The organism is Saccharothrix mutabilis subsp. mutabilis (genome assembly GCF_039521145.1).
In the GTDB taxonomy this organism is placed as follows: Bacteria; Actinomycetota; Actinomycetes; order Mycobacteriales; family Pseudonocardiaceae; genus Actinosynnema; species Actinosynnema mutabilis.
Genome location: NZ_BAAABU010000002.1, coordinates 721,180 through 816,943 on the forward strand (window position 1 = coordinate 721,180; position 95,764 = coordinate 816,943).

Here is a 95,764-nt window from a genome sequence, read left to right on the forward strand (position 1 = left end):
CGGAGGGTTCAGCGTAGTCCGACCGGATTAACGAAACTCTTGCGGCTCGACCCGCTCCGGCCGGGAGACTCCACGCGCGGGGAACGCCGCGCGGGCGCGGCCGGAGCCGGTGGTCGGCGGCTCGCCCGTGCGGTGCGCGGCGTTCCCGAGCGGCTCGCCCGTGCGGTGCGCGGCGTTCCCGAGCGGCTCGCGCGTGCGGTGCGCGGCGTTCCCGAGCGGTTCGCGGGCCGGCGCCTCAGCGGTTGATCTCGGTGGTCGGGTGGTGGTAGCCCAGGTCTTCCACCGGGAGCGGGAAGGTGACCTTGCCGAACGGGGACAGGGCGCCCTGCACGTCGCTGGCCAGTTCGCTCACCGCGTACTTGCCGTCCGCGGGCGGCTCCGGCCAGTTCGGGTCGATGCGCTCGGGGCGGGCCTTGGCCACGGTTCCTCCTCGGGGGTGCTGCTGGTCGTGGACAAGTGTGCCTCACCGCTCCCCGTGCGCGCGCGGCCCTATACCGTGGTGGGGATGTCCGGCACCACACTCGCCGACTGGCTGCGCGCGCAGGACGACTCCGCGCTCGTGGCGCTGCTGCGCGCCCGGCCCGACCTGGCCACGCCACCGCCGGCCGACGTCACCGTGCTCGCCACCCGGATCGGGTCGCGGGCGTCGGTCTCGCGGGCCTGCGAGGACCTCGACACGTTGGCGTTGAGCGTCCTGGAAGCGCTGCTGGTGCTGGACGCCGACCTGCACCCCGTCGCGTTCGACCAGCTCGCGGCGTTGTTCGACGTGGACGTCCGGCCGACCGTGCGGCTGTTGCGGGACCGGGCGCTGGTGTGGGGCGAGCCCTCCGCGCTGTCCACGCCGCCCGCCACGCGGGACGCGGTCAACCCGTTCCCGTGCGGGCTGGGGCGGTCCGTGCCGTCGCTCGCCGAGGCCGATCTCGGGGTGCTGGGCGAGGACGAGCGGCGGGTGCTGGGGGCGTTGGCGGCCGGGCCGCCGGTGGGGCAGACGAAGGACGCCGCGCACGTCGTGTCGCTGGCCAACGCCACGACGCCGATCCAGAAACTGCTGGCCAGGGGCCTGTTGGTGCGGCGGGACGCGTTGACCGTCGAGTTGCCGCGTGAGATCGGTCTCAAGGTGCGCGGGGACCGCCCGCTGGGTGACGTCCAGACCTCCGAGCCGCCGTTGACGACCGTCGAGCGCGTGCCCGCCACCGTGGACAGCACGGGTGGCGGTGCGGCGCTGGAGCTGTGCCGGCACGTCGAGGGGCTGCTCGGGCTGTGGTCGGAGGAGCCGCCCGCCGTGCTGCGGTCCGGCGGCGTGGGCGTGCGGGAGCTGCGGCGGGTCGCCAAGGACCTGGACGTGGACGAGCGGCGGGCCGCGCTGCTGGTGGAGCTGGTGGTCAACGCCGGGCTGGTGGCCGACAGCGAGGGCACCGACCCGGAGTGGGTGCCGACGACGCAGGCCGACTCGTGGCTGACCGCCGCGCCGGAGCACCGGTGGGCGGCGCTCGCGCAGGCGTGGCTGGACCTGCCCCGGCTGCCGGGGCTCATCGGGCAGCGCGACGACCGCGACCGGCTGCTCAACCCGTTGGCGCCCGAGCTGAACCGGCCGGGCGCGCCGCGGGACCGGCGGCGGATCCTGGACGCCCTCGCGGCCCTGCCGCCGGGCACGGCCGTGCCGGACGTGGCCGAGCTGGCCGCCGTGCTGGCGTGGCGCGCGCCCCGGCGCGGCGGGCGGCTGCGGGACGAGCTGGTGCGGTGGGCGGTGGACGAGGGCACGGCGGTGGGCGTGCTGGCGCTGGGCGCGTTGACCGCGCAGGGCCGGACGCTGCTGTCCGAGGGGTCCGGTCCGGCGGCGAAGCGGCTGGGCGACGCCCTGCCCCCGCCGGTGGACCACGTGCTGGTGCAGGCGGACCTGACGGTCGTCGCGCCGGGGCGGTTGGAGCCGGAGCTGGCGGAGGACGTCGCGCTGGTCGCGGACGTCGAGTCGGCCGGCGGCGCGACCGTGTACCGGGTGCACGAGGGTTCGGTGCGGCGGGCGTTCGACGCCGGGAAGACCGCCGCCGAGCTGCACGAGCTGTTCCGGGCCAAGTCGAAGACGCCGGTGCCGCAGTCGCTGACCTACCTGATCGACGACACCGCCCGCAAGCACGGGCGGCTGCGCGGCGGGGCGGCCGGGTCGTTCCTGCGCTGCGACGACCCCGTGCTGGTCGCCGAGGTGGTCGCGCACCCGGCGGCGGAACGGCTGGAGCTGCGCCGCATCGCGCCGACGGTGCTGGTCAGCCCGTTGCCGCTGGCGGAGGTCGTGGACGGCCTGCGGGCCGCCGGGTTCGCGCCCGCCGCCGAGGGGCCGGACGGGCGGGTGCTGGACCTGCGCGCGGCGGGGCGGCGGATCCCGGGCAAGGGCAGGCGGCGCGTGGCCGTGCCGTCGGTGCCGTCGGACGAGCAGCTGGGCGAGCTGGTGCGGCTGGTGCGCGCCGGCGACCGGGCGGCGGCGACCACGGGCGGGGCGCGCGTCGCGGTGCCGGGCCACCTGGGCGCGGGCCCGTCGGCGACGCTGGACCTGTTGCAGCGGGCCGCCCGGGAGGGGCGCGGCGTGCTCGTGGACTTCGTGGACGGGCACGGCACCGCGGCGCGGCGGGTGATCAAGCCGCAGGTCGTCGGCGGCGGCGTGCTGGAGGGCGTGGACGTCAGCTACGGCGAGGTCCGGCGTTTTCCGTTGCACCGCATCACTTCGGCCGCTCTGGTCGAGGACGACCCTGCGTGATGCCCGAACGGGGAGTTTGAACACCCCACGGGGTTCCGGCGGTCTTTTACCTTCTTTGGTGCGGCAAGAACGTCCGACACAGGGCCGCACCAGGGGCGGGCGTCACCCCGCTCGCCGGTCCCGCCCGGGCGGTCTCCCACGACGAGACCTCCCGGCGCGGGCCGTCGCGCCACCCAGCGTTATGCCCGTACGGGTAGCCGTGACCACCCGCCGGTGCCGCCACGGTGACCTAGCGTCGAAAGGGCTCGCACTGAGCACGAACCAATCTCGGGAGGAGTGGCGCATGTCCATCATCCGAAGGGTCCTGCTGGCGGCGGCGACGGCGGCGGGCGCGGTGATCCTGTCCACGGCGACGGCCACGGCGTCCCCGGTGGTCGACCGACACGAGGACTGCACGAACTCTGTCACCAACAGCATCGTCTTCGGCGACGCCGGCCTGTCCAACGACTGTGACCACCACCACCACGGTTGGTGGGGTGGTCATCACCACGACAGCGACTGGTACGACGACGACCACTGGGATGACGACGACGGCTGGGACGACCACCACCACCACCACGACCACCACTACTCGGACGACGACTGGATCTGGGTGTGGGTGGACTGACCGCTCCCAGGGTTGAAGCAGCGTGAAGGGCGGCCTCCCCGGCCCGGAGGCCGCCCTTCACCGTGCTGACAACCGGTTCGGGGCTTCGGGCCAGCGTGGTCGCGCGAGAAGCGCGGGCTGCGCACAGCGAATCCGACGCGGCACGGTCACCGCCTGACGCCGGGCAGCGCCAAAGGCGGCCCCGGCGGTTCGACGAACACCTGGCCGAGCGCAAGGGGAAGGACTGACCGATGGCTCGATCCTGGAAGGACGTGAAGGCCGACAAGGCGCGACGCGACCGAGCCGCCGGGCGGGACGTGGAGCACGTGCGGGAAGACGCCCACAACCGCACCCAGGCCGTCATCGTGGGCTTCCGCCCGGCGCGGTCGCGCGAGAAGCGCGGGCTGCCGCACACCGAACCCGGCCGCGGCGCGGTCACCGCCTGACGCCGGGCAGCGCGAAGGGCGGCCCCGTGCCGGAGCCGCCCCCGAAGTCGAGCCGGGCGGTCAGCCCGCGCGCACCGACATCCACTGGCGCATCGCGTGCTCCACCAGCGTGATCAACGTCTGCTTCGTCGACTGCCGGTTCCGCGCGTCACAAGTCACTATCGGCACGGACTGGTCGATCGTGAGCGCCTCGCGCACGTCCTCGATCCGGTGGTGCAGCAAACCGTCGAAGCAGTTCACCCCCACCACGTACGGCAGCTGCCGGTCGTCGAAGAAGTCGATCGACGCGAACGCGTCCGCCAACCGCCGCGTGTCCACCAGCACGATCGCCCCGATCGCACCCCGCACCAGGTCGTCCCACATGAACCAGAACCGGTGCTGACCCGGCGTACCGAACAGGTACAGGATCAGGTCCTGGTCCAACGACACCCGGCCGAAGTCCATCGCCACGGTCGTCGTGACCTTGTTCGGCGTCGCCGACAGGTCGTCGACCCCCGCGCTGGCCTCCGTCATCACCGCTTCGGTGGTCAGCGGAACGATCTCCGACACGGAACCGACGAACGTCGTCTTGCCCACACCGAAACCACCGGCGACCACGATCTTCGCGGAAGTCGTCGGCTTGCGAGCGCCTTCGGCCGCGTTGGGGCTAGAGCCTGCGAAGCCCACTGAGCACCCTCTCAAGGAATTCAATGGACGGCCGGTCCCCCACGACCAAGCCACCCTGGTGAATCAAAACCAAACCCATGCTCGCCATGTCACCGATCAACACCCGCACCACGCCCAGCGGGAGCCGCAGGTGCGCGGCGACCTCCGCCACCGAGCGGGTGTCGGTGCACAGGCCGCAGATGGACCGGTGCTCCGGCAGCACGGCCGCGTCCCGCTCCATGCCCCGCTCGCTGGTGGACACCAGCGCCTCGATGGCGAGGTCGTAGTCCGGCCGCGTGCGACCGCCGGTCCGGGTGTACGGGCGGACCAGCGAGCCGGACTCGGCCGCGGGGTCCTCCTCGTGTCGCACGACCGGCTGCGGTCCGGTCGTGTAGGGCAGTTGTTCCGGCACGCTGTCGGGCAGGCCGTGGGCGCCGAACAGGTCGGCCCCCGGACCTCCGAACAGGCCGCTGCCGTACCCGTCGATGTCGAACCGGTTGGGAACGTCGTCGTAGTCGTACGACGAGTCGTCAACCTCACGCTGAGACATATCGCCTAGCCCCTGCCCTGTGCCTTCTCCCCGTGGCGGTTCGGCCGTCCGACCGGTCCACGGGTTGGATGCGTGCTCGGCTTCCTCGTCCTCTGCGGGGTCGGCATCCGGCTCAGCGAATCGGAAGCCACCGACAGCCCACTCCTGGTAGTTGAAGTTCCTACCGAAGCGGCGTCCGCCGGCGCCAGATCGTTCAGCCATTTACCGCTCACCCCCACGATCTCATGAGGACTACCGCCGAACCACGCCCTGGAGCTGCGCGCGCAGCTCCGGGGTGAGCTGCTGGCCGACGCGCTCGACCAGGAGGGTCATCTCGTAGGCCACGAGACCGATGTCACAGTTCGGGGCCGCGAGGACGGCGAGGCACGAGCCGTCGCTGATGGACATCAGGAACAGGTACCCCCGCTCCATCTCGACCACGGTCTGGTTGACGGCACCGGCCTCGAAGCACCGCGCCGCGCCGGCCGTGAGGCTGACCAGTCCGGACGCGACGGCGGAGAGCTGTTCGGCGCGGTCCCGGGGGAGTCCCTGGGAGCCGGCGAGCAGCAGCCCGTCCGCCGACACGACCACGGAATGTGCCACACCGGGAACCCGGCGCACGAAGTCGGTGATAAGCCAACCAAAGCTGCCTGGCTGAGCTGCGGTCGTCACTCCTGCTCCTCGTCTTGCCGGCTCGACATGTCACCAGCGTAAGCGTCGATCAACGCGTGTCGCCCTCGACGGACGCCCTGCTGAAGACTCGACATGCGTCCACGGATCGCGTCAGCGCTCCGTGGGGGCAGCGGGGGCCGCTGCTGCGGTTGCCGCTCCGCGGACGGGGTGGTCCTCGGTGCGGCGGATCCCGGCACAAGCTGAGCCTTGGGCACCCGCTTGGGCAACCCTGCCTGTGTCGTGGTCTCGGGGGCCTTGCTGAGCAGGGCCTGGGCGGCCTGCCAGCCCTCGTCGGCGGGCGACTGCCACACCGACTCGGCGGACGCCGCGGCGGGCTCGGGCTCGACGACCGGCTCGGGCTCGGTCACGCGGGGCACCTCCGCGGCGCGCTTGGGCAGGTGGTCGGCCGAGCCGGGCTGCCGCTTGGGCAGTCCGCCCTCGGTGAACGGCCGGCCCTGGTCGACCTCGCGGGGGGCGACCGGCGGGTGCGCCGGGCCGCCTTCCGTGGTCGGGGCGACCGGGGGCACGGGCTGGGGCTTGCGGGTCGGCAGGGCGGCCGACGGCGGTTCCGGAGCCTCCACGGCGCGCTCCGGGGCCGGCGGGACGTCCTGCGCGGTGGCCGCGTTGGTCTCGCTGCCCACGGCCTGGAACCACTGGGAGAGGACCGCCTCGTAGATCGGCAGCCGCTCGGTCGGGGCGTCCAGGTCGTCCCGGCTGGGCGCGTGCGGCGTCGAGCCGTTGCGCTGCGCGGGCTCCACCTGGGCCGGCTCCGGCTGGACAGACCCCATCTGGGCCGACTCCGCGTGGGCCGACTCCGCGTGGGCCGACTCCGCGTGGTCGGCGAACGCGTCGACCAGCGGTTCGCCCGCGAGGCGGCTCTCGATGGCCGGGGCGAACTGGGTGGTCTCGAACCCGTGCTGGTCGGCGTCGTCTTCCTCGTGGCGGTCGGAGTAGGCGGTGAACAGCGTGGGCTCGCCGAAGGTGCCGGACGGCTCGTTGTCGACGTCGCGCGTGGTGTGCTCGTCGGCCATCGGCAGCCACGGCTGGGAGATCTCGCCGGAGGTCTCGGCCGGGGCCTCGCCGAAGGTCGGCAGGCCCGCCGCGTCCGGTTCGCCCTCGCCCTGGACGAAGCTGACCGGGAAGGCCGGCTCGTCCTCGACGCGCGGCGTGCTCGCGGTGAACGCGCCGGCGATGCCGCTGGCCCGCTCCGCCGGGTGCGTGTAGCCCGAACCGGCGCCGAGGGGCTCGCCGAAGGCGGACACCGGGGGTTCGCCGAACGCCGACACGGTCGGGGCCGCGGCGGCGGCGCCGGGCGAGGACACCAGGGTGTCGGGGACCACGACGAGCGCGGTGGTGCCGCCCTCGATGTCCTCGTTGGCGCGCAGCCGGACCTTGATGTCGTGCCGCTTGGCCAGCCGCGCGACCACGTACAGGCCCATGCGGCGGGACACGGCGACGTCGACCTCGGGCGGGTCGGCGAGGCGCTCGTTGGCGTCGGCGATCTCCTGCTCGGCCATGCCGACGCCGCGGTCCTGGATCTCGATGGCCAGCTCGCCCTTGCGGGTGCGGGCCGTGCGCACGGTCACCTTCGTCACCGGGTCGGAGAACGCGGTCGCGTTGTCCAGCAGCTCGGCGATGAGGTGCACGAGGTCGTTGACCGCGCGGCCCTGGACGGTGAGCTCCGGGGTCTGGCCGACCTGCACGCGGGCGTACTGCTCGACCTCGGACACCGCGGCGCCCAGCACCTCGGCGGCCGGGACCGGGCGGGTCAGCCGGCGGGACAGGTCCGTGCCGGAGAGGACCAGCAGGTTCTCGGAGTTGCGCCGCATGCGGGTCGCGAGGTGGTCCAGCTCGAACAGCGAGGCGAGCTGGTCGGGGTCCTGCTCGTCCTGCTCCAGCCGGTCGATGAGGTTCAGCTGGCGCTCGACCAGGGCCTGCGAGCGGCGGGACAGGTTGACGAACATCGCGTTGACGTTGTCGCGCAGCAGCGCCTGCTCGGCGGCCAGCCGGACCGCTTCGCCGTGCACCGCGTCGAACGCCCGGGCCACCTGGCCGACCTCTTCGCGGGTCGTGATGGGCACCGGCGCGATGGCCGTCTTGGCGGCTTCCTGCGGGTTCGGGTCCTTGAGGATGTGCGCGACCGCGTCCGGCAGGCCGTGGTCGGCGACGTCGAGCGCGGTGCGGCGCAGGGTGCGCAGCGGGTTGAGGATCGAGCGGGCCACGAACAGGGCCATCACGATCGCCAGCAGCAGCGCGCCGAGGACGATGATCGAGTCGTAGAGCGCCGCGGTGCGGGCCTCGCCGGTCAGCTCGTCGGTGCGGTTCTGCAGCTGTTCGAGCAGCAGGTTCTCGACGTCCCGGGTGAGGTTCACGGTCAGCGTGGACGCGATGTCCCACTTCTCCGGGCGCAGCGAGCCCAGGCCCTTGCCGGCGGCGGCCAGGTTCAGCGCCGACTCCTGCATGTCGTTCGCGGTGTCGACGATCAGGCCGGTGACGGTGTCGTCGTAGATCTTGGCCTGCTCGGGCGTCGCGGACTTGCGGAAGTCGTTGCGGGCCGCGTCCAGCTCGGCGTTGGCGGCGAGCAGCGCGCGTTCCTGGCCGGGGCCGAAGTTCCCCCGCTGGAACACGTCGAGCATGATGCCGCGCTTGCGCGACTCCTGCTCCTTGACGCGGGCGATCGCGTTGGTGGCCAGGTGCAGCCGCACCAGTTCCGGGTTGTTGATCCCGGCGATGGCCTGTTCACCGAGGTCCAGGAGGCTTTCCACGGACTCGGAGTAGGTGCGCAGCACGGCGTCGGACGGGTACGCGGTGTCCCGGACGGCGTTGCGCAGGCTGTTGAGCCGGGTCAGCTGCTCGGAGGCGCGGCGGAACCGGGCGACCACGTCGTCGTCGAGGTCGCCGCTCAGTTCGGTGATCTTGGTCTTGAGCGCGTCGGAGGTGTCGTTGACGCGGCGCAGCTGCCGGTCGAGCACGACGCGGTCCAGCGACTTGCCCGAGGCGACGTGGCTCGCGCTCAGGTCGCGTTCGCGCTGGAGCTGCTGGACCAGGTCGGCGACCGCCGCTTCCAGCTGGATCTCGTTGGCCAACCGGTTGAACTCGGTCGCGTCGCCCAGGTCGGCCTGCACCCGCAGACCGCCCAGCGCGAGCGCCGCGACGGTCGGGATGAGCAGCACGGCGGCCAGCTTGGTGGGCAGCTTCCAGTTGCGCAGCCGCCAGCCCGCCGCGGTGGCGGCGTCCTTCTTCCGCACGTCGGTGCTCGGCCCAGCGCCCGTTGATTCGGTCACAGTTCCATCACGCAACGCAGCCAGTCCGTCACCCGTTCCGGGGCTATCGGAGCGTGGTGGAATCCCCACGCCTGACTGGCTGGGACCTCTCTCTCGTCGGGCCACCCTGGGCTTCCTCTTCCGGCAGCAGTGTTCCCCGGCCTCTCCCCACGGACCGAAGCATGGACTCGCAAAACGGGCCGAATTGCAGCACAGGGGCGGTTGCGCCGGCTAGGCACCCCGCCCTGCGCGGGGACACGAAGGTCCACTTGGACCTTGTGCCACCCGGCCGGTGAGCGTAGTGCCGAACCCCTGGCCCGGGGAAGACTCCGGAAGCACTCACCGTATCTGCCGGGACTGTCGTTTCACACCTCCGGGTGGTTACCATCCCCCGCATCGGCGTTTCCGGCCGAGAATTCAGTTGATCAATTGGACCGGCTCAAGAGGTCGTCGCGGCGAGAGGTGCCATGCCAACCCCAGCGCGTGTTCTCCGGCGTGCGGCAGCGTTGTTCGCGTGTGCCGCGACCCTGACGGCCTGTGGCCTGTTGCCCGGGACCGACGGCAACGACACACCCGAAGTGGAACGCAACACACTGCGCATCGGTGTGATGCCCGTCGTCGACGTGGCCCCGCTCAAGCTCGCGACCAACGAGAAGCTGTTCGAGAAGGCCGGCCTGTCCGTGCAGCTCGTCACGTTGAGCAGCGAGGAGGAGGGCCTCAAGCAGCTCGACACCACGCTGGACATCACGTGGGCCAGCCACGTGAACCTGTTCCGCACGGTCGCCGAGGGCACCCAGCTGCAACTGCAGGGCGAGGCCTACCAGGCGGGCGTCAACACGATGGCGCTGGTCACGACCGACTCGAAGTACACCGACCCGGCCGCCTTCGAGGCCCCGCGCATCGCCGTGAACAGCGACAAGGACATCGGCGCGCTGACCACCAAGGCCGTGCTGGACACCGCGGGCATCGAGAAGCAGCGGATCAACCTGCGCGTGATGCCGTTCGACCAGATGGTCAGCGCGCTGCGCGCGGGCCAGGTCGACGCCGCGTGGATGACCGAGCCGTTCATCACCAAGGCGCAGAAGGACGTCGGCGCGCGGATCGTCACCGACACCGCGGTCGGCCCCACCAAGGACTTCCCCATGTCGGGCTACGCGTCGAGCAAGAAGTTCGCCGACGCCAACCCCAAGACGCTGGCCCTGTTCCGGCAGGTCCTGCGGGAGGCGCAGCAGCTCGCGTCGAACAACAAGCTGGGCGTGCAGGACGCGCTGACCGGCTACGTCGACGTGGACCAGCAGACCGCCGCCCTGGTGTCGGTCGGCACGTTCCCGCTGTCGCTGAACCCGATCCGGCTCCAGCGCGTGGCGGACATGATGGACACCGAGGACGTGCTCCCGGGACGCCTGGACGTCCAGGGATTGCTGCCACCGGGCACGACGAACTAGCACTGAGCGACCGCTTGGTCGCACTTTGTGGCCGAATTCCCCGGGGCCTTCCGCGTTCGCACGCGGAAGGCCCCGGTGGCTATTTGGTCTCGGTCATGCAGATCGTGGTGGCGGGCTGTGAGTAGACGTACACGATGTCGCCGCTCTCGCACTGGTTCTCGTCGGCGGCGCCGGAGACCTTGGTGACCTTGTGCGTGGCGGAAGAACCACAGGTCACCTTGGTGGTTTTGCCCGCGACTATCGTGCCTTCCTGCTTGAAGCAGTCGCCGTCCTTGGCGTTGAGCGTCAGGCACAGCTTGAAGCCGTCGCTGCGCCGGCCGCCGCTGTCGCGGTACTCGGAGTAGTCGCCGGTCGGGCACGCCTTGGTGCTGCTGTCGAGGTTCACGGCCACCTTGAAGGCGGCCTCCGGCGAGCCGCAGTCGATCTTCTCGACGTCGGCGTCGCTGACCGACACCGAGTTGACCTTGATGCAGTCCCCCGCCTCCGCGCCGCCGGGGCTGTCCTTGCTCGCGATCAGACCCGCGACCACGACGCCGACGATGCCCAGGGCGACCACGGCGATCAGCACCTTCGCGCCCGTGGAGGTCTTCTGCTCCGGCGGGGGCGGGAACTGCGCCTGACCCGGGTGCTGGGGCGGCCCGAAGCCCGGCTGACCCGGGTACTGGCCCGGCTGCGGCTGGCCCGGCTGGCCGGGGTACGCGCCCGGCTGGGGCTGGCCCGGGAACCCGCCGGGGCCCGGCTGGGGCTGGTAGGGCGGCGGGTAGCCGGGCTGCTGGTAGCCCGGCTGGGCGGGTGGCGGCGGGTACCCCGGCTGGCCCGGCTGGGCGGGGAAGCCCTGCGGCTGGGACGGCGGGTAGCCGGGCGGGTTGCCACCCGGTGGCGGGCCGTGGGGCGGCGGGTTCGGGGGCGTGGTCACGCGGGTTCCTCTCGACTCGGGCGAGCCGGAACGTACCGCCGCCGACCCGCCCGTCGCAGCGGATTCCGCGCATCCCCCGGCGCAGCCGACCTGCCGCCGATCGGACGAGCGTCAGGGGGTGTTCTTGGCCAGGCAGAACGTGACCGACGGCTCCGGGTAGGCCACCGTGCGGTTCGGCTCACACGTCGTCGGCGTGCCGTGCGCGACCTTCACGACCTTGACCGCCTGGGCGTTGGTGCAGTCGACCTTGCGCAGGCCCGCCTTCTCGTCCCGGCCGTAGCACGCGCCCTCGACGAAGTTGGGGATCAGGCACAACGTCGTCGCCCCGGTGAACCGCGTGTACTGCGCGCCACCCCGCGGGCACTCCGCCTGCGCGTCAACCACCTTGGCGACCTTGACGTTGGCCAGGTCGTCCGCGCAGCTCACCGCCCGGTAGGTGGGCGACTCGGGACGCCCCTCGATGCGCGCGCACTCACCCGGTTGCGGGCGGGGCCGGTTGTCGCTGCCGGTCATCACGAACGCGTAGCCGTACGCCCCGACCGCCACGACGGCGACCGCGCCGATGACCCATCCGATCTTCCGCATGGTCTACGACATCGGCACGGCCGCCCGCCGGGTTGACGAGGTTCACCGCAAAGGGGTCACAGCTCCGCGGGAGCCAGGCAGTAGGTGACCTTCGGCTCGGGGTAGGACATGCCGGCGCTGTCCGGGCAGCGGGACAGGTCGATGTCGCCCTCGATGACGTCGGTGACCTTGATCGTCTCCGGGCCGGTGCACTCGGTCTTCACGAACCCGGTGCCCTCGTCGGGCTTGTAGCAGGCGCCCTTGGCCATGTTGGGCAGCAGGCACAGCTTGTAGCCGTCGCCGACGCTCGCCGCCGGGGAGACCTCGGTGTAGAGGCCCTCCTCGGGGCAGGCCTCGTCGGACTTGCCGAGCACCTTGCCGACCTTGTAGGAGGCGGCGTTGTCGTCGCAGTCGAGCGTCTTGACGTCGGCCCGGTTGTTCTCGTCCTGGCGGCCGATGCTGACGCAGTCGCCGGCGTCCGCGGTGGAGCGCTCGCTGACGACGAAGTACCCGGCCACGGCGACCGCGGCCAGCACGACGACGGCGAGCACGCCGATCAGCAGCTTCCGCTTCGAACCGCCGCCGGCGGGGGCGGGAGCGGGCGCGTCGTCCTCTTCGTCCGGGGTGATCAGGTAGCGGCCGGAACCGGCGGGCTGGTCCGCCTCGGCCTCGCTCTCGTGGGGCTTGGTGTCGCCTTCGTGGGGCTCGGTGTCGCCCGTGGGCGCGGCCGGCGTGGCTCCACCGGGAGTCGGGCCACCGGTCGTGCCACCGGCCGGGGCCGCGGGCGTGGCACCGCCGGGCGTGGTGTCCGGCTTGGGGTCGCCTGGTGCCTCGGGCTTCGGCTCGTCGCTCATGGTCATCCTCGCTGGACGGGTGCGCGTGACGCCCCAGAAGGTAGCGTCACGCGCACCCGGCCCCGCGATCAGGCGACCGCCGCCGGGATCAGGCGTTCTCGGCGGGGGTGAAGCAGAGGGTGAGCTTCGGCTCCGGGAAGGTCAGCGGCGCGCCCTCGGTGCAGGCGGCCTCGTCCTCGACGCCCTCGGCCTTCTTGGTCAGCTTGTAGGCGCCCGACTTCGAGCAGTCGACCTTCGGGTAGCCCATGGAGCTGCCCTCCAGCTCGTAGCAGTTGCCCTCGGCCATGATCGGGATCAGGCACAGCTTCGAGTCCGGGCCGCGGCGGGCGGTCTCGGTGTACTCGTCGTAGTACTTGCCGCCGCAGGACTCGCTCGTGCCCCCGAGCACCTTGGCGACGGTGTAGTTCGCCTCGGCCGCACCGCACGCGACGGTCTTGAAGTCCGGCTTGGTGGTCGTGCCGGTCAGGCTCGCGCAGTCACCGGCCTTCGTCTGGGCGGCGTCGCTGGTGAAGTAGTTGATGCCGTACACGACCAGAGCGGCCACCGCGATGCCGACGATCGCGGTGAGGATGCGCACCACGACGTTCGGCTTCTTCTTCGGCGCCGGACCCTGCGGCATCGGTGCCTGCTGCCCCGGGCCCTGGGGCGGGAAGGGCGGCTGCTGCGGGGGCGGCGGCGGGTAGTTCGGGTTGGGCGCGGGCGCGTCCGTGCTCATGATGACCTTCGTTCACATCGGGGAGTTCCCGGAATTCCACGCGTCGGGGCGTGACGGGAAGCTCCGGCACGCTATCGACTCACCCATCCGGGTGTTCACAGCTTTACCAAACCGAGTCCGTGCACAGGCAGTGACCAATCGAGCACGCCGGCGCGATCGACTTGCACTCGGTTGGAACACTGGAGGTACGCCAACGACAGGAGTGCGCTCTCGTGACCGACGGCCCTTTGATCGTCCAGTCGGACAAGACCCTGCTGCTGGAGGTCGACCACCCGCTGTCGGACGACGCGCGCACCGCCATCGCGCCGTTCGCCGAGCTGGAGCGCGCCCCCGAGCACGTCCACACCTACCGCGTCACTCCGCTGGCCCTGTGGAACGCGCGGGCCGCCGGGCACGACGCCGAGCAGGTGGTGGACGCGCTGGTCCGGTTCTCCCGCTACCCCGTGCCGCAGCCGCTGCTGGTGGACGTGGTGGACACGATGGGGCGGTTCGGCCGGTTGCAGCTGGCCAACCACCCGGCGCACGGCCTGGTCCTGTCGTCGCTGGACCGCGCGGTGCTGGAAGAGGTGCTGCGGCACAAGAAGGTCAAGCCGATGCTGGGCAACCGCATCGACGACGACACCGTGGTCGTGCACCCGAGCGAGCGCGGGCGGCTCAAGCAGCTGCTGCTCAAGATCGGCTGGCCGGCCGAGGACCTGGCCGGGTACGTCGACGGCGAGGCGCACCCGATCGAGCTGGTCGAGGACGGCTGGCAGCTGCGCGACTACCAGCGCCTGGCGGCGCAGGCGTTCTGGGCGGGCGGCTCGGGCGTGGTCGTGCTGCCGTGCGGGGCGGGCAAGACCCTGGTGGGCGCGGCGGCGATGGCCGAGGCGCAGGCGACGACGTTGATCCTGGTCACCAACACCGTCGCCGGGCGGCAGTGGAAGCGGGAACTGGTCGCGCGGACGTCGCTGACCGAGGACGAGATCGGCGAGTACTCCGGCGAGCGCAAGGAGATCCGTCCGGTCACCATCGCGACCTACCAGGTGATCACCCGCAAGTCGAAGGGCGAGTACAAGCACCTGGAGCTGTTCGACTCCCGGGACTGGGGCCTGATCGTCTACGACGAGGTCCACCTGCTGCCGGCGCCGGTGTTCCGGATGACCGCGGACCTCCAGTCGCGGCGGCGGCTGGGCCTGACGGCGACCCTGGTGCGCGAGGACGGTCGGGAGGGTGACGTGTTCTCCCTGATCGGGCCGAAGCGCTACGACGTGCCGTGGCGCGACATCGAGGCGCAGGGCTGGATCGCGCCGGCGGAGTGCACGGAAGTCCGGGTGACGCTGACGGACAACGAGCGCCTGGAGTACGCGACCGCCGAGGCGGAGGAGCGGTACAAGCTGTGCTCCACGGCGCGCACGAAGCTGCCGGTGGTGCGCGCGATCCTGGACCGGCACCCGGACGAGCCGACGCTGGTGATCGGCGCGTACCTGGACCAGTTGGAGAGCCTCGGCGAGGCGTTGGACGCCCCGGTGATCCAGGGTTCGACGAAGAACAAGGAGCGCGAGGCGCTGTTCGACGCGTTCCGCAAGGGCGAGCTGCGGACGTTGGTGGTGTCGAAGGTGGCGAACTTCTCCATCGACCTGCCGGAGGCGTCGGTGGCGGTGCAGGTGTCGGGCACGTTCGGGTCGCGGCAGGAGGAGGCGCAGCGGTTGGGCCGGCTGTTGCGGCCCAAGGGGGACGGTCGGCAGGCGCACTTCTACTCGGTGGTGTCGCGGGACACGCTGGACACCGATTACGCGGCTCACCGGCAGCGGTTCCTGGCGGAGCAGGGGTACGCGTACAGGATCGTCGACGCGGACGACCTGCTCGGGCCGAAACTCCCGGACATCTCCTGACCGACCCGTCCGCCGGCGCCTGACCCGCACCCGCCCGCCTGACCCGCCGCCCACGCCCGGCAGCCACGCCCGACGGCCACGCCTGGCCCGCCGGCACCCACCGCCGGCGCTCCTGGTGGTGTGCCGTGCGGCGCGCCCACCCACGCGCCGCCCGCCCGCGGCTGTCGCCGGCGGTCTCGGTGGTGTGCCGGGTGGCGCGTCCGCTTGGCGTGCGGCGTCGTCCGGTGGTGGCCGGGCGCTAGGTTGGGCGCGGAATCTGGTTGCGCTGGGGCTGGGTGGGTGGCTTCGGGATGACGGTGGTGGTGCGGCTGCGGCCGTCGCCTCGCTGGTGGGTGTGGCGGCCCGGGGTCGAGCGGGCCGAGGTGGTCGCGGCGGCGGTTCGGCGGGCTCGTCGCGGGCGGGCGCGATTATTCGCCGCGGTCGGCTTGCCGTTGTGCGGCGTGATCGCGGTGGTGGTACCCGGGACCGGCTGGAAGGTCGGCCTGGTCGCGGCCGTGCTCGTGGGGGCGGCGGTGGTCGGCGCGGTGCCGCCCCGGGTGTCCGAGTGGGACGTGGTGGCGGCGGCGGACGGCGCGGACGTCGTGCACTGCGAGCAGTTCGCCGATCCCGAGCAGCGGCGGCGGGCCCGGCGGTTGTGCGAGCACTTCCTCGCGGTCGCCGAGGTGTCCGACTCGCCTCGGCTGCGGGGCGTGGAAGTGTCGCTGTGGCGGGCGTTGGTCGCGCTCCGGGAGAGCCTGGTCGTGCGGGACGCCCTGGCCCGCGCCGAGAACCGGGTCGGGCTGGCCGCCGAGATCGCCGAGTCCACCCGCGGCCTGGCCGGGCTGGACCGGCGGGTGGACGAGTTCGCCGCCGCCCTGCGGATCGCGGTCGAGGAGGTCGCGGAGGTGGACCCGGAGTCGGCGGAGAGCGCGTTGCGGCGGGTCGCCGCCCTGGACCCGATCTGAGCACCGGCCCGGAAGCCGGGGGATCTAGGGTTCCCGGGGTGCTGGTCTACTCGATCCCGATGCGCAACCGGTTCCGCGGCATCACCGTCCGCGAAGGCGTCCTGGTCGAAGGTGCGCACGGGTGGGGCGAGTTCTGCGCGTTCCTCGACTACTCCGACGCCGAGTGCCCGCCCTGGTGGGGAACCGCGGTGGAGGCCGCCGAGCGCGGGTGGCCCGAGCCCGTCCGGGACTCGGTCCCGGTCAACTGCACGGTGCCGGTGGTGTCGCCGGAGCGCGCGCACGCGATCGTCGCCGCCTCCGGGTGCTCGACGGCCAAGGTGAAGGTGGCCGACCCGGGCGCGCCGCTGTCCGACGACCTGGAGCGGGTCGCGGCGGTGCGGGACGCCCTGGGGCCTCGCGGCGCGGTGCGGGTGGACGCCAACGCGGCTTGGGACGTGGACACCGCCGTGCGGGCCATCCGTGAGCTGGACAAGGCCGCGCGGGGCCTGGAGTACGTCGAGCAGCCGTGCCCTTCGCTGGACGACCTGGCGGCGGTGCGGCGGCGGGTGGACGTCCGGATCGCCGCGGACGAGTCGATCCGCCGCGCCGAGGACCCGCTCAAGGTCGCGGTCGCCGGCGCGGCGGACGTGGCGGTGATCAAGGTGGCCCCGCTGGGCGGGGTGCGGCGGGCGCTGGAGGTCGCCGAGGCGTGCGGGTTGCCGTGCGTGGTGTCGTCGGCGGTCGAGACGTCGGTCGGCATGGCGGCCGGGCTGGCGCTCGCGGGGGCGTTGCCGGAGTTGGACTTCGCCTGCGGCCTGGGCACGTTGCCGCTGCTGGCCGGGGACGTGGCGAGCGCCTCCCTGGTGCCGGTGGGCGGGGCGCTGCCGGTGCCGCGGCGGGCGCCCGTGCCCGACCGGTTCGCGGAGTTCGCCGCCGACGAGGCCACCACCCGCAAGTGGCTGGACCGCGTGGCGCGGGTGCGCGGCCTCTAGAGGACTTCCAGCATCCGCGTGGCCAGCGGACCGGACGAAGCGGGGTTCTGGCCCGTGTAGAGGTTGCGGTCCACGACGACGTTCGGCGCGAACGGCGCACCGGCCACGAAGTCCACGCCCAGCGCCTCCAGGCGGTCCTGGAGCAGCCACTTCGCCTTGTCCGCGAGGCCCGCGAGCTTCTCCTCCTCGTTGGTGAACGCGGTCAGCCGGTAGCCCGCGACCGCGTCACCGGCGGCGAGCAGGGCGGCGGGCGCGTGGCACAGCACGGCCAGCGGCTTGCCCTCCCGCAACGCCCGGGTGAGCAGGCGGCCGGAGTCGGCGTTCACCGCCAGGTCCTCCATCGGACCGTGGCCGCCGGGGTAGAAGACGGCGTCGAACCCGGCCGGGTCGACGTCCTCCAGCTTGAGCGGCTCGCGCAGCGCGGCGGCGTTCGCCAGTTCCGCGGCGATCGCGTCGGCCTGCGCCTGGCCGCCGTTGGCGTCGGCGGACAGGCTGCCCCGGTCGACGGTCGGCACGACGCCGCCGGGGGTCGTGACGACGACGGTGTGGCCCGCCTCGGTGAACGTCCGGTGCGGCACGGCGAACTCCTCGGCCCAGAAGCCGGTCGGGTGGAGCGTGCCGTCGGCGAGCGTCCAGTGGTCGGAGCCGGTCAGCACGAACAGGATCTTTGCCATGTCCTCGACGGTAGGCCGCACTGCGATCGGTTCGCCAATAGGATCGTCACCATGTCCCATAAGCCTGCTGATGGGTTGGACCTGGCGCTGCTGCGGACGTTCCTGGCGGTGCACCGGGCCGGGTCGTTCACGTCGGCGGCGCGGGTGCTGGGGCTGTCGCAGCCGACCGTGACCAGCCAGGTCCGACTGCTGGAGCAGCGCATGGCCCGCCAGCTGTTCGAACGGCTGCCGCGCGGGGTGCGGCCGACGTCCGTGGCCGACGAGTTGGCGGCCGAGGTCGCGCGGCCGTTGGACGAGCTGACGGCGGTGCTGGACCGCGGCCGACCGACCGCGCCGCCCGAACCCGTGCACCTGGCCGGTCCGGCGGAGGTCCTGTGCCTGCGCGTGCTGCCGGCGCTGGCGCCGCACGTGGCGGAGGGGTTGCGGCTGCGGGTCACCACGGGGTTGACCGACGAGCTGTTGGACGGGTTGCGGGCGGGACGGTTCGACCTGGTGATCTCGACCTTGCGCCCCCGCGGTCGCACGCTGACCGCCGTGCCGCTGATGGACGAGGAGTTCGTGCTGGTGGCGGCCCCGGCGTGGGCGTCGCGCCTGACCGGGGAGGCGTTGGGTGACGCGCCCCTGCTGACGTACGCCGAGGACCTGCCCATCGCGCGCCGGTACTGGCGGCACGTGTTCGGGGTGCGGCTGAACGCGCAGGCGGCGGTGGTGATGCCCGACCTGCGCGGCGTGCTGTCCGCGGTCGTGGCGGGCGCGGGCATCACCGTGCTCCCGCGGTACCTGTGCGCGGACGAGCTGGCCTCCGGCGCGCTGGTGACCTTGATCGACCCCGAAGACCCGCCGATCAACACGGCTTACCTGGCGCAACGGGCGGGCGCGACGCCGAACCGGCACGTGGCGCTGGTCCGGGAGGTGCTGCTGCGCGAGGGGCGGACGTGGTGATCAGACCAGGTCGTCGATGCGCAACACGATCGCGCAGGGCGCGGTGGTCTCGAACTTGCCGACCACGTCCGGCGCCTGCTGATAACCGAATTCGCCGGCCAATTGGCAGTCGACCAGCGAGATCGGCTCGGCGAGGTCCACGATCCAGTAGCGCGGGATGCCGGCGGCGGCGTATTCCTCCCTTTTGATCACGTGGTCCGTGCGGTAGGAGCCCGGCGACACGATCTCGATGACGACCTCCACCTCGGACGCCCGGATCAAACCGCCCTCCTCCTCCACCCTCTTCAACGCCGGACGCCGCACCACCAACACGTCTGGCCTCCGAGAAAAGCCCGGGGCTCCCGGCGGGGCGAGCTCCAAGTCGACATCGACGTCCTGGATGACCACCAGATCGTCCGACAACTGACCCCTCAACCGGATCGCCAATTCCAACGACGCGAGGTTGTGCCTGGGTGCTGGGCTCGGCACCATCAACAATCGACCCTCCTGCAGCTCGGTGTAGCCCGATTCGACCTCGCCGAGTTCCGCGTACTCGGCGACCGTCAGCAAATGCGGGACCACAGCAAGCTTGGGTCGGGGAGTCTCTTCAGGAACGGCCGTCACGACGTCTCCTCACTGGCAGGATCGACAGTGCCCGAATCAATAGAGGAATACAGTAGCCCTTTCCGGTGATCACCGATGGGTGATCGTGCTGCCCATGCTGCCGACCACGCTTTCGGTGCGCTGCAACGCCTCCACCCGGCGAGGGGTCTTCTCGACGCGGGTCAGGTCGACCACTCGGATCGGGGGGCCGAACTCCACCAGAGTGGGCACGTACTCCGCGTGCTCCACCCGCCACCCCGACGCGTCCTTCACGAACTTGAACCGCGTCACGATGCCCTCTTCCGTGATGCCGCGCGGCTCGGAGTGGCGGGCCACCTCGTTGCCCATGCCGTAGACCACCCACTTGCCACCGATCTGCTCGATCGGCTGCACCGCGTGCACGTGCGTCCCGATGATCAGGTCCACCGCCGGGTCCGCCAGGACCGCCGCCGCCATTTCCCGCTGCTCGGCCGTGGCCTCGTGCCGGTACTCCGCGCCCCAGTGCAGGCTGGCCACGACGACCTCCGCGCCGGCGGCCTTCGCGGCTCGGGCGGCCGAGAGCACGCCCTCCACGGACAACTGGTTGGCCATCCACGGCTGGGGCAGCGGGATGCCGTTGAAGCCGTACGTGAAGGCGATGTGCCCGACCTTCACCCCCCGCGCGTCCAGCAGCAACGGGGTCGCCGACTCCTCCGGCGAGCGGAACGAGCCGGTGTGGGCCAGGCCCGCCGCGTCCATCTGGTCCAGGGTCGTCTTGATGGCGCCGGCACCCCGGTCCAGCGTGTGGTTGGACGCGGTCGAGCAGGAGTCGTAGCCGATGGTCTTCAGGGCCTTCGCCACCTCGGGCGGCGCGCTGAAGGCCGGGTAGCCGTAGGTCGGCGCGCCGGGCGCGGACAGCGGTGTCTCCAGGTGGCAGATCGACAGGTCCGCGTCGATCGCCTCGCGCAGCCCGGACAGCAGCGGCACGAAGTCGCGGGCGCCGTCGGCGTCGGCCTGCGCGGTCAGGGCCGGGTGGATCAGGATGTCGCCGCCGGCCGCCAGGGTGAACGACGGCGGGGGCGGCGCGGAGGACGTGGTGGTGGGCGCCGGCCGGGACGAGGTGATGACCACCGGCGACCCGGTGCAGGCCGTGGCGAGGCAGGCGGCCAGCCCCAGCGGGACCAGCCGCCCGACCACGGCCTTCAGCGCCGCCGCCTGCGGCGCAGACCCACCACGAACACCACCGCCAGGGCGGCCAGGAACACCGGCAGCACCCGCTTGAGCACCGGCACGCCGGCCGTCTCCAGCAGGTCGACCGGCTGGTCGGCCGGCCGGTCCGGCACGGCCCGCAGCGGCGGACGGGAGGCGGGCGTCGGGGAAGCAGTCACCCCCTCAGCCTCCCCCGGCGCGAGCCGAGTCGCCAGGCAATCCGCGAACTCGCCCACGATCCGGTCGCTGACCTCGCTGATCAGCCCGCGTCCGAGCTGCGCGGGCCGCCCGGTGACGGCCAGATCGGCCACCACGGACACGGCCGTGCCGGCCCCGTGGGGGTTCAGGGTCACGGTGACGGTCGCGGACGCGGTGCCGTTGCCCCGGCTGTCCTTGCCCGACGCCTTGATCACCGCCGCGTGGGCGTCCTCGGACACCGAGGTGAACTGCCCGGACCCCTTGTAGAGCAGGGTGACCGGGCCGAGCTTGACCTTGACGGTGCCGCTGAACTTCGGCCCGTCCACCTCGGTCAACGTGGCCCCGGGCAGGCACGGCGCCACCCGCCGCGGGTCGAGCAGGGCCGCCCACACGTCCGGCACGGGCGCGGGGACGGTGAACCGGTGTTCCAGCTTCATGCGCTCACCGCGGCGGTCAGGGCCCGTTCGGTCAGCACCCGGGCCAGGTGGGTGCGGTACTCGGCGTCGCCGTTGGCGTCGGTCGTCGGGTCGGTGCCCTCGGCGGCGCGGGAGGCGGCCGTCGTGATGGCCTCGGCCGTGGCCGGCTGCCCGACCAGGGTCTCCTCGACGCCGCGGGCCCGCACGGGCGTCGGCCCCATGTTGGTCAGGCCGACGCGGGCCCGCGCGACCACGCCGCCGGACACCTCCACCGCCGCCGCGACCGCCACGATGGACCAGGCCTGCGCGACCCGGTTGAACTTCTCGTAGTGCGCGCCCCAGCCGGGCAGCTTGGGCACCCGCACGTGGGTGAGCAGCTCGTCGGGGGCCAGCGCGGTGGTGAAGTAGTCCACGAAGAACTCGGCCGCGGGCACCTCCCGCGTCCCCTCCGGCCCCGCGCACACCATCACAGCGTCCAACGCCAACGCGGGCGCGAGCAGGTCGCCGGCCGGATCGGCGTGGGCCAGCGCGCCGCCGAACGTGCCGCGGTGCCGGATCTGCGGGTCCGCGACGGTGTCGGTGGCCAGGCACAGCAGCCGTGCGTGCTCACGCACCAAGTGGTCGCGCTGGACCTCGTAGTGCGTGGTCATGGCCCCGATGAGCAGCGAGTCGCCCTCGTCGTGGACGCCGGTCAGCTCGGTGAGCCCGGACAGGTCCACCAGCAGCGTCGGCGCGGCCAGGCGCATGCGCAGCACGGGGATGAGGCTCTGGCCGCCGGCCAGCACCTTGGCGTCCTCGCCGCCCTCCGCCAACGCCCGCACGGCCTCCTCGACCGACGCCGGCGCCACGTAGTCGAACGCGGCCGGGATCATGCGCCACCTCCGTGGGAACCGGGGCCGCCGCCCGCGCCGGGCTGGGCGGGCGTCTGGACTTGCGTGCCCTGCAACGCTTTCCACACCCGGAACGGCGTGCACGGCATCTGGATGTCGTTGACACCCCTGTGCCGCAACGCGTCCACGACCGCGTTGACCACCGCCGGGGTGGACGCGATGGTGCCCGCCTCGCCGACGCCCTTGACGCCCAACGGGTTCGTCTCCGCCGGCGTCTCGGTGCGGTCGGTGGTGAAGTGCGGCAGGTCGGCCGCCGACGGCAGCAGGTAGTCGGCGAACGTGGCCGTGGTGAGCGTGCCGCCCTCGTCGTGCACGGCCTCCTCGAACAGGGCCTGCGCGATGCCCTGGGCGAGCCCGCCGTGCACCTGCCCCTCCACGATCAGCGGGTTGACGACTTTGCCGACGTCGTCCACGCACACGTACTTGCGGATGGTCACCTGCCCGGTCCGCGTGTCCACCTCCGTGGCGCACAGGTGGGTGCCGTGCGGGAACGAGAAGTTGTCCGGGTCGAACGCCGCGTCGGAGTCGAGCCCGGGTTCCACGCCCTCGGGCAGGTTGTGCGCGACGTGCGCGGCCACGACCACGTCACCCAGCGACATCGTGGTGGACGTGCCGCGCACGGAGAACGTGCCGGCGGTGAAGTCGACGTCGTCGGGCGAGCACTCCATCAGGTGCGCGGCGACGGTCCGGGCCTTGGCCAGCACCTTGTCCGCCGCCAGGACGATGGCCGTGCCGCCGACGGCGAGCGACCGGGAGCCGTAGGTGTCCATGCCGCGCGGGGCGACCTGGGTGTCGCCGTGCAGCACCTCGACGTCCTCGAACGGCACGCCGAGCCGGTCGGCCACGATCTGGCTCCACGCCGTCTCGTGGCCCTGCCCGTGCGGCGAGGTGCCGGTGATCAGCTCGACCTTGCCGGTGGGCAGCATGCGGATCGACGCGTGCTCCCACCCGCCGGCGGCGTAGCGCAGCGCGCCGAGCACGCGGGACGGCGCGAGCCCGCACATCTCGGTGTAGGTGGAGATGCCGATGCCCAGCTGCACCGGGTCGCCGTTCGCGCGCCGCTCCTCCTGCTCGGCGCGCAGGGTTTCGTAGTCGAACAGCTCCATCGCCCGCGCGGTGGCGGCTTCGTAGTCGCCGCTGTCGTAGGTGAGGCCGGCGACGGTGTCGAACGGGAACTCGTCGCGGGTGATCCAGTTCCTGCGCCGCAGCTCCATCGGGTCCATGCCGAGTTCGGCGGCCAGCTCGTCCATGATCCGCTCGACGGCGAACGTGGCCTCGGGCCGGCCCGCGCCCCGGTAGGCGTCGGTGGGCGTCTTGTTGGTGAAGACGTTGTGGCAGATGAACTTGTAGGCGGGGAACTTGTAGATCGCGTTGAACATGAACGCGCCCAGGATCGGCACGCCCGGCGAGACCAGCCGCAGGTACGCGCCCATGTCGGCGAGCAGTTCGACGCGCATCCCGGTGACCGTGCCGTCGCGCTTGGCCGTGACGACGAGCTTCTGCACCTGGTCGCGGCCGTGGTGGGCGGACAGCATGGACTCGGTGCGCGACTCGGTCCACTTGACCGGCTTGCCCAGCCGGCGCGCGACCACCAGCGCCAGCACCTCCTCGGGCGTGACCTGGAGCTTGCCGCCGAACCCGCCGCCGACGTCGGGGGCGATGACGCGCAGCTTGTGCTCGGGCACGCCGACCGTGGCGGCCAGCATCCAGCGCAGGATGTGCGGGATCTGGGTGGACGACCACAGGGTGACCGCGTCCGCCGTCGGGTCGACCACGACCGACCGGGGTTCCATGAACGCCGGGATCAGCCGCTGCTGCCGGAACGTCCGCGCGACCACCACCTCGGCCTCGGCGATGGCCTGCTCGACGTCACCGCCGGTGCCCGCCTCGGCCGAGTCGAACACCCAGGTGGCGCTCTTGTTCGAGCCCAGGTCGGGGTGCACGAGGTCCGCGCCGTCGGCGACCGCCGCCTCCAGGTCCAGCACGACCGGCAGGTCCTCGTAGTCGACGTCGACCGCTTCCAGCGCGTCGTGCGCCTCGGCGGCGGACCGGGCGACCACGACCGCCACGACCTCGCCCGCGAAGTTCACCTCGTCCACGGCGACGGCCGGCGCGGGCGGGGCCAGCATGTCCTCGGTGATCGGCCACGCGCACGGCAGGCTGCCCTGCTCGGCGGCCAGGTCGCGGCCGGTGAACACGGCCAGCACGCCCGGCATCCGCAGCGCCGCCGTGACGTCGACGGACGTGATGCGCGCGTGCGCCACGGGGCTGCGCACCAGGGCGAGGTGCAGCATCCCGGCGAGCCGGATGTTGTCGGTCCACCTGGTCGCGCCGGTGATCAGCCGGGCGTCCTCCTTGCGCCGCCGGGGCCGGCCGAGTTCCGGTCCGGCGGTGGCCGTCATTCCCCACCCCCGTGGTCGACGCGGGCGGCGGCGTCCCGCACGGCCTTGACGATGTTCTGGTAGCCGGTGCACCGGCAGAGGTTGCCCTCCAGGCCGTGCCGCACGGCGTCCTCATCGGGGTCGGGGTCGTCGGCGAGCAGGTCGATGGCCTGCATGATCATGCCGGGGGTGCAGAACCCGCACTGGAGCGCGTGGTTCTCGTGGAACGCCCGCTGGACCGGGTGCAGCCGCCCGTCCTCGGCCAGCCCTTCGACCGTGGTGACTTCCCGCCCGTTGGCCTGCACCGCGAGCACGGCGCAGGACTTGACGCTGCGGCCGTCCAGGTGGACGGTGCACGCCCCGCAGTTGCTGGTGTCGCAGCCGACGACGGTGCCGGTCTTGCCGAGCGCGTCGCGGAGGTGGTGCACGAGCAGCGTCCGGGGCTCGACCTCGTCGCTGTAGCTCACGCCGTCCACGGTGACGGTGATCCGCATGAACCCTCCAGGCCGGTCGGTGATGGGGGTCACACGCGAGCCTGCTACCCGTTGCGTCGTCAAACAATCCGCCGCGCAGGCTAAGCCCGGCCGGCCCGACTAGGTGGCGCGGTGGATGGCGCCGGCGGTCCGGGTCAGGCGTTCACCGCCGCCGCCCCACCGCAGCGCGATGATCTCCGCCGCGATCGACACGGCCGTCTCCTCGGGCGTGCGCGCGCCCAGGTCGAGGCCGATCGGCGAGGACAGCCCGGCCAGCTCGCCCTCGGTCATCCCGGCTTCGCGCAGCCGCCGCACCCGGTCGTCGTGGGTGCGCCGGGACCCCATCGCGCCGACGTACCCGAGCTTGAGGCGCAGGGCCACCTCCAGCAGCGGCACGTCGAACTTCGGGTCGTGGGTCAGCACGGTCACCACCGTGCGCTCGTCCACGCGGCCCGCGTCGGCCTGCGCCCGCAGGTAGCGGTGCGGCCAGTCCACGACGACCTCGTCGGCCTCCGGGAACCGGGTCCTGGTCGCGAACACCGGGCGCGCGTCGCACACCGTCACGCGGTAACCGAGGAACGCGCCGAGGCGGGCCACGGCGGCGGCGAAGTCGATCGCGCCGAAGACCAGCATCCGGGGCGGCGGCTCGAAGGAGTTGACGAAGACCGCCATGCCCTCGCCGCGCCGCTGCCCGTCCGGGCCGTAGTGCAGGGTCGCGCTGCGGCCGGCGGCGAGCAGGCCCCGGGCGTCGTCGGCGATGGCGTCGCGGGCGCGGGCGGACGGCACGTCGCCGGCCACCCGGTCCGGCCAGACGACCAGCCGCCGGCCCACCCACCCGGGGTGCTCGACGACCGTCGCCACGGCCACCGGCTGCTCGGCGCGCACGGTGTCCAGCACGTCGGGCAGCTCGGGGAAGCTCTTCCGCGACACCGCCTCCACGTACACGTCGATGATCCCGCCGCAGGTCAGGCCCACCGCGAACGCGTCGTCGTCGCTCACGCCGTAGCGCTGGAGGACGGGCGCGCCGGTCCGCACGACCTCCTGCGCCAGCTCGTAGACCGCGCCCTCGACGCAGCCGCCGGACACGCTGCCGACGACCTCGCCGTCCGCGCCGACCAGCATCGCCGCGCCCGGCGGCCGGGGCGCCGAGCTGAACGTGCCGACGACCGTGCCGACGCCGACGGTCTCCCCCGCCGCCACGCGTCGGGCGAGCTCGACCAGCACATCACGCACCGCTTACCTCCTTGAGCAGGTGCCGCAGGGCGTTCAGGCTATGCCCGGCGACCAGGCCGTCGAGGTGGGGCAGGGCGGCGGCGATGCCGGACTGCACCGGCGCGTACCCGTCCTTGCCGGCGTGCGGGTTCACCCACAGCACCCGGTGCGCCAGCCGCCGCAGCCGCGCCACCTGCTCGCCCAGCAGCGCCGGGTCGCCGCGCTCCCACCCGTCGGAGCACACGACCACCACGGCCCGCCGCGCCGCGCCGCGTTGTCCCCAGCGGTCCAGGAACGCCTTGACGGTCTCGCCCAGCCGCGTGCCGCCCTCGTGGTCGGGCACGGCCCGCGCGGCGGCGGCCAGCGCCCGCTCGGGGTCGCGGTGCCGGAGCTGCCGGGTGATCCGGGTCAGCCGCGTGCCCAGGGTGAACACCTCCACCGGCATCCGCCGGGCGACGACGTGCGCGAACCGCAGCAACGCGTCCGCGTACGGCTTCATGGACCCGGAGACGTCGAGCAGCAGCACCACCTTCCGCGCCCGGACTCTCCGCCGCCGGTACCGGGGCCGCGCCGGTTCGCCGGTCGCGAGCATCTCCCGGACGGTCGCCCGCACGTCCACGTCGCCGCGCCGGGCCGGCCCCTTGCGCAGCCCGCGCCGCATCGGGGGGCGTGGCCGCAAGGTCGCCAGCAGCTCCCGCAGGTGCGCCCGCTCGGCCGCGCTCATCTCGGCGATGTCCTTGCGCCGCAGCACTTCCACGTCACTGGCCGCGACCGCGAGCCGCTTCCCCCGGCTCCGCGCCACCGCCCCGGTCCCCAACGCGGCGCCCCGCCCGGTCCGCGCTCCCCGAGCCCGCGCGGGGTTCACCTCGACACCCCCGAACCAGGCGGCGAACGCGGCGTCGTAGCGCGGCAGGTCGTCCGGACCGCCGCACAACGCCACCCGCCCCGCCCAGTACACGGCGTCGCGCCGCGCCACGTCGACCAGCTCGACCGCCGCCAGGAACGCCCGCACCCGCTCCGGCCCGCACTCGACCCCGGCCGCGCGCAGGGCGTGCGCGAAGCCCACTAGCCCGGTCAGCGGCCCGGTCATCCCGCGATTGTGCGCTCGGCGGAGGGTGTGAGCACACCCTCCGCCAGGGCGCGCTGGACGTCCTCCCGGTACTTCAGGACGGCGCCGAGGGTGGCCGCCGCGGTGGCCGCGTCCAGGTCGGTGCGGCCCAGGGCGAGCAGGGCCGCGGCCCAGTCCAGCGCTTCCGCGACACCGGGCGGTTTGATCAGCTCCAGCTCCCGGAGCCGCCGGACGGCCGACGCGACCCGCGTGGCCAGGCGTTCGTCCAGGCCGGGCAGGCGGCGGCGCAGGATGGCCACCTCCCGGGCCGGGTCCGGGTGCTCCAGCCAGTGGTAGAGGCAGCGGCGCTTGAGCGCGTCGTGCACCTCGCGGGTCCGGTTGGAGGTGAGCACGACCAGCGGCGGCGTGGCCGCCTCGACGACGCCCAACTCGGGGATGCTGACGGTGTTCTCCCCCAGCACTTCCAGCAGGAACGCCTCGAACTCGTCGTCGGCGCGGTCCACCTCGTCCACCAGCAGCACGCACGGCGCCTCCTCCAACGCCCGCAACAGGGGCCGCGCGAGCAGGAACCGCCGGGTGTAGAGGGAGGCTTCGGCCGCTTCGGCGTCCACCGGGCCGGCGGCTTCGAGGGTGCGCAGGTGCAGGAGTTGGCGGGGGAAGTCCCAGTCGTAGAGCGCTTGGGACGCGTCGATGCCCTCGTGGCACTGGAGGCGGATCAGCGGCAGTCCCAGCGCTTGCGCGAGCGCCAGGGCGAGGGAGGTCTTGCCGGTGCCGGGCTCGCCTTCGCACAGCAGCGGCCGGTGCAGGCGCAGCGCGAGGAAGGCGGCCATCGCGACCCCCGCGTCGGGCAGGTAGCCCACCCGGTCCAGCCGCTCGGCCAGCGCTTCGGGCGAGTCGACGGGGGAGGTCGGTTCGGGGGTCACCGCTCGACCATAGCCCGCCGGCCGGGGGTCGCCCCGGGGTGAACCCCGAGGGCGGTCTCAGGGTGCGTCCCCGATGTGCGGCAAGCCGCTGACCAGCACCATTGAGCTATGACGAACGACGTGCTCAACCAGGCCACCGACAAGGTCAAGAAGCTCCGCCGCAGCCGGACCGACCGGATGGTCGCGGGTGTGTGCGGCGGCGTCTCCGAGCTCATCGGGGTGGACGCGGCGATCCTGCGGATCCTGCTCGTCGCCGCGACCCTCTTCGGTGTGGGCGCCGGCGCGGTGCTCTACATCGCCATGTGGTTCCTCGTGCCGGAGAAGGAGGTCGACCAGGCCTACTAACTAACGGGGGTGGCCGGGCACACCGGGGAGCATCTGCCAGGGACGGGGACCGGACAGGGGCCGGTACTCGACGCCCAGGGCGTCCAACCTCGGCAGGTGGTGCTCGGCCAAGCGGGAGCGGAACTCCTCCACGTCGCGGAGCGCGGGGGCGCTCTTCGACGGCACAGGGGACACGGGGGTGTCCGGGGAAGTCGGGGTGGTGTGGGGTACGGGGCTCCACACCACCTCGGCGAAGGCGCACAAGCGGGGGAAAGCCGCGTAGTCCAGCCGCCGCGGGGAGTCGAGGTGCTCGGTCCACAGGTTCGCCTGCGCGCCGAGCACCCGATCCGCCGCCGCCGGCTCGTAGGCGTAGACGTCCTCCCAGGTCAGGACGGTACCGACGGGGATGGGCTCATCCTCCCGGTCGGACTGGCGGTAGTCCAGGTAGACGTGCTTCTCGGGGCACATGACCACGTCGTGGCCCCGTTCCAACGCCGTCAGGCCGGCTTCCTCGCCGCGCCACGACGCGATCACGGTCCCCGTCGGCAGCGGTCCGACGCCGAGCACCTCGTCCCAGCCGTGGGGCCGCCGGCCACGCCGCACCAGGTGCTGCGCGATGCGCCGGACGAACCGGCCGTCGCCGCCCTCGGCCTCGTCGCCGCCGAGCCCGACCACCTCGGACGGGAACACGTCCAGCAGCTCGTCGAACACCTGCCGGTAGAAGTCCACTGTGGACTCGTCGGCCTTGAGGACGTTGGGGTTCACGCCCCAGTCGGTCCACACGCCGCCGCCTTGGACGCCCAGTTCCGGGTAGGCCGCGATGGCCGCCTGGCTGTGCCCGGGGACGTCGATCTCGGGGACGACCGTGATGTGCCGCTGCGCCGCGTAGGCGACGACTTCGCGCAGGTCGTCCTGGGTGTAGTAGCCGCCGTGCGGCCGGTTCGTCTGCCCGCCGCGGCGCCGGTCGCCGTACCGGGAGGACGGCCGCCACCCGCCGACCTCGTGCAGGCGCGGGAACCTCTTCGACTCGAACCGCCAGCCCTGGTCGTCGGTCAGGTGCAGGTGCAGCACGTTGAACTTGTGCGCGGCCAGCAGGTCCACGTAGCGCAGCAGGTCCGGCTTGGGCAGGAAGTGCCGGGCCACGTCGAGCATCACGCCGCGCCACGCGAAGCGGGGCCGGTCCTCGACCACGCACACCGGCAGGGTCGGCGGGCCGCCGATGGGCGCGGCGCGGAAGGCGTCCGGGCCGCTGAGCTGCCGCAGGGTCTGCCGGGCGTAGAACTCGCCGGCCGCGTCCGCCGCCTCGATCGTGACGCCCCGCGGGTCGACGGTCAGGCGGTAGGACTCCGCCGGCCCGTCGTGGGGCCGCACGTCCACCGTCCCGTCGAACACGAGGGAACCCTCGCCCCGGACGAACGACACCGGCTTGGGGATGATCACGACTTCACCGCTCCCGCGAGTCCCGCGACGAGTCGTCGCTGCACCAGGATGAAGAACACCAGCACCGGGATCGTCATCAACGTCGATCCCGCCATGATCGCGCCCCAGTCGTTCTGGTCGGGCTTGACGAACACCTGGAGCGCCAGCGGCAGCGTCTGGTTCTCCGCCGCGGAGATGATGAACGTCTTGGCGAACAGGAAGTCGTTCCACGCGTGGATGAACGACAGCACGCTCGTCGCCACCAGACCCGGCGCGACCAGCGGGAACAGCACCTGCCACAGGAAGCGGAAGCGGGACGCGCCGTCCAGGGTCGCCGCCTCCTCCAACTCCACCGGCACCGCCGCGACGAACCCGCGCAGCATCCAGATCGCGAACGGCAGGCTGAAGGCGAGGTGCACCAGCACCAGCGAGCCCAGGTGGTTCAGGCCGAACGCGGGCGCCACGTCGCGCACCGACTGCATGACGAAGAACAGCGGGATGGTCAGCGCCTCGACCGGCACCATCTGCACGACCAGCAGCATCACCAGCAGGGTCGTGCGGCTGCGGAACCGGAACCGGGTCAGCGCCGTCGCCGCCAGGAACGCGATCAGCAGGCTCAGCAGCACCACGGCCAGCGCCACCACCAGGCTGTTGACCAGGTAGCGCCCGAAGCTCTGCACGGTCAGCGCCCGCACGAAGCTGTCCAACGTGGGCGCGAGCGTCCACGGCCGCGGGTCGGCGGAGATCACCTCGTGCTCGGGCTTGAGCGCCGTGAGCACCATCCAGTACAGCGGGAACGCCACCACGCCCGCGATGAGGACCGTGACGCCCTCGACGAGTCCGCGCCTCACAGCTGTTCCCCCGACTTCCGCAGCGCCCGCAGGTACCCGAGCGTGATCAGCAGCAGGAGCAGGGTCGTCACGACGCCGATGCTCGCGCCCAGCCCGTACTCCGAGGCCGCGAACGCCTGTTGGTAGGCGTAGACGTTGAGCACCAGGTTGCGCCCGGCGATGCCGCCGCCGCTGGTCATGATGTAGATCTGGGTGAACACCTTGAAGTCCCAGATGATCGACTGGATGGTCACGACGATCAGCAGCGGGCGCAGCAGCGGCAGGATCACCGAGCGGGCCGTGCGGAACGTCGACGCGCCGTCCAGGGCCGCCGCCTCCAGCACCTCGCCCGGGATGGACTTGATGCCCGCGTACAGGGTCACCATGACGAACGGGAACGAGCACCAGATGACCTGCGCGGCGACCAGGCCGAACGCGATCCAGCGGTCGTAGGTCCAGGAGAACCCGGTGGTGCCCAGCAGCTCGTTGACGAAGCCGAAGTTGGCGTCGAACAGGAACAGCCAGATCGTGGACCCGGCCACCGCCGGCGTCGCCCACGCGCCGAGCGCGGCCAGGAACAGCGTCATCCGCGCCCAGGTGCGGACGCGGGTGGCCAGCACCGCCAGCGCCGCGCCGACCAGCAGCGTCCCGACCACGCACACCGCCGCGAACCCGACGGTCTGGCCGAGGACGGTCCAGAACTTCGCGTCCGAGAGCAGGGCGGCGTAGTTGTCCAGGCCCAGGAAGGTCAGCGGCGCGCCGCCGCTGACCTGCTCCTGGCCGTAGTCGAACAGCGAGATCAGGACGAGCTGGTAGATCGGGTAGCCCATCAGGCCCACCAGCACCAGCAGCGCCGGGGTCAGGTAGGCGAGGGCGATGGGGCCGTCGCCCCGCTTCTTGCGCCACCGCGGCCGGCGCGGCGCTTCGGGACGGGCCTGCGCCCCGGTCGCGGGGCGCAGGTCGAGGTGGACGTCGGTCATGAAGCGAACGCCGTGTTCATCGCGTCGGCCGCCTTCTTGGCCGCGGCGTCGAGGTCGTTGCCGCCGGCGGCGACCTCCTGGATGAGGGTGGGCAGCACGGCCTGGGCGTCGATCTTGGCCCAGTTCGGGGTGACGGGGACGAACTTGGTGCCCGCGTTGAGGGTCTTGATGAACGGCTCGACGGCGGGCTGCGACTCGGCGACGGCCTTCTGCACGTCGGCGAAGGTCGGCATGTTGCCCATGGCGTCGAACATCTTGCGCTGGTAGGTCTTGCCGCCCAGGAGCTGGACGAACTCCTTGGCCAGCGTCTTGCGCTCGCTGCCCTTCATCACGCCGAGCAGGTTGCCGCCGGAGAACGCGGGCGCGATGGAGCCGGCCGTCTTGCCCGGCAGCGGCACGACCGCGTACTTGCCGGCGGCGCTGGAGGCGTCGACGGACTTGCGGTTGAAGTCGCCGCCGATGACCATCGCCGCCTTGCCCGCGCGGAACGCCTCGACGCTGGCGTCGCCGCCGTTGCCGGCGCACTGGGCGGGCGGGCAGATGTCGTCGGCGATCAGCTCGGTGTACTGGCGCAGGCCGGCCTTGGACTCGGCGCTGTCGATGGCGGAGACGTACTTGTCGCCGTCCTTGCGCGCGATGTCGCCGCCGTTGGCCCACACGAACGGCATCGCGCCGTAGGTGTACTTGCCGCCGGCGGAGATGCCGAGCAGGTCCGGCTTGGCCTCGCGGACCCGGCGGGCGGTCGGCGCGATCTCGTCCAGCGTGGCCGGGGGCTTGAGGCCGAGTTCGTTGAAGACGTCCGTGCGGTAGTAGAGGGCGCGGACGCCCACGTACCAGGGCAGGCCGTAGACCTTGCCGTCGACCTTGCCGGTGTCGAGGACGGCGGGCAGGAGGTCCTTGGCGTCGTTCCAGCCGGAGAGGTCCAGCTCGGCGAACCCGCCGCCGGCGACGTAGCCCGCGAGGTCGGTGTTGCCGAACTCCGCGACGTCCGGGGCGCTCTTGGGGTCGCTGAAGGCGGCCTTGAAGCGCTCGGCGCGGGTCTGGACCTGGATGTACTGGACGTCGACGGTGACGCCCTGGTGGGCGTTCTGGAACTCGGTCACCGCCTCCTTGACCACGGCCTCCTTCGGGCCGCGGTTGACCTCGTCGAACAGCCAGACGCGGAGCTGCCCGGTCTGCTGGTCGGCGCCGGTCGCGGCCGGGCCGGACTGGACCGGGGCGCACCCCGTCATGGCGAGCACTGCGGCGACACCCGCCGCCGCAGCGGCCACCCTGTTGGCAACTCGCATCTCGTTGACCCCTTGTTGCGTGACGTGCAACGGCTATTTCGTGGGAAGCAACGGGGATGCTAGTGTCCGAATCCGCAAACGGTCTAGACCAGATTTGCCCAGGTCCGGACGGCATCGGCGGACAGCGGCGCGGCCCACCCGCCGGGCCGAACCGCGCTCCCGACGTGGAAGGCCGTGGCGCCCAGGGCCTTGAGCGGCCCGACGTGCTCCCGCTTCAGGCCGCCGCCGACGAGCAGCGTGAGGTTCTCCTGGCGGGCGGCCAGGTCCGCGAGCACGTCCATGCCGTCCGCGACGCCGTTGGGTGAGCCGGCGGCGAGGACGGTGTCGCACCCGAGTCGTTCGACGACGTCCCAGGACTCCCGGGGGTCGGCGGAGTTGTCGAGCGCGCGGTGGAAGGTCCAGGCACACCCGGCGATCTCGCCCAGCACCGCGCGGCAGGCCTCTTCGTCGATGCCCTGCCGGGCGTCGAGGAACCCGAGGACGAATTCCGCGGCCCCCGCCTCCCGCGCGTCGGCGGCGGCGCGGCGCAGCCCGTCGAGGTCGCCGGGCGCGAACCCGGCGGCGTCGCGGAGCATGACCCGGACGGGCAGGTCGGTCGCGGCGAGCACGGACCGGATGAGGGAAGGTGGGGGCGTCAGGCCGTCGGCGGCCATGTCGGTGACCAGTTCGAGCCGGTGCGCACCACCGGCCTGGGCGGCTTCGGCATCGGCCGCGTCGAGAGCGATAACCTCAAGCATGGTCTAGACCATAGACGCTTTGTCGGTGCCCTCTGGGAAAATGGTGTCGGGGGCCGGAGGCCGGCACGCACACAACACGACACGCCACTCACCAGGACGAACCCGGACAGCCGCCGCACACCCGCCGCACCGCACACCCGCCGCGACGCGTGCCGGCCGCACCGGGACAACCCAGAGCCGCAGGCACGCCCGGCGGACGGCGACCGGCTCGCGGAGGTGCCGCACCCGCACGTCGCGCGCGTGCTCGTCGGGCACGTGCACCGGGCGGTGGGCGTGCCGTTCGCGGGCACGGTGGCGTGGTGTGCGCCGCCGAGTCGTGCCGCTGGTCGGCGGGTGGCGGCCTACAACATGATCGTCGGGGTGACCACCGTGCGGCCCGGTTCGCCGCGCGAGTTCACCAGGTGCACCACGATCTGCGTGGTCCCGGCGGGCACGTCGGCGAGCACGAAACGGCCGCCGTCGTCGGCTTTCGTCGTGCTCGACTCGTGCTCCGCCACCCGCACCTCGACGGTGTGCTCACCCGCGGGCACCAGCCAGCCGTCGATGCGGTGGCGCGCTCCCGTCGAGGTGAAGTTGACCATCAGGGTCAGGTTGTCGACCGTGAACGTGATGGTGCCGGGGTTGCCGCCGCGGACACCCGCGAACGACCCCGCCCGCTCCCAGCGGGCCACCTCCACGTCCAGGTTCTCCAGGGCCACCGCGAACTGGATGCGTTCGACCAGCCCCGCCGGCGGCGCGTCCAGCTCGTACACCAACCGGTTCAGCTCGGTGAGGACAGCGGTGTCCTCATGGCCTCTGCGGTCATCGCGCGGGTCGATGTCGTTCACCGCGATCCTCCTTCCGCGTCAAGATGTGCGCGCAACGTCGTCAAGCACCGGCCCCTGGTCGGACCGATGCTCCCGCGTGGCATGGACAGTGCTTCGGCGACCGCGCGGTACTCCGCCCGCCCGGCCAGCACGGTGAGTCGCAGCAGCTCCTGGCACTTCTGCGACAAGCGGCCGAAGGCCCGCCACAACCGGTGGTCCCGGTCGTCGACCAGGGCGGCGTCCTCCGGCAACCCGTGTTCGCTCTCCAACTGCTCCGCCAGCTCGTCGGACAGCGCGGCTTCCCGACGGCTGGGGGTCCAGGTGCGCTGGGCTTCCCGCCGCGTCGCCACGACGAGCCACCCCGCCAGCGCGCGGGGTTCGACCAACCGGTCCAGGTGGCGCAGCAGGGCCAGCCACACCGTCTGCACCACGTCCTCCGCGGTGCTGCGGTCCAGGCCGTGCCCGCGCGCGACGTGCCACACGAGCGGCGTCAGGTCCGCGACCAGCACGTCCAGCGCCCTGCGGTCGCCGTCGCGGGCGGCGACGACGCAGGCGGCGTGCCGGTCCGTCCCGTCCAGACCCTCCCAGGGTGGCCGCTCACCAGCCGTGCGCAGCTCTCCCACGGTCGTCACCTCCTCCTCGACATCCCCCAGCCGGAGCTGATCGTTCCACGTCACGTGTGTCGGCGGTCCGCGATGCCCCCCTCGCACCGCGGACCGCCCTTCACCACGGGCGGCGTCCGATCGGCACCCCTCGAAGCCGACCGGTTCGCCGCCCCCTCCCCCGAGTGGTCAGTGGGACGGCCGGCGGCCGTCGGTCCGGTTCCTCATGCGTTCCTCCGGGGTCGAGGTTCGGTCATCAGATAAGGAGTGAGTAGTTCTACGGTGGATACACAGCCTGTCGTTAACAGTTCACGGTTAACGAACCGATCATGGATTCCCGCAGGTGGGTGGCACACTTCCCGGCATGTCCACAAGCCGGGCCCGGGTCGTCCACGAGGGCGCCCGGGTGACACCGCTCGAACTGTTCTTCGACCTGGTGTTCGTCTACGCGATCACCCAGGTGACGCAGCTGATGGCCGCCGACCCCACGGTCCGCGGCGTGGTGCGCGGCATGCTGCTGCTCGCCCTGCTCTGGTGGTGCTGGTGCTGCTACTCGTGGCTGGGCAACCGGGTGCACGCCGACGACGACGGCGCGCGGATCGTGCTGTTCGGGGCGATGGCCGTGATGCTGGTGGCGTCGGTGACCATCCCGGAGGCGTTCGACGACCTGCCGGGCGGCCTGCCGGGGCCGTTGGTGTTCGCCGCCTGCTACCTGGTCGTGCGGGTGCTGCACCTGGTGTCGTACTGGCGGTTCTCGCAGGGTGACGCGGCCCTGCGCCGGCAGCTCGCGGTGACGTGCCTGCCGATGCTGTCGGGCACGGTGGTCCTGGTGACGGCGTCCTTCACGTCGGGGTTGACGCAGACGGCGCTGTGGGCGCTGGCGCTGGCCGTGGACTACGGCGGGGTGCTGCTGACCGGCGTGTCCGGGTGGCGGGTGCACTCGGCGGTCCACTTCGCGGAGCGGTACGCGCTGATCGTGCTGATCGCGCTGGGCGAGTCGATCGTGGCCGTGGGCGTGGGCGTCGCGGACCTGCCGGTGTCGTGGCCGATCGTCTACGGGATCGTGTGCGGGCTGGTCATCGCGGCGGCGCTGTGGTGGGCGTACTTCGACGTCGTGGCGCCCACGGCGGAGCGGGTCCTGCACGCGGCGAGCGGCGCGAGGCGCGCCGCGCTGGCCCGGGACTCGTTCACCTACCTGCACCTGCCGATGATCGCCGGCATCATCCTGCTCGCGCTGGGCCTGAAGAAGACGATGAACTACCTGGCCGGGGCGGACGGGCACACGCCGAGCGAGCACCTGCACGGGGTCGGGCCGTACGCGCTGTACGGGGGCGTGCTGCTGTACGTGCTGGGGCACATCGGGTTCCGGCTGCGCAACCTGGGGTCGGTGAACCGGGTGCGCGTGGCGATGGCCGTCGCCCTGGTGGTGCTGACGCCGGTCGCGCTGCTGGTACCGGCTTGGGCGGCGCTGGGCGTCCTGACGGTGGCTTGCGTGCTGTGGATCGCCGTCGAGGTGAGGGTCTACGGAGGGGCCCGCCGGGAAATCCGCGAGTCCATCCACGCACCGGCCGCGCACTAGGGCAGCCCTTCACCCGATCGTGGCGGGAAGTGGGTTGTCCGGGCATTTGCGCGTATCCCCCGCAAGAAGCCACTCCGGCCGGCGTCGGGGAAGTCGGCTTGCGAGCCCGAGAAACCCCACCGAGCCGGGGAATCCGCAATTCTGCACCGAAGCGCTCAACCCGCTGAACACCTCGACCGCAAAGCGGGAGTTGTGCCCACGAAGGCGAGTTCCGCCGGGGAAAAGCGAACGGCGAAGGGGCCCGGTCCGAGTGGACCGGGCCCCTTCGGGTGCCGCTGGGATCAGAAGTCCATGCCGCCCGCGTCCGGGACGGCCGGCGCGCCGGAGGACTTCTCCGGCTTGTCGGCCACCACGGCCTCGGTGGTCAGGAACAGCGCGGCGATGGAGGCCGCGTTCTGCAGGGCCGAGCGGGTGACCTTCGTCGGGTCCGGCACGCCGGCCGCGAGCAGGTCCTCGTACACGCCGGTCGCGGCGTTGAGGCCGTGGCCGACGGGCAGGCCCTTGACCTTCTCCACCACGACGCCGCCCTCAAGGCCGGCGTTGACGGCGATCTGCTTGAGCGGGGCCTCGACGGCGACCTTGACGATGTTGGCGCCCGTGGCCTCGTCGCCCTCCAGCTTCAGGCCCGCGAAGGCGGCCTCGGCGGCCTGCAGCAGCGCGACGCCACCACCGGCGACGATGCCCTCCTCGACGGCGGCCTTGGCGTTGCGCACCGCGTCCTCGATGCGGTGCTTGCGCTCCTTCAGCTCCACCTCGGTGGCGGCGCCGGCCTTGATGACCGCCACACCACCGGCGAGCTTGGCCAGGCGCTCCTGGAGCTTCTCGCGGTCGTAGTCGGAGTCCGACTTCTCGATCTCGGCCCGGATCTGGTTGACGCGGCCCTGGATCTGCTCGGCGTCACCCGCGCCCTCGACGACCGTGGTCTCGTCCTTGGTCACGACGACCTTGCGGGCCTTGCCCAGCAGGGACAGGTCGGCGTTCTCCAGCTTGAGGCCGACGTCCTCGGTGATGACCTGGCCGCCGGTCAGGATCGCGATGTCCTGCAGGATGGCCTTGCGGCGGTCGCCGAAGCCCGGGGCCTTGACGGCGACGGACTTGAAGGTGCCGCGGATCTTGTTGACCACCAGGGTCGCCAGGGCCTCGCCCTCGACGTCCTCGGAGATGATCAGCAGCGGCTTGCCGGACTGCATGACCTTCTCCAGCAGCGGGAGCAGGTCCTTGACCGACGAGATCTTGGAGCCGTAGAGCAGGATGTACGGGTCCTCCAGGACCGCTTCCTGACGCTCCGGGTCGGTGACGAAGTAGCCCGAGATGTAGCCCTTGTCGAAGCGCATACCCTCGGTCAGTTCGAGTTCGAGGCCGAGCGCGTTGCTCTCCTCGACGGTGATGACGCCTTCCTTGCCGACCTTGTCCATGGCCTCGGCGATCAGCTCGCCGATGGTCGAGTCGCCCGCGGAGATGGACGCCGTGGCGGCGATCTGCTCCTTGGTCTCGACCTCCTTGGCGGTCTTGAGCAGCTGCTCGGTCACGGCCTCGACGGCCTGCTCGATGCCGCGCTTGAGGCCCAGCGGGTTGGCGCCGGCGGCCACGTTGCGCAGGCCCTCGCGGACCAGGGCCTGGGCGAGCACGGTGGCGGTGGTCGTGCCGTCACCGGCGACGTCGTCGGTCTTCTTCGCCACTTCCTTGACGAGCTCGGCCCCGATCTTCTCCCACGGGTCCTCGAGCTCGATCTCCTTGGCGATCGAGACGCCGTCGTTGGTGATGGTCGGCGCGCCCCACTTCTTCTCGAGCACGACGTTGCGGCCCTTCGGGCCCAGCGTCACCTTGACGGCGTCGGCGAGGGTGTTCATGCCACGCTCGAGACCGCGGCGGGCGTCCTCGTCGAACGCGATCATCTTGGCCATTGCGGTGTGTTCCTCCGCCTTATAAACGACTCATGGGGCCACTGCGGACAGGTGCCCGCAGCGGAACACGGTGCTTGGCCAGGCTCGGTGCCCGCGACGGACGACCCACCCGGGACTACCGGGTGCGCCTCACCGTCCCAGCCTGCGTGCTGGCACTCAGGTGTTCCGAGTGCCAGCACCGTGTTTAGCACTCACCGCCGTCGAGTGCAAGAACCCCAGGTCAGCGGGATGTCTTCACGGGCACGCTGGTGGGCAGCGGCTTGGCGCTGGTCGTGGTGCCGCCCACGTCGATGGACTGCCCGGAGCTGGTGGACTGCGGTGGCCGCGGCGGCTCGTCCTTGGGCGTGAGGATCAGCACGACGATGACGATGGCGATGATCGCCACCACGCCCGCGACCACGGGCGCGAACCACGCGGGCCGCTGCTTCTTGGCCGAGGTGAACGCCGACGCGCCGCCCATCTGGGTCGGCGGGCGCAGCCGCACCGGCTCGGCGAGGAACCCGGGCTGGTTCGCGAAGCCCTGCGGCGGCTGCGGCTGCGCGGGCATCCCGCCCGACGGCGGACCCACCACCGGGGTCGGCCCGGACACGGGCGCGTCGACCCGGCGCGGCGGGCTGGTCACGGTCGCCGCGCCGCCCAGCGCGGTGCGGACGGCGGCGATCAGCTCCTGGCACGACCCGTAGCGCTGGTCGGGGTTCTTGGCGGTGCCCTTGCGCAGGGCGTCGTCGATGCCGGGCGGCAGCGCGACCAGCGAGGTCAGCGCCGGGATCTCCTGGCCGAGGTGGCCCTGGATGACGTCCTGCACGCCGCCCTGGAACGGGGGCCGCCCGGACAGGCACGCGAACACCATGCAGGCCAGCGCGTACTGGTCGGTGCGGCCGTCGAGCGGCTCGCCGCGCAGGTGCTCGGGCGCGGCGTAGGTCGGGGAGCCGAGGAAGTCGCCGGTGCGGGTGCGGTGGCCGGTGGCACCGCGCCGGGTCAGGCCGAAGTCGGCGAGGTAGACGTGCTCGCGGGACGCTTCCTTGGTCGTGACCAGCACGTTCGCCGGTTTCACGTCGAGGTGGACCAGGCCCTTGCCGTGCAGCATGTCCAGCGCTTCGGCGACCTGGCCGAGCAGCGTGAGCGTGCGGGCGGGCGAGATCGGGCCGTCCTTGATGTGGGAGGACAGGTCCTGGCCGTCGACCAGCCGCATCGCGATGTAGAGCAGGCCGTCGACCTCGTCGAAGTCGTACAGCGGCACGATGTTGGCGTGGTCGATCGCCGAGGTGTTGCGGGCCTCGTCCACGAACCGCTCGCGGAACTCGGCGTCGGCGGTCAGGTGCTCGCCGATGACCTTCAGCGCGACCTTGCGGCCGAGCCGGACGTCCGTGGCCTTGTAGGTCACGCTCATGCCACCGCGGCCGAGCACCCCGTCGATCCGGTAGTGGCCCAGCCGTCGCCCAGACAGGTCCTCCGACACGCGAGGCAGCCTAACGTCCGGCCGAACGGGCGTGCGGGCGGTTCCGGGTAAGTCCGGTCACGGCGCGTGCCGGGACGGGTCCGGTCACGCGCGCGGACGCGAGTCCGGGCGTGGGCGCGGGTCCGGGCGTCGGCGCGGGCGTGGACGTGCGCGTCGGCGCGAGCGCGGGCGCGGGTCGGCGTCCCGGCGCGGTGAACGGCCCGACCCGCCGCGTGGCGGGCCGGGCGGGGTTCACGATGCCTTCCGGACGTCCGCCGCCTGGCTGCGGCCGTCCCGGCCCGCCTGGATCTCGAACTCCACGCGGTCGCCCTCGGCCAACGTGCGGAAGCCTTCCATTTGGATCGCCGAATAGTGCACGAAGACATCGGGCCCGCCGTCGGCGGCGATGAAGCCGTACCCCTTCTCCGAGTTGAACCACTTGACCGTGCCGACAGCCAAGACGTCCTCCTTCGAGAAATACCTGAGCAAACCGCCACGCTAGAGGCACGAGGGGGTTCGCCGATACCTCCTTATGGAGTCATGCGCGCATGCTGAATCCGTTGTCGCGCAACCAAGTGACGAGTCCGCGCGGACTGCGCGTCCGGGTCAGCACCAGGCCCGGTCCGGCGAAGTCGAACACGAGCCCGTCGCCGGTGCGCACCGATTGCGGCACGTCCGGGGTCAGGGCGCGCAGGCGGCACTGGAGGGTGTCGGCGAACCCGATGACGTGCCCGGCGTCGAGGGTGACCAGCTCGCCCGCGGCGAGGGTGACCACGTCGAGCGTGCCGTAGCAGCTCAGCACCACCGAGCCCGCGCCGCGGAAGTGGGTGAGGAAGCCGCTGTCGCCGCCGTGCAGGGCGCGCACCGGCGGCGCGGCGGGGTCGAGGGCGACGGTGACCGCGCCGGCCAGCCACGTGTTGCGGGCGACGCACCAGCCGGCGGCGCCGTCGAGTTCGAGGACGTGCAGGTCGCCGGGCAGCGGGGGCGCGACGTCGACCCAGCCGCCCTCGGGACCGGCCGTGCACAGGGCGGCCTTGACGCCGGGGGCCTTGCCCCTGGTGTCGACGGTGACGCCGTAGCTGGTCGCGACCACCGACGACCGTTCGACGAGCACCGGCTCGGCGGGCGCGAGCACCAGCCTGGCCACCCCGAACGTCGGCGTGTGTCGCGTGCGGACCTGCACCGGAACCTTCCCCCCTACTGCGAACCGCGGCCGGCCACCTCGATCGTGCGGCCGGTCGGAGCAGTCTCGCACGCGCGCGGCAGGATGGTGGTCGTGTCGAACTCCGAGCCGTCGAAGCCCCTGACGCGTGTCGCCGACCACCGGGCCCGGGTGGCGGACCTGGTCGGCGTGATGCCGGTGGTGGACCTGCCGGTCGCCGACTGCCTGGGCCTCGCGCTGGCCGCCGACCTGGTGGCCCCCATCCCGCTGCCGCCGTTCGACAACTCGGCGATGGACGGGTACGCGGTGCGCGCCGCCGACCTCGCGCGGGTGCCGGTGACGCTGCCGGTGACCGACGACATCCCGGCGGGCAAGACCTCGCTGGCGCCGCTGGAGCCGGGCACCGCGCAGCGGATCATGACCGGCGCGCCCGTGCCGCCCGGCGCGGACGCCGTGGTGCAGGTCGAGTGGACCGACGGCGGGACCTCGACCGTCCGGGTGGACCGCGCGGTGGCGGTCGGGCAGAACGTGCGGACGGCCGCCGACGACGTGGCCGTGGGCGCGACCGTGCTGACCGCCGGGACGCCGCTGGGCCCGGCGCAGCTGGGGTTGGCGGCGGCGCTGGGGTTCGCGGTGCTGCCGGTGCGGCGGCGACCGCGGGTGCTGGTGCTGTCCACCGGGTCGGAGCTGGTGTCGCCGGGGACCGACCTGCTGCCGGGGCAGATCTACGAGTCCAACGGCGTGATGCTGGCGGCGGCCGTGCGGGAGGCGGGCGGCGAGGCGGAGCTGCTGCGGTTCGTGCCCGACGACGTGGACGCCTTCCACGCGGCCGTCGGGGCGCGCATCGCCGAGTTCGACCTGCTGCTGACCTCGGGCGGGGTGAGCGCGGGCGCGTACGAGGTGGTCAAGGACGCCTTCACCGGGCGCGGCGTGGAGTTCACGAAGGTCGCCATGCAGCCGGGCGGGCCGCAGGGCGCGGGCCGCTACCAGGGCGTCGCGGTGGCGACGCTGCCGGGCAACCCGGTGAGCGCGCAGGTGTCGTTCGAGGTGTTCATCCGGCCCGCGCTGCGGGCGGCGCTGGGGTTCGCGCGGGTCGAGCGGCCGACGGCGGTCGCCCGGCTGAGCGCGGGCCTGACCTCGCCCGCCGGGCGCACCCAGTTCCGGCGCGGCAAGTACGACCCGGTGTCCGGGCGGGTCGTCACGCCGGTGGGCGGGCCGGGGTCGCACCTGCTGTCGGCGCTGGCGGTCAGCGACTGCCTGATCGAGGTGCCCGAGGACGTGACGGCGCTGGCCGAGGGTGACGAGGTGCTGGTCCGGTTCCTCTGAGCTACCCCTTCCGGGTGACAGTCACGACCGCGCTGTGTGACGAGCGGCTCACGCAACGCCATTGAATACTCCATGTGACCCGGATTACACTCGACGGCTACTCGTCCGGTGGTGCGCGTGCGTTCGTCGGGGGACGCACGGGCACGCCGGACGGGGCCGGGCGCCGCCGGCGTAGCGTGTTGCCGGTCGAATGACAGTGCCCCGACCCGGAAGAGCCATGACCGTCGAACGCGACAACAACAGTGGTGCCGTCTCCCACTTCCTCGACCTCGCCAAGGGGATCGTCCCCCCGATGAACCCGGCGGGTCGCCCGTTCGTGCTGGGTGCGGCCGTCGGCACCCTCCTGCTGCGCCGGTTCTCCAAGCGCCTGGGGGTCGTCGGCGCCGTGCTGACCGCCTGGGTGGCGTGGTTCTTCCGCGAGCCCAAGCGGACCACGCCCACCCGTCCCGGCATCGCCGTGGCGCCCGCCGACGGCACGGTGTCCCACGTCGTCGAGGCGGTGCCGCCGGCCGAGCTGGGCCTGGGCGCCGCGCCGATGACCCGGATCAGCGTGTTCCTGTCGGTGTTCGACGTGCACGTCCAGCGCGTGCCCGTGTCCGGCACCGTCAAGCAGGTGTCCTACCGGCCCGGCAAGTTCCTGTCCGCGGACCTGGACAAGGCCAGCGAGGACAACGAGCGCAACACCGTGTGGCTGCGCTCCTTCGAGGGCCACGACGTCGTGGTCGTGCAGATCGCCGGCCTGGTGGCGCGGCGGATCGTGTGCCACGTGGCCGAGGGCGACAAGGTCGCGGTCGGCCAGACCTACGGCCTGATCCGGTTCGGCTCGCGCGTGGACCTGTACGTGCCGGCGGGCAGCCGGGTGCTGGTCGAGGCCGGGCAGAAGACCATCGGCGGCGAGACCGTGCTCGCCGAACTCCCGGAGGGCTGAGGCGGATGGCTCCCAGCGGCCCCGGGGTCCGGCTGCTGCCCAACGCCATCACCGTGCTGGCGATGTGCGCGGGCCTGTCGGCGGTGTACTTCGCCATCAACGGGTTCTACGGCGCGGCCATCGCGTCCATCGCCATGGCGGCGGTGTTCGACGGCCTCGACGGCCGGATCGCCCGGCTGCTGGACGCGACCAGCAAGATGGGCGCCGAGCTGGACTCGCTGGCCGACGCCATCTCCTTCGGTGTCGCGCCCGCGCTGGTCATCTTCGTGTGGAAGTTCGAGGACAGCCGCGAGGGCTGGGTCGTCGCGCTGATCTTCGCGGTGTGCATGGTGCTGCGGCTGGCCCGGTTCAACACGCTGCTGGAGGTGGAGCAGCCGCCGTTCGCGAAGGAGTTCTTCGTCGGCGTGCCCGCCCCGGCCGGCGGGTTGTTGCTGCTGCTGCCGCTGATCCTGGACGAGCAGGTGCGCCGGCCGGGCTGGTGGTCGGAGCCGTGGGTGGTCGGGGCGTGGACGGTGGCGGTGGCGCTGCTGCTGGTCAGCCGCATCCCGACGCTGTCGGTGAAGACGATCAAGGTGCCGCCGCGGGCGGTCGCGCCGCTGCTGGTCCTGGTGGCGCTGCTGGCGGCGGCGGTCATCACGTTCCCGCTGGTGGCGCTGATCGCGGCGTCGCTGCTGTACCTGGCGCACCTGCCGTACTCGGTGCGCCGGTACCGGTGGCTGGCCAAGCACCCCGAGGCGTGGTCGGTGCCGGCGGCGGACCGCCGGGCGATCAAGCGGGCGCACGGCGTCGCGGCCCGGCGGTTGGGCCTGCGGCAGCCGTTGGGCGGCCGGGTGGCGGGCGCGGCGATGCGGGCGGTCCGCCGGCCGCGCCGGGCCGTGGACCCGACCCAGGTGGCCGCGGAGACCAACGGCCAGCCCGGCGCCAAGCGCCGCGGTTGGCGGCAGATCGGCCTACGCCGCCACCACCGCCCTTGATGCCCCCCGGGCGGCGGATCGGCCTACGTCACCACCGCCGCACTTAAGGCCCTCTAGCAGCGGATCGGCCTGCGCCACCACCGCCCTCAAAGGCCCTTTTGTCGGTACCCCGTGAGACGATCGAACCGGGGGCCGGAGGCCACGCTGACGGCCCGGCGGGACTCGAACCCGCCGGGCCGATCGCTGTCCTAGGCTCTTGCCGTGATCACGTTGACGGCCCGCCTGTCGCCTTCCGCCCTCGACACGCGCCGCGGTGTGGTGCGGATGCACCCCGAGGTGCTCGACGCGCTGGGGTTGCGGGCCTGGGACGCGGTCAAGCTGACCGGGGCGCGGGTGTCCGCCGCCCTCGCCGCCGCCGGCGACGGGCCGCCCGGGGTGGTGTTCGTCGACGACGTGACGCTGTCCAACCTCGGCGTGGTCGAGGGGTCCGAGGTCGTGGTGACGCCGACCGAGGTCGCCGCCGCGCGGGCGGTGACGGTGGCCGGGTCGCGGCTGGCCAGTACGTCCCTCACGCCCGAGACGCTGCGGATGGCGTTGACCGGCAAGGTCCTGACCGTCGGGGACGCGGTGTCGCTGCTCCCCCAGGACCTCGCCCCGCCGCCCGGCGTGGACGTCAGCGAGACCCGGCGGAAGCTGTCCAACGCCATCGGCATGACGTGGACCAACGAACTGCTCACGATCACCTCCGTCGACCCGGCCGGGCCGGTGGCGGTGCAGCCCTCGACCGTCGTCGGGTGGCGGGACGGCGCACGGACGGGTGATCCCGCCCCCGAACCGGTGGTGACCGCCCCGCCCGTGGCGGCGGTGGCGATCGCGGACCTGGCCGGGCAACAGGACGCGGCGCGCCGGCTCACCGAGTGGCTGGACATCACCTTCCGGCACCCCGAGCTGCTGACCCGGCTGGGCGCGGCGCCCCGGCTGGCGGCGCTGGTCAGCGGGCCGGAAGGGGTCGGCAAGGCGACGCTGGTCCGGGCCGTCGCGCACGCTGTCGACGCCGCGGTGGTCGAGGTGGCCGCGCCGAGCATCGCCGTGCTGGAGGCGAACGCGACGGCCGCGCGGCTCACCGACGCGCTGTCCACCGCCGGGACGCCCGTGGTGCTGCTGCTGACCGACGTCGAGGCGCTGCTGCCGGCCGCCGACCCGCCGCCGGTGGCGACGGTCGTGCTGGACGCGTTGCGGGAGGCGGTGGCCAGGCCCGGGTTCGCGCTGGTCGTGACGAGCGCGCACCCCGAGGCGGTGGACCCGCGCCTGCGCGTGCCGGAGCTGGTGGACCGCGAGATCGTGCTGTCGCTGCCGGACGGCGTCGTGCGGACGGAATTGCTGCGGGTGCTGCTGCGGGACGTGCCGCTGGAGCCCGACGTGGACCTCGGCGTGGTCGCCGACCGGACGCCCGGGTTCGTCGCGGCGGACCTGGTGGCGCTGCGGCGGGAGGCGGCGGTGCGGTCCGCGCTGCGCCAGCGGGACGTGGCCGAGCCGCACGTGGCGCAGCAAGACCTGTTGGGCGCGTTGGAGACCGTGCGGCCGATCTCGATGTCCACTTCGGACACGTTGCGGACCGGCGGGCTGACGTTGGAGGACGTCGGCGACATGGCCGAGGTGAAGCAGGCGCTCACCGAGGCCGCGCTGTGGCCGTTGCAGTACCCGGACTCGTTCGCGCGCCTGGGCGTCGCGCCGCCGCGCGGGCTGCTGCTGTACGGGCCGCCGGGGTGCGGGAAGACGTTCCTGGTGCGGGCGCTGGCGGGCAGCGGGCGGTTGAACGTGCTGTCGGTCAAGGGCGCCGAGCTGATGGACAAGTTCGTCGGCGAGTCGGAGCGCGCGGTCCGCGAGCTGTTCCGCCGCGCCGCCGAGGCCGCGCCCGCGCTGGTCTTCCTGGACGAGGTGGACGCCCTCGCGCCGCGCCGGGGCCAGTCGTCGGACTCGGGCGTCGGCGACCGGGTGGTGGCGGCGCTGCTGACCGAGCTGGACGGCGTGGAGCCGTTGCGGGACGTGGTGGTCCTGGGCGCGACGAACCGACCGGAGCTGATCGACCCGGCCCTGCTGCGACCGGGCCGGCTGGAGCGCCTGGTGTACGTGCCGCCGCCGGACGCCGCCGCGCGGGCGGAGATCCTGCGGGCGTCGTCGCGGAACACGCCGTTGGCGTCGGATGTCGACTTGTCGGCTTTGGCGGAGGAGTTGGACGGGTACTCGGCGGCGGACTGCGCGGCTTTGGTGCGGGAGGCGGCGCTGACCGCGATGCGGGAGTCCCTGTCGGCGGCGGAGGTGACGGCGGACCACCTGGCGAAGGCGCGGACCGCCGTGCGGCCGTCGTTGGACCCGGTGCAGCTCGCGGCTCTGGAGGCGTACGCGGAGTCCCGGCAGACCTGACTCCCGGCGGGCCGGCCGCAAGCGCTTGCGGCCGGTTCAGATCTTGCCGGACGGGCCCTGGTAGTCGTTCGTCACGATCACGATGATGCCGGGGTGCGCGCCCTCGATGCCGTCGAAGCGGGGCTTCACCTCGGCGCGCAGGGCGCGGGCCAGGGCCTGCGCCGACGCCTCCTCGTCCGTGCCCGGCCGGAAGTAGACCGTGGTGGTCGGGATCTGGCCCTGGGAGTAGTTGCCGGTCTCGGCGACCTCCCAGCCGACCTTGCGCACGTCGTCGGACGCCCGCGCCGCCAGGTTCTGGATGGTGCTGTTGTTGTAGACCCGCACCGGCGGCTTGGTCGTCGGCGAGACCGGGGGCGGCGGGGTTGTGGTGGCGCCGCCCGGGACGCCGGTCGGTGCGGCCGTCGTGGTGGCGGCGGGTGGCGTCGTGGGGGAACCGGTCGTGGTCTGCGGCGCGGTGGGGTCCGTGGTGCCCGGGGTCTGCGTGTCGCTGCCGCCCGGGTCGGTGCTGGACGTGGCCGAGGGCTGGGCGCCCTGCTGGTCGTCGTCGCCGCCGGTGAACAGGCTGGCGACCCCGATCACGAGGGCGACCGCCGCGACACCGATCAGCGCGAGGCCCGCGGCGCGGGCGGGGTGGGCGGGACGTGCCGGCTCCGGGCTGCTCATCGGCGCTCGACACCCGGCCGTTCGACACCGAACCGACGGGCCGCGCGGGCCCGCTGCCGCCCGGTCCGGGACCGGCGCAGCCGCTTCACCAGCATGGGGTCCGCCGCCAACGCCTCTTCCTTCTCCAACAACGCGTTGAGCAACTGGTAGTACCTCGTCGGGGACAGGTCGAACAGCTCTTTGATGGCCTGCTCCTTGACACCCGCGTACTTCCACCACTGGCGTTCGAAGGCCAGGATCGCGCGCTCCCGGTCGTCCAAACCGTCGTCCGGCCCCTCGGCCGGCGCCAGTGCCTCTGCGGCGTCCATCCGGCTCCTCAGCCCTACCTGGTGCGTCCGAGCCATTCAATCACGTGATCTTGGTCCGGGTCGGTTCATCGCCTCGGCGCGTCCTGTGGCGGATACGCTTGTCGCCATGTCAGTCCACCCCATCGTCATCGCCGGCGAGCCCGTGCTCCACCGCCCGACCAAGCCGGTCGAGGTGTTCGACGACGCGCTGCGCACGTTGATCGACGACATGTTCGAGACCATGGCGGCGGCGCACGGGGTGGGTCTCGCGGCCAACCAGATCGGCGTCGACCAGCGGGTGTTCGTCTACGACTGCCCCGACGACGAGGGCGTCCGCCACCGCGGCGTGGTGGTGAACCCGGTGCTGGAGACCTCCGAGGTCCCGCTGGGCATGCCCGACCCGGACGACGACTACGAGGGCTGCCTGTCCGCGCCGGGCGAGTCGTACCCGACGGGGCGGGCGTCGTGGGCGAAGGTCACCGGGTTCGACGGCGACGGCAAGCCGGTCGAGGTCGAGGGCACGGGGTTCTTCGCGCGCTGCCTCCAGCACGAGACCGACCACCTCGACGGGTACCTGTACCTGGACCGGCTCGTGGGGCGGCACAAGCGCGCGGCGAAGAAGATGCTCAAGGCCAACGGGTGGGGCGTGCCCGGCCTGTCCTGGGACCCGGCGACCTCCGAGGACCCGTTCGCCGACGACGAGGACGACGACTGACCCGGCCGACCGGTTCGGCCTGATCGATCTACCTGGGCGTCCTAGACCGGGTCCGCGGTCTTCTCTCCCGCACGCGGGTCCGGCGGGCGGTGGAGCGGGTGTCCGGGGCCGTGCTGGTCGGGCTTGGCCTTCGGCTGGTGCTCGACCCGCGGTGAGCGCCGCCAGGGCAGTTCGGGGAAGCCGGCCAGCTCGACGTGGGTGGTGCACCCGGCCAGCTCGGCGTACGCGCCCGCGATGACGTGCGCCCGGATGCGCCGCACCTGGCCGACCGTGGGCAGTTCGCCGACCAGCAGGAACGGCATGAGCAACCGCCACGCCCCCACCACCGTCGCCCGCCTCCGGTGCGGTGCGCGCAACACCGCCCGGGCCACCCGCAACGCGTGCTCGCCGGCCGTCATGGCGTGCGGGTGACCGGCGTGGTCCCACGCCCACCGCAGCTCGTCGGCCGTCGCGCAGCGCACGCAGTCCACGGGGCCGGTGGCGGGCTCCTCGCCGCAGTGCGCGCAGGTCACCAGGGTCATCGCCCAGTCGGTGCAGGTCCAGGGGTGCTTGCCCACCTCGTCGGCGAGCACCAGCTCAGCCAGCTCCTTCTCCCCCGCGCCACCCTCGGCGAGCTTCTCGGCGGCCAGCAGCTCCTGCCAGTCGAGCAGCCAGTACTGGTCGACCAGCTCGGCGCAGAACCGACAGGCCGGGTAGCTCCGCCCGGCCGGCTCACCGCACGACGGGCACGGCGAAACCGCAGCGGGCCGCGCCACGCGCCGGGCCCCGGGCGGGAAGGGCTGGTGATCAGCCACGCGGAGAAAGGTACGCGTAAAGGGCCGTCCTTGGCATCCGCGTGACGGCGGGTGACGGGGACCGGAGCGCGCGGACCGGCGGGTGGGGTGGGCGAGACCGGCGGGTGGGGCGGGGTGGGCGGACCGGCGGGTGGGGCGGGGTGGGGTGGGCGAGGCCGGCGGCTCGGCCGGGCGGGCGGCGGCTCGGCGGGCGGCGGCTCGGCGGGCGGCGGGCGTGGCGAGTGGGCGTGGCCTCCGGCCCCCGGTGCCATTGTCCCACGCGGGTACGACAGTGCGGCCGGGGTGAGGCGGCCTTGGCATGGGCGTGGTGGCCTGGCTATGGTCGGGCGGACAACTCAACACACGCGGGAGCTCGCGCCTCAGCGGGCTGAGAGGGCGGCTGGAGAGGACTCCGGTGCCGCCGACCGCCTGAACCTGACCGGGTAATGCCGGCGTAGGGAGGAATGTCGTGACGGCACTTGACGACCGTTCGGTGAAGCCGACTGTCACCACCGGCCCGATCTCGGGCTCGCGCAAGGTCTACCGCGAGGTGGCCGACGGGGTGAAGGTCCCGTTCCGCAGGGTGGAACTCACCAACGGCGAGCACGTCGACCTCTACGACACTTCCGGTCCGTATACCGACTCCGACGCGACCATCGACGTCCACACCGGACTGCCCAGGCTGCGCGCCGACTGGGTCGCCGCGCGCGAGCCGGTCAACGGGGCGGTGACCCAGTTGGCGTACGCCAAGGCCGGGATCATCACGCCGGAGATGGCGTTCATCGCCGCGCGCGAGAACATGAGCCCCGAGTTCGTGCGGGAGGAAGTGGCCATCGGCCGCGCCGTGATCCCGTTGAACCGCAACCACCCCGAGGCCGAGCCGATGATCATCGGCAAGAAGTTCCTCGTGAAGATCAACGCCAACATCGGCAACTCGGCCGTGACCTCCTCGATCGAGGAGGAGGTGGAGAAGATGGTGTGGGCCTCCCGCTGGGGCGCCGACACGATCATGGACCTGTCCACCGGCAAGCGCATCCACGAGACCCGCGAGTGGATCATGCGCAACTCGCCCGTCCCCATCGGCACCGTGCCGATCTACCAGGCGCTGGAGAAGGTCAACGGCGACCCGGCGAAGCTGTCCTGGGAGGTCTACCGGGACACCGTGATCGAGCAGGCCGAGCAGGGCGTCGACTACATGACGGTGCACGCGGGCGTGCTGCTGCGGTACGTGCCGCTGACCGCGCGCCGGGTCACCGGCATCGTCTCGCGCGGCGGGTCGATCATGGCCGCGTGGTGCCTCGCGCACCACAAGGAGAGCTTCCTCTACACGCACTTCGAGGAGCTGTGCGAGATCCTGCGCACCTACGACGTCACGTTCTCCCTGGGTGACGGCCTGCGCCCCGGCTCGATCGCCGACGCCAACGACGAGGCGCAGTTCGCCGAGCTGCGCACGCTCGGCGAGCTGACCCACATCGCCCGCGCGCACGACGTGCAGGTGATGATCGAGGGCCCCGGCCACGTCCCGATGCACAAGATCGCGGAGAACGTGCGGCTGGAGGAGGAGTGGTGCGGCGAGGCGCCGTTCTACACCCTCGGGCCGCTGGCCACCGACATCGCGCCCGCCTACGACCACATCACCTCGGCGATCGGCGCGGCGCAGATCGGCTGGCTGGGCACGGCGATGCTGTGCTACGTCACGCCGAAGGAGCACCTGGGCCTGCCCAACCGGGACGACGTGAAGACCGGCGTGATCACCTACAAGATCGCGGCGCACTCGGCGGACCTGGCCAAGGGCCACCCGGGCGCGCAGAACTGGGACGACGCGCTGTCCAAGGCGCGCTTCGAGTTCCGGTGGGAGGACCAGTTCAACCTGTCGCTGGACCCGGACACCGCGCGCTCGTTCCACGACGAGACGCTGCCCGCGGAACCGGCGAAGACCGCCCACTTCTGCTCGATGTGCGGGCCGAAGTTCTGCTCGATGAAGATCACCCAGGACGTTCGGAGGTACGCCGAGGAGCGCGGACTGTCCACTGTGGAGGCGATCGAGGCGGGCATGGAGGAGAAGTCGCACGAGTTCTCCGACCAGGGCAACAAGGTCTACCTGCCGGTCGTGGCGGACTGACGTGCCCGCGACCCCACCGAAGGCCCTCACCATCGCCGGCTCCGACTCCGGCGGTGGTGCGGGCCTGCAGGCCGACCTGCGGACGTTCTTCGCGTGCGGGGTGCACGGCATGACCGCCGTCACCGCCGTGACCGTGCAGAACTCCCTGGGCGTCACCGGCTACGCCGAGATCCCGCCCGAGACGGTCGCCGCGCAGATCGAGGCCGTGGCGACCGACATCGGGGTGGACGCGGCCAAGACCGGCATGCTCGCGTCGGCGGCGATCATCGAGGCCGTCGCCGACGCGTGCGACCGCGTCCACATCGGACGGACGATCCCGTTCGTGGTGGACCCGGTCGCCGCGTCCATGCACGGCAACCAGCTCCTGCGCGACGACGCCCTGGACGCGTTGCGCACCGAGCTGTTCCCGCGCGCGACCCTGGTCACCCCGAACCTGGACGAGGTGCGGCTGCTGACCGGGATCGAGGTCCGGTCGCACGACGACCAGCGCAAGGCCGCCGAGGCGCTGCTGGAGTTCGGCTCGAAGTGGGTGCTGGTCAAGGGCGGGCACCTGTGGGACGACCCGGGCTGCCTGGACGTGCTGTACGACGGGTCGGAGTTCATCGAACTGCCCGGACCGCGCTACGACGTCAAGCACACGCACGGCAGCGGTGACACGCTGGCGTCGGCCATCACGTCCCGGCTGGCGCGCGGCGAGGACGTGCCCACGGCGGTGCGGTTCGGCAAGGAGTTCATCGTGAAGTCGGTCGCGGCGGCCTACCCCCTGGGCGGAGGCGTCGGGCCCGTGTCGCCGCTGTGGCGGCTGGAGAGCTAGAGGGATAGCGCCGCGAGGCCGCGTCGGCTTGTCGCGCCGCTTTCCCGCCGATCAGCTTCTCCGATCGGTGGGAAAGCGGCGCGACGAGCCGACTTCCCGGCGGCCTCGCCGCGACGCCGAAGGCGGCGCAATGCAACACTGAGGGCGTGGAACGTGAACGGATCACGCTCACCGGCGCTCCCGAGACGATGCTGGCCACCCTCTACGGCCGTGCGCTCGACACCCGCTCCCGCGAGCCGATCCTGAACGACACTGCGGCCGTGGACGCTGTCAGACGCATCGACTACGACTTCCGGCGCACGGGCATGACCGCGTCCAGCGCGGCCGGGGTGGCCATGCGGGCCAAGCAGCTCGACGACTGGACGCGGGAGTTCCTGCGCGCCCACGACCACGCCACCGTGCTGCACCTCGCCTGCGGCCTGGACACCCGCGTGTTCCGCCTCGACCCCGGCCCGCACACCCGCTGGGTGGACGTGGACCTCCCGCAGGTCGTGACGCTGCGGGAACGGCTGCTGCCCGTCCCCACCGGCGACTACCGGCTGATCGCCGCGTCGGTCACCGACGACGGGTGGCTCGCCGAGGTGCCCGACGACCGGCCCACCGTCGTGGTCGCCGAGGGTCTGACGATGTACCTGCGCGAGCACGAGGTCAAGGCGCTGGTGACGAGGGTGGTCGACCGGTTCCCGAGCGGGGAGCTGCTGTTCGACGTCTACGGGTCGTTCGGGATCAGGGTGCAGAAGCTGGTGCCCGCCGTGCGCCGGTCCGGCGCGACCCTGCACTGGGGCCTGGACGACCCGCGCTCGCTGGAGGAGTGGGGCGTCACGCTCGTCGAGGACGTGCGCAGCCTGGAGCTGCCGGAGATCGCGCGGATGCCCGCGTCGGGCCGCGTCCCGCTCCGGATCATGGCCAAGCTGCCCGGCGTCAAGGACGTGGGCCGCATCCTCAAATACCGGTTCTAGGCCAACCGGAGCAGGACTCGCGCGTCTCACAAGGCATGAGCGCACGACAGGACGCTTACATCGCGGAGTTGGTGCTGAGCCAACCCGAAGTGGTCGCCGGGCTGTTCCTCGGGTGCCTCGGGATCGGCACGGCGGCGCTGTTCCTGGCCCGGCGGTTGGGGTGGCGGCCGGTGCCGGCGGCGTTGGCCGGGTGCGGTCTCGCGCTGGCCCTCGCCGTCACGCTGGGTCGGCCGGGCGTGCTGGACGCCGGGGTGCTCACCACCGACCCGATCGGCTGGTGCGTGGCCAACGAGTTCTCGCTCACCGGGTCGCTGCAACGCCTCAACCTGCTGATGCTGGTGCCGTTCGCGTTCTTCGCGACCACCGCGACCGGGCGGCCGGTGGTCGTGCTCGCGCTGTCCGCGGGGTTGAGCGGAACGGTGGAACTGGTGCAGGCCACCACGGGCCTGGGGGTGTGCGAAGCGCAGGACTTCGCCAACAACACCGTCGGCGCGACGTTCGCCGTGCTGGTCGCCTGGCTGGTCAACCTGCTCGTCACAGCCGTGACAGGTAGCGCTCGGGCAGAGCGCGAAGATCGACCCGCTCGGGATCAAGCAACCACAAGGTGACCGCGCCTTGCGCGGTGCTGGCCGACTTCGGCCGGCACCGCGAGTGGAACAGCCTGACCGAGTACGTGTCGGGCACGGCGGAGGGGGGTGCGGAGGTCCGCACCCGGGCGGCGTGGGGCTCCCCGGCCGAGCGCGAGTTCGAGGGCCGCATCACGGCCGTGCGACCGCCGTCCCTGCTCGCTCGTGACGGGCGGTCGGCGGGGTCAGCCGACCTCGCCGACCAGTTCCTCCAGCGCCGGCAGGGCGTCCAGCAGGGCGGTCCGGTGCTCGGGGGACAGCTCCTCGATCCGGCGCTGCAACTCCTGCACGCGCGCCGACCGCACCCCGGACACCATCGTCACGCCCTCCGGCGTCGGGGTGGCCAGCCACGCCCGGCCGTCCTGCGGGTCCGGGTCGCGCTTGACGTAACCGGCCTCCACCAGCGCCGCCACGATGCGGGACAGGGTGGGCGGCGCCACGCCCTCCTTCGCGGCCAGGTCACCCAGGCGCATGGGGCCGCAGCGGGCCAGCGTGGCGAGCGCGGACACCGCGCCGGGGCCGAGTCCCGGGGACCCGGTGCGGCGCAGCAGCCGCGACAGCCTGCCGATCGCGAGGTACAGCCGGGCGGTGGCGTCCTCGACCTGCTCGGCGGCCATCGCACCTCCAACGGACACGAAGGGTGGAATGAAGCATCCATCATGCCGGGTGCGCCGCCGACCGCCACCGCCCGTCGGGTGATCAACGCATCAGACGTCCGGCGCAGGACTGGACGCGTGGGCCCAGAACCGCTGCGGGATGCGGCCCGCCAACCGGGCCAGCCTGCCCGCTTCCACGCCGGCGCGCATGGCCGCCGCCATCCGGGCCGGGTCCTGCGCCCGGGTCACCGCAGTGGCCAAGAGCACAGCCGAACAGCCCAGTTCCATGGCCAGCGCGGCGTCCGAGGCGGTGCCGATGCCCGCGTCGAGGATCACCGGCACGCCCGCGCGGGCCACGACCAGCTCGATGTTGTGCGGGTTGCGGATGCCCAGGCCGGTACCGATCGGCGAGCCCAGCGGCATGACGGCCGCGCAGCCCACGTCCTCCAGGCGGCGGGCCAGCACCGGGTCGTCGTTGGTGTAGGGCAGGACCACGAACCCGTCGTCCACCAGCCGTTCGGCGGCCTCCACCAGCTCGATCGGGTCCGGCAGGAGGGTCTGCTCGTCGGCGACGACCTCCAGCTTGACCCAGTTCGTCTCCAACGCCTCCCGCGCCAGCCGGGCGGTCAGGACGGCCTCCGCCGCGCCCCGGCAGCCCGCGGTGTTGGGCAGCACGTCGATCCCCAGGCGGCGCAACAGGTCCAGCACGCCGCCGCCGGCGGAGTCCAGGCGGCGCATGGCCACCGTCGTCAGCTCGGTGCCCGACGCCACCAGCGCCTTCTCCAGCACGGCCAGGTTCGCCGCGCCGCCGGTGCCCATGACCAGCCGGGACCCGAACTCCCGGCCCGCGATGACCAGCGGATCGTCCACGTCAGCCTCCCTGCACAGCGGTGAGCACCTCGACGGCCGCGCCCTCGGGCACCGGGGTGGACGCCCAGGCGGCGCGCGGCACGACCTCGCCGTCCAGCGCCACGGCGACCCCGGAGGCCGGCGCGCCCAACAGGTCCAGGACGGCCGCGACGGTCGCGCCGTCGGCCAGTTCCCGCTCCTGACCATTCACCCGAGCCTTCACCCGTGTCCTCCTTCGCGAGCTTCCCGGAGCAGGTCGAGCACCCGCCGCGCCGTCACGGGCGCGAGCAGCAGACCGTTGCGGTGGTGGCCGGTGGCGGCCAGCACGCCGGGTTCGAGCCACCGGACGACCGGCGCGTTGTCCGGGCTGCCCGCGCGGAACCCGGCGGCGCACTCGGCCAGCGCGTACTCGGCGATCCCCGGCCACACCACCTCGGCGTCGCGCACCAGGTCCCGCACGCCGCCGACGGTGACGTCCGCGTCGAACCCGGCCTCGTACTGGGTCGCGCCGAGCACCAGCCCGTCCGCGCGCGGCACCAGGTAGACCGGGCGGCCGGAGACGTGGGCGCGGATGGTGTGCGTGGGCGGGGGCAGCGCGCCGGGCCTGGTCCGCAGCCGCAGGATCTCGCCCTTGACCGGCCGGATCACGTCCTTGAGGGCCGGGTGCAGGTCACGGCTCCACGCACCGGCGGCGATGACGGTGACAGCGGAGTCCACTGTGGACTTCTCCGTGAACCGCACGCCGTTCTCGGCGCACGCCCGCCGCAGGGCGTCGAGCAGGAGCCGGTTGTCCACCGAAAGGTCACCGGGCACGGACAGTCCACTTCGGACGGTCGGGCCGAGGCCGGGTTCCAGCGCGCGCAGCTCGCGCCTGGTCACCCGGTCCGCCGCGCGACCCATCCGGCCCAGGTAGGCGCACAACTGGTCCAGCACCTCGGCGTCGGCGGCGTCGACCGCCACGGCCAACGTCCCGACCCGGCTCAACGGCACGTCCAGCGCCGCCGCGAACCCCGGCCACAGCTCCAGCGACTCCACGCCCAGGGCCAGCACGTCCTCGTCGCCGGGCCACGCCTCGGTGATCGGCGCGAGCATCCCGCCCGCCACCCACGACCCGCCGTGCGGCGACGCGTGGTCGACCACGGTCACGTCGAACCCGTCCCGGGCCGCGAACCACGCGGCGGACAGCCCGACGACACCGCCGCCCACGACGGTGACCCCACTCGCACTTGCCAAGGCACTCACGCTCCCTGCGCCGGCATGACCCGGATCAGGTTCGACGGTCGGAGCGAACCACGCTCCCTCTCAGCCCGGTGTTCTCCAGGCTCCCGTGCGGACCACGTCCACCGTAGCGCACGATTCCGGCCGGCGGTTACGGTGCCGGGCGTGCCAGGACTCGACGGAACGCAAATCAGGCGGCGGCTCGCCGACTCGCTGCTCTACCTCTGCACGCCCACGCGGCCCGACCTCGCGGACTTCGCCGACGCCGTGCTGGCGGGCGGCGTGGACATCGTGCAGTTGCGCGACAAGGGCCTGGAGGCCAAGCAGGAGATCGCGGCGCTGGAGGTGCTGGCCGAGGCGTGCGCCCGGCACGGCGCGCTGCTCGCGGTCAACGACCGGGCCGACGTCGCGCACGCCGTGGGCGCGGACGTGCTGCACCTGGGCCAGGACGACCTGCCGGTGCCGGCCGCCCGCCGCGTCCTCGGCGACGACGTGGTGATCGGGCGCTCGACGCACGACGTGGACCAGGCGCGGGCGGCGGCGATCGAGCCGGGCGTGGACTACTTCTGCACCGGCCCGTGCTGGCCGACGCCGACCAAGCCGGGCCGCCCCGCGCCGGGCCTGGACCTGGTCCGCGCGACCGCCGGGGCGACGGACCGGCCGTGGTTCGCCATCGGCGGCATCGACCGGGAGCGGCTGCCCGAGGTGCTCGACGCCGGCGCGTCGCGCGTGGTCGTGGTGCGCGCCATCACCGACGCCGAGGACCCGAAAGCCGCCGCAGTCTGGTTGAAACTTCAACTAAAGGGCGTACAGTCGTAGGCGTGATGCCTGTGCTGTACCTGGGCCACGGGGCGCCCCCGCTGGCCGACGACGAACGGTGGACCGGCGAGCTGAGGTCGTGGTCCGCGACGCTCCCGCGCCCGGAGTCGATCCTGGTGGTGTCCGCGCACTGGGAGGCGGACCCGCTGACCCTCGGCGCGACCACGACCGTGCCGCTGACCTACGACTTCTGGGGCTTCCCGCAGCGGTACTACGAGGTCGCCTACGAGGCCCCCGGCGCGCCCGAGCTGGCGGCTTCGGTGGCCAAGCTGGTCGACGAGCCCGTGCACCGGGACGAGGAGCGCGGGCTCGACCACGGCGCTTACGTGCCGTTGAAGGAGATGTTCCCGGAGGCGGACATCCCGGTGCTCCAGATGTCCATGCCGACCCTGGACCCGCGCCGGTTGTTCGAGGTGGGGCGGCGGTTGGCCCCGCTGCGCGACCAGGGCGTGCTCATCGTGGGCAGCGGGTTCATGACGCACAACCTGAGCTGCGTCGACATGCGGCAGGGGCCGGACTACGCGCCGCCGTCGTGGTCGGCGGAGTTCGACGACTGGGCGGGCCGGGCGCTGGTCGACGGCGATGTGGACGCGTTGCTGGACTTCCGGCACAAGGCCCCGGCGGCCGGCATCGCGCACCCCAGGACGGAGCACTTCGCGCCGCTGTTCGTGTCGTTGGGCGCCAGCGCGGACCAGGAGGCGGCCACCACGGTCGAGGGCTTCTGGTACGGCCTGTCGAAGCGGTCCGTGCAGTTCTCGTGAGGCCGCGCGCCGGAGGCGCGCCACCCGACGCGGCACCCCCGGGGCCTGAGGGGGAGGAGGGACAGGCCCCGGGGGTGCTTTCACGCGGTGCGCGGTCCGCAGGGGGAAGTGACCGCGCGCCCCAAGTGCGTCACCCGATCGTCAGGCGCAGGCCGTAGACGCTCAGGATCTCGTTGAGCGGCTGGAAGTAGGTCGTGCCGCCGGAGGTGCAGTTGCCGGAACCGCCGGAGGTCACGCCCTGGGCCTGGCCGAAGCTGGTGCCCGCGACCCACGAGCCGCCCGAGTCGCCCGGCTCCGCGCAGGCGCTGGTGCGGGTCAGGCCGTAAACCGTGCCCTGCGGGTAGTTCACCGTCGAGTTCTTGGCCTGGACGGTGCCGCAGCGCCAGCCCGTGGTGGAGCCGGAGCGGCAGATGGTCGCGCCGACGGCCGCCTCCGACGAGCCGCGGACGGTGACGTTGGTGCCGTTGTAGCGGTTCACCCACGGCCGCGAGGTCCAGCTCGTGTTCGTGGCGACCCAGGCGTAGTCGTTGCCGGGGAACGACGAGCCGCGGAACGTGCCCTGGGACACGCGGTTGTAGCCGGTGGTGGTGGTGCCGACCCGGCCGCAGTGCCCGGCGGTCACGAAGCCGCCCGACACCGAGAAGCCGACCGAGCACCGGCCGCCGCTGCCCATGTAGTACGCGTCACCGCCGCGGGTGTCGTACAGGGTCGTCGGCGAGTGCTCGACCTCGACCACGCGGACCGCCGGGCTGACGGCCTTCGCGGTCGCGAGGAACTTGTCGGCCGCCGCGTCGCGGACGTGGCGGTTGACCTCGACGACGACGGAGTTGCTCTTGTCGTCGACCCGCCAGCCGGTGATGGCCTGCGGCGCGGACAGGGTGTCCAGGGCGGTCTTCGTCCCGACCAGCGAGCGCTGGGAGAACGGGACCACCTGCGGCTCGGCGCCGTGGGCGCGGACGGCGTCGCTCTTCGCGGCGTCGGTGACACCCACGGTGAGCTTGCCGCTGGCGGAGTCGATCCACGCGCCGGCGAACGTGTCGCCGAGCACATCGCGAACCTTCGCCTCGGCTTCACCCGACCTGGCGTCACTCGCCAGACGGACGCGGGCCTGTTCCGCGTTCAGGCCGAGGTCGCGTTGCACCGCTTGGAGCAACTCGGCCGGGTAGCTCTCCGTGTCGGACGCGGTTGCGCCATAGGGGCCGGCAGGGTCCGCGTTCGCCGGTACGCTGAGAGCTGTAGCCGCGCCGGTGGCGAGCAGAGCAGCCGCGGCGAGGCGGGCCGCACTCGTGCGGTTCATTTAGGCGTCTCCCTCATCTTCGGGTGCAGGGAACCCGAGAGCCTGGTTGCAGGGACCGCTCTCGGGGGCTCTAGGGGGACGGGTGGTGGGGCGGCGGCAGGGGTCGCCCCACCCCTTTTCTTTCTTCCGTCGCGTGCAGGGGCACCACGACCGTCCTCACGTCGCGCTCGGTCCGGGCGGCGGGCGCTCGCGGCTCCCACATCCGGCGCCTCCCTTCCCGGTCGCTACCGACCAGTACTCGCCCGTTCGAGCGACGTTATCAGGCTGTTACCTATGACGGCGCAGTCCATCTGAGCGCGAAGTGTGTCACAGCTCACGACCGTTTGACTGCGCTGTGTAGCGTTTGACAGTTAACTCTCACTCAAGGTAATGAGACGATCACCGATTTGGGGTGATTTGCCAGAAGTAAGGGCTTCGGCGATTCATGGCCCTGAAGTGTGAATGCTGCTGCTCTGGTCGGGTGACGCCGAAGAGCTTCCCGTGGTCGTCGGAGTAGTCGTCGACGCCGGCGGTGTCGTGGTTGGCGCAACGGACGACCCGGTGGTCGTCGTGGTGCCGGTCGTGGTGGTCGTGGTGCCGGCCGTGGATTCGGGTGGGCCGGCCCGGTCCGGCGCGGGATCCTGGTGGGTCGTCGGCACGGGTCCCGGCACGGCGGTCCCCCGCACCTGCTCGGCGCTCCCGAACGCCACGACCCCCACCACGAACACCAGCGCGGCGCTCAACCCGGCCGCCGCCCACCGCACCCGCGTGCGCTCGATCGAGTGCTGGTAGAGCGCGGCCCCGACCGTGCTGACCACGCTCGCCACGGCCGCCCCGACGACCGTGCCCGCGAGGTTGAGCTTCACCCCGAGCACGGCCGCGGTGACCGCCCCCAACGCGCCCGCGACGACCTGCGCGGGCTTGATCTCCAACTTCTTCTCCTGGTCCACCATCTCCTCCGGTGGACGGGCCGCCGCCCCGACGGGTTGGCCGGCCGTGAGGACCGCAACAACACCCGCCGGCGCGGGCCATGATCGAGGCATGCGACTCGTGACGATCGACGACATCCGGTCCGCCGCCGCCGTGCTCGACGGCGTGGTCGTGCGCACGCCGCTGCTGCGGTTCGACGACGGGCTGTGGCTCAAGCCCGAGAGCCTCCAGGCGGTCGGGGCGTTCAAGATCCGGGGCGCGTACCACGCGCTGTCCCGGCTCGCGCCCGACGTGCGGGCCCGGGGCGTGGTCGCGTACTCCAGCGGCAACCACGCGCAAGCCGTCGCCTGCGCGGCGCGGCTGTTCGGGGTGCCGGCGGTGATCGTGGTGCCGGACAACGCGCCCGCCGTGAAGGTCGCGGCGACCCGGTCGCACGGCGCGGAGGTCGTGCAGGTGCCCATGGCGCAGCGCGAGCAGCGGGCCCACGAGCTGGCCGAGGAGCGCGGGGCGACGCTGGTGCCGCCGTTCGACCACCCGGACGTGATCGCCGGGCAGGGCACGGTGGGGCTGGAGGTCGTCGCCGACCTGCCGGACGTGGCGACCGTGCTCGTGCCGGTCAGCGGCGGCGGGCTGATCTCCGGGGTGGCGACGGCGGTCAAGGCGTTGCGCCCGGCCGCCCGGGTGGTCGGGGTGGAGCCGGAGCTGGCGGCGGACGCGGCGGCGTCGTTGCGCGCGGGCGAGCTGGTCCGGTGGCCGGCGGCGGACCGGGAGCGGACCAGCGCGGACGGGCTGCGGGCGCAGCCGTCGGAGCTGACGTTCGCGCACATCCGGGAGCACGTGGACGACATCGTGACCGTGTCCGAGGCCGAGATCGCGGCGGCGGTGGGCCGGCTGGCGCGGCAGGCGCGGCTCGTGGTGGAGCCGAGCGGGGCGGTGACGACGGCCGCGTACCTCAAGTCGCCGTCCGCGCGGACCGTGGCCGTGGTCTCCGGCGGGAACGTGGACCCGGAGGTGTTCGCGACGATGCTCTAGGTGTTCACGCGGGGCGGCGGCGCGTCCACACCGCACGCGTGGCACTCGTGGCCGGGCTCCCGGGGCCGGAGGACGCCGTTGTCCGTCCCCAGGGCCAGCAGCCCGCCCGCCGCCGACGCGACCGCGCACAGCAGCAACGCCGTCTGCCAGCCGCTGGTCATCGCCGCGGGGTCGGCGTACCGGTCGCCGGTCAGCCCGACGGCGGCGGGCAGCACGGCCACCGCGAGCAGGCTGCCGGTGCGCGCGACCGCGTTGTTCACGCCCGAGGCCACGCCCGCGAACCGGTCGGGGGCCGCCGCCAGCACGGTCGCCGTCACCGGCGCCACCACCGCCGCGAGCCCCAGCCCGAACACCAGGACGCCCGGCAGCACGCCCGTCGGGTAGGACGCCCCGGGTTCGGCGAGCCGAAGCAGCAGCATCCCACCCGCCACGAGCAAAGGTCCGATGACCAGCTGCGCCCGCGGCCCGATCCGCTGGGCCAGCCGACCCGACCGGGCGGACAGCGCGAGCATGATCACCGTGATCGGCAGGCTCGCCAGCCCGGCCGCCGTGGGCGAGTACCCGAGCGACACCTGGAGCTGGAGGACCATGAGCACCATGACCCCGCCCAGCGCCGCGTAGACGAGGAACGTCAACGCGTTGGCCAGCACGAATGTTCGATCGCTGAACAATTGGGGCGGCACCAGCGCGTCCCGCCCGCGCCGCTGGAACAGCACGAACGCGACCAGTCCGACCACGCCCACCACGGCCGCGCCGACCACCAGCGCGTCGAGCCCGCGCACCGGCGCCTCCACCAACGCCCCGGTGATGCCGGCCAGCCCCAAAGCTCCGACTACTGACCCGACGAAGTTCGGCCGCCCGGTCATCTGCTCGTCCCGCGACTCGGGCACCTTGGTCCGCGCGAGCCACACGCACGCGACCGCGACCGGCAGGTTGACCAGGAACGCGAGCCGCCAGGACCAGACCTGCACGAGCAGTCCGCCGAGCAGCGGCCCGACCGCCGTGGCCACGCCGGACAGCCCCGACCAGGCGCCGATCGCGCGGGCCCGGTCGTCCGGGGCGAAGGCGGACTGGATGATCGCCAGCGAGCCGGGCGTGAGCAGCGCGCCGCCGACGCCTTGCAGGACGCGGGCGGCGACCAGCAGCTCGGTGGTCGGCGCGAGCCCGCACAGCAGCGAGGCGATCCCGAACCAGACCACCCCGAACACGAACACCCGCCGCCGCCCGTACCGGTCGCCGAGCGAGCCGGCGACGAGGATCAGCGCGGCGAGGGAGAGCAGGTAGCCGTCGAGGATCCACTGGAGCCCGGCGACGTCGGCGTCCAACTCGGCCCCGATGCGCGGGAGGGCGACGTTGACGACGGTGCTGTCGAGCATCGCCATGCCCGACCCGAGGATCGTCGCGGCGAGCACGGCCCGAGCGCGCGGACTACCCCAAACGACGGTGTTCGCCACACCCCCATTGTGCCGCCCACACCACTGAGCGCGCGGCCAACCGCCGGCCTCCGGCCCCCGACACCATGATCGCACGCGCCACCGACAACCAGCCGCGACGACCGCCGCGGGCACCGCACGGGCGCCGGCCAACCGGTCCAGCCGCGCACGAGCCGACCGCCGGAACCCAGCCACACAGCCAGCCGAAACCCAGCCACACAGCCAGCCGGCTCAGCCACGCAGCCAACCGGAACCCAGCCACGCAGTCAGCCGGCTCAGCCACGCACCGGCAGCCGCCGACGCTCCCCGACAACCGACCGAGCACCCGCGGTTCGACCTGCCGACCACCGCGCGAGGCCGCGTCGGCTTGTCGCGTCGCCTTTTCCGCCGATCACGCTCTTCGATCGGCGGAAAACGCGGCGCGACGAGCCGACTCCCAGGCGGCCGAGCCGACCCGGCGGAGCCGGGTCAATCAGACACAGCTCAGTCAGACACAGGCCGGTTCAGCGTCGCCACGAACTTGTACCTGTCGCCGCGGTACACCGAGCGCACCCACTCGACCGGGTTGCCCTCGGTGTCGAAGGAGTGCCGGGACAGCAGCAGCATCGGCAAGCCGATGTCCGCGCCCAGCAGCTCCGCCTCCTCCGGCGACGCCAGGGCCGTCTCGATGGTCTCCTCCGCGTGCCCCATCTCGACGCCGAACCGCTCGCGCAGCACCTGGTACAGCGACGCCCCCGGCGCGAGGTACCGCCGCAGCCCGCGGAACCGCCCGAGTGCCAGGTGCGTGGTCTCGATGGCCATCGGCTCGCCGTCGGCCAACCGCAACCGGTGCAGGCGCAGGACCTTCGCGCCCGCCCGCACGCCGAGCAGCCGCGCCAGTTCCGCCTCCGCCGGCATCTCCGACGCCTCGATCAGCCGCGACGACGGCTGGCGGCCCTGGGCCTTCATGTCCTCTGTGTACGACGACAGCTGGAGCCGTTGCGCCACTTTGGGTTCCGCCGCGAACGTGCCCTTGCCCTGCACGCGCAGCAACCGTCCTTCGACGGTGAGTTCGGCCAGCGCCTGCCGGACCGTCGTGCGCGACACGTCGAACTCCGCGGCGAGCGACCGTTCGGTCGGGATCGGTGATCCCGGCGGCAGCGCGCGCAACAGGTCGAGCAGGTGCCGCTTGAGGCCCCAGTACTTCGGCTCGCGCTGTGCGCGAGACCTGGCGTCGACGCCAGTTGCCGGGCTCGTCTCCAGCATGCCTTCCTCCTCGACCGGTCAGTGCTCTCCCACACAACAGGATGCCTTGTCCACGTCGGATCGTGTCCCCGAACCCCCGACGAACCACCAGCGACCCGCGTGACGACCCCTCACATCGTGCTCCAGCACCCCCGCCCCGCGGGCCCGGATTGGTCCGATGACTTTGCAACGTCTCGGCAACGTCCTTGACAGGTCCTGTGGCGAGGCACACTCTAGGCCGCATTGGTCTACACCACTTTGGTCGTTCCGGTCACTGGGACCGGGGCATTGGGAAAGGGCGCACACGTGAAGGGCTGGAGAGGACTGGCCGTAGGTGCCGCCGCACTCGCGGTGGCCGTGGCCGGATGTGGCACGAGCACCGACAAGGGCAGCGGCAACTCCGGTGAACCCAAGACGCTGACGGTCTGGTTGATGGACGGCTCCGCGCCGACCACCCTCACCGACGCGTTGCACAAGGAGTTCCAGGACTCGAACCCCGGCGTCACCGTCAAGTACGAGATCCAGAAGTGGAACGGCATCCAGGAGAAGCTGACCACCGCTCTGACCAGCAACAACCCGCCGGACGTCATCGAGCTGGGCAACACCCAGACGGCGAAGTTCGCGGCTGAGGAGACCCTGCTCGACCTGAGCGGCGACGTCTCGGACCTCAACGGCGACCAGTGGCTGTCCGGCCTCAAGGACTCCCTGACCTGGGACGGCAAGCAGTACGGCCTGCCGTTCTACGCCGCGAACCGCACGGTGATCTACCGGACCGACCTGTTCAAGGCCGCGGGCATCGAGAACGCCCCCAAGTCGCGTGACGAGTGGATCGCGGCCATCGAGAAGCTCAAGGCCGCCAACGCGGCGGACCCGGAGTTCCAGTCGCTGTACCTGCCGGGCCAGTCCTGGTACGCCCTGCTCTCCTTCATCTGGGACGAGGGCGGCGACGTGGCCAAGGCGCAGGGCTCCGCGTGGGCCGGCGCGCTGAACACCCCCGAGGCCAAGGCGGGCGTCGACTTCTACAAGAAGCTCGTGGACACCTCCGGCACCAAGGCCCCGAAGGACGCCGACGAGGCCACGCCGCAGCAGTTCGAGGTCTTCGCCAAGGGCAAGACCGCGATGATGATCGCGCTGCCGTGGGAGCTGGGCAGCGCCGTCAAGGCCGACCCGACCCTGAAGGACAAGACCGCGGCGTTCCCGATCCCGTCCAAGACCGCGGGCAAGACCGCGCCGGTCTTCCTGGGCGGCTCGAACCTGGCCGTCCCGGCCGGCTCGAAGAACCAGGACCTCGCCAAGGCCTACCTGAAGCTGCTGAGCAGCAAGAAGTACCAGGACCAGCTCGCCGAGGGCGGCGCGGTGCCGGGCACCTCGAAGGACACCTCGAAGCTCGCCACCAACTCGATCGGCAAGGCGCTCGCCGAGTCCGCCCCGAACGGCAAGGTCACCCCGACCACGCCCGCCTGGGCCGCTGTCGAGGCCGGCCAGAACCCGCTCAAGGACATGCTGACCGCCTACCTGACCGGCGCGAAGTCGCTGGACCAGGCCACGGCCGACGCCAACGCCGCCCTGTCCAAGACGCTGGGCGGATGACCTAGGCCATGACGGCGGTCCACACCACCGACGCCGCGGTGCCGACGAACTCGTCGGCACCGCGGCGTGCCGCACCGGGCGGCGCGCCGCGCCGTCGGGGCAGCGCCTTCGACCGGACGCTGCCCTACCTCCTGCTGGCCCCCGCGCTGGTCGCCATCCTGTGGCTGATCGGCTGGCCGGTCCTGTCCCTGCTCGTGACGAGCTTCCGCCAGCTCAACCTCAAGGAGCTGACCCGCGGCCAGGTCGTCTGGGTCGGCCTGGACAACTACACGAAGATCTTCGCCGAGCCGGAGTTCTGGGCGATCACGGTGCGCACCGTGGTGTTCACGGCGGCCGTCGTGGCGGTCTCGGTGGTGGCGGGCCTGGTGATCGCGCTGCTCATGCGGCAGATCAGCCCGGTGGTGCGGGTCGCGCTGCAGGTCGCGATGCTGCTGGCGTGGGCGATGCCGCTGCTCGCGGCCACCACGGTCTACCAGTGGATGTTCGACCAGCAGTACGGCATCCTCAACAAGACCCTGGTCAAGCTGGGCTTCGACTCGTTCGCCGGGTTCTCCTGGTTCACCACCGGCACCTCGACGCTGGCCGTGATCGGGTTGCTGATCGTGTGGCAGGCCGTGCCGTTCCTGGCGTTCTCGCTCTACGCCGGCGTCATCGGCATCCCGCGCGACCAGTACGAGGCCGCCGGCATCGACGGCGCCTCCGCGTGGCAGACGTTCCGCAACGTGACCTGGCCGGAGATCCGGCCGCTGCTGCTCATGGTCACGTTCCTGTCCCTGCTGTGGGACTTCAAGGTCTTCGCCCAGATCTGGGCGTTCAAGAAGGGCGGCCCGGACGGCGCGAGCACCACGCTGCCGGTCTACCAGTACCTGGAAGGCATCTCCAAGAGCCACTTCGGCGTGGCCGCGGCGGTGTCCGTGGTCATGATGCTGCTGCTCGGGCTGCTCACCTTCCAGTACCTGCGCCGCCTGCTCCGCCAGGAGGGGTCACTGTGACGAAGAAGGTCACGGCGAACGTCGTCGGCGTCGTCCTGGCGGTGTTCTTCGCGTTCCCCGTCTACTGGATGCTGTCCTCGGCGTTCAAGCCGACCAGGGACCTGGTGTCCACCGACTACGACCTGATCCCGCTGTCGGTCACCGCGACCAACTTCGCGACGGCGTGGAACAAGCCCGGGTTCCTCAACTCGATGGGCAACAGCCTGTTCGTCACGCTGGGGGCGGTGCTCGCGTCGATCGTCGTGGGCCTGCTCGCCGCCGTGGCGATGTCGCGCATGCGGTTCCGGGGGCGCAAGCAGTTCGTGCTGCTCATGCTGGTCGCGCAGATGGCGCCGTTCGAGGCGCTGCTGATCCCGATGTTCCTCATGATGCGGGACCTGGAGCTGCTGGACCGGCTGCCGTCGCTGATCCTGATCTACTTCGCGGTGACGCTGCCGTTCTGCGCGTGGACGCTGCGCGGGTTCGTCAACGGCATCCCGCTGGAGCTGGAGGAGGCGGCGATGGTCGACGGCTGCGGCCGGTGGGGCGCGTTCCGCCGCGTCACGCTGCCGCTGCTGGGCCCCGGCCTGGTGGCCACCTCGGTGTTCGCGTTCGTCACGGCGTGGAACGAGTTCCTCTACGCCCTGTCGTTGATCAAGGACCAGGGCAAGGAGACGCTGCCGGTGTGGCTCTCCGGGTTCCAAACCGCGTTCGGCACGGACTGGGGCGGCGCGATGGCCGCGTCCGCGCTGTTCACGCTGCCCGTCCTGGTGTTCTTCCTCATCGTCCAGCGCAAGATGGTCACCGGCGTCACCGCCGGTGCCGTGAAGGGGTAGGCGCATGTCGTTGCACCAGCTCGCCGCAGCTGTGTTGCTCCCGGGTTTCCACGGCACGACCGCACCGGACTGGCTGCTCAAGCGGGTCGCGGACGGGTTGGGCGGGGTGGTGCTGTTCGGCCGCAACGTCGTGGACGACGAGCAGGTCACGGCGCTCACGGCCGCGTTGCGCGGGGTGCGGCCGGACGTCGTGGTCGGCATCGACGAGGAGGGCGGCGACGTCACCCGGCTCGACGCCGGGCGCGGGTCGGAGGTGCCGGGCAACCACGCGCTGGGCGCGGCGGACGACCTGGCGCTGACCCGCGAGGTCGCGGCCTCGGTCGGGGCGCGGCTCGCGGCGTGCGGGGTGAGCCTGGACCTCGCGCCGTCGGCGGACCTGGTGCTGACCCTGCAGGACCCGGTGATCGGCGTGCGGTCGTTCGGGTCGGACCCGGTGAAGGCGGGCGCGCACGTGGCGGCGTTCGTCGAGGGCATGCAGGCCGTCGGCGTGGCCGCGTGCGCGAAGCACTTCCCCGGCCACGGCGCATCCACTGTGGACTCGCACGTGGCCGTGCCGGTGCTGCCGCGCACGGAGGAGGAGCTGCGCGAGGTCGAGCTGGTGCCGTTCCGGGCGGCGGTGCAGGCGGGGGTGCGGTCGATCATGACCGGGCACCTCGTGGTGCCGGCGTGGGGCGAGGCGCCCGCCACGCTCAACCCGCGCGCGGTGGCCGTGCTGCGCGACGAGCTGGGCTTCACCGGCGCGATCATCACCGACGGGCTGGACATGAAGGCCGTCGGCGGCGACCTGGCGGAGGGGTCCGTGCGGGCGCTGGCCGCCGGCGTGGACGCGCTGTGCCTGGGCGGTGAGCCGTTGGACGACGCGGGCCTCCAGTGGCTGATCGACAGCATCGTGGCGGCCGTGGAGCGCGGCGAGCTGTCCCGGGAGCGGCTGGCGGAGGCGGCGCGGCGCACGGCCGCGCTGGGCACCCCGCCGGCGGCCGTGGACGGGCACGACCCGGAGATCGGGCTGCGCGCCGCGCGCCGGGCCGTCGAGGTGACCGGCGAGCTGAAGCTCTCCGGCGCCCCGCTGGTGCTGGACCTGGCCGTCGAGCCGTCCATCGCGGTGGGCGACGTGCCGTGGGGCCTCGGGCCGTACCTGACCGAGCTGCTCCCGGGCACGACCACGTCGACCGCCCGCACCGCCGACGAGGTTGCGGCGGAAGCGGACGGGAGGACCATCGTGGTGGTGACGAGAGAGGCGCACCGCCACCCGTGGGCTCGCGACTTGGTGCTCTCGCTGGTTAGTATTGGTCTAGACCTAGTGCACGTCGAGACGGGCGTGCCGGGTCCCGACCTGGGCACCGCTGCCCGCGTGAACACCCACGGCGGTTCACGGGTGTGCCTGCGTGCCGCGGCAGAGCGCATCGCCGCCGGCTAAGAAAGGGCTCCGATGACCGACCACCAGCCCGGCAGGCACATGGCGGCCGAGATCGACCAGCAGCCCGCGATCTTCGCGGACCTGGTCGCCCGGCGCTCCGCCATCGCGGCCGTCGCCGACGCGATCCGCGCCCGTCAACCGCGCTTCGTGCTGCTCGCGGCACGCGGCTCGTCCGACCACGCGGCGCTGTACGCGAAGTACCTGACCGAGGTGCTGCTCCAGCTGCCCGCCGGTCTGGTGTCCCCGTCCACCACGACCCTCTACGGCGCGCAGCCCGACCTGCGGGACGTGCTCCTGGTGTCGGTCAGCCAGAGCGGCGGGTCCCCCGACCTGCTGGAGGTCACCGAGTCCGCGCGGGCGCGCGGCGCGCTGACCGTGGCGGTGACCAACACGGCCGACTCCCCGTTGAACGGCGCGGCGGAGCTGTCGGTCGACGTCGGCGCGGGCGTGGAGCAGGCCGTGGCGGCGACCAAGACGTACTCGGCGACCCTGCTCGCGCTGTACCTGCTGGTGGACGCCATCCGCGGCGGCAACGGCACGCACGCGGCGGCGCTGGGCGACCAGGCGGCGGCGGCCCTGGAGCTGTCGGCGGACGCGGTCGCGGAGGCCGTGCAGCGCTACCGCTTCGTGGACCGCGTGCTGACCACCGGCCGGGGCTACTCCCTCCCGTCCGCCCTGGAAGCCGCCCTGAAGCTGGCCGAGACCAGCTACCTGGCGGCCAGGGCGTACTCGGGCGCGGACCTGCTGCACGGCCCGGTGGCGGCGGTGGACCCGGAGACGGCCGTGCTGGCGATCACCAGCGCCGGCCGTGGCGGGGACGCGCTGCACGACGTGCTGGACGTGGTCCACGGACGCGGCGCGGACGTCGTGGCCGTGGGTTCGGCGGCGGACAAGGTCCCGGCGGCGCTGCGCATCCCGGTGCCGGAGACGGCCGAGGAGGTCGCGCCGATCCTGGAGATCCTGCCCGTGCAGCGCCTGGCCCACGGCCTGGCCCTGGCCCGCGGCGGCGACCCGGACAGCCCCCGCGGCCTGAAAAAGGTCACCCGCACCCGCTGAGAGCGACTACAGACGCGCTGCGCCGCCCCCGATCCGAGGGCGCGCAGCGCGCTCGCTTCTGTGGGCGCGCGCAGCGCGCCTGCTTTTGGGCTTTTCCGTCCTCCCCGTATGGCCTGCCCGAAGGGCTACCACACTTTCCCGGGGTTGGGCCAAAAAGTTTTGCGAGGAACGAGCAAAAGTTTTTCGACCAACCCCGGGAAAGTGTGGTCGGCTCCGCCAGGCCATACGGGGAGGACGGAAAAGCCCCCTCTTTTGCTCTTCCTCCCCGGCGGCCTGCCCGCCGGCGAGGCTCTTTTACGCTTTGAACTGAACTCTCACGCTCTCAAGCCGAACGCGCTTCGCGCTCTCATGAGGACGCGCGGAGCGCTCGAAAGATCAAAAGCGAAAGCGAAGAGCGAAAAGCGGCGCTCGCCGCGCGGCAGGCCCCCGGGGGTGGAAGGGCGTCGGTTCGTTCCCCGTACGGCCTGCCGGAGGCAACCACGCTTGGGGGTTCTTGGCAACCGGTGAAGCGTGGTTGCCAAGAACCCCCAAGCGTGGTTGGGCTGCGCCCAGGCCGTACGGGGAACGAACCGAGGCCCTTCCTGTGGCTGAATAGCCCAAAGGGGACGCGCCTGCGGCGCGTAAAAGTGCGGTCTTCGGTGGGAAAGCGAGCGGTCTCCGACGCGTAAGCGAGCGGTCTTCGGTGCGTAAGAGTGTGGCCCGCACCCCCTACCCGGAGGGTGCGGGCCGGTTCGAACTGTCGGGTTACTGGCCGGCGGCGGCCAGTTCGGTGACCACGGGGACGGTGGCATCGGCCGTCGCGTCGTAGACGACTTCGCCGTTCACCCACACCTTGCGCGGCTTGAGGTCGTCGTCCCACCACACCAGGTCGGCCACCGCTCCCGGCGCCAGGCGGCCCAGGGTCGGTTCGCCGATGACGTCCGCCGGGACGATCGTGGCCGACGCCAGCGCGTCCGCCAGGTCCACGCCCACCGACACGATGTTGCGGATGGCCCGGTCCAGGGTGAGCGCGCTGCCGGCGATCGTGCCCTCCGGCGAGCGCGGCACGCCGTCTTCGGTCAGGACCACGTCCGCGCCGCCGAGCTGGTAGCGGCCCGGGGGCATGCCGGCTGCCGCGACCGCGTCGGTCACCAGGGCGACCCTCGGGCCGGCGGCGTTGAAGACCAGCCTGCACACGTCCGGGCCCACGTGGGCCAGGTCGGCGATCAGGCCCAGCGTGAAGCGGTCGTCCACCAGGGCCACGCCCGGCACGCCCGGTTCGCGGTGGCCCAGCGGGCGTTGGGCGTTGAACAGGTGCGTCACCATGCGGGCGCCCGCCGCGGCCGCCGCGCGGGTCTGCTCGCCGGTGGCGTCGCTGTGGCCGACGGCGACCAGGACGCCCGCCTCGGACAGCCGCCGCACGGCCTCCAGGCCACCGGGCTGCTCCGGCGCGAGGGTCACCATGCGCAGGTGTCCGCGCAGGTCCTCGGCCAGCAGCAGGTCGATCTCGCCCGGTCCCGGCTCCACCATGAGCGCCGGGTCGTGCACGCCCGCGCGCTTGGGTGACAGGAACGGCCCCTCCAGGTGCACGCCGAGCGGCACCGCGCCGGCTCCCGGGGGCAGCGCGGCCGACGCCGCCAGCACGGCCCGCGCCTGGCGCAGCGCCTCCGGCACCGGGGCCGTGATCAGCGTGGGCACGAAGCGGGTCACCCCGGTCCGCGGGAAGGCCCCGGCGACGAGGCGCATGCCCTCGGCGTCGACCTCGGCGAAGTCGACGCCTACCGCCCCGTTGACCTGCACGTCCACCAGGCCGGGGGTGAGCAGCCCGTCGGCCAGCACCTCGGCGTCGGCGGGCGGTTCCCCCGTCACGACCTCGACCACCCGTCCCGCCCTGATGCGCACGCTGGCGGGACCGGTGATGGTGCGACCGAGCAGTGCTCGCGGAGCTGCGACAACCGTGTCCAAGGTCCCTCCTCAAATGGTCCAGACCATTATGGCCGGAAGCGGTGGGCGACGTCACGTGTGGTTAGAAGATAACCGAATATACGTCCTAAAAGTCACTAAGTCTCGTGAAGCGGGTCCTCAAGCCGGTCCGTCACCCGTTGGCTCATACTTGGGGCCAGACATCCGAGGTCTACGGAGGTTCCGGCGTGGCGGTCACCGACGACGCGATCCTGCGCGTGAAGGAAATGATCACCTCCGGTGAGCTCAAGCCGGGCGACCGACTGCCGCGCGAGGCGGACCTGGCCGAGCGCCTGGGGCTGTCCCGGAACTCCCTGCGCGAGGCCGTGAAGGCGTTGTCGCTGGTCAGGGTCTTGGACGTGCGGCAGGGCGACGGGACGTACGTCTCCAGCCTGCGCGCGGACGACCTGCTGGGCGCGCTCTCGTTCGTCCTGGACCTGCACCGCGGCGAAGACTCGGTGCTGGAGGTGCTGCAAGTCCGGCGCATCCTCGAACCGGCCGCCGCCGCGATGGCCGCCCAACGGGTCGGACCGGAGGAGATCGCCTCCCTGCGCGCGCTGTGCGACGCCGCCGAGCACGCGCGGTCGGTGGAGGAATTGGTGGAGCACGACCTGGAGTTCCACCGGGCCATCGCCCAGTGCTCGGGCAACGCCTACCTGGCCCAACTGCTGGACACCCTGGCCGGGCCGACGGTGCGGGTGCGCATCTGGCGGGGCATCACGCAGGCCGGCGCGGTGGACCGCACAGTGGCGGAACACCGCGCCATCGTCGACGCCCTGGCGGCGCACCAGACCGAACTGGCCCGTTCGTGGTCCACGGTCCACGTGGCCGGTGTCGAGCAGTGGCTCTCCGACCTGGCCTGAGACCCGCGCTCAGCCGAACGCGGCGGCGATGATCCGCATGGCCGTCGGGGAGCGGTCGCCGCCCATGCGGAGGGTGTTGACCGAGTAGACCAGGGTGCGCGAACCGTCGAGGGTCCCGGCCACGCCGTTGTTGTAGCCGGGACGGTCGCCGGACTTGCCCCAGACCACGCGGCCGTTGCCCAGGTCGAGGCGGGTGATGCCGAGCGCGTGGGTCGCGCCTTGCGCCGTCGGCACGGCCATCAGCTCCGCCCGGGCGCGGTCGGTCAGGAAGGGGCCGCGCAGGAGGGCGTTGAGCAAGCGGTCCAGGTCGCGGGCGCTGGAGATGATCTCCGCCGCCGCCCACTGGAGGGTCGGGTTCACCTCGGTGACGTCCACGTACCCGTCCGCCGTCGCCTCGTAGCCGCGCGCGTGGACGCCGCGGATCTTCGGGTCGGCGCCGGGCAGGTACGTGTCGTGCAGGCGCAACGGCCGCAGGACCAGTTCGCGGACCGCGTCCCCGTAGGGCCGGCCGGTCGCCGCCTCGATCACCAGACCCGCCACCAGGTAACCCATGTTCCCGTACTCCTGGCGCTCGCCCGGCGCGAACCGCGGCCCCTCCGCCGCGCCCATGCGCACCAGCGTCACCGGGTCGAACGTGTCGTACCGGTGCTCGAAGAACCACGCCGGGTCCTTGTGCGGCAGCCCGTGCCCGGCGATGCCGTGCGTGTGGTTGAGCAGCTGCCGCACGGTGATCGGGTGCTTGAACGTGTCCGGCAGCAGGCCCGGCAGGTAGTGCTGCACGGTCTGGTCCAGGTCGAGCGTCCCGCGCTCCTGCAGCTTGAGCGCCGCCGCCGCGGTGAACAGCTTGGTGATGCTGCCGACCCGGAACCGGCCGTCCGGGTGGACCGGCGCGGACGTGCCGATCCGCGCCACCCCGCCGCTCCCCCGCCACGACCCGGCCGAGCCCGACACCCGGGCGAGCGCGCCGGAGGCGTCCGGACCGGGGCGCACGGCGGCGGCGAGCGCGTCGGGGTCGGGCGGCGGCACGGTCGCCGCCTGGGCCGGCACGGCGGTGAAAGCCAGCGCCGCCAAGGGGATCAGCAGGAGTTTTCGCATGGGGGAAGCCTGCCGCCGGGCCCGACCATGATCCATCCGGGAAGCCCCCGGTCCGGCGGTGGGGATGCCCCTAGGTCAACCCGTAGACCGCGGTGGCGGTGGCGGTGAAGAGGTGGTGGCGTTCGGCCGGGCTCAGGTCCGCCGCCAGTTCCCGCGCCGCGTCGAGGACCTCGCCGTACGACGCCGCGAGCAGGCACACCGGCCAGTCGGAGCCGAACACCAGGCGTTCCGGGCCGAACGCGTCCAGCACCACCTCGAACCACGGCCGCAGGTCAGCCGCCGTCCACGTCCGCCAGTCCGCCTCGGTGACCAGCCCGGACACCTTGCACGTCACGTTCTCGTGCGCGGCCAGCGACCGGATGCCCTCCGCCCACTCGCCGAACGACCCGCCGCCGGCGATCGGCGGCTTGGCGCAGTGGTCCAGCACGAATCCCACGTCGGGCAGGGCCACCGCCGTCCGCCGGGCCGCCGGCAACTGGTGCGGCCGGATCAGCAGGTCGTACACCAGGCCCTGCCGGCCCAGTTCGGTCAGGCCGCGCCGCACGTCCGCCCGGCACAGCCACTCCGGGTCCGGCTCGTCCTGGACCTGGTGCCGGACACCGCGCAGCCATCGACCGCCGACCCCGTCCGCCAGCGCGTCCAGCTCGTCCGCGACGGCCGGGGAGGTCAGGTCGGTCCACCCGACGACCGCGCCGATGATCTCGTGCTCCTCCGCCAGCGCCAGGAGTTCGGGCGTCTCGTCCGCCACGGTCACCGTCTGCACCAGCACGGTCCGCGTCACCCCGGGAGCGACCGCCACCAGGTCCGCCACCCCGAACGACCGTCGGAGCGCGCCCATCGGCGGGTCGGTGATCCAGTCCTGGTCGCGCACGGACAGGTCCCACACGTGGTGGTGGGCGTCCACGATCACAGCAGGCCCTCCGCGCGCAGGTCGTCCCACAGGCCGTCGGGGACCGGCGCGTGGGCCGCGTTGGCCCGCACCTCCTCCGCCGACCGCGCCCCCACCAGCACCGACACCACCGCCGGGTGCCGGAACGGGAACGCCAGCGCCGCCCGCGGCAGGGTCACGCCGTGCCGCGCGCACACCCCGGCGATCCGCCGGGCCCGCCGGACCAGCTCGTCCGGCGCGGTCGCGTAGTCGTAGGTCGCGTCGTCGGGGACCTCCGGCCGGGCCAGCACCCCGGAGTTGAACACGCCCGCCGCGACCACCGCGACGCCGCGCTCCGCGCACAGGTCGAGGAAGCCGGCCGAGGACTGGTCCAGCAGCGTGTACCGCCCGGCCAGCAGCACCACGTCCACCCCGGTCTCCCGGACGAACCACTCGGCCGTCCCCCAGTGGTTCAACCCGACGCCGACCGCGCGCACGACGCCCTGGTCGCGCAGCGCCGCCAGCGCCGGGAACGCCTCCCGCGCCGCCTGCTCGGTGAACTCGGGCCGCAGGTCCACGTCGTGCAGCAGCACGACGTCGACCCGTTCCAACCCCATCCGGTCCACAGAGGACTCCAGCGAGCGCCGCACGCCGTCGGCGCTGAAGTCCCACACCCGGCGGTGCGTCGCGGGCACGGCGAACCCGTTGGCCAGGTCGTCCCCGCCGCCCTCGACGGGCTCCAGCAGCCGCCCGACCTTGGTGGACACGACGTACTCGTCCCGGGGCCGCACGGCCAGCGCCGCGCCCAGCCGCCGTTCCGACAGGCCCAGCCCGTAGTGCGGCGCGGTGTCGAAGAAGCGGATCCCGACGTCCCAGGCCGCGTCCACGGCCGCGAGGGCGTCCTCCGGGGTCACCTCCGAGTACAGGTTGCCGATCGGCGCGGCGCCGAATCCAAAGCGGGAAAACGAGATCACGGCAGCTCCGTCACTCCTGCACCTTGCCGGTGGCGAACCGGGTCACGACCAGCGCGAGGATGATCACCGCGCCGTAGGAGGCGTTGATGTAGAACCCGCTGACGCTGAGCAGCCGCAGGATGTTCTCCACCAACCCGAGCATCAGCACGCCGGACAACGCGCCGAACAGCGTGCCCCGGCCGCCCTGAAGGGAAATCCCGCCGATCACGGCCGCCGCGAACACCTTGAAGATCATGCCCGACCCCTGCGTCACCGCCACCGTGCCCAGCCTCCCGGTCATCAGGATGCCCGCCACCGCCGCCAGCAAACCGCCGATGACCAGCACGGCCCACACCACCCGGTCCACCCGGATGCCCGCCGCCCGCGCGGCCTCCTTGTTGCCGCCCACCGCGTACAGCGACCGCCCCTGCCGCAGGTAGGTCAGCGCGAAGACCCCAGCGGCGAACAGCAGGACGCACACCCACACCGCCGCCGGCAGCCCGAGCCACGTCGTCGCGCCCAGGTACAGGAACGACTCCGGCACGTCGAACAGCGTCTGCCCCTTGGTCAGCGCCTCCTGCAACCCGCGCAGCATGGTCAGCATCCCGAGCGTGACCATGAACCCGGACAGCCCGAGCTTGAGGACCAGGAACCCGTTCAACCCGCCGATCGCCGCCCCCACCAGCAAGCACACCGGGATCGCCGTCCACGCGGGCAGCTCGACGCCCAGGCCGTTGGACGCCGCCGGGATGACCAGGGCGATCGCCAGCGCCGGCGCGATGCCGATGGTGGACTCCAGGGACAGGTCCATCTTGCCCGCGATGAGGATCAACGCCTGCCCGAGCACCAGCAAGGACAGTTCGCTCTGCTGCTGGAGCACCGCCACCAGGTTGCCGGTGGTCGGGAAGACCGGGCTGACCAGCGCCCCGACCACGAGCAGGACGACGATCGCGGGCACCAGCGCCAGGTCCTGGTAGCGGCCCAGGCGGAACTTCGGCGGGTCGGCCGCGGCGCTCGGCGGCCGGGTGGGTGTTCCCGTCATGACATCCCTTCGATCGCCGCGATCAACTCGCCGTCGCGCCAGCTCCGGTCGAACTCCGCCACCACGCGGCCGTGGAACAGCACCAGGACCCGGTCGCACACGCGCAGGTCGTCCAGCTCGTCGGAGACCACCACCGCCGCCCGGCCCGCGCGGGCCTGCGCGTCCACCACGCCCAGCAGGGCCTCCTTGGACTTCACGTCCACGCCCGCGGTCGGGTTGATCAGCACCAGCACCGCCGGGTCGGCGGCCAGCGCCCGCGCCACGACGACCTTCTGCTGGTTGCCGCCGGACAGGTCGGACACCGGCTGGTCCGGCCCGGCCGCCTTGATGTCGTAGTCGGCGATCGCCGCGCGGCCCGCCGCGCGCAGCGCCGAACGCCGCACGAACGACGACAGCACGGTCATCGACGCGTTCTCCGCGATGCTCAGGTCCGCCACCAGGCCCTGGTGGTGGCGGTCGCGGGGCACGCAGCCGATGCCCGCGCGCAGCGCCGCCGGCACGTCACCGCCGCGGACCCGTGCGCCCCCGACCGACACCGAACCGGCCGAGGGCGAGCGCAGCCCGTACACGGTCTCGGCCAGCTCGTGCTTGCCGCTGGACGCGCTGCCCGCCAGCCCGACGACCTCGCCCGCCGCCACGGTCAGCGAGACGTCGGTGAAGGCGTCCCCGGACAGCCCCGCCAGTTCCAGCACCGGTTGCGCCGACCGGGTCCGGTCCGCCCCGTCGGGGACGTCGAGCCCGCCCGCCTCGCCGGTCATGGCCTCGATCAGCTCCGCCCTGGCCAGCCCGGCCACCGGCGCGGTGAGGACGTGCCGGGCGTCGCGGTACACCGTGACCGTCCGGCACACCTCGTAGACCTCCTGGAGGTGGTGGGAGATGAACAGGAACGACACGCCGGCCGCGCGCAGCGCCCGCATCCGGTCGAACAGCCGCTCGATCGCCGGTCCGTCCAGCTGCGCGGTCGGCTCGTCGAGGATGATGAGCCGCGCGCCGGTGGACAGCGCCCGCGCGATCTCCACCAGTTGCCGCTGCTCCACGGTCAGGTCGGCGACCCGGGCGTCCGGGTGCACCGCCACCCCGTACTGCTCCAGCAGGTCGGCGGCCCGGCGGCGCAGCGCCTTCCACCGGACCAGCGGGCCCTGCCGGTTGAGGAACAGGTTCTCGGCCACGGACAGCTCGGGCACGGCGGTGGACTTCTGGTAGACGCACGCCACCTTCTCCCGCCACGCCGCGCGGTCGGCGACGCCCGGCGCGGCCACGCCGGAGAACCGCACCGACCCGGCGTCCGGGGCGCGCATCCCGGTCAGCACCGACACCAGCGTGGACTTGCCCGCGCCGTTGCGGCCGACCAGGGCGTGCGTGTCGCCCTCCGCGACGGAGATGCGCACGTCGTCCAGGGCCACCGTGCGGCCGAACCGCACGGTCACCCCGGTCGCCTCGACGGCGTTCACTTGCCGATCTGGTTGCCCCAGAAGGCCTTGTCGTCCACGTTGTCCCTGGTGATCAGCGGCGCCGGCAGCTGGTCTTCGAGCAGGCCGCCACCGACGTCCACGATCTCGCTGCCGTGGTCGGTCCTGCCCGGCTTGAACGTCCTGCCCTCGATCGCGGCCTTGGCGTAGAACAGCGCCCACTCCGCGTACAGGTCCGCCGGCTGCGACACGGTCGCGTCGATCTCGCCCTTGCGGATGGCCTCCAGCTCCTGCGGGATGCCGTCGTTGGACACGATGAACACGTGCTTCGGGTCGGTCGGCGGGACGAGCATGTCCTTCTGCCGCAGCACTTGCAGCGTCGGCGCGAGGAACACGCCGCCGGCCTGCATGTAGATGCCGTTGACGTCCGGGTGCTGGTTCAGGCGGGTCTGGAGGGCCGCGGACGCCTTTGCGCCCTCCCAGTCCGTCGGCTCCTCGAACACCGTGATGCCGGGGAAGTTCGCCTTCATGCACTGCGCGAACGCCTCGGACCGGTCGCGGCCGTTGACCGAGGACAGCGAGCCCTGGAACTCGACGACCTTGCCCTTGCCGCCCAGCTTCTCGCCGAGGAACCGGCACGCCTTCTCGCCGTAGGCCTTGTTGTCCGCCCGCACGACCATGTACGCCTTGCCCCGGTCCGGACGGGTGTCCACGGTGACGACCGGGATCCCGGCCTTCTCCAGCCGGTCCAGGGTGGAGGCGACGGCGCCGGTGTCCTGCGGCGCCATCACGATCGCCTTGGCGCCCTGGCTCTGCAACGACTGCGCGTTGGCGACCAGGTTCTCCACCTTGTTCTGGGAGTTGGTCGGGGCCATCAGGTCGATGCCCAGCGCCTTCGCCTTCTCCGGCGTGTACTTGATGTAGGAGTTCCAGAAGTCGGAGTCGGCCCGCGGGTGGTCCACGCCGATCGGCCCGACGCCGGAGGCGCCGCCGGTGGTGGCCGCGGTGCCGCAGGCCGCGGTGGTGAGCGCGAGGCATACCGCTGCGACGAGGATGCTGCGACGCTTCATCGTTCCCTCGATCCCGGGGGGTGGTTCACCTGGGGTTTCGGGCGCAACCGCAGCCCGTGCATGCCACCGTCGACGGCGAGGACGGTGCCGGCGGTCGAACCGGACAGCGGGCTCGCCAGGTAGGCGATCGCGCCGGCGACCTCGTCGGCCGAGACCAGGCGCCCGTGCGGCTGCCTGGCCTCCAGCGCGGCCCGCTCGGCGTCGGGGTCGGGCGCCGAGTCGAGCAGGCGGCCCACCCAGGGGGTGTCCGCCGTGCCGGGGGCCACCGCGTTGACGCGGACGCCCTCCCGCACGTGGTCCGCGGCCATCGCCAGGGTCAGCGCGTGCACCGCGCCCTTGGTGGCCGAGTACAGCGCCCGCTGCGGCAGGCCCGCCCACGCGGCGATCGAGCCGGTGTTGACCACCGCCGCCGCGGGCGAGCGGCGCAGGTGCGGCAGGGCGGCGCGGGTGACCCGCACGATCCCGCCCACGTTGACCTCCCACACCCGCCGCCACTCGTCGTCGGGGTTGGCGGCGACGTCCCCCTGCGCGCCGATCCCCGCGTTGTTGACCACGACGTCCAGCCGGCCGAACCGGTCGACCACCGCCGCGACGGCCGCGCGCACGCTGTCGTCGTCGGACACGTCGGCCCGCAGGCCCACCAGCGGCGCGGCCACCCGCGGGTTGAGGTCCAGGCACGCGACCTCCGCGCCCCGGGCGGACAGCAGCTCGGCGGTGGCCAGGCCGATGCCCGACGCGCCGCCGGTGACGATCGCGACCAGTCCGGCGAAGTCGTTCACGACGCCGCCGTCCACACCGGACCGTCGGGGTAGCGGTAGGCGGCCAGGGTGTCGTCCTTGAGCCGCGCGGAGAACCCGGGCTCGGTGGGCGCGAGGTACCGGCCGCGGCGCACCACGGCGGGGTCGGTGAAGTGCTCGTGCAGGTGGTCCACCCACTCCACGACCCGGTCCTCCAGCGACCCGGACACCGCCACGTAGTCGAACAGGGACAGGTGCCGGACCAGCTCGCACAGCCCGACCCCGCCCGCGTGCGGGCACACCGGCACGCCGAACTTGTGCGCCAGCAAAAGGATCGCGACGTTCTCGTTGACCCCGCCGACCCGGCACGCGTCGAGCTGCACCACGTCCACCGCGCGGGCCTGGAGCAGCTGCTTGAAGATCACCCGGTTCGGCACGTGCTCGCCGGTCGCCACCTTGATCGGCCCCAGCGCGGCGGCGATGGCCCGGTGCGCCAGCACGTCGTCCGGCGAGGTCGGCTCCTCGATCCAGTACGGGTCGAAGGGGGCCAGCTCGCGCATCCACCGCACGGCGGTGCCGACGTCCCAGCGCTGGTTGGCGTCCACGGCGATGCGCACCCGCGGCCCGACCACCTCGCGGGCCAGCTTCATCCGCCGCACGTCGTCGTCGAGGTCGCCGCCGACCTTGAGCTTGATCATGTCGAACCCGTCGGCGACGGCCTGGCGGGACAGCGCGGCGAGCTTGTCGTCGGAGTAGCCGAGCCAGCCCGGCGAGGTCGTGTAGGCGGGGTAGCCGGCGTCCTGGACGAACGCCGCCCGCCCGGCCCGGCCCGGTTCGGCCGCGCGCAGGATCTCCAGCGCCTCCGCCGGGGTGAGCGCGTCGGACAGGTACCGGAAGTCGACCAGGCCGACGACCTCCTCCGGGGTCAACGCCGACAGGAACCGCCACAGCGGCACGCCCGCGCGCCGCGCCGCGAGGTCCCACGCGGCGTTGACCACCGCGCCCAACGCCATGTGCGCGACGCCCTTCTCCGGGCCGAGCCAGCGCAGCTGCGAGTCGCCGACCAGTTCGAAGTACAGCGCTCCGAGGTCTGCCGCGGTCTCGGGGACGGCCCGGCCGACCAGGTGGTGGGCCAGCGACCGGATCGCCGCGGCCTGCACGTCGTTGCCCCGCCCGATGGTGAACGCCAGGCCGTACCCGTCCGGGCCCTCGTCGGTGCGCAGCACGACGTATGCGGCGGAGTAGTCGGGGTCGGGGTTCATCGCGTCCGAGCCGTCCAGCTCCCGCGAGGTGGGGAACCGGATGTCGTGGACGTCCAGGGCGACGACGCGCGCCATCACGCCTGCCCGAACGTCTGGCGCTGCGTGCCCAGCCCGTCGATGGACAGCTCGACCACGTCCCCCGCCCGCAGGTACGGCTTGGGCTCGGGCTGCCCGAGGGCGACGCCCGCGGGCGTGCCGGTGTTGACCAGGTCACCGGGTCGGAGGACGAGGAACCAGCTCAGGTAGCGGATCACCTCGGCCACCGGGAAGATCATGTGCTTGGTGGAGGAGTCCTGGCGCGTGGTGCCGTTGACCGACAGCCGCAGGCCCAGCGCCTGCGGGTCGGGGACGTCCGCGGCGGGGACCAGGAAGGGGCCCAGGGGGTTGAACGTCTCGCAGTTCTTGCCCTTGTCCCACTGCCCGCCGCGCTCGATCTGGAACTCCCGCTCGGACACGTCGTGCGACACGGTGTACCCGGCCACGCAGTCCAACGCCTCCTCGTTGGTCTCCAGGTACCGGGCGGTGCGGCCGATGACGACGCCGAGTTCGACCTCCCAGTCCGTCTTGACCGAGTTGCGCGGCACCAGGACCTCGTCGTACGGGCCCACGATGGTGTCCGGGGTCTTGAGGAACACCACCGGTTCGGCCGGGATCGCCGCGCCGGTCTCCTCCGCGTGGTCGCGGTAGTTGAGGCCGATGCAGACGATCTTGCCGACGCCCGCGACGGGCGGTCCGACGCGCAGGCCGTCGGGGTCGAGCACGGGGAGCGTCCCGGCGGCCAGCGCGGCCCGCGCGCGGGCGATGCCGTCGGCGGCCAGGAACGGCCCGTCGACGTCGGCGGTCACCGGGCTCAGGTCGTACGTGGTCCCGTCGTCGGTCCGGACGGCGGGGCGTTCGGAGCCCGGCGCTCCGAGGCGCAGAAGCTGCACGGCTGGTCCTCCTCAGCGACACGAAATACATCGGATGTATAGCCCGTCAGGACCACCGCCGTCTAGGGCGTGACGCAGATTGCTCCGATGATTCCACCGCTCGCAACCCTGCGCAACGATGTCTGCGCATTCCGTGTTCGACTGGAAGGTTCCGATGAGACACCACCTCGCGGTGTTGGCCTCGACCGCCGCGCTGATCGCCTCGCTCGCCACCGCGGGCGTCGCCCACGCCGACGAGCCGCTCGCCGAACCGCTGTCGCCTTCGGCCGGGAAGGCCGACCGGACCGGGTCCTCGGAGCGGGTGGGCGCGGCCCTCGCGAAGGCGACCGGCACGGTCACGGCGTTCGTCGAGCTGGCCGAGACGCCCGCCGCCGAGGCCTACGGCGCCGAGAAGCGGCGCGGCGGCGTGGACGCGCGGGCCGCCGACGCGGCCAAGCGGTCCCGGCAGCGCACCGACGACAAGGCCGCCCGCGTCGTGGACGCGTTGCGCGGCAAGGACTCCGCCACCCGCGAGGTCGCCCGCACCGCCAACGCCGTGGCCGGCGTGGTGGTCAGCGCCGACGCCGCGAAGGTGCGCGAGCTGGCCGGGCTGCCCGAGGTGCGGTCGCTGCGCCTGTCGGTGCCCAAGGTCGTGCAGAACGCCGGTTCCGTGCAGCTGACGAAGGCCGCGCAGGTGTGGCGGCAGACCGGCCGGTACGGCGAGGGCATGCGGGTCGGCGTCATCGACACCGGCATCGACTACACCCACGCCGACTTCGGCGGCCCCGGCACGCCCGAGGCGTACCAGGCCGTCGACCGGACCGCGCCGTGGACGCCGACCGCCAAGGTCGTCGGCGGCTACGACTTCGCGGGCGACGACTACGACGCGGCCGTGCCGGAGAAGTCCACGCCCCGGCCCGACCCGAACCCGATGGACTGCCAGAGCCACGGCACGCACGTCGCGGGCACGGCCGCCGGGTTCGGCGAGAACGCCGACGGCTCCACGTTCACCGGCGACTACAGGACGTTGACCGACGAGCAGCTCAACGCCATGCGGATCGGCCCCGGCACCGCGCCCAAGGCGTTGCTGTACGCGCTGAAGGTGTTCGGCTGCGAGGGGTCCACCAACCTCACCGCGCAGGCCCTGGACTGGGCGCTTGACCCCAACGGCGACGGCGACTTCGGCGACCACCTCGACGTGGTCAACATGTCCCTGGGCTCGGACTTCGGCGGCCAGGACGACCCGGACTCGCTGTTCGTGCGCAAGCTCGTCGAGCACGGCGTGCTGGTCGTGGCGTCGGCGGGCAACGGCGGCGACTTCTACGACGTCGGCGGCTCGCCGGCCAACACGCCCGAGGCGCTGGCCGTGGCCAACACGCGGGACGCGTTCGCGCTGCTGGACGGCGTGACCGCGGGCGGGGTCGACCAGCCGGGCCAGTACAGCCAGAACTACACCGGCTACGCCGGCCTGGACCTGGCCCGTCCGGTGGTCGCGGTCGCCGCCGAGGGCAACGAGGACGGCTGCGACCCCATCGCCGAGGACCTCGGGGGCAAGTTCGTCTGGCTGGAGTGGGACGACAACGACACCACCCGCCGCTGCGGCTCGGCCGGGCGCACCGACAACGCCCAGAACGCCGGCGCGGAGGGCGTGCTGCTCACGTCCACGCGGGACAACTTCCTCGCCGCCATCGCGGGCAACGCGGGCATCCCGGCGTTCCAGCTCACCGGCACGGCGACCGCGGCCGTCCGGCCCGCGCTGACCGCCGGCACGCTGGAGGTCCGGATGCGCGGCGCGCTGCGCAACTCGGTGCCGACCACGACGCCGAAGCTCGCCGACACCATCACGCCGTCGTCCTCGCGCGGGTCGCGCGGCGCGGTGGCCGCGAAGCCGGACGTGGCCGCGCCCGGCGACACGATCGTGTCCGCGAACGTCGGCACCGGGAACGGCGCGGTGAGCAAGGGCGGCACGTCGATGGCCGCGCCGCACGTGGCCGGGATCGGCGCGCTGGTGCGGGAGGCGCACCCGGACTGGACCGTCGAAGAGGTCAAGGCCGCGGTCATGAACACCGCCGGCAACGACGTGAAGTCCGGTGACGACAACACCGCCGGCCTGACCGAGGCCCCGATGCGGGTCGGCGCGGGCCGGGTCGACGCGGCGGCGGCGGTGGGCGCGGACCTGCTCGCGATGGTCGCCGACGACCCCGGTTCGGTGGGTGTCTCGTTCGGCGCGGTCGAGGTGGCACGGTCGGTGTGGCGGACCAAGACGGTGAACATCGTCAACAAGGGCGCCGACCAGCGCACGGTCACCGCGGACTACCAGGAGGCCACGGCCGTCCCGGGCGCGGAGTACGAGGTGTGGCCGCGCTCGGTGACGGTGGCCCCGGGCAAGACGGCCGCCGTGCGGGTGTCGCTGCGGGTCGAGCCCGAGCAGCTGCGCAAGGTCGCGGACCCGACGGTGGCCAAGCAGCAGGTCGGCGTGGCCCGGCAGTTCCTCGCCGAGGCGTCCGGGCGGCTGGTGCTGACCTCCGGCGCGACGACGCTGCGGGTGCCGGTGTACGCCGCGCCCAAGCCGGCGGCGGACATCTCGGCGGGCGCGGTGACGTTCCGCGGCGACGTGGCGTCGGTGCGGCTGCGCGGGCGGGAGCTGGCGCAGGGCGAGGGTGACCAGGCGTACCGGTCGCTGGTCAGCGCGTTCGAGTTGCAGGGGTCGTCCGAGCGGCTGCCCGACTGCACCGACGAGGTGAAGACGGAGTGCGCCGTCAACGAGTCGGCCAAGGGCGGCGACCTGCGCTACGTCGGCGCGGCCTCCACCGCGCCGGTGGACCGATCCGAGGGGGCGTTGCTGGCGTTCGGCGTCGTGACGTGGGAGAACTGGGTCACGTTGGGGGCCAACAACTCCCCCGAGATCCGGATCGACACCACCGGCGACGGGGCGCACGACTTCCGCGTGCACGCGGCGAAGCCGACCGACGCCAACGGCAGCGTGACGGCGGACGTGTGGCTGGCGCGGACCGTGCGGGTGTCCGACGAGGAGGTGGTCGACGAGCAGCCGCTCAACGCGCTGCACGGCGAGGTGGACACGAACCTCATGGACAGCAACGTGGTCGTGCTGCCGGTGGCGTTGAAGGCGCTGGGCATCGACCCGGCGGGGGCGTCGTTCCGGCTGTCGTACACGGCGGGCACGACCGGCCAGTACGCCGCGGCGGGCAGCGAGGAGGGTTTCGTGGACCGCATCGGCACGCCGATGTCGTTCGACCCGCTCAAGCCGGGCCTGTCCGTGCGGCAGGGGACGACGCCGGCGCTGTCGTTCGTGGCCCGTTCCGGTGCGCGCTTGGAGGTCCACCGCGACGCTGACGCCCTGGCGGCGGACGGCGCCGAGAACCTCTTGCTCCTGCACCACCACAACGCGACCGAGGAGCGCGCTCAGGTCGTGAAGATGCGCGGCTGATCACTTGGCGCGACGGCCCGGCACAACCCGTCTGGGTGGTGCCGGGCCGTCGGTGCGTTCGACCATACTCGGGCGAATGGGCTTCGTGGTCGGCTTGGACGCGGGCGGCACCTCGACGAGGGCGCTGGTGCTGGACCTGGACGGCACCCGCCTGGGTGCGGGCGTGGCGGGCGGCGCCAACCCCAACTCCCACCCGCCGGAGCTGGCGGCGGCGCACATCTCGCAGGCGCTGGTCGCGGCCCTGGACGGGTTGGACGCGGCGAAGGTCCAGTCCGGGGTGCTCGGGATGGCGGGGTCGAGCAAGGTGCTCAGCGACCCGTCGGTGACGGCCCTGTTCGAGGCGGCGTGGACCGGTGCCGGGCTGCGCTGCCCGATGCGGGTGATCACCGACTGCGAGGCGGCCTTCGCGACCGGTTCGTCCGCGCCGAACGGCACGGTCCTGGTGGCCGGGACGGGTTCGATCGCGGCGCGCATCACCGACCACCGCCTGGCCGGGACCGTCGGCGGCTACGGCTGGCTGCTGGGCGACGAGGGTTCGGCGTTCTGGCTGGGCCGGGAGGCGGTCCGGGCGACTCTGCGCGCCCTGGAGTCCGACGCTGCGCTGGACCCGCTGGCCGAGGCCGTGCTGACCATGGCGGACCTGCGCGTGACCGACTCAAGACGGGACGTGTGGCGGCGCTTGATCACCACGTCGAACCAGAACCCGCCCATCCACCTGTCCCACTACGCCCCGCTGGTGACGGCGCACTTCGAGTCGCCTTCGGCGAACCGGATCATCACGGCGGCGGTGGACTCCCTCGCGGACCTGGCGATGTCGTGCCGCGAGGAGGGCGAGGACACGCCGATCGTCCTGGTGGGCAGCTTGGTCCACGCCCACCCGCTGGGCACCCGCCTCCGAGCCGAACTGACCGCGCGCACCCGGGCCACGGTCCGCATCGCCACGGAGGGCGCGGCCGGCGCGGCCTGGCTGGCGGCCGTGGAAGTCCTGGGCACCACCGCCCCGCGCCCCTGCTGACGGTCCGGCGGTCCGCGTCAGCCGTCGTCGTCCTCGCCCAGGTCCACTCCGAACTCGGCGGCCACGTCGTCGAGTTCGTGGCGTTCGCCGGAGTCGGTCACCACACGAGCCCAGGCCACAGCGACGAGCTTCATGTCCACGTCCCACTCCTCCTGGGTGTGCGTCGGCGAGGCCGAAGCTTGCCGGCCGGAGGCCGGCGCCGCTCAGGCGACTTCCCCGGGAACCCGCGGGTGGCGCAGCCCCGGGTGGTCCTTCGGCAGGGAGCGGCGCAGGAGCCACCAGCTCACCGCGATGCACACCGCCTGCAACGGCCACGTCAGCGCCGCCCGCATGAACCCCAGCACGACGACCTGACCTGCCAGCCACAACGCCCCGAACACGACCACCCGCAGCACGTACTGACCCACCCACGGCCACGACGCCACCCGGTACGCCCGCATCAGGTCCGGGTCCCGCCGCCACCGGAACTTCTGCCCCGTCACCAGCCCGACCACGACCCCCAGCAACGGCCACCGCACCACGATGCTCGCCGCCCACACCAGCGCGCTGGCCGCGTTCAAGAAGATCTGGAGCAGGAAGAAGTCCTCCGCTCGACCCGTCCGCAAGGCGATGTACGCCGCCAGCACCACGAGCGCCACCGACACCACCACCGCCCGCGGCCGGTCGCCGCGCACCACGCGGACCACCGCGATGAGCACCCCGCACAGCACGGCCGCCAGCGCCCCGACCTCGACGGACCGCCCCGCCAGCACCCACCCCAGGGCGAACGCCAACGGCGGCAGGGACGCGTCCACGGCGCCGCCCCGGCCGCCCAGCAACTGGCCCAGGGTCTCCTGACGGGTGTCGGTCATGCCTCCAGGGTGCCTTAGGGCAGCCTTACCCAGGTAACGGACCCGCATCGGAGCATTGACCCCGCATGACGCGCGTCACTACCGTGGCCCGAAATCGTCTGGAAAGTTAACAGACAGGAGAGCCGATGCGAGCCGGTAGCCCACGACTGCTGCGCGAGATCAACGACCGCGCCGCGATCGAGGCCTTGCTGCGCAACGGGCCCCTCACGCGCTCGGAGCTGGAGGGCATCATCGGGCTCTCCAAGCCCGCCACCGCCCAGCTGCTGACCCGCCTGGAGACCGAGGGCACGGTCCTGCGCAACGGCCTGCGCGGCGGCGGTCGCGGACCCCGCGCCCAGCTCTGGACGGTCAACGGCGCGCTGGCCCACGTCGCCGCCATCGACCTCACCCCGGACACCGTGGACGTGGCCATCGCCGACATCTCCGGCACGCTGCTCACCGAGCACTCCGCGCCCATGCCCCGCACGGACGTGCTGGAGGCGTTCCACGGCGCGGTGACCAAGGCCGCGAACCAGGCCGGGCTCTCCCCGGAGAGCCTCCACCACGTCGTCGTCGGGTCACCCGGTGCGGTCGACCCGACCACCGGTCGGCTGAACTACGCGCCGCACATGCCCGGGTGGGAGGGCTTCGACATCCCGGGCGCGCTCCGGGAGCTCCTCGGCACCAACGTCACCGTCGAGAACGACGTCAACCTGGTGGCGCTGGAGGAGATGATCGCCGGCCGCGCCACCGACATCAGGAACTTCATCCTGCTCTGGCCCGCCGACGCGGTCGGCGCGGCGGTCGTGGTCAACGGCGTGCTGCTGCGCGGCGCCACCGGCGGCGCGGGCGAGATCGACGCCATGCAGGTCCCCGACCACGCCACCGCCGAGACCGGCACGGACCGCACCGGCAGCCGCTACGGCGACCTGCTCGACAGCGCCGCCATCGTCAAGCTCGCCCGCGCGCACGGCGTGTCCGCGCGCACCGGGCACGCCGCCGTCCGCAAGGCCCTGAGCGAGGGCACGGCCGGCCGCGAGTTCCTGGTGGACCTCGCCCGCCGCATCGCGACCGGCGTGGCCAACGTGATCGCCGTGCTCGACCCCGAACTGGTGCTGCTCTCCGGCGACATCGCGCACGCGGGCGGCACGACGCTCGCCGACCTCGTCGCCGCCGAGCTGCGCACCCTGGTGGTGCCCCGCACCCCCGTCCAACTCGCCCTGGTGACCGGGAAACCGGTGCGTTCCGGCGCACTGCATTCCGCGCTGTCGGTCGTCAGGGAACAGGTGTTCGGCCTACCCGCCGCCACGACCGAACCCTTCCGCGGCCCGCGCCGGTAGCAGGCGGGCCGCACAACGTCCCCGACCGCACGTTGAAGAAGGAGAGCACATGCGCAAGGTCCCCCGCGCAGCGTTGCTTTGCGTGGCCGCCGCGGTGTCCCTGACCGCCTGCGCCGCCGGCGCCGGCAAGTCCGACCAGGCGGGTGGCCTCGCCGCCGCGCCCGGCAAGGACGACAAGTTCACCCTGACCGTCTGGAGCAACTACTCCGGACGCGAGCAGGACGAGGTCACCAAGGCGTTGGAGAGCTTCAAGAAGGTCTACCCCAACGCCGAGATCAAGCACGAGGGCAGCCAGGACGACGACAAGATCACCGCGGGCATCCGCAGCGGCAACCCGCCGGACGTCGCGCTGTCGTTCACCACCGACAACATCGGGCAGTTCTGCTCGTCCGGCTCGTTCCAGGAGCTCAAGCCCTACGTCGAGCGCGACAAGGTGGACCTCTCGCAGATCCCCGACGCCGTGCGGTCCTACACCGAGTACAAGGGCAACCGGTGCGCGATGCCGATGCTCTCCGACGTCTACGGCCTGTACTACAACAAGGACATGCTCGCCGCGGCCGGCATCACCACGCCGCCCAAGACCACGGCCGAGCTGCTCGACTTCGCCAAGCGCGCCACCAAGAAGGCCCCGGACGGCTCGATCGAGGTCGCGGGCTTCCTGCCCACGATGATGTTCTACAACAACCGCCCGCCGATCTGGGCGCCGAACTTCGGCGCGAAGTGGGCCGGTCCGGACGGCAAGTCCGCGCTGGCCACGCCCGAGTGGGCGGAGATGCTGAAGTTCCAGAAGGAACTGGTCGACTTCTACGGCTACGAGAACCTGGAGCGGTTCCGCGCGGGCCTGGGGCAGGAGTTCTCCGCGGACCACGCGTTCCACCAGCAGAAGATCGCCATGATGATCGACGGCGAGTACCGCACGGCGTTCCTGAAGGACCAGGCGCCGCAGGTCAGGTTCGGCACCGCGCCGTTCCCGACGATCAAGCCCGAGCTGTACGGCGCGGGCTTCACCGCGGGCACCATCATGGGCATCCCCAAGGGCGCGAAGAACCCAGGCGCCGCGTGGGAGCTGATCAAGCACATGTCGTTCGACACCGAGACGATCGTCAACCTGGCCAACGGGATCAAGAACATCCCGAGCACCAAGGCCGCGCTGACCGACCCGCGGCTGGAGGTGGACGAGAACTTCAAGACGTTCATCGACCTGGCCACCAGCGGCAAGCTCCAGGGCAACCCGGTGACGCCGATCGGTGACGCGCACATCAAGGCCATCGGCGACTTCGCCACCTCGTGGCAGGCGGGCAAGGTGCCGGACCTGATGGCGGGGTTGAAGGAAGTCGACAAGCAGATCGACGACCAGATCGCCAAGAGCGGCAAGTAGCCATGACCGCCACGCTCGAACGCGTGGAGGAGGTCCGGACCGCCCCCGCGAAGGGGCGGTCCCGGGCCCGCGCGCGCCAACGGTGGACCGTCCTGGCCTTCCTGGCCCCCGCGATCCTGGGTTTCCTGCTGTTCTTCGGCTACCCGCTGGTCGCGACGGTCGGCTTCTCCTTCACCAAGTACGACCTGATCAACCCGCCCGAGTGGACCGGGCTGGACAACTACTCGTACATGTTCGGGGACAAGCTGTTCCGGACCGCGGTCTACAACACGATGTGGTTCGTCGTGGTGCTGACCGTCGCGCGGGTGGTGTTCGCGCTCGGGGTCGCGTCGGTGATCGCCCGGCTGAAGTCGGGCGTGGGCCTGGTGCGGACGCTGTGCTACCTGCCCTCGCTCGCGCCGCCGGTCGCCGCGACCCTGGTGTTCTTCCTGGTCATGCGGCCCAACGACGGCCCGCTGGACACGTTGCTGGCCTGGTTCGGCGTCGAGGGGCCGCTGTGGTTCGCCGACCCGGCGTGGGCCAAGCCGGGCATCACGGCCGTGATGCTGTGGGTGTCCGGCGACCTGATGATCATCATCCTGGCCGCGATCCTGGACGTGCCGCAGGAGCAGTACGAGGCGGCCGAGCTGGACGGCGCGGGGCCGTTGCGGCGGTGGCGGCACATCACGCTGCCGTCCATCTCGCCGGTGCTGATGTTCGGTGTCGTGAACTCGATCATCCTGGCGTTGCAGCTGTTCACGCAGGCGGTGGTGGCGGGGTCGGCGGCCAGCGGGTCGGCCGACGTCACCGGCAACACGAAGATCCTGGGCTTCCCGGAGAACTCGACGCTGACGTTCCCGGTGTGGCTCTACACGCAGGGCTTCCGGTACTTCGACATGGGTTACGCGGCGGCGATGGCGACCGTGCTGTTCGTCGTGTCGTTCGCGGCGACGGCGGTGCTGGTGCAGCGCATGCGCAAGGCCACCCACCAAGAAGAGGGAGGGGGAGGCGCATGACCGCCGTGCTCGACGCCCCGCCGCGGCGGCCGGCGAACTGGAGGGGCGCGCTGGACTGGGTCGCGGTGCACAGCCTCGGCCTGGCGCTGGGCCTGATGTTCGCGCTGCCCATCGTGTTCGTCTTCCTCACCGCCGTGATGTCGGACAACCAGGCGTTCACCAAGGACCTGTGGCCGCGCGAGTGGCACTGGGGCAACTTCGTGGAGGTCTTCGACAAGGCCCCGCTGCTGGAGTACCTGGGCAACAGCCTGCTGTACTCGCTGCTCGCGACCGCGGGGATGCTGCTGTCGTCGATCCCGGCCGCGTACGCGCTGGCCAAGCTGCGCTGGCGGGGCCGCAACGCGGTGTTCCTGCTGGTGGTGGGCGCGATGATGCTCCCGCCGCAGGTGGTCGCCGTGCCGCTGTACGACACGTGGTCGAGCCTGGGCCTGACCGGCACGCTGTGGCCGCTGATCGTGCCGTACTTCCTGTTCGACGCGTTCAGCATCTTCCTGCTGCGCCAGTTCATCCTGACCATCCCGCAGTCCTATGTGGACGCGGCGCGGGTGGACGGGTGCACGGAGTTCCAGGCGCTGCTGCGGGTCGTCGTGCCGATGGCGCGGCCGGGCATCGCCGCCACCGCCCTGTTCTGCTTCCTGTTCACCTGGAACGACTACTTCGGCCCGCTGCTCTACACCGGCGAGCGGCCGGACGAGTGGACCCTGTCGCTGGCGCTGTCGTCGTTCAAGGGCCTGCACCACGTGCAGTGGAACCTGGCGATGGCCGTGACGCTGCTGATCATGGTCCCCGCGGTGGTGCTGTTCGCCTTCGCCCAGCGCTCGTTCGTCAAGGGCATCACATTCACTGGAGTCAAAGGATGAAGCTCACCGTTGTGGGCGGCGGGTCGACGTACACGCCGGAACTGGTCGACGGCATCGCGGGACGCCGGACCAGCCTGGCCGTGGACGAGATCGCGCTCGTGGACCCGGACGCCGAGCGGTTGGCCGTCGTCGGCGCGTTCTCGCGGCGGCTGCTCGCGCACGCCGGGCACCCGGCGCGGGTCACCACCACGACCGACCTGGACCGTGGGGTCGAGGGCGCGTCGGCGGTGCTGCTGCAACTGCGCGTCGGCGGGCAGGCGGCGCGGGCGCAGGACGAGACGTTCCCGCTGGTGTGCGACTGCGTGGGGCAGGAGACGACCGGCGCGGGCGGGCTGGCCAAGGCGCTGCGGACCGTGCCGGTGGTGCTGGACATCGCCGAGCGGGTGCGGGCGCTGGCCGGTGAGGACACGTGGATCGTCAACTTCACCAACCCGGTCGGGATCGTGACCAGGGCGTTGTTGCGGGCCGGGCACCGCGCGGTGGGCCTGTGCAACGTCGCGATCACGTTCCAACGCTGGACGTCGGCCCTGCTGGGCGTCCACCCCGAGGCGGTGACGCTCGGCCACGTCGGCCTGAACCACCTGACCTGGGCACGCGAAGTCCTGGTGGACGGCGTCAACCGCCTGCCCGAACTGCTGGAGCACCACGGGGAAGCGCTCGCCTCGCACATCGGGCTCCCCGCGTCGCTCATGCGCCGCATGGGCGTCGTCCCGTCGTACTACCTGAAGTACTTCTACGAGCACGACGACGTTGTCAGGAAGCAGAAGACCGACCCACCCCGCGCTGAAGTCGTTGCGGGCGTGGAAAAGGAACTGCTCGGCATCTACGGCGATGTCAACGTCGTCACCAAGCCCGTGCAGCTGTCCCAGCGCGGTGGCGCGTACTACTCCGAGGCCGCGGTGCAGCTGGTGCACGCGCTGACCGACGGGACGAGCGCCGAGCGGCACATCGTGAACGTGCGCAACGACGGCACGCTGCCGTTCCTGCCCGACGACGCCGTGGTCGAGGTGCCGGCGACCGTGACCGCCGACGGCGCGACGCCGCTGCCGGTGGACCCGGTCGAACCCGCGATCGCCGGCCTGGTCGCGCACGTCACCGCGTACGAGCAGTTGGCGCTGGAGGCCGCGGTGCACGGCGGGCGGGACCGGGTGGCCGACGCGCTGCTCGCGCACCCGCTGGTCGGCCAGCACGCGGTCGCGGACCGGTTGGCCGACGAGCTGGTGGCGCGCAACAGCGACTTCCTGCCGTGGGCGAAGGGGGCTTGATGGTCGACCGGGTGCTCGCCATCGACGGCGGCAACAGCAAGACCGCCGTGGCGCTGGTCGACGTGGAGGGGCGGGTCCTCGCGCAGGTGCGCGGGCCGGGGGCCTCGCCGCAGAACGTCGGCCTGCCGCGCAGCCTGGAGGTGTTCGGGGAGCTGGTCGCCGAGGCGGCCCGGCGCGCCGGGCTGCCCCCGACCGAGCGGGTCGCCACGCACACCGCCGCGTACCTGGCGGGCGCCGACCTGCCCCGGGAGGAGGAGGACCTGCGGGCCGCCATCGAGGGGCTCGGGTGGTCGGACACGACCGTCGTCGGCAACGACACGTTCGCGCTGCTGCGGGCGGGCACGTCCGACGGCATCGGCGTGGCCGTGGTGTGCGGGGCGGGGATCAACTGCGTCGCCGTGGCGCGGGACGGCCGGACCCACCGGTTCCCCGCGCTGGGCCGGATCTCCGGGGACTGGGGCGGCGGCGGGCACATCGGCGGCGAGGCGCTGTGGCTGGCCGTGCGGGCGGAGGACGGGCGCGGCGAGCCGACCGCGCTGCTGCCCGCCGTGATCGCCCACTACGGGACGCGGACGGTGGCGGAGGCGGTCGCGCGACTGCACTTCGCGGAGGTCGAGTTCGACCCGCACGCCCTGTGCCCGCTGCTGTTCGAGGTCGCGGCGGCGGGCGACGCGGTGGCCCGCGCGGTCGTGGACCGGCTGGTCGAGGAGGTCGCGCTGCTGGCGTCGGTGTCGCTGCGCCGGCTTGAGCTGCTGGACGAGCCGGTGGACGTGGTGCTCGGCGGCGGCGTGCTGACCGGCACGAACGGCGTGGTCGTGGACGCGGTCCGCGACCGGCTGCGCGCCGTGGCCCCCCTGGCCGGGGTGCGGGTGGTGGACGTGCCCCCGGTGGTCGGCGCGGCCCTGCTCGGCCTGGACGCGCTGGGCGCCCCGCCGGGCGCGGAACTGCGGCTGCGCACGGCGTACGAGTCGCAGGTGCCCGTGGAGGTGACGGGCTAGCAGACCCCGGTGCGCGCGGGAGGTGTCAGGCGGCGGCCCTCCCCCGCGCACCGGACCCACCCCCGCTGCCAGGGGGTTGCTCGGCGGCGGCTCCTCCTGGCGGCGGGCCCCCACGGCGGTGTCATGCGCCCGACACCGTCGTGGGGATCTCGAACGACGACGTGCTCACCGGCACGCTGACCGTCAGTTCGGGAACGGTCACGGACGGCGTCGGCGCGGCCACCGACGTGGACGTGATCTCCGTTGCAGTCGGCTGTGTTCCGACCGTAGTCGTCGTGGTGGTCGCCCACCGGCGCGCGGTGGTGGTGACCGACACCTCGACCCCTTCGAAGTCCATCGGCGGCCCGTCCCCGCCGGCCCGCTGCGTTGGCGCGGGAGAGGTGCCGACGCGCTGCTCGCGCGGCGGTTCGGGCTCGGCCCGGGTGAGGGCGACAGCGGTCACGACGCCGGCCAGCACGGCCAGCGCGCCGAACGAGAGGACCGGGAGGGGCGGACGCGGCACGGACGGCAGGGTAGGCCCACCGACGTGACGAACCGCCCAATGCAGACACCGAGTCCCACCATCGAGTGACCCGGGAACCGCGACCCGCCCAACCGACGCTGGCGTAGGTCGGACGCGCGGAGGCATCCTGTTCAGCGCGCGCGGATCACGGGGGTGCCCGCGCGGCAGCACCGAGGGAGGGGCGCTAGTGGACGGGATGGACAGCTTCGTCGCGTTGGGGGACAGCTTCACGGAGGGCATGGACGACCCGGGTCCGAACGGCACGTACACGGGGTGGGCGGACCGCCTGGCGGGTCTGCTGTCGCTGCAACGGCCGGGCCTGCGGTACGCGAACTTCGCGGTGCGCGGCAAGATGCTGCAGGAGATCGTGGACGAGCAGATCCCGCTGGCGGTGTCGTTGAAGCCGAAGCTCGCGACGTTCTGCGGCGGCGGCAACGACATCCTGGTCCCGGGGTCCGACCCGGACGCGCTGGCGGAGGTCTACGAGATCGCGGTGGCGGACCTGCGGGCGGCCGGCGCGGAAGTCCTGATCTTCACGGGCTTCGACCCGAAGCACACGCCGTTCCTGCGCTCGCTGCGCGGGAAGATCGCGATCTACAACAGCCACCTGTGGTCGGTGGCCGAGCGCTACCACTGCCGAGTGGTGGACCTGTGGTCGATGACCGTCCTGCACGACCGGAGGGCGTGGAGCGAAGACCGCCTCCACCTGTCCACGGAGGGCCACCGCAGGGTTGCCTTGCGCGCGGCGGAAGTGCTCGGCTTCAAGCAGCCGGAGGACTGGAGCACCCCGTGGCCCCCACTGGAGGACGAGGACTGGATGACCCAACGCCGCCACGACCTCAAGTGGGCCCGAGAACACGTGGTCCCGTGGATCGGCCGCCAACTACGCGGAGAATCGATGGGCGACGGCGTAGCCCCGAAGCGCCCAGAACTACTCCCGGTCTGCTCGGACTGACACAAACCCACACAGCGGCAAGCCTTTCGCCGCGCCCCGCGCGGCCGGGCTCCCAGCCACAGAGGGGCTCCGTGTTCCCCACCGTATGACCTGCCCGAAGGGCTACCACACTTTTCGGGGGTCGGGCCAAAAAGTTTGCGAGGAACGAGCAAAGTTTTTCGACCGACCCCCGAGAAGTGTGGTTGAGGTGCCTGAAGGATCTCGGACAGTGACCCAAAGTAGAATTGGGTGACTGAACGGAGTGGTTGTGGCACACAAGAAATCGCGGCGGCACAGCGCC

90 protein-coding genes and 2 riboswitches are annotated in these 95,764 nt (G+C 72.5%); of the genes, 37 read left to right on the forward strand and 53 right to left on the reverse strand.

The annotated features are described in order from the left end of the window. Positions 1 to 235: 235 nt before the first annotated feature. Complete coding sequence (locus tag ABD126_RS07270; RefSeq protein ID WP_343932859.1) at positions 236 to 421, reverse strand: hypothetical protein; 186 nt, start codon at positions 419 to 421, stop codon at positions 236 to 238. Positions 422 to 505: 84 nt separating this feature from the next. Here ABD126_RS07270 and ABD126_RS07275 point away from each other — a divergent pair, with 84 nt between their 5' ends. The 3 genes from ABD126_RS07275 to ABD126_RS07285 all read left to right on the forward strand — a co-directional run bounded on the left by ABD126_RS07275 (position 506) and on the right by ABD126_RS07285 (position 3,781). Beyond that, complete coding sequence (locus ABD126_RS07275) at positions 506 to 2,749, forward strand: helicase-associated domain-containing protein (RefSeq protein WP_343932860.1); 2,244 nt, start codon at positions 506 to 508, stop codon at positions 2,747 to 2,749. Positions 2,750 to 3,032: 283 nt separating this feature from the next. After that, the gene (locus tag ABD126_RS07280) at positions 3,033 to 3,356 is read left to right on the forward strand and encodes a hypothetical protein (protein ID WP_343932861.1); all 324 of its coding nucleotides are present in this window, start codon (positions 3,033 to 3,035) and stop codon (positions 3,354 to 3,356) included. Positions 3,357 to 3,586: 230 nt separating this feature from the next. Continuing rightward, entirely contained in the window at positions 3,587 to 3,781 is a 195-nt protein-coding gene (locus tag ABD126_RS07285) for a hypothetical protein (RefSeq protein WP_343932862.1), read from the forward strand. Positions 3,782 to 3,841: 60 nt separating this feature from the next. On the opposite strand, the gene ABD126_RS07290 is transcribed toward ABD126_RS07285, so the two are convergent. The 4 genes from ABD126_RS07290 to ABD126_RS07305 are packed head-to-tail and all read right to left on the reverse strand — an operon-like array spanning position 3,842 to position 8,911. Further along, positions 3,842 to 4,447: a GTP-binding protein gene (locus ABD126_RS07290; protein WP_033432210.1), complete on the reverse strand. Its 606-nt coding sequence runs from the start codon at positions 4,445 to 4,447 to the stop codon at positions 3,842 to 3,844. After that, positions 4,428 to 5,177 (reverse strand): DUF742 domain-containing protein, encoded by a 750-nt coding sequence (locus tag ABD126_RS07295; RefSeq protein WP_343932864.1) that lies wholly within the window; start codon positions 5,175 to 5,177, stop codon positions 4,428 to 4,430. Before ABD126_RS07295 ends, ABD126_RS07290 begins: the two co-directional genes overlap by 20 nt. A gap of 30 nt (positions 5,178 to 5,207) precedes the next feature. Further along, positions 5,208 to 5,627 carry a roadblock/LC7 domain-containing protein gene (locus ABD126_RS07300; protein ID WP_189221129.1) on the reverse strand — a complete coding sequence of 140 codons (420 nt, stop codon included), beginning with the start codon at positions 5,625 to 5,627 and terminating at the stop codon, positions 5,208 to 5,210. Next, positions 5,624 to 8,911, reverse strand: a complete 3,288-nt coding sequence (locus ABD126_RS07305; RefSeq protein ID WP_343932865.1) for a nitrate- and nitrite sensing domain-containing protein — start codon at positions 8,909 to 8,911, stop codon at positions 5,624 to 5,626. The genes ABD126_RS07300 and ABD126_RS07305 overlap by 4 nt, the downstream gene beginning before the upstream one ends. Before the next feature lie 446 nt (positions 8,912 to 9,357). Here ABD126_RS07305 and ABD126_RS07310 point away from each other — a divergent pair, with 446 nt between their 5' ends. Further along, positions 9,358 to 10,335 carry an ABC transporter substrate-binding protein gene (locus tag ABD126_RS07310; protein ID WP_343932866.1) on the forward strand — a complete coding sequence of 326 codons (978 nt, stop codon included), beginning with the start codon at positions 9,358 to 9,360 and terminating at the stop codon, positions 10,333 to 10,335. 79 nt (positions 10,336 to 10,414) lie between these two features. On the opposite strand, the gene ABD126_RS07315 is transcribed toward ABD126_RS07310, so the two are convergent. From ABD126_RS07315 to ABD126_RS07330, 4 genes are all read right to left on the reverse strand, one after another. Beyond that, entirely contained in the window at positions 10,415 to 11,251 is an 837-nt protein-coding gene (locus ABD126_RS07315) for an LppU/SCO3897 family protein (protein ID WP_343932867.1), read from the reverse strand. Positions 11,252 to 11,362: 111 nt separating this feature from the next. After that, positions 11,363 to 11,836, reverse strand: a complete 474-nt coding sequence (locus ABD126_RS07320; RefSeq protein ID WP_343932869.1) for an LppU/SCO3897 family protein — start codon at positions 11,834 to 11,836, stop codon at positions 11,363 to 11,365. A gap of 56 nt (positions 11,837 to 11,892) precedes the next feature. Beyond that, positions 11,893 to 12,669 (reverse strand): LppU/SCO3897 family protein, encoded by a 777-nt coding sequence (locus ABD126_RS07325; protein WP_343932870.1) that lies wholly within the window; start codon positions 12,667 to 12,669, stop codon positions 11,893 to 11,895. Between the two features lie 88 nt (positions 12,670 to 12,757). Then, a complete protein-coding gene (locus ABD126_RS07330) occupies positions 12,758 to 13,384 on the reverse strand; it encodes an LppU/SCO3897 family protein (RefSeq protein ID WP_343932871.1) in 627 nt (208 codons plus the stop codon). Between the two features lie 212 nt (positions 13,385 to 13,596). Between ABD126_RS07330 and ABD126_RS07335 the strand changes: the two genes are divergently transcribed. The 3 genes from ABD126_RS07335 to ABD126_RS07345 all read left to right on the forward strand — a co-directional run bounded on the left by ABD126_RS07335 (position 13,597) and on the right by ABD126_RS07345 (position 17,173). Next, the gene (locus tag ABD126_RS07335; protein WP_343932872.1) at positions 13,597 to 15,258 is read left to right on the forward strand and encodes a DNA repair helicase XPB; all 1,662 of its coding nucleotides are present in this window, start codon (positions 13,597 to 13,599) and stop codon (positions 15,256 to 15,258) included. A 290-nt stretch (positions 15,259 to 15,548) separates the two neighbouring features. Further along, the gene (locus tag ABD126_RS07340) at positions 15,549 to 16,202 is read left to right on the forward strand and encodes a hypothetical protein (protein WP_343932873.1); all 654 of its coding nucleotides are present in this window, start codon (positions 15,549 to 15,551) and stop codon (positions 16,200 to 16,202) included. Between the two features lie 38 nt (positions 16,203 to 16,240). Further along, positions 16,241 to 17,173 carry an o-succinylbenzoate synthase gene (locus ABD126_RS07345; protein ID WP_343932874.1) on the forward strand — a complete coding sequence of 311 codons (933 nt, stop codon included), beginning with the start codon at positions 16,241 to 16,243 and terminating at the stop codon, positions 17,171 to 17,173. On the opposite strand, the gene ABD126_RS07350 is transcribed toward ABD126_RS07345, so the two are convergent. Continuing rightward, positions 17,170 to 17,847 (reverse strand): type 1 glutamine amidotransferase domain-containing protein, encoded by a 678-nt coding sequence (locus ABD126_RS07350; RefSeq protein ID WP_343932875.1) that lies wholly within the window; start codon positions 17,845 to 17,847, stop codon positions 17,170 to 17,172. The two genes, ABD126_RS07345 and ABD126_RS07350, sit on opposite strands and share 4 nt — an antisense overlap. Positions 17,848 to 17,898: 51 nt before the next feature. On the opposite strand from ABD126_RS07350, the gene ABD126_RS07355 reads away from it, so the two are divergent. Next, positions 17,899 to 18,789 (forward strand): LysR family transcriptional regulator, encoded by an 891-nt coding sequence (locus tag ABD126_RS07355; protein ID WP_343932876.1) that lies wholly within the window; start codon positions 17,899 to 17,901, stop codon positions 18,787 to 18,789. Here ABD126_RS07355 and ABD126_RS07360 read toward each other — a convergent pair whose 3' ends face one another. The 9 genes from ABD126_RS07360 to ABD126_RS07400 form a co-directional block, all read right to left on the reverse strand. Continuing rightward, on the reverse strand, positions 18,790 to 19,392 hold the full coding sequence (locus ABD126_RS07360) for a Uma2 family endonuclease (protein WP_343932877.1): 603 nt from the start codon (positions 19,390 to 19,392) through the stop codon (positions 18,790 to 18,792). Between the two features lie 69 nt (positions 19,393 to 19,461). Continuing rightward, complete coding sequence (locus ABD126_RS07365; protein WP_343932878.1) at positions 19,462 to 20,547, reverse strand: CapA family protein; 1,086 nt, start codon at positions 20,545 to 20,547, stop codon at positions 19,462 to 19,464. Between the two features lie 5 nt (positions 20,548 to 20,552). Continuing rightward, positions 20,553 to 21,194 carry an SRPBCC family protein gene (locus ABD126_RS07370; protein ID WP_343932879.1) on the reverse strand — a complete coding sequence of 214 codons (642 nt, stop codon included), beginning with the start codon at positions 21,192 to 21,194 and terminating at the stop codon, positions 20,553 to 20,555. Continuing rightward, positions 21,191 to 22,045: an FAD binding domain-containing protein gene (locus ABD126_RS07375; protein ID WP_343932880.1), complete on the reverse strand. Its 855-nt coding sequence runs from the start codon at positions 22,043 to 22,045 to the stop codon at positions 21,191 to 21,193. Before ABD126_RS07375 ends, ABD126_RS07370 begins: the two co-directional genes overlap by 4 nt. Next, the gene (locus ABD126_RS07380; RefSeq protein WP_343932881.1) at positions 22,042 to 24,465 is read right to left on the reverse strand and encodes a xanthine dehydrogenase family protein molybdopterin-binding subunit; all 2,424 of its coding nucleotides are present in this window, start codon (positions 24,463 to 24,465) and stop codon (positions 22,042 to 22,044) included. The genes ABD126_RS07375 and ABD126_RS07380 overlap by 4 nt, the downstream gene beginning before the upstream one ends. Beyond that, entirely contained in the window at positions 24,462 to 24,938 is a 477-nt protein-coding gene (locus ABD126_RS07385; RefSeq protein ID WP_343932882.1) for a 2Fe-2S iron-sulfur cluster-binding protein, read from the reverse strand. The genes ABD126_RS07380 and ABD126_RS07385 overlap by 4 nt, the downstream gene beginning before the upstream one ends. Before the next feature lie 99 nt (positions 24,939 to 25,037). After that, a complete protein-coding gene (locus tag ABD126_RS07390) occupies positions 25,038 to 26,150 on the reverse strand; it encodes an XdhC family protein (protein WP_343932883.1) in 1,113 nt (370 codons plus the stop codon). Beyond that, positions 26,143 to 27,219, reverse strand: a complete 1,077-nt coding sequence (locus tag ABD126_RS07395) for a vWA domain-containing protein (protein ID WP_343932885.1) — start codon at positions 27,217 to 27,219, stop codon at positions 26,143 to 26,145. The genes ABD126_RS07390 and ABD126_RS07395 overlap by 8 nt, the downstream gene beginning before the upstream one ends. Continuing rightward, positions 27,216 to 28,121: an AAA family ATPase gene (locus ABD126_RS07400; protein ID WP_343932886.1), complete on the reverse strand. Its 906-nt coding sequence runs from the start codon at positions 28,119 to 28,121 to the stop codon at positions 27,216 to 27,218. The genes ABD126_RS07395 and ABD126_RS07400 overlap by 4 nt, the downstream gene beginning before the upstream one ends. A gap of 108 nt (positions 28,122 to 28,229) precedes the next feature. On the opposite strand from ABD126_RS07400, the gene ABD126_RS07405 reads away from it, so the two are divergent. Continuing rightward, on the forward strand, positions 28,230 to 28,466 hold the full coding sequence (locus ABD126_RS07405; RefSeq protein ID WP_343932887.1) for a PspC domain-containing protein: 237 nt from the start codon (positions 28,230 to 28,232) through the stop codon (positions 28,464 to 28,466). Here the strand turns inward: ABD126_RS07405 and ABD126_RS07410 are convergent, their stop codons facing one another. From ABD126_RS07410 to ABD126_RS07440, 7 genes are all read right to left on the reverse strand, one after another. Beyond that, complete coding sequence (locus ABD126_RS07410) at positions 28,467 to 29,882, reverse strand: beta-N-acetylhexosaminidase (RefSeq protein WP_343932966.1); 1,416 nt, start codon at positions 29,880 to 29,882, stop codon at positions 28,467 to 28,469. It abuts the gene before it with no gap. Next, the gene (locus ABD126_RS07415) at positions 29,882 to 30,715 is read right to left on the reverse strand and encodes a carbohydrate ABC transporter permease (protein WP_343932888.1); all 834 of its coding nucleotides are present in this window, start codon (positions 30,713 to 30,715) and stop codon (positions 29,882 to 29,884) included. The genes ABD126_RS07410 and ABD126_RS07415 overlap by 1 nt, the downstream gene beginning before the upstream one ends. Then, positions 30,712 to 31,674 carry a carbohydrate ABC transporter permease gene (locus tag ABD126_RS07420; RefSeq protein WP_343932889.1) on the reverse strand — a complete coding sequence of 321 codons (963 nt, stop codon included), beginning with the start codon at positions 31,672 to 31,674 and terminating at the stop codon, positions 30,712 to 30,714. The genes ABD126_RS07415 and ABD126_RS07420 overlap by 4 nt, the downstream gene beginning before the upstream one ends. Continuing rightward, complete coding sequence (locus tag ABD126_RS07425) at positions 31,671 to 32,963, reverse strand: extracellular solute-binding protein (protein WP_343932890.1); 1,293 nt, start codon at positions 32,961 to 32,963, stop codon at positions 31,671 to 31,673. The genes ABD126_RS07420 and ABD126_RS07425 overlap by 4 nt, the downstream gene beginning before the upstream one ends. A gap of 83 nt (positions 32,964 to 33,046) precedes the next feature. After that, complete coding sequence (locus ABD126_RS07430) at positions 33,047 to 33,700, reverse strand: copper homeostasis protein CutC (protein WP_343932891.1); 654 nt, start codon at positions 33,698 to 33,700, stop codon at positions 33,047 to 33,049. A gap of 341 nt (positions 33,701 to 34,041) precedes the next feature. Beyond that, positions 34,042 to 34,464 (reverse strand): carboxypeptidase regulatory-like domain-containing protein, encoded by a 423-nt coding sequence (locus ABD126_RS07435; protein ID WP_380567323.1) that lies wholly within the window; start codon positions 34,462 to 34,464, stop codon positions 34,042 to 34,044. A 59-nt stretch (positions 34,465 to 34,523) separates the two neighbouring features. Continuing rightward, positions 34,524 to 35,129: an RNA polymerase sigma factor gene (locus ABD126_RS07440; RefSeq protein WP_343932967.1), complete on the reverse strand. Its 606-nt coding sequence runs from the start codon at positions 35,127 to 35,129 to the stop codon at positions 34,524 to 34,526. 343 nt (positions 35,130 to 35,472) lie between these two features. On the opposite strand from ABD126_RS07440, the gene ABD126_RS07445 reads away from it, so the two are divergent. Further along, complete coding sequence (locus tag ABD126_RS07445) at positions 35,473 to 36,687, forward strand: low temperature requirement protein A (protein ID WP_343932893.1); 1,215 nt, start codon at positions 35,473 to 35,475, stop codon at positions 36,685 to 36,687. 281 nt (positions 36,688 to 36,968) lie between these two features. On the opposite strand, the gene groL is transcribed toward ABD126_RS07445, so the two are convergent. The 4 genes from groL to ABD126_RS07465 form a co-directional block, all read right to left on the reverse strand. Next, positions 36,969 to 38,591 carry a chaperonin GroEL gene (gene groL, locus ABD126_RS07450; RefSeq protein ID WP_121223450.1) on the reverse strand — a complete coding sequence of 541 codons (1,623 nt, stop codon included), beginning with the start codon at positions 38,589 to 38,591 and terminating at the stop codon, positions 36,969 to 36,971. A 220-nt stretch (positions 38,592 to 38,811) separates the two neighbouring features. Then, the gene (locus tag ABD126_RS07455) at positions 38,812 to 40,050 is read right to left on the reverse strand and encodes a serine/threonine protein kinase (RefSeq protein WP_343932894.1); all 1,239 of its coding nucleotides are present in this window, start codon (positions 40,048 to 40,050) and stop codon (positions 38,812 to 38,814) included. Positions 40,051 to 40,281: 231 nt separating this feature from the next. Beyond that, positions 40,282 to 40,488: a cold-shock protein gene (locus ABD126_RS07460; RefSeq protein ID WP_121223452.1), complete on the reverse strand. Its 207-nt coding sequence runs from the start codon at positions 40,486 to 40,488 to the stop codon at positions 40,282 to 40,284. 79 nt (positions 40,489 to 40,567) lie between these two features. Continuing rightward, entirely contained in the window at positions 40,568 to 41,212 is a 645-nt protein-coding gene (locus ABD126_RS07465; RefSeq protein WP_343932895.1) for an AIM24 family protein, read from the reverse strand. A gap of 84 nt (positions 41,213 to 41,296) precedes the next feature. Between ABD126_RS07465 and moeA the strand changes: the two genes are divergently transcribed. The 4 genes from moeA (at position 41,297) to ABD126_RS07485 (ending at position 46,783) form a co-directional block, all read left to right on the forward strand. Beyond that, positions 41,297 to 42,517, forward strand: a complete 1,221-nt coding sequence (moeA, locus tag ABD126_RS07470) for a molybdopterin molybdotransferase MoeA (RefSeq protein WP_343932896.1) — start codon at positions 41,297 to 41,299, stop codon at positions 42,515 to 42,517. Positions 42,518 to 42,734: 217 nt separating this feature from the next. Further along, entirely contained in the window at positions 42,735 to 43,445 is a 711-nt protein-coding gene (locus tag ABD126_RS07475) for a phosphatidylserine decarboxylase (RefSeq protein WP_343932897.1), read from the forward strand. Between the two features lie 5 nt (positions 43,446 to 43,450). Continuing rightward, a complete protein-coding gene (pssA, locus tag ABD126_RS07480) occupies positions 43,451 to 44,419 on the forward strand; it encodes a CDP-diacylglycerol--serine O-phosphatidyltransferase (protein ID WP_343932898.1) in 969 nt (322 codons plus the stop codon). Positions 44,420 to 44,620: 201 nt separating this feature from the next. After that, complete coding sequence (locus ABD126_RS07485) at positions 44,621 to 46,783, forward strand: AAA family ATPase (protein ID WP_343932899.1); 2,163 nt, start codon at positions 44,621 to 44,623, stop codon at positions 46,781 to 46,783. A 36-nt stretch (positions 46,784 to 46,819) separates the two neighbouring features. On the opposite strand, the gene ABD126_RS07490 is transcribed toward ABD126_RS07485, so the two are convergent. Next, a complete protein-coding gene (locus tag ABD126_RS07490; RefSeq protein WP_343932901.1) occupies positions 46,820 to 47,446 on the reverse strand; it encodes a LytR C-terminal domain-containing protein in 627 nt (208 codons plus the stop codon). Then, positions 47,443 to 47,754, reverse strand: a complete 312-nt coding sequence (locus ABD126_RS07495) for a DUF3263 domain-containing protein (protein ID WP_121223461.1) — start codon at positions 47,752 to 47,754, stop codon at positions 47,443 to 47,445. The genes ABD126_RS07490 and ABD126_RS07495 overlap by 4 nt, the downstream gene beginning before the upstream one ends. A 106-nt stretch (positions 47,755 to 47,860) precedes the next feature. Here ABD126_RS07495 and ABD126_RS07500 point away from each other — a divergent pair, with 106 nt between their 5' ends. After that, positions 47,861 to 48,448, forward strand: coding sequence for a peptide deformylase (locus ABD126_RS07500; protein WP_343932902.1), 588 nt, complete (start codon positions 47,861 to 47,863; stop codon positions 48,446 to 48,448). 41 nt (positions 48,449 to 48,489) lie between these two features. On the opposite strand, the gene ABD126_RS07505 is transcribed toward ABD126_RS07500, so the two are convergent. Further along, complete coding sequence (locus ABD126_RS07505) at positions 48,490 to 49,242, reverse strand: hypothetical protein (protein ID WP_343932903.1); 753 nt, start codon at positions 49,240 to 49,242, stop codon at positions 48,490 to 48,492. Between the two features lie 334 nt (positions 49,243 to 49,576). Continuing rightward, positions 49,577 to 49,700: riboswitch (TPP riboswitch) on the forward strand. Between ABD126_RS07505 and thiC the strand changes: the two genes are divergently transcribed. The 4 genes from thiC (at position 49,691) to ABD126_RS07525 (ending at position 53,724) form a co-directional block, all read left to right on the forward strand. Then, the gene (gene thiC, locus ABD126_RS07510; RefSeq protein WP_343932904.1) at positions 49,691 to 51,343 is read left to right on the forward strand and encodes a phosphomethylpyrimidine synthase ThiC; all 1,653 of its coding nucleotides are present in this window, start codon (positions 49,691 to 49,693) and stop codon (positions 51,341 to 51,343) included. (Overlaps the previous riboswitch by 10 nt.) A 1-nt stretch (position 51,344) precedes the next feature. Further along, the gene (gene thiD / locus ABD126_RS07515; protein WP_343932905.1) at positions 51,345 to 52,157 is read left to right on the forward strand and encodes a bifunctional hydroxymethylpyrimidine kinase/phosphomethylpyrimidine kinase; all 813 of its coding nucleotides are present in this window, start codon (positions 51,345 to 51,347) and stop codon (positions 52,155 to 52,157) included. A gap of 146 nt (positions 52,158 to 52,303) precedes the next feature. Beyond that, entirely contained in the window at positions 52,304 to 53,116 is an 813-nt protein-coding gene (locus ABD126_RS07520; protein WP_343932906.1) for a class I SAM-dependent methyltransferase, read from the forward strand. A gap of 35 nt (positions 53,117 to 53,151) precedes the next feature. Next, positions 53,152 to 53,724: a VanZ family protein gene (locus ABD126_RS07525; RefSeq protein WP_343932907.1), complete on the forward strand. Its 573-nt coding sequence runs from the start codon at positions 53,152 to 53,154 to the stop codon at positions 53,722 to 53,724. Between the two features lie 203 nt (positions 53,725 to 53,927). Here ABD126_RS07525 and ABD126_RS07530 read toward each other — a convergent pair whose 3' ends face one another. The 4 genes from ABD126_RS07530 to thiO form a co-directional block, all read right to left on the reverse strand. Beyond that, positions 53,928 to 54,359 carry a MarR family winged helix-turn-helix transcriptional regulator gene (locus ABD126_RS07530; protein ID WP_343932908.1) on the reverse strand — a complete coding sequence of 144 codons (432 nt, stop codon included), beginning with the start codon at positions 54,357 to 54,359 and terminating at the stop codon, positions 53,928 to 53,930. Between the two features lie 90 nt (positions 54,360 to 54,449). After that, positions 54,450 to 55,208, reverse strand: coding sequence for a thiazole synthase (thiG, locus tag ABD126_RS07535; protein ID WP_343932909.1), 759 nt, complete (start codon positions 55,206 to 55,208; stop codon positions 54,450 to 54,452). Between the two features lies 1 nt (position 55,209). Beyond that, positions 55,210 to 55,410 (reverse strand): sulfur carrier protein ThiS, encoded by a 201-nt coding sequence (thiS, locus tag ABD126_RS07540; protein ID WP_343932910.1) that lies wholly within the window; start codon positions 55,408 to 55,410, stop codon positions 55,210 to 55,212. After that, a complete protein-coding gene (thiO, locus tag ABD126_RS07545) occupies positions 55,407 to 56,429 on the reverse strand; it encodes a glycine oxidase ThiO (protein ID WP_343932911.1) in 1,023 nt (340 codons plus the stop codon). The genes thiS and thiO overlap by 4 nt, the downstream gene beginning before the upstream one ends. Beyond that, positions 56,415 to 56,526, reverse strand: a riboswitch (TPP riboswitch). It overlaps the preceding gene by 15 nt. A gap of 44 nt (positions 56,527 to 56,570) precedes the next feature. Between thiO and thiE the strand changes: the two genes are divergently transcribed. Next, entirely contained in the window at positions 56,571 to 57,224 is a 654-nt protein-coding gene (gene thiE / locus ABD126_RS07550) for a thiamine phosphate synthase (RefSeq protein WP_343932912.1), read from the forward strand. A 5-nt stretch (positions 57,225 to 57,229) separates the two neighbouring features. Then, the gene (locus ABD126_RS07555; protein WP_343932968.1) at positions 57,230 to 57,985 is read left to right on the forward strand and encodes a dioxygenase family protein; all 756 of its coding nucleotides are present in this window, start codon (positions 57,230 to 57,232) and stop codon (positions 57,983 to 57,985) included. A gap of 130 nt (positions 57,986 to 58,115) precedes the next feature. On the opposite strand, the gene ABD126_RS07560 is transcribed toward ABD126_RS07555, so the two are convergent. Then, a complete protein-coding gene (locus ABD126_RS07560) occupies positions 58,116 to 59,282 on the reverse strand; it encodes a S1 family peptidase (protein ID WP_343932913.1) in 1,167 nt (388 codons plus the stop codon). A 422-nt stretch (positions 59,283 to 59,704) separates the two neighbouring features. Then, on the reverse strand, positions 59,705 to 60,214 hold the full coding sequence (locus ABD126_RS07565) for a hypothetical protein (RefSeq protein WP_343932914.1): 510 nt from the start codon (positions 60,212 to 60,214) through the stop codon (positions 59,705 to 59,707). Positions 60,215 to 60,302: 88 nt separating this feature from the next. On the opposite strand from ABD126_RS07565, the gene ABD126_RS07570 reads away from it, so the two are divergent. Then, the gene (locus tag ABD126_RS07570) at positions 60,303 to 61,223 is read left to right on the forward strand and encodes a threonine ammonia-lyase (protein WP_343932915.1); all 921 of its coding nucleotides are present in this window, start codon (positions 60,303 to 60,305) and stop codon (positions 61,221 to 61,223) included. Here the strand turns inward: ABD126_RS07570 and ABD126_RS07575 are convergent. Together ABD126_RS07575 and ABD126_RS07580 are read right to left on the reverse strand one after the other, a co-directional pair. After that, positions 61,220 to 62,677 carry an MFS transporter gene (locus ABD126_RS07575; protein ID WP_343932916.1) on the reverse strand — a complete coding sequence of 486 codons (1,458 nt, stop codon included), beginning with the start codon at positions 62,675 to 62,677 and terminating at the stop codon, positions 61,220 to 61,222. The genes ABD126_RS07570 and ABD126_RS07575 overlap by 4 nt on opposite strands. Positions 62,678 to 63,139: 462 nt before the next feature. Then, the gene (locus ABD126_RS07580) at positions 63,140 to 63,901 is read right to left on the reverse strand and encodes a GntR family transcriptional regulator (RefSeq protein WP_309111732.1); all 762 of its coding nucleotides are present in this window, start codon (positions 63,899 to 63,901) and stop codon (positions 63,140 to 63,142) included. 285 nt (positions 63,902 to 64,186) lie between these two features. On the opposite strand from ABD126_RS07580, the gene ABD126_RS07585 reads away from it, so the two are divergent. Genes ABD126_RS07585 through ABD126_RS07605 form a run of 5 tightly spaced genes read left to right on the forward strand, consistent with a single transcriptional unit; the run spans position 64,187 to position 69,750 of the window. Beyond that, positions 64,187 to 65,470 (forward strand): sugar ABC transporter substrate-binding protein, encoded by a 1,284-nt coding sequence (locus ABD126_RS07585; RefSeq protein ID WP_343932917.1) that lies wholly within the window; start codon positions 64,187 to 64,189, stop codon positions 65,468 to 65,470. Positions 65,471 to 65,478: 8 nt separating this feature from the next. Next, positions 65,479 to 66,462: a carbohydrate ABC transporter permease gene (locus ABD126_RS07590; protein ID WP_343932918.1), complete on the forward strand. Its 984-nt coding sequence runs from the start codon at positions 65,479 to 65,481 to the stop codon at positions 66,460 to 66,462. Next, the gene (locus ABD126_RS07595) at positions 66,459 to 67,277 is read left to right on the forward strand and encodes a carbohydrate ABC transporter permease (RefSeq protein WP_343932919.1); all 819 of its coding nucleotides are present in this window, start codon (positions 66,459 to 66,461) and stop codon (positions 67,275 to 67,277) included. Before ABD126_RS07590 ends, ABD126_RS07595 begins: the two co-directional genes overlap by 4 nt. Before the next feature lie 4 nt (positions 67,278 to 67,281). Then, positions 67,282 to 68,694 carry a glycoside hydrolase family 3 protein gene (locus tag ABD126_RS07600; protein ID WP_343932920.1) on the forward strand — a complete coding sequence of 471 codons (1,413 nt, stop codon included), beginning with the start codon at positions 67,282 to 67,284 and terminating at the stop codon, positions 68,692 to 68,694. Positions 68,695 to 68,706: 12 nt separating this feature from the next. Next, the gene (locus tag ABD126_RS07605) at positions 68,707 to 69,750 is read left to right on the forward strand and encodes an SIS domain-containing protein (protein ID WP_343932921.1); all 1,044 of its coding nucleotides are present in this window, start codon (positions 68,707 to 68,709) and stop codon (positions 69,748 to 69,750) included. Between the two features lie 744 nt (positions 69,751 to 70,494). Here ABD126_RS07605 and nagA read toward each other — a convergent pair. Beyond that, positions 70,495 to 71,694 (reverse strand): N-acetylglucosamine-6-phosphate deacetylase, encoded by a 1,200-nt coding sequence (gene nagA, locus ABD126_RS07610; RefSeq protein ID WP_343932923.1) that lies wholly within the window; start codon positions 71,692 to 71,694, stop codon positions 70,495 to 70,497. A 185-nt stretch (positions 71,695 to 71,879) separates the two neighbouring features. Here nagA and ABD126_RS07615 point away from each other — a divergent pair, with 185 nt between their 5' ends. Continuing rightward, positions 71,880 to 72,554 (forward strand): FadR/GntR family transcriptional regulator, encoded by a 675-nt coding sequence (locus ABD126_RS07615; protein WP_343932924.1) that lies wholly within the window; start codon positions 71,880 to 71,882, stop codon positions 72,552 to 72,554. A gap of 9 nt (positions 72,555 to 72,563) precedes the next feature. Here the strand turns inward: ABD126_RS07615 and ABD126_RS07620 are convergent, their stop codons facing one another. From ABD126_RS07620 to ABD126_RS07660, 9 genes are all read right to left on the reverse strand, one after another. After that, entirely contained in the window at positions 72,564 to 73,649 is a 1,086-nt protein-coding gene (locus tag ABD126_RS07620; protein WP_343932925.1) for a serine hydrolase domain-containing protein, read from the reverse strand. A 70-nt stretch (positions 73,650 to 73,719) separates the two neighbouring features. Beyond that, entirely contained in the window at positions 73,720 to 74,559 is an 840-nt protein-coding gene (locus ABD126_RS07625; protein WP_343932926.1) for an amidohydrolase family protein, read from the reverse strand. Further along, positions 74,556 to 75,491 (reverse strand): aldo/keto reductase, encoded by a 936-nt coding sequence (locus ABD126_RS07630; protein ID WP_343932927.1) that lies wholly within the window; start codon positions 75,489 to 75,491, stop codon positions 74,556 to 74,558. Before ABD126_RS07630 ends, ABD126_RS07625 begins: the two co-directional genes overlap by 4 nt. Before the next feature lie 10 nt (positions 75,492 to 75,501). Continuing rightward, the gene (locus tag ABD126_RS07635; protein WP_343932928.1) at positions 75,502 to 76,512 is read right to left on the reverse strand and encodes an ABC transporter permease; all 1,011 of its coding nucleotides are present in this window, start codon (positions 76,510 to 76,512) and stop codon (positions 75,502 to 75,504) included. Then, entirely contained in the window at positions 76,509 to 77,963 is a 1,455-nt protein-coding gene (locus tag ABD126_RS07640; RefSeq protein WP_343932929.1) for a sugar ABC transporter ATP-binding protein, read from the reverse strand. Before ABD126_RS07640 ends, ABD126_RS07635 begins: the two co-directional genes overlap by 4 nt. Continuing rightward, the gene (locus tag ABD126_RS07645; RefSeq protein ID WP_343932930.1) at positions 77,960 to 78,991 is read right to left on the reverse strand and encodes a sugar ABC transporter substrate-binding protein; all 1,032 of its coding nucleotides are present in this window, start codon (positions 78,989 to 78,991) and stop codon (positions 77,960 to 77,962) included. Before ABD126_RS07645 ends, ABD126_RS07640 begins: the two co-directional genes overlap by 4 nt. After that, complete coding sequence (locus ABD126_RS07650) at positions 78,988 to 79,770, reverse strand: SDR family NAD(P)-dependent oxidoreductase (protein ID WP_343932931.1); 783 nt, start codon at positions 79,768 to 79,770, stop codon at positions 78,988 to 78,990. Before ABD126_RS07650 ends, ABD126_RS07645 begins: the two co-directional genes overlap by 4 nt. Further along, positions 79,767 to 81,065 (reverse strand): enolase C-terminal domain-like protein, encoded by a 1,299-nt coding sequence (locus ABD126_RS07655; protein WP_343932932.1) that lies wholly within the window; start codon positions 81,063 to 81,065, stop codon positions 79,767 to 79,769. Before ABD126_RS07655 ends, ABD126_RS07650 begins: the two co-directional genes overlap by 4 nt. Continuing rightward, a complete protein-coding gene (locus ABD126_RS07660; protein ID WP_343932933.1) occupies positions 81,065 to 81,919 on the reverse strand; it encodes a fumarylacetoacetate hydrolase family protein in 855 nt (284 codons plus the stop codon). Before ABD126_RS07660 ends, ABD126_RS07655 begins: the two co-directional genes overlap by 1 nt. Positions 81,920 to 82,073: 154 nt before the next feature. Between ABD126_RS07660 and ABD126_RS07665 the strand changes: the two genes are divergently transcribed. Together ABD126_RS07665 and ABD126_RS07670 are read left to right on the forward strand one after the other, a co-directional pair. Beyond that, a complete protein-coding gene (locus ABD126_RS07665; RefSeq protein ID WP_343932934.1) occupies positions 82,074 to 85,346 on the forward strand; it encodes a S8 family serine peptidase in 3,273 nt (1,090 codons plus the stop codon). Between the two features lie 76 nt (positions 85,347 to 85,422). Beyond that, a complete protein-coding gene (locus tag ABD126_RS07670) occupies positions 85,423 to 86,361 on the forward strand; it encodes an N-acetylglucosamine kinase (protein WP_343932935.1) in 939 nt (312 codons plus the stop codon). Between the two features lie 203 nt (positions 86,362 to 86,564). Here ABD126_RS07670 and ABD126_RS07675 read toward each other — a convergent pair whose 3' ends face one another. Continuing rightward, entirely contained in the window at positions 86,565 to 87,212 is a 648-nt protein-coding gene (locus ABD126_RS07675) for a DUF3159 domain-containing protein (RefSeq protein ID WP_343932936.1), read from the reverse strand. Between the two features lie 125 nt (positions 87,213 to 87,337). On the opposite strand from ABD126_RS07675, the gene ABD126_RS07680 reads away from it, so the two are divergent. Genes ABD126_RS07680 through ABD126_RS07705 form a run of 6 tightly spaced genes read left to right on the forward strand, consistent with a single transcriptional unit; the run spans position 87,338 to position 94,027 of the window. Further along, positions 87,338 to 88,531, forward strand: a complete 1,194-nt coding sequence (locus ABD126_RS07680; RefSeq protein ID WP_343932937.1) for an ROK family transcriptional regulator — start codon at positions 87,338 to 87,340, stop codon at positions 88,529 to 88,531. Positions 88,532 to 88,580: 49 nt separating this feature from the next. After that, on the forward strand, positions 88,581 to 89,909 hold the full coding sequence (locus ABD126_RS07685) for an ABC transporter substrate-binding protein (protein ID WP_343932938.1): 1,329 nt from the start codon (positions 88,581 to 88,583) through the stop codon (positions 89,907 to 89,909). A 2-nt stretch (positions 89,910 to 89,911) separates the two neighbouring features. After that, the gene (locus ABD126_RS07690; RefSeq protein ID WP_343932939.1) at positions 89,912 to 90,904 is read left to right on the forward strand and encodes a carbohydrate ABC transporter permease; all 993 of its coding nucleotides are present in this window, start codon (positions 89,912 to 89,914) and stop codon (positions 90,902 to 90,904) included. Further along, entirely contained in the window at positions 90,901 to 91,764 is an 864-nt protein-coding gene (locus ABD126_RS07695; protein WP_343932940.1) for a carbohydrate ABC transporter permease, read from the forward strand. Before ABD126_RS07690 ends, ABD126_RS07695 begins: the two co-directional genes overlap by 4 nt. After that, complete coding sequence (locus ABD126_RS07700) at positions 91,761 to 93,029, forward strand: 6-phospho-beta-glucosidase (RefSeq protein ID WP_343932941.1); 1,269 nt, start codon at positions 91,761 to 91,763, stop codon at positions 93,027 to 93,029. The genes ABD126_RS07695 and ABD126_RS07700 overlap by 4 nt, the downstream gene beginning before the upstream one ends. Further along, the gene (locus ABD126_RS07705) at positions 93,029 to 94,027 is read left to right on the forward strand and encodes an N-acetylglucosamine kinase (RefSeq protein ID WP_343932942.1); all 999 of its coding nucleotides are present in this window, start codon (positions 93,029 to 93,031) and stop codon (positions 94,025 to 94,027) included. Before ABD126_RS07700 ends, ABD126_RS07705 begins: the two co-directional genes overlap by 1 nt. 121 nt (positions 94,028 to 94,148) lie before the next feature. On the opposite strand, the gene ABD126_RS07710 is transcribed toward ABD126_RS07705, so the two are convergent. Beyond that, a complete protein-coding gene (locus ABD126_RS07710; protein ID WP_343932943.1) occupies positions 94,149 to 94,529 on the reverse strand; it encodes a hypothetical protein in 381 nt (126 codons plus the stop codon). Positions 94,530 to 94,725: 196 nt separating this feature from the next. Here ABD126_RS07710 and ABD126_RS07715 point away from each other — a divergent pair, with 196 nt between their 5' ends. Further along, positions 94,726 to 95,484: an SGNH/GDSL hydrolase family protein gene (locus ABD126_RS07715; protein ID WP_425542762.1), complete on the forward strand. Its 759-nt coding sequence runs from the start codon at positions 94,726 to 94,728 to the stop codon at positions 95,482 to 95,484. Positions 95,485 to 95,764: the final 280 nt, after the last annotated feature.

What these genes read in the sequence shown, in the direction of transcription:
- ABD126_RS07530 (WP_343932908.1), bottom strand. Translation starts at nt 54,359, where the DNA reads ATGGCCGCCGAGCAGGTCGAGGACGCCACCGCCCGGCTGTACCTCGCG.
- ABD126_RS07600 (WP_343932920.1), top strand. Translation starts at nt 67,282, where the DNA reads ATGTCGTTGCACCAGCTCGCCGCAGCTGTGTTGCTCCCGGGTTTCCAC.
- ABD126_RS07430 (WP_343932891.1), bottom strand. Translation starts at nt 33,700, where the DNA reads ATGCTTGAGGTTATCGCTCTCGACGCGGCCGATGCCGAAGCCGCCCAG.
- ABD126_RS07350 (WP_343932875.1), bottom strand. Translation starts at nt 17,847, where the DNA reads ATGGCAAAGATCCTGTTCGTGCTGACCGGCTCCGACCACTGGACGCTC.
- ABD126_RS07495 (WP_121223461.1), bottom strand. Translation starts at nt 47,754, where the DNA reads ATGGACGCCGCAGAGGCACTGGCGCCGGCCGAGGGGCCGGACGACGGT.
- ABD126_RS07680 (WP_343932937.1), top strand. Translation starts at nt 87,338, where the DNA reads ATGCGAGCCGGTAGCCCACGACTGCTGCGCGAGATCAACGACCGCGCC.
- ABD126_RS07405 (WP_343932887.1), top strand. Translation starts at nt 28,230, where the DNA reads ATGACGAACGACGTGCTCAACCAGGCCACCGACAAGGTCAAGAAGCTC.
- ABD126_RS07500 (WP_343932902.1), top strand. Translation starts at nt 47,861, where the DNA reads ATGTCAGTCCACCCCATCGTCATCGCCGGCGAGCCCGTGCTCCACCGC.
- ABD126_RS07690 (WP_343932939.1), top strand. Translation starts at nt 89,912, where the DNA reads ATGACCGCCACGCTCGAACGCGTGGAGGAGGTCCGGACCGCCCCCGCG.
- ABD126_RS07700 (WP_343932941.1), top strand. Translation starts at nt 91,761, where the DNA reads ATGAAGCTCACCGTTGTGGGCGGCGGGTCGACGTACACGCCGGAACTG.
- ABD126_RS07525 (WP_343932907.1), top strand. Translation starts at nt 53,152, where the DNA reads ATGAGCGCACGACAGGACGCTTACATCGCGGAGTTGGTGCTGAGCCAA.
- ABD126_RS07340 (WP_343932873.1), top strand. Translation starts at nt 15,549, where the DNA reads ATGACGGTGGTGGTGCGGCTGCGGCCGTCGCCTCGCTGGTGGGTGTGG.
- ABD126_RS07655 (WP_343932932.1), bottom strand. Translation starts at nt 81,065, where the DNA reads ATGGCGCGCGTCGTCGCCCTGGACGTCCACGACATCCGGTTCCCCACC.
- ABD126_RS07705 (WP_343932942.1), top strand. Translation starts at nt 93,029, where the DNA reads ATGGTCGACCGGGTGCTCGCCATCGACGGCGGCAACAGCAAGACCGCC.
- ABD126_RS07590 (WP_343932918.1), top strand. Translation starts at nt 65,479, where the DNA reads ATGACGGCGGTCCACACCACCGACGCCGCGGTGCCGACGAACTCGTCG.
- ABD126_RS07670 (WP_343932935.1), top strand. Translation starts at nt 85,423, where the DNA reads ATGGGCTTCGTGGTCGGCTTGGACGCGGGCGGCACCTCGACGAGGGCG.
- ABD126_RS07555 (WP_343932968.1), top strand. Translation starts at nt 57,230, where the DNA reads ATGCCTGTGCTGTACCTGGGCCACGGGGCGCCCCCGCTGGCCGACGAC.
- ABD126_RS07695 (WP_343932940.1), top strand. Translation starts at nt 90,901, where the DNA reads ATGACCGCCGTGCTCGACGCCCCGCCGCGGCGGCCGGCGAACTGGAGG.
- ABD126_RS07475 (WP_343932897.1), top strand. Translation starts at nt 42,735, where the DNA reads ATGACCGTCGAACGCGACAACAACAGTGGTGCCGTCTCCCACTTCCTC.
- ABD126_RS07285 (WP_343932862.1), top strand. Translation starts at nt 3,587, where the DNA reads ATGGCTCGATCCTGGAAGGACGTGAAGGCCGACAAGGCGCGACGCGAC.
- ABD126_RS07645 (WP_343932930.1), bottom strand. Translation starts at nt 78,991, where the DNA reads ATGAAGCGTCGCAGCATCCTCGTCGCAGCGGTATGCCTCGCGCTCACC.
- ABD126_RS07355 (WP_343932876.1), top strand. Translation starts at nt 17,899, where the DNA reads ATGTCCCATAAGCCTGCTGATGGGTTGGACCTGGCGCTGCTGCGGACG.
- ABD126_RS07620 (WP_343932925.1), bottom strand. Translation starts at nt 73,649, where the DNA reads ATGCGAAAACTCCTGCTGATCCCCTTGGCGGCGCTGGCTTTCACCGCC.
- ABD126_RS07605 (WP_343932921.1), top strand. Translation starts at nt 68,707, where the DNA reads ATGACCGACCACCAGCCCGGCAGGCACATGGCGGCCGAGATCGACCAG.
- ABD126_RS07330 (WP_343932871.1), bottom strand. Translation starts at nt 13,384, where the DNA reads ATGAGCACGGACGCGCCCGCGCCCAACCCGAACTACCCGCCGCCGCCC.
- ABD126_RS07635 (WP_343932928.1), bottom strand. Translation starts at nt 76,512, where the DNA reads ATGACGGGAACACCCACCCGGCCGCCGAGCGCCGCGGCCGACCCGCCG.
- ABD126_RS07445 (WP_343932893.1), top strand. Translation starts at nt 35,473, where the DNA reads ATGTCCACAAGCCGGGCCCGGGTCGTCCACGAGGGCGCCCGGGTGACA.
- pssA (WP_343932898.1), top strand. Translation starts at nt 43,451, where the DNA reads ATGGCTCCCAGCGGCCCCGGGGTCCGGCTGCTGCCCAACGCCATCACC.
- ABD126_RS07420 (WP_343932889.1), bottom strand. Translation starts at nt 31,674, where the DNA reads ATGACCGACGTCCACCTCGACCTGCGCCCCGCGACCGGGGCGCAGGCC.
- ABD126_RS07560 (WP_343932913.1), bottom strand. Translation starts at nt 59,282, where the DNA reads ATGAACCGCACGAGTGCGGCCCGCCTCGCCGCGGCTGCTCTGCTCGCC.
- ABD126_RS07580 (WP_309111732.1), bottom strand. Translation starts at nt 63,901, where the DNA reads ATGCTGGAGACGAGCCCGGCAACTGGCGTCGACGCCAGGTCTCGCGCA.
- ABD126_RS07570 (WP_343932915.1), top strand. Translation starts at nt 60,303, where the DNA reads ATGCGACTCGTGACGATCGACGACATCCGGTCCGCCGCCGCCGTGCTC.
- ABD126_RS07320 (WP_343932869.1), bottom strand. Translation starts at nt 11,836, where the DNA reads ATGCGGAAGATCGGATGGGTCATCGGCGCGGTCGCCGTCGTGGCGGTC.
- ABD126_RS07295 (WP_343932864.1), bottom strand. Translation starts at nt 5,177, where the DNA reads ATGGCTGAACGATCTGGCGCCGGCGGACGCCGCTTCGGTAGGAACTTC.
- ABD126_RS07675 (WP_343932936.1), bottom strand. Translation starts at nt 87,212, where the DNA reads ATGACCGACACCCGTCAGGAGACCCTGGGCCAGTTGCTGGGCGGCCGG.
- ABD126_RS07375 (WP_343932880.1), bottom strand. Translation starts at nt 22,045, where the DNA reads ATGATCCCGGCCGCGTTCGACTACGTGGCGCCGGCGTCGGTCGAGGAG.
- groL (WP_121223450.1), bottom strand. Translation starts at nt 38,591, where the DNA reads ATGGCCAAGATGATCGCGTTCGACGAGGACGCCCGCCGCGGTCTCGAG.
- ABD126_RS07685 (WP_343932938.1), top strand. Translation starts at nt 88,581, where the DNA reads ATGCGCAAGGTCCCCCGCGCAGCGTTGCTTTGCGTGGCCGCCGCGGTG.
- ABD126_RS07385 (WP_343932882.1), bottom strand. Translation starts at nt 24,938, where the DNA reads ATGCGGATCACCGTCACCGTGGACGGCGTGAGCTACAGCGACGAGGTC.
- ABD126_RS07325 (WP_343932870.1), bottom strand. Translation starts at nt 12,669, where the DNA reads ATGAGCGACGAGCCGAAGCCCGAGGCACCAGGCGACCCCAAGCCGGAC.
- ABD126_RS07275 (WP_343932860.1), top strand. Translation starts at nt 506, where the DNA reads ATGTCCGGCACCACACTCGCCGACTGGCTGCGCGCGCAGGACGACTCC.
- moeA (WP_343932896.1), top strand. Translation starts at nt 41,297, where the DNA reads ATGGTGGTCGTGTCGAACTCCGAGCCGTCGAAGCCCCTGACGCGTGTC.
- ABD126_RS07715 (WP_425542762.1), top strand. Translation starts at nt 94,726, where the DNA reads ATGGACAGCTTCGTCGCGTTGGGGGACAGCTTCACGGAGGGCATGGAC.
- ABD126_RS07395 (WP_343932885.1), bottom strand. Translation starts at nt 27,219, where the DNA reads ATGACCGGGCCGCTGACCGGGCTAGTGGGCTTCGCGCACGCCCTGCGC.
- ABD126_RS07665 (WP_343932934.1), top strand. Translation starts at nt 82,074, where the DNA reads ATGAGACACCACCTCGCGGTGTTGGCCTCGACCGCCGCGCTGATCGCC.
- ABD126_RS07425 (WP_343932890.1), bottom strand. Translation starts at nt 32,963, where the DNA reads ATGCGAGTTGCCAACAGGGTGGCCGCTGCGGCGGCGGGTGTCGCCGCA.
- ABD126_RS07310 (WP_343932866.1), top strand. Translation starts at nt 9,358, where the DNA reads ATGCCAACCCCAGCGCGTGTTCTCCGGCGTGCGGCAGCGTTGTTCGCG.
- ABD126_RS07380 (WP_343932881.1), bottom strand. Translation starts at nt 24,465, where the DNA reads ATGACGGCCACCGCCGGACCGGAACTCGGCCGGCCCCGGCGGCGCAAG.
- ABD126_RS07490 (WP_343932901.1), bottom strand. Translation starts at nt 47,446, where the DNA reads ATGAGCAGCCCGGAGCCGGCACGTCCCGCCCACCCCGCCCGCGCCGCG.
- ABD126_RS07370 (WP_343932879.1), bottom strand. Translation starts at nt 21,194, where the DNA reads ATGAAGCTGGAACACCGGTTCACCGTCCCCGCGCCCGTGCCGGACGTG.
- ABD126_RS07565 (WP_343932914.1), bottom strand. Translation starts at nt 60,214, where the DNA reads ATGGTGGACCAGGAGAAGAAGTTGGAGATCAAGCCCGCGCAGGTCGTC.
- ABD126_RS07280 (WP_343932861.1), top strand. Translation starts at nt 3,033, where the DNA reads ATGTCCATCATCCGAAGGGTCCTGCTGGCGGCGGCGACGGCGGCGGGC.